109 protein-coding genes (1 of these 109 cut by a window edge) are annotated in these 113,713 nt (G+C 57.6%); 49 read left to right on the top strand and 60 right to left on the bottom strand.

Going from position 1 to position 113,713, the window contains the following annotated elements; genetic code table 11:
- Nucleotides 1-10: 10 nt before the first annotated feature.
- From RTM13_RS01095 to RTM13_RS01070, 6 genes are all read right to left on the bottom strand, one after another.
- Nucleotides 11-2,959 carry an RHS repeat-associated core domain-containing protein gene (locus tag RTM13_RS01095; protein ID WP_312209422.1) on the bottom strand — a complete coding sequence of 983 codons (2,949 nt, stop codon included), beginning with the start codon at nt 2,957-2,959 and terminating at the stop codon, nt 11-13.
- Nucleotides 2,960-3,114: 155 nt separating this feature from the next.
- Nucleotides 3,115-3,882 carry a DUF3750 domain-containing protein gene (locus tag RTM13_RS01090; protein WP_312209420.1) on the bottom strand — a complete coding sequence of 256 codons (768 nt, stop codon included), beginning with the start codon at nt 3,880-3,882 and terminating at the stop codon, nt 3,115-3,117.
- A gap of 106 nt (nt 3,883-3,988) precedes the next feature.
- Nucleotides 3,989-5,308, bottom strand: coding sequence for an FAD-binding oxidoreductase (locus RTM13_RS01085; protein WP_312209418.1), 1,320 nt, complete (start codon nt 5,306-5,308; stop codon nt 3,989-3,991).
- Nucleotides 5,309-5,556: 248 nt separating this feature from the next.
- Nucleotides 5,557-6,255, bottom strand: coding sequence for a GntR family transcriptional regulator (locus tag RTM13_RS01080; protein WP_312209417.1), 699 nt, complete (start codon nt 6,253-6,255; stop codon nt 5,557-5,559).
- A gap of 140 nt (nt 6,256-6,395) precedes the next feature.
- Nucleotides 6,396-7,898, bottom strand: a complete 1,503-nt coding sequence (locus RTM13_RS01075; RefSeq protein ID WP_312209415.1) for an aldehyde dehydrogenase — start codon at nt 7,896-7,898, stop codon at nt 6,396-6,398.
- Between the two features lie 9 nt (nt 7,899-7,907).
- Nucleotides 7,908-8,801, bottom strand: coding sequence for a dihydrodipicolinate synthase family protein (locus tag RTM13_RS01070; RefSeq protein WP_312209414.1), 894 nt, complete (start codon nt 8,799-8,801; stop codon nt 7,908-7,910).
- Between the two features lie 413 nt (nt 8,802-9,214).
- Here RTM13_RS01070 and yddG point away from each other — a divergent pair, with 413 nt between their 5' ends.
- The gene (gene yddG, locus RTM13_RS01065) at nt 9,215-10,126 is read left to right on the top strand and encodes an aromatic amino acid DMT transporter YddG (protein WP_312209412.1); all 912 of its coding nucleotides are present in this window, start codon (nt 9,215-9,217) and stop codon (nt 10,124-10,126) included.
- Between the two features lie 182 nt (nt 10,127-10,308).
- Complete coding sequence (locus tag RTM13_RS01060; protein ID WP_312209410.1) at nt 10,309-11,700, top strand: MFS transporter; 1,392 nt, start codon at nt 10,309-10,311, stop codon at nt 11,698-11,700.
- A 73-nt stretch (nt 11,701-11,773) separates the two neighbouring features.
- On the opposite strand, the gene RTM13_RS01055 is transcribed toward RTM13_RS01060, so the two are convergent.
- Nucleotides 11,774-12,802, bottom strand: a complete 1,029-nt coding sequence (locus RTM13_RS01055; RefSeq protein ID WP_409456024.1) for a GlxA family transcriptional regulator — start codon at nt 12,800-12,802, stop codon at nt 11,774-11,776.
- Nucleotides 12,780-13,268, bottom strand: coding sequence for a MarR family winged helix-turn-helix transcriptional regulator (locus RTM13_RS01050; RefSeq protein WP_312209408.1), 489 nt, complete (start codon nt 13,266-13,268; stop codon nt 12,780-12,782). Before RTM13_RS01050 ends, RTM13_RS01055 begins: the two co-directional genes overlap by 23 nt.
- A gap of 297 nt (nt 13,269-13,565) precedes the next feature.
- On the opposite strand from RTM13_RS01050, the gene paoA reads away from it, so the two are divergent.
- The 10 genes from paoA (at nt 13,566) to RTM13_RS01000 (ending at nt 26,142) form a co-directional block, all read left to right on the top strand.
- Nucleotides 13,566-14,237: an aldehyde dehydrogenase iron-sulfur subunit PaoA gene (gene paoA, locus RTM13_RS01045; protein ID WP_312209406.1), complete on the top strand. Its 672-nt coding sequence runs from the start codon at nt 13,566-13,568 to the stop codon at nt 14,235-14,237.
- Complete coding sequence (locus RTM13_RS01040; protein ID WP_312209404.1) at nt 14,234-15,184, top strand: xanthine dehydrogenase family protein subunit M; 951 nt, start codon at nt 14,234-14,236, stop codon at nt 15,182-15,184. Before paoA ends, RTM13_RS01040 begins: the two co-directional genes overlap by 4 nt.
- Before the next feature lie 4 nt (nt 15,185-15,188).
- Entirely contained in the window at nt 15,189-17,387 is a 2,199-nt protein-coding gene (gene paoC / locus RTM13_RS01035) for an aldehyde oxidoreductase molybdenum-binding subunit PaoC (RefSeq protein WP_312209403.1), read from the top strand.
- 9 nt (nt 17,388-17,396) lie between these two features.
- The gene (locus RTM13_RS01030) at nt 17,397-18,341 is read left to right on the top strand and encodes an XdhC family protein (RefSeq protein ID WP_312209402.1); all 945 of its coding nucleotides are present in this window, start codon (nt 17,397-17,399) and stop codon (nt 18,339-18,341) included.
- Nucleotides 18,338-18,919 (top strand): NTP transferase domain-containing protein, encoded by a 582-nt coding sequence (locus tag RTM13_RS01025; protein ID WP_312209401.1) that lies wholly within the window; start codon nt 18,338-18,340, stop codon nt 18,917-18,919. Before RTM13_RS01030 ends, RTM13_RS01025 begins: the two co-directional genes overlap by 4 nt.
- 186 nt (nt 18,920-19,105) lie before the next feature.
- Nucleotides 19,106-19,600 carry an SH3 domain-containing protein gene (locus tag RTM13_RS01020; protein WP_312209400.1) on the top strand — a complete coding sequence of 165 codons (495 nt, stop codon included), beginning with the start codon at nt 19,106-19,108 and terminating at the stop codon, nt 19,598-19,600.
- Between the two features lie 24 nt (nt 19,601-19,624).
- Nucleotides 19,625-20,584 (top strand): hypothetical protein, encoded by a 960-nt coding sequence (locus RTM13_RS01015; RefSeq protein WP_312209399.1) that lies wholly within the window; start codon nt 19,625-19,627, stop codon nt 20,582-20,584.
- A gap of 54 nt (nt 20,585-20,638) precedes the next feature.
- Nucleotides 20,639-22,009, top strand: a complete 1,371-nt coding sequence (locus tag RTM13_RS01010; RefSeq protein WP_312209397.1) for a protein kinase domain-containing protein — start codon at nt 20,639-20,641, stop codon at nt 22,007-22,009.
- Between the two features lie 158 nt (nt 22,010-22,167).
- The gene (locus RTM13_RS01005) at nt 22,168-23,907 is read left to right on the top strand and encodes an alpha,alpha-trehalase (protein ID WP_312209396.1); all 1,740 of its coding nucleotides are present in this window, start codon (nt 22,168-22,170) and stop codon (nt 23,905-23,907) included.
- A gap of 120 nt (nt 23,908-24,027) precedes the next feature.
- Complete coding sequence (locus RTM13_RS01000) at nt 24,028-26,142, top strand: TonB-dependent siderophore receptor (protein ID WP_312209395.1); 2,115 nt, start codon at nt 24,028-24,030, stop codon at nt 26,140-26,142.
- 54 nt (nt 26,143-26,196) lie between these two features.
- Here RTM13_RS01000 and RTM13_RS00995 read toward each other — a convergent pair whose 3' ends face one another.
- Nucleotides 26,197-26,451, bottom strand: a complete 255-nt coding sequence (locus RTM13_RS00995; RefSeq protein ID WP_312209394.1) for a GlsB/YeaQ/YmgE family stress response membrane protein — start codon at nt 26,449-26,451, stop codon at nt 26,197-26,199.
- A gap of 210 nt (nt 26,452-26,661) precedes the next feature.
- On the opposite strand from RTM13_RS00995, the gene RTM13_RS00990 reads away from it, so the two are divergent.
- Entirely contained in the window at nt 26,662-27,393 is a 732-nt protein-coding gene (locus RTM13_RS00990) for a flagellar brake protein (RefSeq protein WP_312209392.1), read from the top strand.
- Between the two features lie 163 nt (nt 27,394-27,556).
- On the opposite strand, the gene emtA is transcribed toward RTM13_RS00990, so the two are convergent.
- Entirely contained in the window at nt 27,557-28,168 is a 612-nt protein-coding gene (gene emtA, locus RTM13_RS00985; RefSeq protein ID WP_042391256.1) for a membrane-bound lytic murein transglycosylase EmtA, read from the bottom strand.
- Between the two features lie 123 nt (nt 28,169-28,291).
- Between emtA and ldcA the strand changes: the two genes are divergently transcribed.
- Together ldcA and RTM13_RS00975 are read left to right on the top strand one after the other, a co-directional pair.
- The gene (gene ldcA / locus RTM13_RS00980; protein ID WP_312209390.1) at nt 28,292-29,206 is read left to right on the top strand and encodes a muramoyltetrapeptide carboxypeptidase; all 915 of its coding nucleotides are present in this window, start codon (nt 28,292-28,294) and stop codon (nt 29,204-29,206) included.
- A 142-nt stretch (nt 29,207-29,348) separates the two neighbouring features.
- Nucleotides 29,349-31,082, top strand: coding sequence for a potassium/proton antiporter (locus RTM13_RS00975; protein WP_312209389.1), 1,734 nt, complete (start codon nt 29,349-29,351; stop codon nt 31,080-31,082).
- Nucleotides 31,083-31,122: 40 nt separating this feature from the next.
- Here the strand turns inward: RTM13_RS00975 and dadX are convergent, their stop codons facing one another.
- Together dadX and RTM13_RS00965 are read right to left on the bottom strand one after the other, a co-directional pair.
- Nucleotides 31,123-32,193 carry a catabolic alanine racemase DadX gene (gene dadX, locus RTM13_RS00970; RefSeq protein WP_312209387.1) on the bottom strand — a complete coding sequence of 357 codons (1,071 nt, stop codon included), beginning with the start codon at nt 32,191-32,193 and terminating at the stop codon, nt 31,123-31,125.
- Between the two features lie 9 nt (nt 32,194-32,202).
- Nucleotides 32,203-33,504, bottom strand: coding sequence for a D-amino acid dehydrogenase (locus RTM13_RS00965; protein WP_312209386.1), 1,302 nt, complete (start codon nt 33,502-33,504; stop codon nt 32,203-32,205).
- A 350-nt stretch (nt 33,505-33,854) separates the two neighbouring features.
- Between RTM13_RS00965 and RTM13_RS00960 the strand changes: the two genes are divergently transcribed.
- Nucleotides 33,855-35,387: a SpoVR family protein gene (locus RTM13_RS00960; protein ID WP_312209384.1), complete on the top strand. Its 1,533-nt coding sequence runs from the start codon at nt 33,855-33,857 to the stop codon at nt 35,385-35,387.
- Between the two features lie 39 nt (nt 35,388-35,426).
- Here the strand turns inward: RTM13_RS00960 and fadR are convergent, their stop codons facing one another.
- Complete coding sequence (gene fadR, locus RTM13_RS00955; protein WP_312209383.1) at nt 35,427-36,146, bottom strand: fatty acid metabolism transcriptional regulator FadR; 720 nt, start codon at nt 36,144-36,146, stop codon at nt 35,427-35,429.
- A 287-nt stretch (nt 36,147-36,433) separates the two neighbouring features.
- On the opposite strand from fadR, the gene dsbB reads away from it, so the two are divergent.
- Complete coding sequence (gene dsbB, locus RTM13_RS00950) at nt 36,434-36,964, top strand: disulfide bond formation protein DsbB (RefSeq protein ID WP_312209382.1); 531 nt, start codon at nt 36,434-36,436, stop codon at nt 36,962-36,964.
- Here the strand turns inward: dsbB and RTM13_RS00945 are convergent.
- The 3 genes from RTM13_RS00945 to RTM13_RS00935 all read right to left on the bottom strand — a co-directional run bounded on the left by RTM13_RS00945 (nt 36,961) and on the right by RTM13_RS00935 (nt 38,684).
- Nucleotides 36,961-37,401: a YcgN family cysteine cluster protein gene (locus tag RTM13_RS00945; RefSeq protein WP_312209380.1), complete on the bottom strand. Its 441-nt coding sequence runs from the start codon at nt 37,399-37,401 to the stop codon at nt 36,961-36,963. The genes dsbB and RTM13_RS00945 overlap by 4 nt on opposite strands.
- Nucleotides 37,402-37,684: 283 nt before the next feature.
- Nucleotides 37,685-38,344, bottom strand: a complete 660-nt coding sequence (locus RTM13_RS00940) for a fumarylacetoacetate hydrolase family protein (RefSeq protein WP_312209379.1) — start codon at nt 38,342-38,344, stop codon at nt 37,685-37,687.
- A 55-nt stretch (nt 38,345-38,399) separates the two neighbouring features.
- On the bottom strand, nt 38,400-38,684 hold the full coding sequence (locus RTM13_RS00935) for a YcgL domain-containing protein (protein WP_312209378.1): 285 nt from the start codon (nt 38,682-38,684) through the stop codon (nt 38,400-38,402).
- 122 nt (nt 38,685-38,806) lie between these two features.
- Between RTM13_RS00935 and minC the strand changes: the two genes are divergently transcribed.
- Genes minC through minE form a run of 3 tightly spaced genes read left to right on the top strand, consistent with a single transcriptional unit; the run spans nt 38,807 to nt 40,637 of the window.
- Nucleotides 38,807-39,532: a septum site-determining protein MinC gene (gene minC, locus RTM13_RS00930; protein ID WP_312209376.1), complete on the top strand. Its 726-nt coding sequence runs from the start codon at nt 38,807-38,809 to the stop codon at nt 39,530-39,532.
- 22 nt (nt 39,533-39,554) lie between these two features.
- On the top strand, nt 39,555-40,367 hold the full coding sequence (gene minD, locus RTM13_RS00925; protein WP_312209374.1) for a septum site-determining protein MinD: 813 nt from the start codon (nt 39,555-39,557) through the stop codon (nt 40,365-40,367).
- Nucleotides 40,368-40,370: 3 nt separating this feature from the next.
- Complete coding sequence (gene minE / locus RTM13_RS00920) at nt 40,371-40,637, top strand: cell division topological specificity factor MinE (protein WP_042391279.1); 267 nt, start codon at nt 40,371-40,373, stop codon at nt 40,635-40,637.
- Nucleotides 40,638-40,736: 99 nt separating this feature from the next.
- Here the strand turns inward: minE and rnd are convergent, their stop codons facing one another.
- From rnd to RTM13_RS00895, 5 genes are all read right to left on the bottom strand, one after another.
- Entirely contained in the window at nt 40,737-41,864 is a 1,128-nt protein-coding gene (gene rnd, locus RTM13_RS00915) for a ribonuclease D (RefSeq protein WP_312210105.1), read from the bottom strand.
- A gap of 70 nt (nt 41,865-41,934) precedes the next feature.
- Nucleotides 41,935-43,620 carry a long-chain-fatty-acid--CoA ligase FadD gene (gene fadD, locus RTM13_RS00910; RefSeq protein ID WP_312210103.1) on the bottom strand — a complete coding sequence of 562 codons (1,686 nt, stop codon included), beginning with the start codon at nt 43,618-43,620 and terminating at the stop codon, nt 41,935-41,937.
- Nucleotides 43,621-43,824: 204 nt separating this feature from the next.
- A complete protein-coding gene (locus RTM13_RS00905; RefSeq protein ID WP_312210102.1) occupies nt 43,825-44,394 on the bottom strand; it encodes a Slp family lipoprotein in 570 nt (189 codons plus the stop codon).
- Between the two features lie 86 nt (nt 44,395-44,480).
- Entirely contained in the window at nt 44,481-45,176 is a 696-nt protein-coding gene (gene tsaB, locus RTM13_RS00900) for a tRNA (adenosine(37)-N6)-threonylcarbamoyltransferase complex dimerization subunit type 1 TsaB (RefSeq protein WP_312209373.1), read from the bottom strand.
- A gap of 67 nt (nt 45,177-45,243) precedes the next feature.
- Nucleotides 45,244-47,154 carry an ATP-dependent DNA helicase gene (locus tag RTM13_RS00895; RefSeq protein WP_312210101.1) on the bottom strand — a complete coding sequence of 637 codons (1,911 nt, stop codon included), beginning with the start codon at nt 47,152-47,154 and terminating at the stop codon, nt 45,244-45,246.
- Between the two features lie 141 nt (nt 47,155-47,295).
- Here RTM13_RS00895 and RTM13_RS00890 point away from each other — a divergent pair, with 141 nt between their 5' ends.
- The gene (locus tag RTM13_RS00890; protein ID WP_312209372.1) at nt 47,296-47,640 is read left to right on the top strand and encodes a RidA family protein; all 345 of its coding nucleotides are present in this window, start codon (nt 47,296-47,298) and stop codon (nt 47,638-47,640) included.
- Nucleotides 47,641-47,642: 2 nt separating this feature from the next.
- Here the strand turns inward: RTM13_RS00890 and RTM13_RS00885 are convergent, their stop codons facing one another.
- On the bottom strand, nt 47,643-47,828 hold the full coding sequence (locus tag RTM13_RS00885) for a YoaH family protein (protein WP_312209371.1): 186 nt from the start codon (nt 47,826-47,828) through the stop codon (nt 47,643-47,645).
- Between the two features lie 61 nt (nt 47,829-47,889).
- Here RTM13_RS00885 and pabB point away from each other — a divergent pair, with 61 nt between their 5' ends.
- From pabB to RTM13_RS00865, 4 genes are all read left to right on the top strand, one after another.
- On the top strand, nt 47,890-49,248 hold the full coding sequence (gene pabB, locus RTM13_RS00880; protein WP_312209370.1) for an aminodeoxychorismate synthase component 1: 1,359 nt from the start codon (nt 47,890-47,892) through the stop codon (nt 49,246-49,248).
- A gap of 3 nt (nt 49,249-49,251) precedes the next feature.
- Nucleotides 49,252-49,830, top strand: a complete 579-nt coding sequence (locus RTM13_RS00875; RefSeq protein WP_312209368.1) for a CoA pyrophosphatase — start codon at nt 49,252-49,254, stop codon at nt 49,828-49,830.
- A 184-nt stretch (nt 49,831-50,014) separates the two neighbouring features.
- Nucleotides 50,015-51,379 (top strand): L-serine ammonia-lyase, encoded by a 1,365-nt coding sequence (gene sdaA / locus RTM13_RS00870; protein ID WP_312209367.1) that lies wholly within the window; start codon nt 50,015-50,017, stop codon nt 51,377-51,379.
- A gap of 132 nt (nt 51,380-51,511) precedes the next feature.
- Nucleotides 51,512-53,110 carry a cyclic diguanylate phosphodiesterase gene (locus RTM13_RS00865; RefSeq protein WP_312209366.1) on the top strand — a complete coding sequence of 533 codons (1,599 nt, stop codon included), beginning with the start codon at nt 51,512-51,514 and terminating at the stop codon, nt 53,108-53,110.
- Nucleotides 53,111-53,116: 6 nt separating this feature from the next.
- Here the strand turns inward: RTM13_RS00865 and yoaE are convergent, their stop codons facing one another.
- Nucleotides 53,117-54,679, bottom strand: a complete 1,563-nt coding sequence (gene yoaE / locus RTM13_RS00860; protein WP_312209364.1) for a CNNM family cation transport protein YoaE — start codon at nt 54,677-54,679, stop codon at nt 53,117-53,119.
- On the bottom strand, nt 54,667-54,804 hold the full coding sequence (locus RTM13_RS20195; protein WP_409456019.1) for a protein YoaL: 138 nt from the start codon (nt 54,802-54,804) through the stop codon (nt 54,667-54,669). Before RTM13_RS20195 ends, yoaE begins: the two co-directional genes overlap by 13 nt.
- Nucleotides 54,805-55,105: 301 nt before the next feature.
- Here RTM13_RS20195 and manX point away from each other — a divergent pair, with 301 nt between their 5' ends.
- The 5 genes from manX (at nt 55,106) to mntP (ending at nt 59,273) form a co-directional block, all read left to right on the top strand.
- Nucleotides 55,106-56,080 carry a PTS mannose transporter subunit IIAB gene (manX, locus tag RTM13_RS00855; RefSeq protein ID WP_312209363.1) on the top strand — a complete coding sequence of 325 codons (975 nt, stop codon included), beginning with the start codon at nt 55,106-55,108 and terminating at the stop codon, nt 56,078-56,080.
- A gap of 62 nt (nt 56,081-56,142) precedes the next feature.
- On the top strand, nt 56,143-56,943 hold the full coding sequence (locus tag RTM13_RS00850) for a PTS mannose/fructose/sorbose transporter subunit IIC (protein WP_103819389.1): 801 nt from the start codon (nt 56,143-56,145) through the stop codon (nt 56,941-56,943).
- A 12-nt stretch (nt 56,944-56,955) separates the two neighbouring features.
- Entirely contained in the window at nt 56,956-57,807 is an 852-nt protein-coding gene (locus RTM13_RS00845) for a PTS mannose transporter subunit IID (protein WP_312209361.1), read from the top strand.
- A gap of 54 nt (nt 57,808-57,861) precedes the next feature.
- Nucleotides 57,862-58,320 carry a DUF986 family protein gene (locus tag RTM13_RS00840; protein ID WP_312209360.1) on the top strand — a complete coding sequence of 153 codons (459 nt, stop codon included), beginning with the start codon at nt 57,862-57,864 and terminating at the stop codon, nt 58,318-58,320.
- A 386-nt stretch (nt 58,321-58,706) separates the two neighbouring features.
- On the top strand, nt 58,707-59,273 hold the full coding sequence (mntP, locus tag RTM13_RS00835; protein ID WP_312209358.1) for a manganese efflux pump MntP: 567 nt from the start codon (nt 58,707-58,709) through the stop codon (nt 59,271-59,273).
- Here mntP and rlmA read toward each other — a convergent pair.
- The 8 genes from rlmA to kdgR form a co-directional block, all read right to left on the bottom strand.
- Nucleotides 59,270-60,085: a 23S rRNA (guanine(745)-N(1))-methyltransferase gene (rlmA, locus tag RTM13_RS00830; protein ID WP_312209357.1), complete on the bottom strand. Its 816-nt coding sequence runs from the start codon at nt 60,083-60,085 to the stop codon at nt 59,270-59,272. The genes mntP and rlmA overlap by 4 nt on opposite strands.
- Before the next feature lie 62 nt (nt 60,086-60,147).
- Complete coding sequence (gene ftsI, locus RTM13_RS00825) at nt 60,148-61,887, bottom strand: peptidoglycan glycosyltransferase FtsI (RefSeq protein WP_312209356.1); 1,740 nt, start codon at nt 61,885-61,887, stop codon at nt 60,148-60,150.
- A gap of 213 nt (nt 61,888-62,100) precedes the next feature.
- Nucleotides 62,101-62,310, bottom strand: a complete 210-nt coding sequence (cspE, locus tag RTM13_RS00820) for a transcription antiterminator/RNA stability regulator CspE (RefSeq protein ID WP_001062678.1) — start codon at nt 62,308-62,310, stop codon at nt 62,101-62,103.
- Nucleotides 62,311-62,322: 12 nt separating this feature from the next.
- Nucleotides 62,323-62,466: a DUF2627 domain-containing protein gene (locus RTM13_RS20190; RefSeq protein WP_141092923.1), complete on the bottom strand. Its 144-nt coding sequence runs from the start codon at nt 62,464-62,466 to the stop codon at nt 62,323-62,325.
- Between the two features lie 415 nt (nt 62,467-62,881).
- On the bottom strand, nt 62,882-63,898 hold the full coding sequence (locus tag RTM13_RS00810; RefSeq protein WP_312209355.1) for an MBL fold metallo-hydrolase: 1,017 nt from the start codon (nt 63,896-63,898) through the stop codon (nt 62,882-62,884).
- Between the two features lie 24 nt (nt 63,899-63,922).
- On the bottom strand, nt 63,923-64,213 hold the full coding sequence (locus RTM13_RS00805; RefSeq protein ID WP_312209354.1) for a YebO family protein: 291 nt from the start codon (nt 64,211-64,213) through the stop codon (nt 63,923-63,925).
- A 74-nt stretch (nt 64,214-64,287) separates the two neighbouring features.
- Entirely contained in the window at nt 64,288-64,431 is a 144-nt protein-coding gene (mgrB, locus tag RTM13_RS00800; RefSeq protein WP_042391312.1) for a PhoP/PhoQ regulator MgrB, read from the bottom strand.
- Between the two features lie 145 nt (nt 64,432-64,576).
- The gene (gene kdgR, locus RTM13_RS00795) at nt 64,577-65,368 is read right to left on the bottom strand and encodes a DNA-binding transcriptional regulator KdgR (RefSeq protein ID WP_312209352.1); all 792 of its coding nucleotides are present in this window, start codon (nt 65,366-65,368) and stop codon (nt 64,577-64,579) included.
- Between the two features lie 177 nt (nt 65,369-65,545).
- Here kdgR and RTM13_RS00790 point away from each other — a divergent pair, with 177 nt between their 5' ends.
- Nucleotides 65,546-66,916: an MFS transporter gene (locus tag RTM13_RS00790; RefSeq protein ID WP_312209351.1), complete on the top strand. Its 1,371-nt coding sequence runs from the start codon at nt 65,546-65,548 to the stop codon at nt 66,914-66,916.
- A gap of 44 nt (nt 66,917-66,960) precedes the next feature.
- Here RTM13_RS00790 and htpX read toward each other — a convergent pair whose 3' ends face one another.
- The 4 genes from htpX to RTM13_RS00770 all read right to left on the bottom strand — a co-directional run bounded on the left by htpX (nt 66,961) and on the right by RTM13_RS00770 (nt 71,391).
- Nucleotides 66,961-67,842, bottom strand: a complete 882-nt coding sequence (gene htpX / locus RTM13_RS00785) for a protease HtpX (RefSeq protein WP_312209350.1) — start codon at nt 67,840-67,842, stop codon at nt 66,961-66,963.
- A gap of 193 nt (nt 67,843-68,035) precedes the next feature.
- A complete protein-coding gene (gene prc / locus RTM13_RS00780; protein WP_312209348.1) occupies nt 68,036-70,084 on the bottom strand; it encodes a carboxy terminal-processing peptidase in 2,049 nt (682 codons plus the stop codon).
- A 19-nt stretch (nt 70,085-70,103) separates the two neighbouring features.
- Nucleotides 70,104-70,796 carry an RNA chaperone ProQ gene (proQ, locus tag RTM13_RS00775; protein WP_042391318.1) on the bottom strand — a complete coding sequence of 231 codons (693 nt, stop codon included), beginning with the start codon at nt 70,794-70,796 and terminating at the stop codon, nt 70,104-70,106.
- A 97-nt stretch (nt 70,797-70,893) separates the two neighbouring features.
- Entirely contained in the window at nt 70,894-71,391 is a 498-nt protein-coding gene (locus RTM13_RS00770) for a GAF domain-containing protein (RefSeq protein WP_312209347.1), read from the bottom strand.
- Between the two features lie 131 nt (nt 71,392-71,522).
- Here RTM13_RS00770 and yebS point away from each other — a divergent pair, with 131 nt between their 5' ends.
- The 5 genes from yebS (at nt 71,523) to RTM13_RS00745 (ending at nt 77,578) form a co-directional block, all read left to right on the top strand.
- On the top strand, nt 71,523-72,806 hold the full coding sequence (yebS, locus tag RTM13_RS00765; RefSeq protein ID WP_312209346.1) for a membrane integrity lipid transport subunit YebS: 1,284 nt from the start codon (nt 71,523-71,525) through the stop codon (nt 72,804-72,806).
- Nucleotides 72,775-75,411, top strand: a complete 2,637-nt coding sequence (locus RTM13_RS00760) for an MlaD family protein (protein WP_312209345.1) — start codon at nt 72,775-72,777, stop codon at nt 75,409-75,411. Before yebS ends, RTM13_RS00760 begins: the two co-directional genes overlap by 32 nt.
- Before the next feature lie 82 nt (nt 75,412-75,493).
- Complete coding sequence (rsmF, locus tag RTM13_RS00755; RefSeq protein ID WP_312209344.1) at nt 75,494-76,933, top strand: 16S rRNA (cytosine(1407)-C(5))-methyltransferase RsmF; 1,440 nt, start codon at nt 75,494-75,496, stop codon at nt 76,931-76,933.
- 112 nt (nt 76,934-77,045) lie between these two features.
- Complete coding sequence (locus tag RTM13_RS00750) at nt 77,046-77,285, top strand: YebV family protein (protein ID WP_312209342.1); 240 nt, start codon at nt 77,046-77,048, stop codon at nt 77,283-77,285.
- 101 nt (nt 77,286-77,386) lie between these two features.
- Nucleotides 77,387-77,578, top strand: a complete 192-nt coding sequence (locus tag RTM13_RS00745) for a YebW family protein (protein ID WP_312209341.1) — start codon at nt 77,387-77,389, stop codon at nt 77,576-77,578.
- 63 nt (nt 77,579-77,641) lie between these two features.
- Here the strand turns inward: RTM13_RS00745 and RTM13_RS00740 are convergent, their stop codons facing one another.
- The 4 genes from RTM13_RS00740 to yobA all read right to left on the bottom strand — a co-directional run bounded on the left by RTM13_RS00740 (nt 77,642) and on the right by yobA (nt 80,100).
- Entirely contained in the window at nt 77,642-77,983 is a 342-nt protein-coding gene (locus RTM13_RS00740; protein WP_312209339.1) for a DUF1971 domain-containing protein, read from the bottom strand.
- Between the two features lie 517 nt (nt 77,984-78,500).
- Entirely contained in the window at nt 78,501-78,839 is a 339-nt protein-coding gene (locus RTM13_RS00735; protein WP_312209337.1) for a YebY family protein, read from the bottom strand.
- 15 nt (nt 78,840-78,854) lie between these two features.
- Nucleotides 78,855-79,724 (bottom strand): copper homeostasis membrane protein CopD, encoded by an 870-nt coding sequence (gene copD / locus RTM13_RS00730; RefSeq protein WP_312209336.1) that lies wholly within the window; start codon nt 79,722-79,724, stop codon nt 78,855-78,857.
- 1 nt (nt 79,725) lies between these two features.
- Entirely contained in the window at nt 79,726-80,100 is a 375-nt protein-coding gene (gene yobA, locus RTM13_RS00725; protein ID WP_312209335.1) for a CopC domain-containing protein YobA, read from the bottom strand.
- A gap of 134 nt (nt 80,101-80,234) precedes the next feature.
- Between yobA and RTM13_RS00720 the strand changes: the two genes are divergently transcribed.
- Both RTM13_RS00720 and exoX read left to right on the top strand, forming a co-directional pair.
- Nucleotides 80,235-80,465 (top strand): DNA polymerase III subunit theta, encoded by a 231-nt coding sequence (locus RTM13_RS00720; RefSeq protein WP_312209334.1) that lies wholly within the window; start codon nt 80,235-80,237, stop codon nt 80,463-80,465.
- A gap of 23 nt (nt 80,466-80,488) precedes the next feature.
- Nucleotides 80,489-81,151: an exodeoxyribonuclease X gene (gene exoX, locus RTM13_RS00715; protein WP_312209332.1), complete on the top strand. Its 663-nt coding sequence runs from the start codon at nt 80,489-80,491 to the stop codon at nt 81,149-81,151.
- Here the strand turns inward: exoX and ptrB are convergent.
- The 4 genes from ptrB to RTM13_RS00695 all read right to left on the bottom strand — a co-directional run bounded on the left by ptrB (nt 81,148) and on the right by RTM13_RS00695 (nt 84,765).
- Nucleotides 81,148-83,205: an oligopeptidase B gene (ptrB, locus tag RTM13_RS00710; RefSeq protein ID WP_312209330.1), complete on the bottom strand. Its 2,058-nt coding sequence runs from the start codon at nt 83,203-83,205 to the stop codon at nt 81,148-81,150. The two genes, exoX and ptrB, sit on opposite strands and share 4 nt — an antisense overlap.
- An 84-nt stretch (nt 83,206-83,289) precedes the next feature.
- Nucleotides 83,290-83,949, bottom strand: coding sequence for a tellurite resistance TerB family protein (locus RTM13_RS00705; protein ID WP_312209329.1), 660 nt, complete (start codon nt 83,947-83,949; stop codon nt 83,290-83,292).
- Nucleotides 83,950-84,043: 94 nt separating this feature from the next.
- Nucleotides 84,044-84,391: a protein YebF gene (gene yebF, locus RTM13_RS00700; RefSeq protein ID WP_312209328.1), complete on the bottom strand. Its 348-nt coding sequence runs from the start codon at nt 84,389-84,391 to the stop codon at nt 84,044-84,046.
- 65 nt (nt 84,392-84,456) lie between these two features.
- Nucleotides 84,457-84,765, bottom strand: a complete 309-nt coding sequence (locus RTM13_RS00695; RefSeq protein WP_312209326.1) for a YebG family protein — start codon at nt 84,763-84,765, stop codon at nt 84,457-84,459.
- Between the two features lie 130 nt (nt 84,766-84,895).
- Between RTM13_RS00695 and purT the strand changes: the two genes are divergently transcribed.
- Nucleotides 84,896-86,074 (top strand): formate-dependent phosphoribosylglycinamide formyltransferase, encoded by a 1,179-nt coding sequence (gene purT / locus RTM13_RS00690; RefSeq protein ID WP_312209325.1) that lies wholly within the window; start codon nt 84,896-84,898, stop codon nt 86,072-86,074.
- A 123-nt stretch (nt 86,075-86,197) separates the two neighbouring features.
- Here purT and kdgA read toward each other — a convergent pair whose 3' ends face one another.
- From kdgA to zwf, 3 genes are all read right to left on the bottom strand, one after another.
- Complete coding sequence (kdgA, locus tag RTM13_RS00685) at nt 86,198-86,839, bottom strand: bifunctional 4-hydroxy-2-oxoglutarate aldolase/2-dehydro-3-deoxy-phosphogluconate aldolase (RefSeq protein WP_042391344.1); 642 nt, start codon at nt 86,837-86,839, stop codon at nt 86,198-86,200.
- 39 nt (nt 86,840-86,878) lie between these two features.
- Entirely contained in the window at nt 86,879-88,690 is a 1,812-nt protein-coding gene (gene edd, locus RTM13_RS00680; protein ID WP_312209323.1) for a phosphogluconate dehydratase, read from the bottom strand.
- Between the two features lie 258 nt (nt 88,691-88,948).
- Nucleotides 88,949-90,424, bottom strand: a complete 1,476-nt coding sequence (gene zwf / locus RTM13_RS00675; RefSeq protein ID WP_312209322.1) for a glucose-6-phosphate dehydrogenase — start codon at nt 90,422-90,424, stop codon at nt 88,949-88,951.
- A gap of 345 nt (nt 90,425-90,769) precedes the next feature.
- Between zwf and RTM13_RS00670 the strand changes: the two genes are divergently transcribed.
- Together RTM13_RS00670 and pyk are read left to right on the top strand one after the other, a co-directional pair.
- Entirely contained in the window at nt 90,770-91,639 is an 870-nt protein-coding gene (locus RTM13_RS00670) for a MurR/RpiR family transcriptional regulator (RefSeq protein WP_312210100.1), read from the top strand.
- Between the two features lie 126 nt (nt 91,640-91,765).
- Entirely contained in the window at nt 91,766-93,208 is a 1,443-nt protein-coding gene (pyk, locus tag RTM13_RS00665) for a pyruvate kinase (RefSeq protein WP_312209321.1), read from the top strand.
- 84 nt (nt 93,209-93,292) lie between these two features.
- On the opposite strand, the gene lpxM is transcribed toward pyk, so the two are convergent.
- From lpxM to znuA, 3 genes are all read right to left on the bottom strand, one after another.
- Nucleotides 93,293-94,288, bottom strand: coding sequence for a lauroyl-Kdo(2)-lipid IV(A) myristoyltransferase (gene lpxM / locus RTM13_RS00660; protein ID WP_312209319.1), 996 nt, complete (start codon nt 94,286-94,288; stop codon nt 93,293-93,295).
- A gap of 146 nt (nt 94,289-94,434) precedes the next feature.
- Nucleotides 94,435-95,760: a murein DD-endopeptidase MepM gene (gene mepM / locus RTM13_RS00655; RefSeq protein ID WP_312209318.1), complete on the bottom strand. Its 1,326-nt coding sequence runs from the start codon at nt 95,758-95,760 to the stop codon at nt 94,435-94,437.
- A 15-nt stretch (nt 95,761-95,775) separates the two neighbouring features.
- Nucleotides 95,776-96,720, bottom strand: coding sequence for a zinc ABC transporter substrate-binding protein ZnuA (gene znuA, locus RTM13_RS00650; RefSeq protein WP_312209316.1), 945 nt, complete (start codon nt 96,718-96,720; stop codon nt 95,776-95,778).
- A 78-nt stretch (nt 96,721-96,798) separates the two neighbouring features.
- Here znuA and znuC point away from each other — a divergent pair, with 78 nt between their 5' ends.
- Entirely contained in the window at nt 96,799-97,554 is a 756-nt protein-coding gene (znuC, locus tag RTM13_RS00645) for a zinc ABC transporter ATP-binding protein ZnuC (protein ID WP_312209314.1), read from the top strand.
- Nucleotides 97,551-98,336, top strand: coding sequence for a zinc ABC transporter permease subunit ZnuB (gene znuB / locus RTM13_RS00640; RefSeq protein WP_312209312.1), 786 nt, complete (start codon nt 97,551-97,553; stop codon nt 98,334-98,336). Before znuC ends, znuB begins: the two co-directional genes overlap by 4 nt.
- A gap of 94 nt (nt 98,337-98,430) precedes the next feature.
- On the opposite strand, the gene ruvB is transcribed toward znuB, so the two are convergent.
- The 6 genes from ruvB to aspS form a co-directional block, all read right to left on the bottom strand.
- Entirely contained in the window at nt 98,431-99,441 is a 1,011-nt protein-coding gene (ruvB, locus tag RTM13_RS00635) for a Holliday junction branch migration DNA helicase RuvB (RefSeq protein ID WP_312209310.1), read from the bottom strand.
- 8 nt (nt 99,442-99,449) lie between these two features.
- Nucleotides 99,450-100,061, bottom strand: coding sequence for a Holliday junction branch migration protein RuvA (ruvA, locus tag RTM13_RS00630; protein ID WP_312209309.1), 612 nt, complete (start codon nt 100,059-100,061; stop codon nt 99,450-99,452).
- Nucleotides 100,062-100,139: 78 nt separating this feature from the next.
- On the bottom strand, nt 100,140-100,661 hold the full coding sequence (gene ruvC / locus RTM13_RS00625) for a crossover junction endodeoxyribonuclease RuvC (RefSeq protein ID WP_103819301.1): 522 nt from the start codon (nt 100,659-100,661) through the stop codon (nt 100,140-100,142).
- Nucleotides 100,662-100,694: 33 nt separating this feature from the next.
- On the bottom strand, nt 100,695-101,438 hold the full coding sequence (locus tag RTM13_RS00620) for a YebC/PmpR family DNA-binding transcriptional regulator (protein ID WP_103819300.1): 744 nt from the start codon (nt 101,436-101,438) through the stop codon (nt 100,695-100,697).
- A gap of 24 nt (nt 101,439-101,462) precedes the next feature.
- The gene (nudB, locus tag RTM13_RS00615) at nt 101,463-101,906 is read right to left on the bottom strand and encodes a dihydroneopterin triphosphate diphosphatase (RefSeq protein ID WP_312209307.1); all 444 of its coding nucleotides are present in this window, start codon (nt 101,904-101,906) and stop codon (nt 101,463-101,465) included.
- On the bottom strand, nt 101,906-103,678 hold the full coding sequence (gene aspS, locus RTM13_RS00610) for an aspartate--tRNA ligase (RefSeq protein WP_312209306.1): 1,773 nt from the start codon (nt 103,676-103,678) through the stop codon (nt 101,906-101,908). Before aspS ends, nudB begins: the two co-directional genes overlap by 1 nt.
- A gap of 265 nt (nt 103,679-103,943) precedes the next feature.
- On the opposite strand from aspS, the gene RTM13_RS00605 reads away from it, so the two are divergent.
- The 5 genes from RTM13_RS00605 to cmoB are packed head-to-tail and all read left to right on the top strand — an operon-like array spanning nt 103,944 to nt 107,526.
- A complete protein-coding gene (locus RTM13_RS00605; protein WP_312209304.1) occupies nt 103,944-104,510 on the top strand; it encodes a hydrolase in 567 nt (188 codons plus the stop codon).
- Entirely contained in the window at nt 104,507-105,325 is an 819-nt protein-coding gene (locus RTM13_RS00600; protein ID WP_312209303.1) for a DUF72 domain-containing protein, read from the top strand. The genes RTM13_RS00605 and RTM13_RS00600 overlap by 4 nt, the downstream gene beginning before the upstream one ends.
- 53 nt (nt 105,326-105,378) lie before the next feature.
- A complete protein-coding gene (locus RTM13_RS00595; protein ID WP_312209301.1) occupies nt 105,379-105,774 on the top strand; it encodes an MAPEG family protein in 396 nt (131 codons plus the stop codon).
- A gap of 40 nt (nt 105,775-105,814) precedes the next feature.
- Nucleotides 105,815-106,558 (top strand): carboxy-S-adenosyl-L-methionine synthase CmoA, encoded by a 744-nt coding sequence (gene cmoA, locus RTM13_RS00590; RefSeq protein ID WP_312209300.1) that lies wholly within the window; start codon nt 105,815-105,817, stop codon nt 106,556-106,558.
- Complete coding sequence (cmoB, locus tag RTM13_RS00585) at nt 106,555-107,526, top strand: tRNA 5-methoxyuridine(34)/uridine 5-oxyacetic acid(34) synthase CmoB (protein ID WP_312209298.1); 972 nt, start codon at nt 106,555-106,557, stop codon at nt 107,524-107,526. Before cmoA ends, cmoB begins: the two co-directional genes overlap by 4 nt.
- 300 nt (nt 107,527-107,826) lie before the next feature.
- Here the strand turns inward: cmoB and cutC are convergent, their stop codons facing one another.
- On the bottom strand, nt 107,827-108,573 hold the full coding sequence (cutC, locus tag RTM13_RS00580; RefSeq protein WP_312209296.1) for a copper homeostasis protein CutC: 747 nt from the start codon (nt 108,571-108,573) through the stop codon (nt 107,827-107,829).
- Between the two features lie 16 nt (nt 108,574-108,589).
- Nucleotides 108,590-109,156 (bottom strand): VOC family protein, encoded by a 567-nt coding sequence (locus RTM13_RS00575; RefSeq protein WP_312209295.1) that lies wholly within the window; start codon nt 109,154-109,156, stop codon nt 108,590-108,592.
- Nucleotides 109,157-109,401: 245 nt separating this feature from the next.
- On the opposite strand from RTM13_RS00575, the gene argS reads away from it, so the two are divergent.
- The gene (argS, locus tag RTM13_RS00570) at nt 109,402-111,135 is read left to right on the top strand and encodes an arginine--tRNA ligase (protein WP_312209293.1); all 1,734 of its coding nucleotides are present in this window, start codon (nt 109,402-109,404) and stop codon (nt 111,133-111,135) included.
- 96 nt (nt 111,136-111,231) lie between these two features.
- On the opposite strand, the gene RTM13_RS00565 is transcribed toward argS, so the two are convergent.
- On the bottom strand, nt 111,232-112,371 hold the full coding sequence (locus RTM13_RS00565) for a glycoside hydrolase family 105 protein (protein WP_312209291.1): 1,140 nt from the start codon (nt 112,369-112,371) through the stop codon (nt 111,232-111,234).
- Nucleotides 112,372-113,713, bottom strand: the 3' portion of a protein-coding gene (locus RTM13_RS00560; protein WP_312209290.1) for an MFS transporter. Its footprint extends 245 nt past the window's final position; the window shows 1,342 of its 1,587 coding nt (coding positions 246-1,587); its start codon lies off the right edge, out of view; it ends in the stop codon at nt 112,372-112,374.

Genomic DNA, 113,713 nt, shown 5'->3' with positions numbered 1-113,713 from the left:
TCAATAATTTCTAATTAATCGTTTTCATTTTCTCTGAAATATAAGATTTTACATTTGGCCAGTGGCGATAATTTGTTCCACCATACATATCGCCAAATGCTTCAGCAAAAGTCTCTTCTGCTCCACCATCGCTTCCTCCTTGCCAGTAATAGGTGGTATCGGAATCATTTGCTGATTGGCTCAAATCCTGGCGCCATGCATGACGGAAACTTTGCCTCCTGCTTAAGTAGTCTCCTTCTTCGCCCGTTCCTTTATCTCCCAAATTCCCTTTTTCACCGAAGCTACGATCTATGGCATGCGCAAATTCATGTAGCATTAAGTTTGTAGAGCCATGGTTTGTAGCCATTTGCCATTGGCCGCTTGATGTTTGACTCATTGCAATAACTGTTTCATCTCCATGTGTACCCGCAGGAGCATTTTTTCCCTGCGCACCGACTCCAGGTACAGTATCCCATGTCGCTACATGCCCCCTCGGAATAACACCTTTTAAATGCGCTCTAAGCGGGTTGTTAGTGATGTTATCATTTGTAAAGGTAATATACTGACCTAACTCTTGCAGCTTCTCTAAAACATTTAATGGAATTTTATAAAGTTGCAGCTTTGCATGATCTACATTTATTGATAAATTTGGATCGATGGTTCGTGTGTAAACTATTTTTTCGATTATCTCTCGCTTTTTAATAAATTCATAAACTTGTTTCATATGCTCAGGGGTTAAATCATTAGCACTGCTTAAAGGCATTGTTTCATTGAAAATATTCCATAAATCATTGTATGCATCTACCCCATATGTTTCATATACAGCAGTAAACATTGCCTGGTAAGTTTTAACCATACGTAATCCAGCACGTGCAGCGTAGTCGTGAATGAGCTCCATGTCATCATCTGTAGGCTCTCGCCCATCATCATCCTTAAGCGTCACAGGATTATTCCTGACCATCCGGAACAGGTTCAGCCCATCCACCTCACCTGCCGGGTCAGCACTGACCCAGCGGCAGAGCCACGGCGCATAGTAGCGGTAGCCGTAGTAGTACAGTCCGGTGCCGTCCCGCTCCTTGCCGGAGTAGCGCACGGTTTTATAATCTGCCTCCATCTCGCTTCTGGCTGCCCACACCGCCGTACCGCCAAAGGGATAGTACTCTTCCCGGCTAATAAGCTGGCCCTCACTGTCAAGCTCCAGCGACAGTGAGCCGATGTTATCGTCCACACTCCAGCGCACCTGGTCGTTAGCCGCAATCTCCTCTGGCTTCCCGGTCTCCCAGTGCAGCACCCGGATACCCGCCCGACCTGCCTGGCCGGTGATAACGTGCAGCTCCTCTGACAGAGAAGGTGAAGCGCTGCTGCCCGCCGTCTCCTGCCAGCTTTTACGTAACTCCAGCCCCGGCAGATAGCGCACCTCATCCACGTTCCACAGTCCCGTGCTGCTGTTCGCCAGGGTACGGGTCTGCTTGCGTACCCGCTGGCTGCCGCTGTACTGGTAAATTTCCCGATCGTTATCGCTGCTGCTGCGGCTCACCACAGTTGCCCGCTGTAAGTTATTACTGCCGTCCCAAACCATCGGGTCAAAACCATTATCATCTGTGACCGGAGCCCGGGCCTGGAGGGTCAACAGGTTACCGTTACTGTCAAACCAGCCCGCTACTTCATCCGGGTTCTGCGGCCCGCCGTCGTTCTGCTGCACGCTGCGGTTGGAAGTGTTCTCCGTAGTCATGGTGCGGGTAAAACTCCCCGCACCGGTGTGCTTCAGGGTCGTCAGGTTGCCGCTGTCGTCATACGTATAGCCACGGGTATAGTTCACGTACTGGCTGTCGTCTGACATTACTGGCAGGCCGCTGTACTGCATCCCGGTGTGGTTTGCGTTCTCGCGCCCGGTGGCGCTCAGCAGCTGGTAGAGCGCATCATAGGTGAACAGTCGCGTACCGGCGGTGGCCTGGTTGCGGTAATAGCGCGACGTCACCGTGCCGTCGGTCAGAGAGGTGACATTGCCGGTGAAGTCATACCCGTAGCTCAGGGCCTGCAGCGTGGTGCTGTCGGTGCGCTGCGCCGTAATTGTCGAAAGCCACTGGTTCTGAGGGTCATAGCCGTAGGTGGTAGTCACGCCATTCCCGGAAGACTCCGTCAGCACCTGACCCGCAGCACTCCAGGCCATGCCTGCCAACAACGTCATTTTCTCCCCATCTGCCGGGGTTACGTCCTGATAACAGACGTTGCCGCTGACGTTATAACGCCAGGCCTGTACATGGTCCTTCGCATCCGTCTGCTTCAGCACCGCACCGCGGGCGTCCGCAGTGACGGACGTAGTGTATGTCTCCGCCTCCAGCAGCGCCTCCCATCCGGCCTCATCCTCCGGCCAGTCCGGTAACGCCTCTGCCGAAGACAGAAAGCGCTGCGTCTGGCTCAGCATCGCCCCGCTCAGCGCCACCGCGTTCACCTGCACCAGACCGCCACTGTTATACTGCGCCACGCAGACGCCGCGCAGGTTATTCCCCTGCGAGCCGTCATCCGCCGGACCGCTGTCGCCGTATTCGCTGCGCCAGCTGACACGAATTTCACTCCCGCTCAGCTGCTCGCTGCCGGATGAAGGGCGACCCGGCTCGTCATACGCCACGGTCTGCACCGTACCGCGTCCGTCCCGGCTCCACACCGCACGGCCTGCGGCATCAAACAGCTTCACCTGTTCCCCGCTGTCGGAGCTTTCGCGACGCAGCACCTGACCTGCCAGCGAAGGCGTGGCCCGCAGGTTCGCCGGAGCCGTGCTGTCGCCTTTCCAGGCGGCAAACAGGCGCGGGTCTCGGTGCGACATGACCCGGCTGGCGTCATTTGTCTGCGAATGAGTAATCAGCAGGCGTAGCGGATCAGAGGTCTGCTCCCGGTTCCAGTTGAGGACGCGCACGATCAGCCCCCGGTTATCATGTACGCTGACGACCGGTGTTCCGGTGGCGGCAGTTGTATTAGCCATAGATCACTCCCAGAAGGAATAGCAAAATTGCTGCTGAAAAGAGGTATATTCAACAGCATATAGAAAGGGAGTGTTACTTAGATGTGCATTAATAAACCAGGACGGCACAGGAATAATGCAATCAAGGCGATTGGTATTACTCCTGTGCCTCTGTGCTACTGCTCCTGCAAATTATCCGACCCGATGCCGCCGATAAACGGCAGGCGCAGGCGCAGGGGCGTAAAGTCGAGGCCGACGTTCAATCCAAGCACGTTAAGCTCAAACCCCTCCTCTGCCCCCAGGGTCACCCCCGCCACGCCTAGCACCGAAACCTGTAGTCCGCGCCCGGAAGGCGGCAGCCCAATAGGCCGGTAGATCGGACGGTAGTCTTTTCCTACCGCGTTGGCAGGCAGATCGAGCCTCAGGTCAGGCACTTCCCGCCCGATGTGGGCAATAAAGGTGTTGCTGTTGGGACCCGGCCACGCGTGATAGGTGGTCGGCCACGGATAGGAGGCAATTGCCGCCTCAATTTGCGGGATCATCGCTTCGGCTTCTGGCCCACGACGATCCACCAGCAGGCGCGGTCTGGACCCGTACCAGTAGCCATCCGCCTGGTTACGGTCGCGGCGCACCTTGTCGCCGCTGCCCCAGCTGATCACCTCGTAGCGGGTGTAGTGGTCCTCTCCGGCACGTTTGAAGATGATCCACGGATGCACCGCCACCGCCCCTTTCCAGCCGTAGGTTGGCGCAGCATAGACCTGAACGATCGCCAACCGGGCAAATTTGACCGGATCGGGGGCGATGCCGGACGAGTCACGTCGGGCGGACCACCACCCCTCGCTGGCCTTTGCGTCGCGCTGGCTTACCGCCTGGGCGAGGCTGGCAACGAGGGAGAGCAGAATAATACACAGCAGACTCAACAGAACTGTTTTGAGAGCGATCATGGCACCTGTAGGGAAAATAAAAAAACGGCGGGAGTTGGCCTATTCTACCGCCGTTTTTTTGCCCAGCAAGCGCTGTGCTTAATTTATCACCAAACTTTACGCAGGCTTAAACCTCCAGTCCGGCGCGGAACTGGCCCCACTTCAGCACCGAGTTGACGCCAATGGAGAGGAACGGCTCCGGCGGGGTTCGGTTCGGTCCCGGCGACGCCACCAGGAAATCGATCAGCTCGTTACGCTCTCCGGCGATCATATCCGCCAGCAGCTTGCCGGTGGCGGTGCCACGGGTGATGCCCAGCCCGTTGCAGCAGAGCGCGCCGTAGACGTTCGGTGCCAGCTGGCCGAAGAAGCCTTCGTGGTTATCCGACAGGCAGATCGCCCCGCTCCAGGAGTATTCAAAATCCACCTTAGAGAGCATTGGGAAGCGGCGCTCAAAGGATTTGCGATGCGTTTCGATATAGCCCTTCAGGAGTCGTTCACGCGGGCGGCCATCCGGCTGGAAGCTGAAGCTGTTGCGGATCAGGATGCGGTTATCCACGGTACGGCGAACCGTACTACCAAACGGATGCGCCGGAATAACGCCCCACACCGGCTTGCCGCCGAGACGGCCCTGCTCTTCGCTGCTCAGCGGGCGAGTCAGGCTGCCGTAGAGGAAGGTCGGCAGCAGGCGGCCGCGCAGGAAACCAAAGTGTGCGGCGAAGGCATTATTGGCGAGGATCAGCTTATCGGCGGTGATGCTACCTTTGTCATGCACCAGGGTCACCCTCTCGCCGTAGTCAATGGAGGCGATGGGGGTGTTCTCATAGAGAGTAACGTTGGAAGGCAGGCTGTCCGCCAGCCCTTTTACCAGCGCCGCGGGCTGCAGCAGGATGGTACCGGGAATATAGAGCGCCTGTTTGTAGTATGAGGTACCGATATGGTCCGGCAGATCGCGCCCGGCGATCATCTGCGACTCGCGGCCAATCTTCTCCAGCCCGCTGCGGTAGGCCTCAAGGATGGCAATGCCCTGATCGCCTACTGCCGCCTGGTACTTGCCAGAGTCCGTCATCTGGCACTCGATGCCCTGCTCCCGGACGATGGCACGCAAATAGTTCTGGCCCAGGGTGTTGAGCTTGAGGATCAGGTTGGCGGTCTTCACATCACCGATGTAATCCTTCGCGCCAATGTCGTGAGGCACATCAATAGCAAACCCCGCATTGCGCCCGGAGGAGCCGAACCCCACCTCCTGAGCCTCAATCAGCACCACTTCATCGTCGGGAAAGTTCAGCGCCAGCTGACGGGCCGCGGCCAGTCCGGTCAGCCCAGCCCCAACAATCGCCCAGCGGGCGTGCTTGTGCCCCTCATGGGCAGGACGCGGGGTACGTTTTTTACTGGTGTGATACCAGCCCGGCAGGGCGTCGTCAGAAGGCAGAGAGGTGATTTTTTGCACGTTCGTTACTCCGGTACGTTTTTCTTTAATCCATCCCGCCAGGAGGCCAGCCGGATGGTGCAGGGTCATGTTACAGAAATCAGGCTTATGAATATTTCTTGTATATTTTATGTATACAATTTGTATAAAAAACATGACGCGCGTAGCAAAAATGCACTCTGCATAAAAAAAGAAAACGTTGCTGGGGAGGGGTGAAACGCAGGCGTAGCGGGGCCTGCCGGCAAACGCCAGCAGGCTTGAGAGGGTATTTAGCGGTTGCCTTCGGGCGTCTGGATCAGATGGTCAGCTTTCAGCCCCTGCGGAGCGATAAAGATCTCCATATTGACCCGGGACAGCTCCCAGTGCTCAAACACCAGATCGACAACGGCCTGTTCATCCCGCGCCTCGATGGCGGCAATAAAGGCATCGTGATGATCCGCCGCGAGCTGCAAACGCTGCTCCATATCTTCGTTCTGCGGCCGAAAGAAAGTATGACCGATGCGGCAGTGATCAATAAGCAGACGCCCCAGGCTGGGTTGCAGGTAGGGGTTGCCCGCCATCTCTCCCATTAACTCATGGAAGCGGTTATTCTCCAGCGCCAGCGCTTCGGCATCATGGGTCTGCACCGCCTTACGAAAACGCTTCTGCGTCTCCTTCAGGGCCTTTAGCTGAGCAGGCTTGTAGTTCTGCACCGCCAGCCGCCCCGTAGCGGCGTAAATCATTGGCGCAACCAGGAAGAAGTTACGCAGCGTTGAGTGACTCATAGGGATCACACGCACGCCGCGCTTCTCGACGATTTCGAGATAGCCCTCACCGGCCAGCCGCTGAAAAACCTCTCTCACCGGCGTGCGGGACAGGCCGTACTGCGCGGTGAGGCTGGCTTCATCCAGCAGCTCATCCGGATCCAGCTCCATCGTTAAGATAAGACGCTTTAGATCCTCATAAAGCGCCGCTTTACCCGTTCTCATTGTCGCCTCCTGGAAATGCCCTGTGCATATTGAGTGTGATAGTGATTAACCTACAGAAAAAGCCTGTATACCGCAAAAATAGTTAAAAAATTCACACCCCACACAAGGCGATGTTTTCACAGGAGATAGTTCCCCAATCCTTATGCCTCTTCCGCTGGCACATCGATCCAGATGGTCTTCAGCTCCGTGTACTGCTCAAGGGCGAAGACAGACTTGTCGCGTCCGCCAAAGCCAGACTGCTTGTAGCCGCCAAACGGCGTCGTGGCATCGCCTTCGCCGAAGCAGTTAACGGTGACCGTTCCGGCCCGGATAGCACGGGAGACGCGGATCGCCCGGTTAAGTTTGCCAGTATAGACCGATGCCGCCAGGCCGTACGGGGTATCGTTGGCCAGCGCCAGCGCCTCGGCTTCCGTTTTGAAGGTGGTGACGCAGAGCACCGGCCCGAAGATCTCCTCCCGAAATAGCGCGCTCTGTGGGGTAACGCCATCGATGATGGTGGGCTGGACGTAGATCCCCTGCTCGGTGTCGCCGCCCTGCACGATACGTAGCCCCTCATTGCGCGCGGTATCGAGGTAGCCGCTGACCTTGCTGAAATGCTCAGGGGAGATCATCGTCCCCAGCTTGTTTTGCGGATCGCTGGGGTTCCCCATTCGCCACTCGCCGATCTGTTCTGCAATAATGGCGAGCAGCTTCTCCTTGACCCCCTCCTGCACCAGCAGGCGCGAGGTGGCTGAGCAGTTCTCGCCCATATTCCAGAAGGCACCGTTAAGCACGTGCCCGACGACGGTTTGCAGATCCTCAGCATCGTCAAAGACAAGGGCCGGGTTTTTGCCGCCGCACTCCAGCACCACTTTCTTGAGGTTCGACTCTGCGGCATAGTGCAGGAAGCGTCGCCCGGTGGCGGTTGAGCCGGTAAAGCTCACCATGTCGATATCCGGATGCAGACCAATCGGCTCCCCGACCTCTTTTCCGGTTCCGGTCACGATATTCAGCACCCCTGCCGGAACGCCTGCTTGACTCGCCAGCTCCGCTACCCGCAGCGCGGTCAGCGAGGTCTGCTCGGCCGGTTTAACCACTACCGAACAGCCTGCCGCCAGCGCCGGGCCGATCTTCCATGCCAACATCAGCAGAGGGAAGTTCCACGGCAGCACGCAGCCCACGACCCCGATCGGCTCGCGCACCACCAGCGCCATGGCGCTGTTGCCTACCGGCGCGGTGTGGTCGTAGAGCTTATCGATCGCTTCCGCGTGCCAGCGCAGCACGTGGATGGTCTCCGGCACGTCCACCGCCAGACACTCGCTGACCGGCTTGCCGCTGTCGAGGCTCTCCAGCACCGCCAGGGGATTAATCTCCTGCTCCATGAGATCGGCCAGCTTTAACAGCACGGCTTTACGCTCGCCGGGCGCCAGTTTGCTCCAGCTTCCGGCCTCGAAGGCGGCACGGGCACCGCTCACCGCCGCGTCAACGTCGCTGGCGTCACAGGCGGGAATATGCGTGAGATGCTCGCCGGTGGCCGGGTTAGTGGTCGCCAGGGTTTTGCCCGAGGCGGCCGCCGTAAAGCGACCGTTGATAAAGGCCTTATCCAGCAGGGGCAGATCCCGCGCCAGGGTTGTGACATCATTTAGCGTAGAGAGCTGTTGCATATGTCCTCCTTACGCTGCCGCCACGTTGCGCTTAACGTCGGCGATAATTGTCTGTAACTGGGCCTTCTCCTCCTCATTCAGATCAAGCAGCGGAGCGCGGACCTGACCCGAGTGCAGGCCGTTCAGCTCGCAGCCGTAGCGGATAGACTGCACAAATTTGCCCCGGTCGAGGAAGTTCATCAGCGGCATCATCGCCGCCATGATTTTGCGCCCCTTGTCGAAGTTCTTCTCTACGACGCAGGCTTCATACAGCGCCACGTGCTCGCGCGGAATGAAATTCGAACCGGCACAAACCCAGCTGCGTGCGCCCCAGGCGAAGAACTCCAGCGCCTGATCGTCCCAGCCGCAGGAGATAGCAATATTCGGGAACTTACAGGCCAGCAGGTGCAGATTGTTAAAATCGCCCGAGCTCTCTTTGATCGCCACCACGTTAGGGGACTTACTCACTTCGTTGAAGTAGGTCTCCCCCATGGTGATGCCCATGCGGCCCGGGTAGTTGTAGAGCATGATCGGCATCTGGGCAGCTTTATCAATGGTCAGCGCATGGTGAGCGTTCTCCAGCTCGGTGGGCAGCGCGTAGGGCGGCGAGGTCACCAGGATCGCGTCGGCTTTGGTCTCCCGGGCATGCTTCGCATAGTGCACAGCATCTTCGGTACGGGTCGCGCCGGTGCCCACGATCAGCGGCAGACGGTTGCCAATCACCTGACGGGCGCGCTCGACCAGCGCCATCCGCTCCTCTGCGCTCTGGGCATAGTACTCACCGGTGGAGCCACCGATGATGATGCCGTGAACGCGGGCCTCAATCAGCGATTCCAGCACTTCAGCAAAGCGTGCGAAATCAATGCTGCCGTCGGCTGCGTAAGGGGTGATTGCCGGGGTGTAGATACCTTCGAATGTCAACACGATAACCTCCAGGGTGGAAACTTATGACCATAACTGCCTGCTCACTGGCAGGGACAGGATGCGTTTGTTAAAAATTTGCACTCAGGAGCGACCGGGGTCAATGACTGAAAAATATTTGTATACATGATAAATACAAAGGAAATACGTTTTAATAGGATATTTTTACCGTAATTAAAAAATTAATAGATAATTATCAATAGTTTAAAATCTTATACGCCACGTAGTTATTTTCTATATAAATTCAGATAACGATCACATTCCACGATTCTGGCCCTCCTGGACGTATTTACACCGTCAATCTGGAGGCATAGTTTTAATCCTGCATTTAACCAGAATTTAACAGAACGGCACTTCGTCAGCGCAGCGTGTGACCGAATTGTAAACAGCGGAATGGTAAACAGAGGTAGAGGGTTATGCCCCAGAAGAAAGCGACACTCATTGGATTCATTGCCATCCTGCTGTGGAGCGCCATCGTAGGATTGATTAAAAGCGTCAGCGAAGGCTTTGGACCCGTCGGCGGCGCAGCGCTGATCTACACCTGTAGCGCGGTGCTGCTGCTCTGTACCATCGGTTTTCCGAAGATCCGCCGCTTCCCCGTCAGCTATCTGATCCTCGGCAGCGTCCTGTTTGTCTGCTACGAGCTCTGCCTGTCGCTGTCGCTGGGTTTTACCCATAGCGGTCGCCAGGCCATTGAGGTGGGCATGGTGAACTATCTCTGGCCGAGTATGACTATTCTGCTGTCGGTTATTGTTAACCGCCAGAGAACCAGCCCGTTGATTATTCCCGGTATTATTTTAGCCATCGCCGGAATAGGCTTTGTGCTGGGCGGCGACCAGGGCTTTTCATTCGCTGAGATGGCAAATAACGTGATGGATAACCCGTTAAGCTATGGCCTGGCCTTCAGCGGCGCAATTATCTGGGCAATATATTGCGTGGTAACGAAAATTATTGCCGAGGGAAATAATGGTATCACCCTGTTCTTTATTTTAACGGCGTTAACTCTGTGGGTGAAATTCCTCTCGTCGCCGCAGCCTGAGTTTGTAATAAGCTGGCATGCAGGGATCAGCCTGCTGTTCGCCGCCATCGCCATGGGCTTTGGCTACGCCGCCTGGAACGTCGGTATCCTCCACGGCAACGTTACGGTGCTGGCGGCGGCATCGTACTTTATTCCCATTATCTCAGCGGTGCTGGCAGCGTTTATGCTCCACTCCCACCTGACGGTCTCTTTCTGGCAGGGCACCGCCATGGTCTGCCTGGGATCGCTGCTCTGCTGGTGGTCAACCCGCACCGTGGTAGCAAAAAAGCTTTCTAATGAAGTGACGTGATTTTAAATAGCAGGGAGTCGTCGTTGTAACGTATTAATTATAAGAGTGTGGCAAGACCGATTATTTATTACGTGTGTTTTATCCGATTCGAATTTATCTGACCTACATGAATTTCGCGCGCGTTGTAATAAAAGTTAATAGCTGACTTTTATTTTATAACGTCGTGGAAGACAGGAGTTACTATGTCAAATACCATTTCTGTTGAAGACGTACCGCTTAACCGTTTCCACCGGTTGCTCACCGTTCGCTCCGGCGGAGGATCGTTTGTTGATGGTTATGTCCTGAGTATTATCGGCATTGCCATGACGAAAGTGTCTCCCGCCCTCGGGCTAAGCGCCTTCTGGGAGGGGATGATTGCCGCCTCGGCGTTGATTGGCATCTTCTTTGGCGGCTTTATTGGCGGTGCTCTTACCGACCGTCTGGGCCGTCGCCTGCTCTATTTCGTTGGCCCGACGCTGTTTATTGTCTGCTCGCTGGCTCAGTACTGGGTTCAGAGCGGTGAGATGCTCTTTGCCTTGCGCTTCCTTAACGGCGTTGCGGTAGGGATCGAGTATCCGGTTGCGACGGCTTTCCTGGTTGAGTTCCTGCCGAAGAAAAACCGTGGTCCGTGCCTCGCTACCCTGACTATCCTCTGGTTCGCCGGGGCCGCTACCGCCTATCTGGTGGGGGAAGCGATCCTTAACTTCGGAGGCCCGGAGGCCTGGCGTCTGACCCTGGCGAGCACCGCTATCATCGGCGCGCTGCTGTTCCTGGTACGTCTGGGTACCCCGGAATCGCCGCGCTGGCTGATCGGCAAAGGCCGCCACGCGGAAGCCGAGGTGATTATTCGCCGCGTCTACGGCGCTGACTTTGGCCTGCAAAACCTGCCGGCGCAGGCCGAGAGCAAAAACCTCTCCTTCGTTAACCTGCTGCACTCCGGCTATGGCAAACGCATGGCCTTTGTCACCATCTTCTGGACCTGCTCGGTGATCCCGGTCTTCGCCGTCTACGCCTTCGCGCCGAAAGTGCTGGAGGCGCTGCACCTCAGCGGCGGCTGGGCTTCCTACGGCTCCATCGCCATTACCCTGCTGTTCGTGGTGGGCTGCATCATCGCGACCCGGCTGGTGAATACCTTAGGTCGCCGTAAGCTGCTGCTGCAGAGCTTCCTGTGGTCCGGGCTGGCGCTGCTGCTGCTGGGCCTGCTGCGTGACGGTCCGTCGATGGTTATCCTGCTGATGTTTGGTGCCTACGCCCTGTTTATCGGCGGCGCACAGGTACTGCAGCTGGTCTACCCGAACGAGATCTTCCCAACGGAGATCCGCGCCGGGGCAGTTGGCGTGGGTACTTCCCTGTCACGCATTGGTGCAGCGGTGGGAACCTGGCTGGTGCCGGTCTCATTGCAGACTCTGGGGATCGGTTCAACGATGTACATCGCCGCTGGCATTACCTTCGTCGGGCTGATTGTCTCCTGGTTCCTTGCTCCTGAGACCAACGCCCGCAGCCTGGAAGATGCAGCCGCGCTGGATGATGAGCAACCGCGCAAGGTTCGCGCGCCGGGTCAGATGCCGAAACGCAGCGTGCTGCAAAAACTTTAGTGCAATAATGTAGCGCTATAACGCCGGGCGGCGCTTACGCTGGCCCGGCCTACGAAACGACAGAACCCTCGACCTACTCCTTCACCAGCTTCTCGACTACTCTGCGACGTTTCCTGAATGAGCTGGGCGTCTCACCGTACTGCTTACGAAACCAGGCAATCAGATGTGAAGCATCAGAGAAGCCGGTAGCGGTAGCAATGGCGTTGATGCTGTTGCTGGAGTCGGCCATCAGCTTGCGCGCCTGCTCCAGGCGCATCCGCCGCCAGTAGACGGCAGCCGAGTGGCCTGTACACTGGGTGAAAATCAGGTTGAGCTGACGGAAGGTTACCCCCGCGAACGCGGCCACGTCGGCCAGCGGCACCGGCGAATCCAGATGGTGACGCATAAACTCGATCACCTTGCTCACCAGCTCGTTCTCATAGACGTCCGGCTGGCTGAGGCTCTCTTTCTGCTTTGCCTTAGCACCCGGCACGGCGGTGTCATCCACCAGCAGATATTTAAGCACCTTCTGGGCGCGCACCAGTCCGCAGTGATGACGGATCAGATCCGCTGCCAGATCGATAGCCGTACCCCCCGGACAGGAGATGATGCCGCCATCCTTGATATAGGTTTTGTCGATCACCGGAATGGCTTTTGGAAAGCGCAGTTTGAACTCATCTCGGGTGGTGAAGTGGATTGCACAGTGACGACCATCCAATAATCCCGCACTGCCCGCGACGAAAGCACCGCTGCATAAAGTAACGATAGGAATATTGCGCGCGTGCAGATCCCGCAGCGCCTGCAGCAGCCAGGCCGGGGAGTGCCTCGTCTCCTCCAGTAGCCCCCCGGCGACCACGAAGTAATCCCACTCCTTACTGAAATCGAGCTTCGCCGTTGGCGATACCGGCAGGCCGCAGCTGGCGGTCACCGGCTGATCATCGCAGGTCATCCACTCCCAGCGACAGAAGATCTGCCGGCTGGAAAAAGACTCATCCGCCGCAAAGCGCAGGGACTCCACCAACCCCGCCACGGAGGCCAGCGTGAACTGTTTCATCAGCAGAAAACCGATAGTGAGATCGGGTTTCGGCTCAACGTTGCTTTCAGGGACTATCCGGTGCGGCATTTTCATCAGGCTCCTGCAATCCGCTCAGCTTGCTCAGCAGGCGTTTCAGATCGGCAATATCCTGCGCATCCAGACCGGCGGTGATGGTCTTCTCCGCGCGTTTCGCCTGCTCAATCATCCGCTCCAGCATCGCCTCGCCCGCCGCCGTCAGCGTAACCAGCTTACGTCGGCGGTTGGTAGGATCGGTCTGAACATTCAGCAGGCCGCTTTTGCTCATCCGATCGATCACATAGGTGCCGGTGGCTTTATCAAACCCGGCGCGGTTGCCGAGGGTTTGCTGATCGCAGGAGCTCTCCTCCTTCAGCACCACCAGGATGGCGTACTGTACGGCGGACAGTCCGGTATCGACGTTTTGTGTCCAGCAGAGAGTGGTGCGCTGTCCTGCGCGGCGCATCAGGTGCATTAATGAACAGTCGCCATGCGGCCACAGGGGCGCGGCAACAATCGGATCGCGATTTTCCGCCATCGGCTCTCTTGACTCCTTCTCTTGACTCCGGGGTAGAGGCAAACATATAGCTCTAACGCAAACAGTTTAAACTCAAACTGTAACACAACGGCTCCACAACGGCTTAAGGGGAGCCAGATGAAATACTATAACGACTTATGAAACTATATCGGCGCCCTAACAAATAGCTGTCCATTCTTCCCCGTATTAATGTTCCCTGCTCAAGAGCGTATGCAAAAAGCAGGGGTAATCTTGTTTTCACCGCCTACTATTATTTAGCGCACGTATAAAAACAACGCTATAGATGTGGAGGCAATTATGAGCAATCAGAGCAATGAAGCGGACCGAGGGCCGTACGATTTCAGCGTAACCCGTCGGGTGCTGATCAAGGCCAGCGCCGCGTCTGCGGCGGCGGCGGCTATTTCACCCACCGTCGCGCTCAGCGCCGGGGAGTCTCCGGTAACGCCACCACCTGAAACGATGCCGGTTTCGTTCAAGGTAAACGGTGAAACGCACCAGCTGGAGCTGGATACCCGTACCACCCTGCTGGATGCCCTGCGCGAGCATCTGCACCTTACCGGCAGCAAAAAAGGGTGCGATCACGGCCAGTGCGGGGCCTGCACCGTTATCGTTGACGGCCGCCGGATCAACTCATGCCTGACCCTCGCCGTGATGCACCAGGATGCCGAGATCACTACCATTGAGGGACTGGGCACGCCGGATAACCTGCACCCGATGCAGGCCGCCTTTGTGAAACACGATGGCTTTCAGTGCGGCTACTGCACGCCGGGACAGATCTGCTCCTCGGTGGCGGTACTGAAAGAGATTGAGGCGGGTATTCCCAGCCATGTAACTATGGATCTGGTCTCTGCCCCCCAGGCAACGCCGGATGAGATCCGCGAGCGGATGAGCGGCAACATCTGTCGCTGCGGGGCGTATGCCAATATCCTCGCCGCCATTGATGACGCTACCGGAGGTCTGAAATCATGAAGGCCTTTACCTATGAGCGTGTCAACACCCCTGCCGAAGCGGCAGCCAGCGCCGGGCGCACGCCCCACGCTAAATTTATCGCTGGCGGGACTAACCTGCTCGATCTGATGAAGCTGGAGATTGAAGCCCCGCTGCACCTTATCGATATCAACAGCCTGGCGCTGGATAAGATTGAGCAGACTACCGACGGCGGCCTGCGCATTGGCGCGCTGGTGCGCAATACCGATCTGGCTGCCGATGAGCGGGTACGTCGCGACTACGCCGTGCTCTCGCGAGCGCTGCTGGCCGGGGCCTCTGGACAGCTGCGTAACCAGGCCACAACGGCGGGCAACCTGCTTCAGCGCACCCGCTGCCCCTACTTCTACGACACCAACCAGCCCTGTAACAAGCGTCTTCCCGGCAGCGGCTGCGCGGCGCTGGAGGGGTTCAGCCGCCAGCTTGCGGTTGTCGGCACCAGCAAAGCCTGCATCGCTACCCATCCCAGCGACATGGCCGTCGCCATGCGACTGCTCGACGCAGTGGTAGAGACGGTGCGCCCGGATGGCCAGACGCGGGAGATCCCGATCGCCCAATTCTACCGTGCGCCGGGCAATACGCCGCACATCGAAACGAACCTTGTTCCCGGAGAGCTGATCACCGCCGTGATCCTGCCGCCGCCGCTGGGCGGAACCCATATCTACCGTAAGGTAAGGGATCGCGCCTCCTATGCCTTCGCGCTGGTCTCCGTCGCCGCCATCGTGCAGCAGGACGGCAGCGGCCGGGTAGCGCTGGGCGGTGTAGCACACCAGCCCTGGCGGCGGGACGATGCCGATGCGGCGGTGGCACAGGGGGCGCAGGCGGTCTATGACCGACTGTTTGCCGAGGCACAGCCGACCCATGAGAACGCGTTTAAATTAACCCTGGCGAAGCGCACTATCGCCTCGGTGCTGGCAGAAGCGAGGGCATAAAGCGATGAAATTTGATAATCCCGCCACGGAAAACCCAATCGACCGCATGAAGGTGGTCGGCCGACCGCACGATCGTATCGATGGCCCGCTGAAAACCAGCGGTACCGCGCACTACGCCTACGAGTGGCATGACAAAGCGCCCAACGCCGCCTACGGCTATGTAGTCGGGGCGGGGATCGCCAAGGGGCGAATTAGCAGCCTCAATATACAGGCTGCCCGCAGCGCGCCCGGCGTGCTGGCGGTGGTTACCGCCGACAACGCGGGGAAACTGGGCAAAGGCGAAAAGAATACCGCCATACTGCTCGGAGGCCCCGAGATCCAGCACTATCACCAGGCGATTGCCGTCGTGGTGGCAGAGACCTTTGAACAGGCACGAGCGGCGGCGGCACTAATCGAGGTGGATTACCAGCGGGATCGGGGGGAATACGATTTAGCCGAAGTGAAACCCAGCGTGACCGCGCCGCAGGAGGATCAGCCTGACAGCGTGACCGGCGATTTTGCTACCGCCTTCGCCTCTTCCCCGGTCAAGCTCGACGCCACCTATACCACGCCGGATCAGAGCCACATGGCGATGGAGCCGCACGCCTCTATGGCAGTCTGGGAGGAGGATAAGCTCACCGTCTGGACCTCTAACCAGATGATTGACTGGTGCCGCTCCGACCTCGCGCTGACGCTGAATATACCGAAAGAGAACATTCGCGTCCTGTCCCCTTACATCGGCGGCGGTTTTGGCGGCAAGCTGTTCCTGCGCAGCGATGCCCTGCTGGCCGCGCTGGGCGCACGGGCGGCGAAGCGTCCGGTGAAGGTGATGCTCTCCCGACCGTTGATCCCCAACAACACCACCCACCGTCCGGCCACTATCCAGCAGGTACGCATCGGCACCGATGAGGCCGGGCATATTACCGCCATCGCCCATGAGAGCTGGTCCGGCAACCTGCCCGAGGGCGAGCCGGAGACCGCCGTGCAGCAGACGAACTTCCTCTATGCCGGGGCGAATCGCCACACCGGGCTACGGCTGGCGGAGCTGGATCTGCCGGAGGGGAACGCGATGCGCGCCCCAGGGGAAGCGCCAGGGATGATGGTTCTGGAGATCGCCATTGATGAGATTGCCGAGAAGGCGGGCGTCGATCCGGTCGAGTTCCGCATCCTCAACGACACCCAGGTCGATCCCACTAACCCGGATCGCCCCTTCTCCCGCCGTCAGCTAGTGGAGTGCCTGCGCACCGGCGCTCAACACTTTGGCTGGCAGCGCCGCAATTCAACGCCAGGCCAGATCCGCGACGGCCGGTGGCTGGTGGGCATGGGCGTCGCCGCCGGTTTCCGTAATAACCTCGTGATGACCTCCGGGGCGCGGGTGCATCTCGATGCCCAGGGTACGCTCACCGTTGAGACCGATATGACCGATATCGGTACGGGCAGCTACACCATCATTGCCCAGACGGCAGCCGAAATGCTGGGCGTGCCGCTGGAAAATGTCGTGGTGCAGCTGGGGGACTCGACCTTCCCGGTCTCTGCCGGTTCGGGCGGCCAGTGGGGTGCCAACAGCTCCACGGCGGGGGTTTACGCTGCCTGCGTGAAGCTGCGTGAGGCAGTGGCAAACAAGCTGGGATTCGATCCGCAAAATGCAGTCTTTACCGACGGCAGGGTCATCGTGGACGGGCGCAGCGCCCCGCTCACCGATGCCGCCGCAGCCGGGACGCTGACGGCTGAGGACACCATTGAGTTTGGCGATCTGCAGGAGAAGTATCAGCAGTCTACCTTTGCCGCACACTTTGTTGAGGTTGGGGTAGATATCGCAACCGGTGAGGTGCGGGTGCGCCGGATGCTGGCAGTCTGCGCCGCCGGGCGGATCCTCAATCCCAAAACGGCGCGCAGCCAGGTGATTGGGGCGATGACCATGGGCCTTGGCGCGGCGCTGATGGAGGAGCTGGCGGTGGATACCCGGCTGGGCTACTTCGTTAACCACGACCTCGCCGCCTACGAGGTGCCGGTTCATGCCGATATCCCTGCTCAGGAGGTGATCTTCCTCGAGGATACCGATCCCGTCTCTTCTCCGATGAAAGCCAAAGGGGTCGGCGAGCTGGGACTGTGTGGGGTTAGCGCCGCCATCGCCAATGCGATCTATAACGCCACTGGCGTGCGGGTACGCGACTACCCTATTACGCTCGACAAGCTGCTGAGCGATCTGCCGGAAGCGATATAGGAGAAGGACGTGCTGCCACAACCTGTTCACATCGCAACCGAGACCGACCCCGCTGCGACGCCGCAGCGGGCGTTTTTAACCGACGATAGCGTGGCGGTGCTACGCTTCGCAACTCAGGCGCTCGCCTCCGGCATGGCGACGGCGCTGATCTTTCTGACCGAGATCCGTGGCGGCGCGGCCCGTCCCTTAGGGGCGCAGATGGCCGTGCGCGAGGATGGTCTCTACTGCGGCTTCGTCTCCGGCGGCTGCGTTGAGGCCGCCGCCGCCTGGGAGGCGCTCGAGGCGATCAAATCCGGCGAGGATCGCATGGTCCTCTATGGCGAGGGATCGCCGTGGTTTGATATTGTCCTGCCCTGCGGGGGCGGGATCACCTTAAGCATTCACCCGCTCCGTTCAGCGCGCCCGTTGCGGGCGGTGCTGGCGGCGCTGGAGCGACGCCATTCCACGGCGCTTCGCTACAGCCCCCGTTCCCGGACGCTGCAAATCGGTACGCCTGAGGGCGAGACAGGGTGGGAAGAGGATGCGTTTGTCGTCAACTACCGCCCCACAACGCGGGTGATTATCTTTGGCCGCTCGGTGGAAGCCGACATGACGGCTAAACTGGCCGACGCCGCAGGCTACGATGTTCATATCGATGACGGCTCCAGGCTGCGCACCACCTCTACGCTGATCGATGCCCATACCGCGGTGATCCTTCTCTGGCACGATTTCGACCGGGAGCTGCCCCTGCTGAGCGCAGCCCTCGCTGCCGCGCCCTTTTACATCGGCGCGCTGGGCAGCCGCCGTACCCACGAGAAACGGGTGCGCGCCCTGACCGAGCGCGGTTTCCACCCCGACGACATTGCACGAATTAAAGCGCCGATCGGCATCTTTCCTCAGGCGCGGGATGCCAGCTCGCTGGCGCTGTCGGTGCTGGCAGACGTAGCGGCGGCGCGCGGCCGGAAGGTGGCGTGATGGCCGCTCAGCCTGTGGTTATTGTGCTTGCCGCCGGACGGGGCGAGCGGTTTATTGCCTCGGGAGCGGCAACCCACAAGCTCGATACCCTGCTTAACGGCATAACGGTGCTCAATCACACCCTGGCGGCGGTAAAATCCTCCGGCCTGCCGTGGCATCTTGTACGGCCGGAGGGTGGCACCGCGGGTATGGGGGAGTCTATTGCAATAGGGGTGCGGGCGACACAAGCCGCCGCTGGCTGGCTGATCCTGCCTGGCGATCTACCTTTGGTTCAGGCCGCAACGCTCCGGCACGTTGCCGGGGCGCTGACGGAGCAGCGTATCGTGGTGCCTCGCTTTCATCAGCATGCGGGCCATCCGGTAGGGTTTGGACGCCGCTATTTTCAAGCCCTGGCTTCACTGGCGGGTGACGTTGGCGCAGCGGCGGTTGTGCGGCAAGCCAGGGCCAGCGGCAATGTACAGGATCTGCCCGTCACGGACCATGGCGTCATACGCGATGTGGATACGCTTGCCGATCTTGATCTGGCACAAGGTCTACTACATACCCGGCATTTGAAAATATATCCGCAGGTAGAGTGAAACAGAGAAAAATTGTTTTAATAAGAATATACGCAAGCAAAGATTATATTTAACAATCCATCCTCAGCAGATGGCGATTGAATTGTTATAAACTCAATGTAGAATCATCAGACTATGCTTAAGCTGTATTAATCCTTTAGTAGTCAGCGGCGGTCGGGTTTAATCATTTTTTCAGGGAAAGTTATAATGAAATTGCGAGGCCTGTTACTTCTCTTTCTGGTCACTACCGTAGTTGGCTGCAAAGCACCCCCGCCAAAGATGACGGACGATACGCTGGTGACCAGCCAGGTCAACGGCATCACGCTGACGCACCGCTATGCGGTCTCACCACCTGCTACCTTTAAACCCGTAAACGAGGCCTACCGGGCGCTCTACCCCGGCTCTATTCTCAGCACGCCCTCCTACGGTGGGAAAGTGCTCGGCCAGCTGACAAATGGCCAAACCTATACCGTGCTGGGCGAAGTGGACGACGCCTGGCTGGCGATTGCTGAACAGGATGATGAGCAGCTGATAGGTTACGTGCCGCCGCGCGCGCTGGTGAAAAGCGCGCTCTATGCGCAAACGCTAAAAAACGATCGCCCCCGTCCTAAGCGCGCCGCGAAGAAAACCACCTGCGTGGCCGTAGACGACAGCAGCAAGGCATGTCAAAAAGGCGACAGCGGCACCTGGATTATTGATTAATAACTCTGGCTAACAAGGAATTTTATGAAAGTCTGGCTTTCGGGTTTGGCGTTGCTTTTAGCATCCACAACCGTGTCGGCAGGGAATTATCGTATTGCTCAATCCCCCTCTCAGAAGCTGGATGTCTGGATAGACAACGTTAACGATAAATCCCCGCAAAGCTGGTGCTCTGCAAGATTACCGCTGCGCATCGTGGCCAACGGTGACAAAGCGCCCTCGATCCTGACCACCTTTATGCCACGCCTTGGGGCGCTACTGGAGAGCCAGTGCAGCACCATCGGCCAGGTGAACTGGCAGATGGTCGATCCGGAAGGTGAACTGCTTGCCGAGGGGATCGCCGCTAAGGAGAGCGAATGGGCTGTGGTCGTTACGCCGCGGGCGGCTCAGCCGGCCACTAACGCTGTTCAGGCCCAGCAGCCCTCTCCGGCTGCCGACCGTACGCCGTGGCTTGAGTTTACGTTGCAGGATGGCTGCCACCTGCGCACCTTCTGGCAGGGCGACGCCAGCGCCTCGGCGCTGTTTATCCCGGCGAAAGCCAACGGTAAATGCGAGCGTGGCGGCTGGCTTAACGGCCGTAGCGAGGTGATCCAGCACGGGGCCCAGGGCGAGAAGCGCTCGATGATGACCTTCGTGCACGGTTTCCCGGTCAGCGGCCTGAACGATAAAGCCAATGCCGACAGCCTGCTGATCACCAGCGTCAACAATGAGCGCATGGTGGTGAGCAACAGCCAGGCTCCGCAGAGCTGGATGATCCTGCCTTACGATCCGCAGCTCAACGGCTGGAAAAACAGCGGTATGGTGGCCGTAGAGGTGTCGCGAGATCAGGCCCTCGACGACGCTCGCCTACAGTCGCGGCTAAATGAGGTGCGTAAGGTCTGGTCCGCCTGGCTGGAGCCGGGCACGAGCCTGACGCTGCTGCTGATCGACAATCTGCATCCGCAACTGCGGGATCCGGCAGCCGGTGCCTGGCGCACGCAAAAGTGATCCTGAAATACCTATTCTGAATAGCCGTCAGTTTTGAACAGAGATCCTCATATAATGACAGAGAGCGAGTACAACCCGAGCATACCCGACGCGCTGCCGCCGGGTTTTCGTTTCGATGAGCTAGAGATCCAGGACGTTATTCAAACCAGCCATACCGATATTCTCTACGATGCTCTCGATCGCGAGCTTGAGCGTTCGGTCATCATCCGGGAGTATATGCCCCGGGCGCTGACCCTGCGCGGCGAGGATATGCGCCTTGTACTGCGCAGCAAGCAGGATAGCGCCGCCTTTGCCGCTGGCCTGAATGCATTTATCCAACAGGCCCGCCAGCTGGCACGCTTTACCCATCCCAACCTGATGCTGGTTCTGCGCTTCTGGCAGCATAATGATACCGCCTATATTTTGACGCCGCGCTATGACGGCATCACCCTGGCAGAGTTGCATCAGCAGCAGCCGGAGGCGATTAACGAAGCCTGGATTTTACAGCGGCTGCCCATGCTGTGTAGCGCCCTTGCTACCCTGCACCACGCGGGCGAGCTGCACCGCAATATTTCACTCAAGAGCATTCAGATTGAGGAGAGCGGCCAACCGCTGCTGCTTGACGTTGCCGTACCCCAGACCCCGGCGGGCGATCTGAGCGAGACCAGCAAGCTGCTGCTTCACCCTGGCTTTACGCCTCTTGAGCAATACGCGGACGCCAGCGAGGAGCTTCTCGGGCCGTGGACGGATATCTACGCGCTGGGGGCGGTGCTCTATACGCTGATTACCGGCTCGCCGCCGCCCGCCAGCGTGGCCCGCAGCATTCAGGACGGCTGTACGCCGCTGGCAGAGGATCCGCCGTCGGGCTACTCCCCTGCGCTGTTGCAGGCGGTCGATCGTGCGCTCGCGCTGAAGCCGGAAGATCGGCCCCAGAGCATCGCAGAATTTGCGGCGCTGGCGGAGATCGCGGTGGGCGACACCGGTCAGCTTCCGGCAGTGAAAAAGACCGGCACGATGCTGGTTCCGGTGGAGGAGACGCCTGCCGTCGCCCCTACCCTGTGGCAGCGCGTTAAAACCCCATCGCAAATTGCGGCTGGCGTGCTGGTGGGCGTCATCGCCGGGGCGCTGATCTTTGGCGCATCGCACAGCGAGACGGAGACGGCGGCAGCAGCTTCCCCTGCTCAATCTACCCCGCCCCCGGAGGCGAACGTCACCAGCGCACCCGCCAAAGGTCCTATCGCCCGGATCTATATTCGCATGAGTGATGCCGACAGGCTGCAGGTGAACGGTAAACCGCAGGAGATCGCCCCGGCGGCCAGCGGCTTTGCCTATCTACAGCTCCCTGCGGGCAAGTATGAGTTTACCCTGCAGAACGGCAGCCACCGCCGCAGCGAATCGCTGACGGTGGTTACGCCCGGCACCTGGCTTATCAATCCCCAGGGTTAAAGAAGGGGTGAAGCCCTGCACTCGCGGGGCTTTTTTTGGCGAAAAATGTTTGTAAGGGCGCAAATTTTTACTTCTGGTACTCCGGGCGGCGGATATTCGTCTACTGTTTTCAAAGGTTGATTACAGCGGGACGCTGTTCATTGCTAAGGAGATAATAGATGAGAAGAAATTTATCGCGCCGACCCCGGACGCTGTTTTTTGCCATGCAGCTGGCGCTAGGGGGCGCGTTTCTCGCGTTGACTTCCGCACAGGCGCTGGCCGCCGAAGCTGAGAGCCAGTCCCCACCGCAGTCTCCGGATATCCTGCTGGGGCCGCTGTTTGCCGACGTGCAGACCGCTAAGCTCTTTCCCGATCAGAAAACTTTCGCCGACGCCGTACCGAAAAGCGATCCCTATATGATCCTCGCCGACTACCGGATGCAGCGTAACCAGTCCGGCTTCGATCTGCGCCACTTTGTTGAGATGAACTTTACCCTGCCGGCTGAGAACGAAAAGTACGTTCCGCCCGCCGGGCAGACGCTACGCCAGCATATCGACGGCCTGTGGACGGTGCTAACCCGCACCACCGATCGCACCAATAAATGGGATTCGCTGCTGCCGCTGCCGGAGCCATACGTGGTGCCAGGGGGCCGCTTCCGCGAGATCTACTACTGGGACAGCTACTTCACCATGCTCGGCCTGGCCGAGAGCGGCCACTGGGATAAAGTGGAAGATATGGTGGCGAACTTCGCCCACGAAATCGATGCCTGGGGTCATATCCCTAACGGCAACCGCACCTACTACCTCAGCCGCTCTCAGCCGCCGTTCTTTGCCTTTATGGTAGAGCTGCTGGCAAGTCACAAAGGCGATGATGTGCTGAAAACCTATCGTCCGCAGCTGGAGAAAGAGTACAGCTACTGGATGGAGGGCGCAGATACCTTGCAGCCAGGCCAGGCCAACAAGCGCGTGGTGAAGCTGGAGGATGGCTCTGTTCTCAACCGCTACTGGGACGATCGCGATACCCCGCGTCCGGAGTCCTGGCTTGATGACGTAACCACCGCGAAGAACAATCCGGATCGCCCGGCCACGGAGATCTATCGCGATCTGCGCTCTGCAGCCGCCTCGGGCTGGGACTTCAGCTCGCGCTGGATGGACGATCCTAACCAGCTCGGCAGCATTCGTACCACCAGCATCGTGCCGGTGGATCTCAACGCCCTGATGTTCAAGATGGAGAAGGTGCTGGCCCGCGCCAGCCAGGCCGCAGGAGACAGCGCCAAATCGAGCCAGTATGACGCGATGGCCAGCGCCCGCCAGAAAGGGATGGAGGCCAACCTGTGGAACGACAAAGAGGGCTGGTATGCGGATTACGATCTGAAGACCAAAAAAGTACGTAGCCCGCTGACGGCGGCGGCACTCTTCCCGCTGTACGTTAACGCCGCGGCGAAGGATCGTGCTGACAAAGTCGCCGCGGCGGCCGAGGCGCATCTGCTTAAGCCCGGCGGCATCGCCACCACCACGGTCAACAGCGGCCAGCAGTGGGACGCCCCGAACGGCTGGGCGCCGTTGCAGTGGGTCGCCACTACCGGGCTGCAAAACTACGATCAGGACAAGCTGGCGATGGACGTCACCTGGCGCTTCCTCTCCAACGTGCAGCATACCTACGATCGTGAGCAGAAGCTGGTTGAGAAGTACGATGTCAGCAGCACCGGCACCGGCGGCGGCGGCGGTGAATATCCACTGCAGGATGGTTTCGGCTGGACCAACGGCGTCACGCTGATGATGCTGGATCAGGTCTGTCCGAAGGCGCAGCCGTGTGACAGCGTACCGAAATCGCAGCCTGCTGCGGCATCCGCTACGCCAGCTACCGCGCAACAGCCTGCTCCGCAGAGCGCGCCTGAAGCGCAAAAAGTCGCGCAGTAAGCCTGACTCTGGCCTGCTACCAAATTTAGTAGCAGGCCAGATAAGCACGACGCTAACGCTTGTATACGTTAATATAAACAATAATAATTCGCATTCCGCTTAAAAGAGTATGGATTGCGAATGAAAACAACATTAAAACGCTCTGTCTGGTTTTGCGCGCTGGGCATTGCCCTTCCCCATGCCGTTCTGGCTGAAGATACCGTCGTCGTTAACGCTACCGCCCCCCAGTCGGCCACCGCGCCAACCGAGGGCTATACGGTGCAAAGCACCCGTGGCGCAACCAAAACCGATCAGCCGCTGATCGTTACCGGGCAGTCGGTATCGGTCGTGACGCGCCAGCAGATGGAAGATCAGGGCGTGATGAACGTCAACCAGGCCCTGAGCTATACCCCGGGGGTCAATTCCAACTTTGGCGGCGGCGCAACGCGCTTCGATACCGTATCGCTACGCGGCTTCCACGGCGGCGACGTTGATAACATCTTCCTCGACGGTATGCGCCTGATGAGCGACGGCGGAAGCCACAGCGTATTGCAGATCGATCCGTGGTTTATTGAACGCATCGACGTGGTGAAAGGCCCCTCTTCCGCGCTGTATGGTCAGAGCGTCCCCGGCGGGCTGGTCAACCTGACTTCGAAGCGTCCGCAGTTTAAGTCCGAAGGCCATTTCCGCCTCTCCGGCGGCACGCAGAACACCAAAGGCGGCGCGTTTGATTACACTGACGCCATCAACGACCAGTGGGCGTTTCGTGTGATCGGCATGACCCGCAGCAGCGACACCCAGTATGACAATACCCGCGAAGAGCGCTATGCCATCTCGCCATCGCTGCTCTGGCAGCCGGATTCCGACACCAGCCTGCTGCTGCGAGCCTATCTGCAAAAAGATCCCTCTGGCGGCTACCACGGCTCGCTGCCGATGGACGGTACGCGCTTTGCCCACAACGGTAAGAAGCTGGCGAACAGCACCAACGAGGGTGAGAGCGGAGACGGCTATCGTCGCCGGGAGCAGCTCTACAGCGTAGAGTTCGACCACCAGTTTAATGACGTCTGGTCAGTGCACTCCAGCGGCAGCTATACCCATGCCAACGTCGCCCTCGATCAGGTCTATCAGACCGGCTGGATCGACAACTCAGACAATCTTGCCCGGGGCTACAGCGGCTCGCGCGGCTCCCTCGACGCCTGGTCTACCGATAACCGCTTGCAGGCCGACTTTGCCACCGGCGAGGTGATGCACACCGTGATCCTTGGCGGGGAGTATCACCGCTACCGCAACGATCTCTGGACCGGCGCGGGCAGTGCCGCCCCGCTTAATCCCTTCACGGGTTATACGCTGCAGCACGGTTACACTGTCACCTATAGCGATGATAACAACCGTCGCTACTATCAGACCGGTGCCTATCTGCAGGACGAGATGGTGTGGAACCGCTGGCACCTGGATCTCTCCGGACGCTATGACCGCATCGTCTCCGAGCAGGCCAGCGATACCTTTGGTACCGACAGTCGCCGCTCTGATGACCACATTAGCAGCCGCGCCTCCCTGCTCTACGCCTTTGAAAATGGCCTCTCGCCCTATCTCAGCTACAGCCAGGCAATTACGCCAGCCTCGCTGCCGGGCCCTGATGGCAAGCTGCTGAAGCCGACCACCGCCGAGCAGTATGAAGCGGGCCTGAAGTTCCAGCCGCCGGGCACGTCAGATATCTACAGCATTGCCATCTACGATCTGACGCAGAAGGACGTAGCAACCCGCGATATCAATATCGCTACCGCCATCTACCTCCCCGCCGGGAAGGTGCACTCGCAGGGCGTAGAGATCGAAGCGCGCAACCAGCTGACGCCGCGCCTGAGCACTATTGCAGGCTATACCTGGAGCCACCTGCGCTTCGAGGATTCACTGGACGGCAACGAGTCTAATACGCCGCAGCTGACGCCGGATCAGATGGCCTCTCTCTGGGCGCACTACCAGTTTGATTATGGCTTAAGCGTGGGCGCCGGCGTTCGCTACATTGGCAAGCAGTATGCCGATGATGCCAACACATCACGGCTGCCATCGGTAACGCTGTTTGATGCCTCGGTCAGAGCCGAGCTCGGCGCATGGTCGCCGCAGCTGAAGGGGGCATTTGTGCAGGTCAACGCCAATAACCTTGGCGATCGGGACTATATTTCAGGCTGCTACGGGACAAATAACTGCTACTTCGGCGCGGAGCGCAGCGTTCTCGCTACGGTGGGATATGATTTTTGATGGGTTAAGATAAGAGAGATGCCAGCCGGCAACGTTGCCGGCTGGCATAGAGCATTAGTTCCGACGCACCATTCTGTAGATAGCCAGAACCACGATCGCACCCACTACTGCGACGAGGAAACTTGGTAAATTGAAGCCCGTTACGTCACCGCCAATACCAAACATGGTTGCCAGCCAGCCGCCAACGACTGCACCAACGATACCCAGGATAACGGTAATGATGAATCCACCCCCGTCGCGGCCTGGCATGATGAACTTAGCGATAATACCGGCAATAAGGCCAAAAATAATCCACGCAATAATACCCATTTTGCGTTGTCTCCTTTTACATGGTTGCTTACTTTGCAGGCCAAAACGCCTGCACCGTGAATTGAGTATAGGCAATGGTTCCAAAAAAGGTTAAATGTCACAGACTTATTAATTTTATCTCGTTAAAAAAATTTACATTACGGCTGAAGTTCCCGCCCCGAATGCCGATAAGACAACGAAGGGCTATCAGTCATCAAGGAGCCATCCGGCGTGAGCAACTACAGTGAGCAGTTCCTGAAACAATCCCCTCTGGCCGTTTTGGGCGTACTGCGCGATCTGCACAAAGAGCAGGTACCGATCTGTATTTCATGGGGCAGCGGTCAATTCATCAGCAAGATCCTCGATGCGGATCTCGACAGGCTGGTAATGGATCTCGGCAGTCAGGAGTATGAGAACAAAGCGGTGCAGCGTGTAGAGAGCGTCACCATCACCGCAGAGACCCGAGGGGCAAAAGTTGAATTTACCGCCTCCGGATTAAGCATGGGCAATTTTCAGGCACTGCCGGCGTTTGTCACGCCGCTTCCCGCCTCCCTGTTTTTTATTCAGCGTCGGGAATATTTCCGCATCAGCGCCCCGCTGCATCCAGCCTATTTCGGTAAGGCCATGCTGCCGGACAAGAGTCCTATGCGTTTTCGCCTGTTTGACCTGTCGCTGGGCGGCATGGGCGCGCTGCTGGAGGGTGCAACGCCAGAGGGGGTTAAAGAGGGGCAGCGCTTCTCACAGATCGAACTGGATATGGGCGGCTGGGGGCAGTTCTATTTTGATGCCCAGCTGATCTCCATCAGCGAGCGTAAGGTGGTGGACGGCAAGAACGACACCGTCTCCACCCCGCGTCTGAGCTTCCGTTTTCTTAATACTAACCCGGCGGTCGAACGCGAGCTCCAGCGCATCATCTTCTCGCTGGAGCGTGAGGCGCGCGAGCGGGCAAGCAAGGTGCGCTAACCCGCCTGCCTTGACTGACGGTGAGCACGGTGCACTGCGTAGGCCCGGTAAGCGTGAGCGCCACCGGGCGTTACTCTGCTGACGCTGCAATGCCGGGCGGCACTGCGTTTGCCCGGCCTACGTTAGGCATGGTGTGGTTAGTAGGCCCAGGCGATAACAGTATCTACATCGCATCCATCGCTTTCTGCACCTTCCAGATATAACGAGGGGCCTGCGGCGCAGGATGATTTTCGGCAACGTGCTCGACAAACTCATCCGCGTCCAGGTCGTTGATCTCGCTTATCGCCTTCTTGCGATCCGATGAGAAGGTGCGCAGCAGCGCTCCAGCTCCATTGACGTAGGAGACCACCAGCGCATACTGCATCACTTCCGGATCCTTGATACCGGCCAGTACGCCGTGTTCAAGAATGCTCAGGTAGGCTGTCCCCATTGAGATATTGCGCTCAGGGTTTTTCAACTCGCTGGTGGACGGCTGTCCGCTCCAGCCCATATGTCGGTAAACCTCTCTACCGGCGGTAGAGGCCTTGAGCTGCATCAGCCCCACGGCGTTCGATTTACTCACCAGCGTCGGGTTTCCGCCAGACTCAACGGCGATGATGGCCGTTATCAATCGCGGGCTGACGCCCCACGCCGCACCCGCTTTCTCGCTGATCGGCATCCACTGCATGGCCCGTTTGACCGGGACCTCCGGGTTCCACGGCGGGTTTTTATAATCCTGTTTTGAACTACACCCTGCCAGCAGCACCACCAAAAAAGCAAACCATCTTAATTTCACACCAACAATCCTTTTACCGGGAGTTTAGATGACAACAATAAACCTAAGCGGCATGATAACCGTTTCACCTACTATTTCACCTACTCATCGATATTTCACTTACAATGTCAGCAAGGATTTGCCATGTCCCGGATTCATCTGATCGCCCCCTCCGGCTACTGCATCAATCAGCCCGCCGCCGTCAGGGGCGTACAACGCCTTGAGACCGAAGGTCACCGTGTAGAGAACCAGCAGGTCATTACCCGCCGCGACCAGCGCTTTGCCGGCTGTGACGCCGAGCGGGTGGCGGATCTCAATCGGCTGGTTACCCTGACCGGGGCGAACACCATTGTGATGCCAGTACGCGGCGGCTATGGAGCCAGCCGTCTGCTGGACGAGATTGACTGGCAGGGGCTGGCCAGCCGCCAGCGTCAGGATCCGCTGCTGATCTGCGGCCACAGCGACTTTACCGCCGTGCAGCTTGGCCTGCTGGCGACGGATAACGTCATCACCTTTTGCGGGCCGATGCTGGCGGGTAACTTTGGCGCTGAGGTGCTGGATGACTTTACGATGGATCACTTCTGGCGCGCGCTGCGCAATGAGACCTTTACCGTGTCCTGGCAGGGCTCTGGCCCGGCGTGCGACGCCGAGGGGACGCTGTGGGGCGGCAATCTGGCGATGCTGGTCTCGCTCATCGGCACGCCGTGGCTGCCTGCCATTGAAAACGGCATTTTGGTCGTTGAGGATATTAACGAGCACCCCTTCCGCGTTGAGCGCATGCTGCTGCAGCTGCACCATGCGGGCATTCTGGCGCGACAGAAGGCGTTGATTCTGGGTAGCTTCAGCCGCAGCGACCCAAACGACTATGACGCCGGATTTACGCTTGAATCGATGATGGACTATCTGCGAGCGCGCCTGTCGATACCCGTGGTGAGCGGCCTGGCGTTTGGTCACGAACCGCAAACGGTGACCCTGCCATTGGGTGCCCAGGCACGTCTGCGGCATCAGGATTTTCATACGCAGCTTACCCTTAGCGGTCATCCTATTTTAAGTAAATAAAAATATCGTTTTTAGCCTCTATTAAAACGCTGTTCACGGCGTGGATATGGTAATGTTTTAGAGGGTCGTGCCGCGCCAACTCTGGCGCGAGCGCCCACGGCCCCGTTTGGGTGGTAATTGTATTTAGAGGAGAAAAGCGACATTGGAAGCTGAGGCAATCATCGGTCTTTTTATTTTGGGTTCAGTGCTTGTAACCTGCAGTATCTTATTAAGTTCTTTTTCATCACGCCTTGGTATTCCTATCCTGGTCATCTTTCTTGCCATCGGCATGCTGGCCGGTGTCGACGGCGTCGGCGGTATCCCTTTTGATAACTATCCCCTCGCCTACATGATCAGTAACCTTGCGCTGGCGATCATTCTGCTGGATGGCGGTATGCGCACCCAGGCCAGTTCTTTTCGCGTCGCCCTCGGTCCGGCCCTGTCGCTGGCCACGGTCGGGGTACTGATCACCTCCGGTCTTACCGGCATGATGGCCGCCTGGCTGTTCAAGCTGGATCTGATGGAGGGCCTGCTGATTGGCGCTATCGTCGGCTCCACGGATGCGGCAGCGGTCTTCTCCCTGCTGGGCGGCAAGGGGCTGAACGAGCGAGTCGGCTCGACGCTGGAGATTGAGTCCGGCAGCAACGATCCGATGGCCGTGTTTCTGACCATCACGCTGATTGATATGATCCAGCACCACCAGCTCGGGCTGGACTGGAAGTTTGCCCTGCATATCGTTCAGGAATTTGGTCTCGGCGTTATTGTCGGCCTCGCGGGCGGCTACCTGCTGCAGCAGATGATCAACCGCATCGCGCTGCCCTCCGGGCTATACCCGCTGCTGGCGCTGAGCGGTGGGATCCTGATCTTTGCGGTCACCACGGCGATGGAGGGCAGCGGCATTCTGGCGGTCTACCTGTGCGGTTTTGTCCTCGGCAACCGCCCTATCCGTAACCGCTATACCATTCAGCAGAACTTCGACGGCCTGGCCTGGCTGGCGCAAATCGGCATGTTCCTTGTGCTTGGCCTGCTGGTAACCCCTTCCGACCTGCTGATGATCGCTATTCCGGCGCTGCTGCTCTCGGCATGGATGATCTTTGTCGCCCGCCCGATATCGGTGTTTGCTGGCCTGCTGCCGTTTCGCGGCTTCAACCTGCGCGAGCGAATCTTTATTAGCTGGGTAGGATTACGCGGCGCGGTGCCGATCATCCTTGCGGTATTCCCGATGATGGCCGGGCTCGAAAATGCTCGCCTGTTCTTTAACGTCGCCTTCTTCGTGGTGCTGGTCTCGCTGCTGTTCCAGGGCACTTCCCTTAGCTGGGCGGCGAAAAAGGCCAAGGTTGTCGTGCCGCCGGTGGGCTGGCCCGAGTCACGGGTTGGGCTGGATATCAGTCCGGAGAACGCCTGGGAGCAGTTTATCTACCAGCTGAGCGCCGACAAGTGGTGCGTCGGCGCAGCCCTGCGCGATCTGCATATGCCGCCTGAAACGCGCATTGCAGCCCTGTTCCGCGGTAATACGCTGCTCCACCCGACCGGCAGCACCCATCTGCGGGAAGGCGATGTGCTGTGCGTGATTGGCCGCGAGCGCGATCTGCCTGCACTGGGTAAGCTCTTTAGCCATTCGCCGCCGGTGGCGCTGGACCAGCGCTTCTTCGGTGACTTTATTCTGGAGGCCAGCGCTAAGTTTGCCGACGTGGCGCTGATCTACGGCCTCGATCAGGGGATGGAGTACCCCGACAAACAGCAGACGCTGGGGGATATTGTGCAGAAGCTGATTGGTGCTGCGCCGGTGGTCGGCGACCAGGTGGAGTTTGCCGGTATGATCTGGACGGTGGCAGAAAAAGAGGATAACGCCGTGCGTAAGGTCGGTGTCCGGGTCGCAGAACAAGAGAGCGAGTAACATCGTAGGCCCGGCAAGCACAGCGCCGCCGGGCAAAAAGTTACACTGTCACGACCGGGACACGAGGGGCGAGCGCACTCATCAGCTCGTAGCCCACCGTCCCCGCCGCTGCGGCGACGTCGTCTATTTTGATCTCACTGCCCCACAGCTCAACCGGCGTGCCGATCCCAGCCTGCGGGCACGGGGTCAGATCCACCGCCAGCATGTCCATCGAAACCGTACCGACAATACCCGAGCGGACCCCATCCACCAGCACCGGCGTGCCGTCAGGGGCGTGGCGCGGATAGCCATCGGCATAGCCTGCCGCAACGATGCCGATCCGCTGCTCTCCGCTGGCCTGGTAGCGGCCGCCATACCCCACCCGATCGCCCCGCTTCAGGGTCTGCACGCCGATAATCTCGCTATGTAAGGTCATCACCGGCTTGATGCCGCTGTTAGCCACGTCGTGCCACTGCCCGGAGGGCGACGCGCCGTAGAGAATGATCCCAGGCCGGACCCAGTCAAAGTGGGCTTCGGGATGCCAGAGCGTTGCCGCCGAGTTAGCAAGGGAGCGCGGACAGTTAAGCCCCTCCGCTGCCTGCTCAACCCGCGCCATTGCCTCTACAATGCCGTCGGGCTTCTCCCCGTTGGCAAAGTGAGACATCAGCGTCATCTGGCCGACATTTTTCATCGCCCGCAGCTGCTGCCACACCGAGCTTACCCGCTCCGGCATAAAACCCAGCCGGTTCATGCCGCTGTTGACCTTCAGATAGATATCCAGCGGGGCGCTAAGCCGGGCATTTTGCAGCGCCTTCAGCTGCCAGTTGCTGTGAATGCTGGTGGTCAGGCGCAGACTATCCAGCAGCGACAGCTCATCGGCGTGGAAGAACCCCTCCAGCAGCAGGATCGGTCCCTTCCAGCCGCGTTCGCGCAGCAGCACCGCCTCCTCCAGATTCAACAGGGCAAAACCATCCGTAGTGCCCAGCGCACGCCAGATTCGATCGATTCCATGCCCGTAAGCGTTAGCTTTAACTACCGACCAGACCCGCGCGTCAGGCACGGCGCGGCGAACAACCTGTAAATTATGCTGTAAGGCCGCCAGATTAAGAGTGGCCTGAACAGGACGCGTCATGACTGCCCCTTATGTATTGTGTGCGCCGTGCAGATGGCTGGCCCGGGCGGGAGAAAAATCGGTGTTGTAGCGAGCCACGCCTAAATCATCATGGGGAATAGCCGGTGAGCGGCCAGAGATAAGATCGCTGAGCAGCTGGCCGGAGCCGCACGCCATCGTCCAGCCGAGCGTGCCGTGTCCGGTATTGAGCCAGAGATTCTTAAATGGCGTACGTCCTACCACCGGTGTGCCGTCCGGGGTCATCGGACGCAGCCCGGTCCAGAAAGTGGCCTCCTCAACGCGCCCGCCGCGCGGAAAGAGATCGCGCACCACCATCTCCAGCGTCTCCCGGCGCGGTTGCAGCAGCTCGGTATTGAAGCCAACAATCTCTGCCATCCCGCCGACGCGGATACGCCGATCGAAGCGGGTAATGGCAATCTTGTAGCTCTCATCAAGAATAGTCGATACCGGCGCACCGCTCTCTTCCGCAACGGGAATAGTGAGCGAGTAGCCTTTGAGAGGATAGACAGGAATATCAACGATGCCTTTCAGCATGGCGGTAGAGTAAGAGCCAAAGGCCATTACGTAGGCGTCGGCCTTGATCACCTCCTCACCACACTTCACGCCGTAGATCTTCTCGCCTTCATAGAGGAGACGCTCAACCGGCGTGTTGTAGCGAAACACGACTCCAGCCTGCTCCGCCATCAGCGCCAGCCGTTGGGTAAAGAGCTGACAGTCGCCGGTTTCATCATTAGGCAGACGCAGGCCGCCGGTTAGCTTGTGCGCCACTTCTGCCAGGGCCGGTTCAACTTCCGCCAGTCGGGCGGACTCCAGCAGCTGATAGGGTACGCCAGCCTCTTCCAGCACGGCGATATCCCGGGTCGCGTTCTCATACTGCTGGGCGGTGCGGAAGAGCTGGAGCGTACCGCCCTGTCGTCCTTCGTACTCAATGCCGGTGCTGTCGCGCAAAGTCTTCAGGCAGTCGCGGCTGTACTCCGCCAGACGCACCATTCGCTCCTTGTTCTCCATGTAATGGCGGGTGTCGCAGTTGCGTAGCATCTGCCACATCCACTTTAACTGGAAGGCCGTGCCGTCAAGGCCAATCGCCAGTGGCGCGTGGCGCTCGAACATCCATTTGATCGCCTTCAGCGGCACTCCCGGTGCGGCCCAGGGTGAGGCATAGCCTGGAGAGATCTGCCCGGCGTTCGCAGCACTGGTTTGCAGCGCCGATCCGGATTCTCGCTCAATGACCGTTACCTCATGCCCCGCCTGACTCAGATACCAGGCGCTGGTCACGCCCACGACGCCACTTCCCAGAACCACAACGCGCATAGCCACTCCCTATGAGTAAAACTGACGAGTTAAGAACATTCATTGGTTAAGAACAATCATCTGATTACAAATTGATAACTCAGATGAAAATGTTATTCAACATACGGCTTTTTTATGGTGACTTATCTCACATCTCTGCCTATGGCTGGGGACAGGGGCTATTTGGCATCTCCTGCTAACCCCTCTTTTAACGCAGCATAAAATGCGGAAAATGGGGCATCCTCTCCCCGTTTTACACGGTGATATGGCGAAGAAAAATTTTCTCCGCCAGCACGGTTTCCGATGCGGTGATCTATGCTTGAAAGGAGACTCTCCTGCTAGAGAGGGTCGCCAACAATGAGGGTGCGCTAATGGCTACGATTGACTCCATGAACAAGGACACCTCCCGTCTCAGCGATGGACCCGACTGGACATTCGAACTGCTTGATACCTACCTGGCCGAGATCGATCGGGTAGCAAAACTCTACCGGCTGGACACTTATCCTCACCAGATCGAAGTCATTACCTCTGAGCAGATGATGGATGCCTACTCCAGCGTCGGGATGCCTATTAACTATACGCACTGGTCGTTCGGTAAGAAGTTTATTGAGACCGAACGGCTCTATAAGCATGGGCAGCAGGGTCTGGCCTATGAGATTGTGATCAACTCTAACCCCTGTATCGCCTACCTAATGGAGGAGAATACCATCACCATGCAGGCGCTGGTGATGGCCCACGCCTGCTACGGACATAACTCCTTCTTCAAAAACAATTACCTGTTCCGTAGCTGGACCGATGCCAGCTCCATTGTTGACTACCTGATTTTTGCCCGTAACTACATTACCGACTGCGAAGAGCGCTATGGCGTGGTGGAGGTAGAGAAGCTGCTCGACTCCTGTCATGCCCTGATGAACTACGGCGTCGACCGCTACAAACGGCCGCAGAAGATCTCTCTCCAGGAGGAGAAAGCGCGGCAGAAGAGCCGGGAAGAGTATCTGCAAAGCCAGGTGAACACCCTCTGGCGTACCCTGCCGAAGCGCGAGGAGGAGAAGACGGTAGCCGAAGCCCGTCGCTACCCTTCCGAGCCGCAGGAGAATCTGCTCTACTTTATGGAGAAAAATGCCCCGTTGCTGGAGCCATGGCAGCGCGAGATCCTGCGCATCGTGCGTAAGGTGAGCCAGTATTTTTATCCGCAGAAGCAGACTCAGGTGATGAACGAGGGGTGGGCCACCTTCTGGCACTACACCATCCTCAATCATCTCTATGATGAAGGGAAAGTGACCGATCGTTTTATGCTGGAGTTTCTCCACAGCCATACCAACGTCGTGTTCCAGCCGCCCTACAACAGCCCGTGGTATAGCGGCATCAACCCTTACGCACTGGGCTTCGCCATGTTCCAGGATATCAAACGGATCTGTCAGTCCCCTACCGAGGAGGACAAGTATTGGTTCCCGGACATCGCTGGCTCCGACTGGCTGGAGACGCTGCACTTCGCGATGCGCGATTTTAAAGATGAGAGCTTTATCAGCCAGTTCCTGTCGCCGAAGGTGATGCGTGATTTCCGCTTCTTCAGCGTGCTGGACGACGATCGGAATAACTATCTGGAGATCGCGGCCATCCATAACGAAGACGGCTACCGGGAGATCCGGGCTAAGCTCTCGGCGCAGTACAATCTGAGCAACCTTGAGCCGAATATTCAGGTGTGGAATGTCGATCTGCGCGGGGATCGCTCCCTGACCCTGCGTTATGTGCCGCACAACCGTGCGCCGCTGGATAAGGGCCGTCGGGAGGTGCTGAAACACGTGCACCGTCTGTGGGGATTTGATGTGATGCTGGAGCAGCAGAACGAAGATGGCAGCGTGGAGCTGCTGGACCGCTGCCCGCCGCGCCAGAACAGCCTGTAGTACTCGCCCCTCTCCTGACGGAGAGGGGATTATCCAAACTTATCGCCCCTGGATAGCGAGATCGCCCGGCAGGGTTTTCTGCATCCGGTGCCAGATCTCTCCGCTGTCGCGTCCGTAATGGCGCACAATGTCATAGACCTTGTCATGCTCGCCACGTTCGCACACTTCGCTGAGACGGTGGTAGAAGCCCAGCGCCAGGCTACGCGCCTCGGGGTTAGCAAAGTAGTGTCGCCCGATGCGGGTATACAGCCCCTTCATGCCGTTGAGGATCAGCCCGTAGATAGGGTTGCCTGAGGCAAAGGCGAGGCCGCGGAAAACGTTGTAGTCCAGCTCGGCAAAGGCGTCGGCGTGATCTTCCACTTCCCGCGCGCGCGCCAGCACCTCCAGCGCCTCTTGCGGATGCTGACGAAACGCGGTGCGGATAAAGATGGTGGCGATATTGGTGCGTACTGAGAGCAGGTTATCAATCAGCTGCGGCACACTCTCGTGATCGAGCCGGGCCAGGGTCTCAAGAATATTGAGGCCTGACGTCTCCCAAAAGTTATTCACCCTGGTCGGCTTACCGTGCTGTATGGTCAGCCAGCCGTCACGTGCCAGCCGCTGTAATACCTCACGCAGCGTAGTGCGGGTGACGCCAATCAGTTCGGAAAGTTCTCTTTCAGCTGGCAGGATCGTTCCCGGTGGAAAGCGATTATTCCAGATACTTTCAATGATGTACTCTTCCGCGAAACCCGCCGGGCTCTGCGCCTTAATGACCATAGAGAAATTTCCATTACACAGCGAAACAAAGAAACTCATCATACCAGAGCGAAGGGGCAGCAGATAGCGTGAAACAGGAAGAAAAAGGGATCGCCGTTCTGTTTTTACGCTTTTCTTAAACGCCCATTTTTAGCGTATTGTGCTGGCGGCTTTACTCTTGCCGCGCTTTTCCACTTTCGCCATAAAAGCCGCTTATTATCTGGTTTTTCACCCTCTGCTGAACCCTTTGTCATCACAGGGTGAATTCGTTTACACTGCGCTGTCTAGCATCTCCCAGGGAAATGATTATGTTGCGATTTTTAAACAAGTGCTCGCATGGGCGTGGGGCCTGGCTACTCATGGCTCTGACTGCGTTTGCACTTGAGCTGGTGGCGTTATGGTTCCAGCACGTGGTGCTGCTTAAGCCGTGTGTTTTATGTATTTATGAGCGCTGCGCGCTGTTTGGAGTGATGGGTGCGGGGCTGGTGGGGGCTATCGCGCCGAAAACGCCGCTGCGCTACGTCGCCATTGCTATCTGGCTCTACAGCGCCTGGCGCGGCATCCAGCTGGCATGGGAGCATACGATGATCCAGCTGCACCCCAATCCGTTTATGACCTGCGACTTCGCCGCCCGTTTCCCGAGCTGGCTGCCGCTGGACAAGTGGCTGCCGCAGGTGTTTGTTGCTTCCGGCGACTGCGCCGAGCGTCAGTGGTCCTTTCTGACCCTGGAGATGCCGCAGTGGCTGGTAGGGATCTTCATCGCCTACTTTGCGGTGGCCATCCTTGTGCTGATTGCCCAGGCGTTCAAACCGAAAAAACGCGATCTCTTTGGTCGTTAAGCGCCGGGCTTGTTGAGGATGTGATCCTCCCAGTCGCGTACCTCGGACTCCGTCACCGCAATGTGGCGGACCGAGATACGCTCGGCGTGCATCGCCGCTTTTGAGCCACTACGCAGCGGATGCCAGATCGGTAGCGCTTTCCCCTCCGCCAGCAGACGATAGGCACAGGTCGGCGGCAACCATTCAAAGGTCGGCAGGTTCTCCCGCGTCAGCTTGATGCAATCCGGTTCATACTCGAAGCGCCGCTCATAGTTGCGGCACTGGCAGGTTTTGATATTAAGCTGACGGCAGGCGACGTTGGTGAAGTAGATCTCGTCGGTGTCCTCATCCTGTAACTTGTGCAGGCAACACTGCCCGCAGCCGTCGCACAGCGACTCCCACTCGGCATCGGTCATTTGCTCAAGGGTTTTACTCTGCCAGAAAGGTGTATCGCTCATAAGGAAGTCCGCCGTGAAATTTCAGCTGCACCTTATAACCACTCTGGCACATTGATGCAAGTTTTGCCGCCGGAATTAAAAAAATCGCAGAACAGGAACGGGCCGACAAACTGCACCTTACTCACCGTAGGCCGGGCAAACGCAGTGCCGCCCGGCATTACAGCGTCAACATGGTTACGCCCGGTGGCGCTACGCTTACCGGGCCTACAAAAAGTGCACAATGCTAATTCGTTAGCCGGGCGCTGCATCAGCCCTGCCCGGCATGAGTTCATGAGGAAAGGGTTTACAACACGCGGGTGGTAAGGGACTGGCCGTTAAAGCTCACTTCCAGCTCGTCGCCGCTGTGCAGCGGGCCGACGCCCTCTGGCGTACCGGTGAGAATAACGTCCCCGGCGCGCAGGGTGAAGTAGCGGCTCATGTAGGCAATCAGCGGCACGATCTTGTGGATCATATCTGCCGTGGTACCCTGCTGGCGCATCTCGCCGTTGATCTTCAGACCCAGCGGGGTAGCCTGCGGATCGCTCTGGAACTCGGCCGCCGGAATGAAGCCGGAGATCGGGCAGGAATTATCAAAGCCTTTCGCTTTCTCCCACGGTTGCCCGGCCTTCTTCATTTTGCCCTGGATATCGCGCAGGGTGAGATCCAGGGCGACGCCATAACCGGCAATCGCCTGCTGGACATGCTCTTCCGACGCCTGGCGCAGCGTGGAGCCAATCAGCACCGCCAGCTCAACCTCGTGGTGCACCGACCCTAACCCTTGCGGCAGGGCCAGCGGCTGACGCAGATCGCAGAGCGCGGTTTCAGGCTTGATAAACAGCACCGGCTCTTCCGGCGTGGCGCTGCCCATCTCCTGAATATGCTTCGCATAGTTACTGCCAACGCACACAACCTTACTGACGGGAAAATCTAACAGCGCACCCTGCCAGTTATGATGCTGATACATGTTACCCCCTGAGTAACTCATTGAACGCGAGTGAAATTTGACTATCACCGCCGTCTCAGGATTTGTCAATCTTCCCGCTGCTCTGTAAGTGCTGCTTAAGGAGATCCTCCTGCGGCGGCGGCATCTGCAGGTAATAGCCCTGCTCCTGTAGCGCCTCTTTAACCTTCTGCAAATCGGCGTTGGCTAACTGTTTGCGTCCGTCGAGCGGCAGCAGCATCGTCATCACCGGCTGGCCAAAACTTTTCATCAATGCTTCAGGCACGCGAGAAAAATCATCCTTTTTCTCGATATACAAATAGGTCTGTTCACGCTTAGCACTTCGGTAGATCACACAAAACATACTTTTACTCTTAATTAACGGGAGGTGTCTTGCCTCAATATAGCGGGGACTATAACATGCCTGAGAGTCTTCGGAATATCACCCCGTGCGCGGGGGATAATAGCTAAATGAGTAAGGTCAGGATGTCAAACACGCCCATCGAGCTTAAAGGCAGTAGTTTTACCTTATCAGTGGTTCATTTGCATGATGCGAAACCCGAGGTTATTCGTCAGGCCTTAGAAGACAAAATCGCACAGGCTCCCGCTTTTTTACAGCATGCTCCCGTTGTTATTAACATTTCCGCGCTGGAAGAGGCGGTAAACTGGCCTGCTTTGCAAAAAGCAATCGTCAGCACCGGTTTGCGCATTGTCGGCGTCAGCGGCTGTAAAGAGGCCGAGCTGAAGGCTGAGATTGACCGCGCCGGGCTACCGCTGCTTACTGAAGGCAAAGAGAAAGCACGCCAGCAGCCGGCCGCGCCGGTTCCTGCAACGCCTGTTCCTGCACCACGAATTGTTGAAGAGCCCGTCGTCGCGCCGATCACAAAAACACGCTTAATTGATGTTCCGGTTCGTTCCGGACAGAGAATCTATGCCCCGGGCTGCGATCTGATCGTCACCAGCCACGTCAGCGCGGGCGCAGAGCTGATCGCCGATGGCAACATCCATATCTATGGCATGATGCGTGGACGGGCGCTGGCGGGAGCCAGCGGCGACAGGGAAGCACAAATTTTTTGCACACATCTCACCGCGGAGCTGGTCTCAATCGCGGGAGAATACTGGCTGAGCGATCAAATCCCGGCCGAATATTATGGCAAAGCGGCACGCCTGCTCCTCGCGGATAACGCTTTGACTGTTCAACCATTGAATTAAGCCCTTATAACAAGGAACTCCTATGGCACGCATTATTGTTGTTACTTCGGGTAAAGGGGGTGTCGGTAAGACGACCTCCAGCGCGGCCATCGCGACTGGTTTGGCCCAGAAGGGAAAGAAAACCGTCGTTATCGACTTCGATATCGGCCTGCGTAACCTCGACCTGATCATGGGTTGTGAACGCCGGGTTGTCTATGATTTCGTTAACGTTATTCAGGGCGATGCGACGTTAAACCAGGCGCTAATCAGAGATAAGCGCACGGAGAGTCTCTACATTCTTCCCGCTTCCCAGACGCGTGACAAAGACGCGCTGACCCGTGAAGGCGTCGAGAAAGTGCTCGACGAGCTGAAGAAGATGGATTTTGATTTCATCGTCTGCGACTCCCCGGCCGGGATCGAAACCGGTGCGCTGATGGCGCTCTACTTCGCCGATGAAGCCGTCATTACCACTAACCCAGAGGTCTCCTCAGTACGCGACTCGGACCGCATTCTGGGCATTCTGTCGTCCAAATCGCGTCGCGCCGAGAACGGTCACGAGCCGATCAAAGAGCACCTGCTGCTGACGCGCTACAACCCGGGCCGCGTCAGCAAAGGCGATATGCTGAGCATGGAGGATGTGCTGGAGATCCTGCGCATCAAGCTGGTCGGGGTTATCCCGGAAGATCAGTCCGTGCTGCGCGCCTCTAACCAGGGCGAACCTGTGATCCTGGACGCGACATCAGATGCCGGTAAAGCGTATGCTGATACCGTTGAACGTCTGCTGGGAGAAGAACGCCCTTTCCGCTTCATCGAAGAAGAGAAGAAAGGTTTCCTCAAACGCCTGTTCGGAGGATAAATTATGGCATTACTTGACTTTTTTCTCTCACGAAAGAAGAGCACCGCTAACATAGCGAAAGAACGTCTGCAGATTATCGTGGCCGAGCGCCGCCGTAGCGATGCTGAACCACACTATTTGCCGCAGCTGCGCAAAGATATTCTGGAAGTGATTTGTAAGTATGTGCAGATCGATCCGGAAATGGTGACGGTACAGCTGGAGCAAAAAGATGGCGATATCTCCATTCTCGAGCTGAACGTTACCCTGCCGGAAGCCGAAGAGACGAAATAACGTTTTATCGTTATCTCCTTCATTAAAAAGGCAGCGCATGAAGCGCTGCCTTTTTTATTTATGCCTGGCTACTGGGTTTATTTACAGTGGCCATTTTCGCTAGCGGGGAAATTCCAGCAGCAGGGCTTGCAGGCTCGCGGCCATTAATTCACCGCGCCAGCCGGAGATTAATTCCGGCAGGGTGGCAAAAGGCTTAATATTCCAGTGCCAGTTAAGCAGCTGATTTATTTGCCGACGCGAGGCCAGCAGTTCGGTGCTCACCCCTTTCGCTACGCTCACCTCCTGCACCAGCGCCTTAATGGCCTTAAAGGCACGGCGATAGCCCGGCATATCCAGCAGGTTCAACAGCGGCTCCGGCAGCGACTCTTCCGGCAAAGCCTGAGCCTGGGCAACCATCGCCAGCAGGGTTTTACCATGGAAGCGGATCTCACTCCCGGAGAGTCCGATACTGTCCAGCTCCCCGAGGCTGCCCGGCATATAGCGCGCTACCGCCCACAGGTTCTCTTCCCGCACCACAAAATTGACAGCCAGATCGCGCTCGCGGGCCTTACGCAGACGCCACGCCGCCAGCAGCTGCAGGCAGGCCAGCTGGCGGGTGCGCAGCTGCCAGGCGTTGCTAATCTCGCGCCACGCCTCTTCCGGGGCCAACACCTCCTGACGGCGCAGCTGCATCAGACGGCACTCATCCAGCGCGGCCGGCAGCCAGCCTGCGGTCTCAGTCTCCGCCATTAGCTTGTGGGCGATAGGCAGCAGATACCAGACGTCGGCCGCCGCGTAGTCGCACTGCCGCTCGGTCAGGGGGCGCGCCAGCCAGTCGGTGCGCGACTCACTTTTATCCAGTGCCAGACCTGTGTACTCCTCCACCATAGAGGCGAAGCCCCAGGAGAGCGGGCGACCGCTGAAGGCGGCAAGGATCTGGGTATCGATTAGCGGCTGCGGCAGCTCGCCAAATACGTTGAGGAAAACTTCCAGATCTTCACTGCCGGCGTGGAGGAACTTGGTGACCGCGCGATCCATCATCAGCTCGCGGAACGGTGTCCAGTCGGTGATCTCCAGCGGATCGATCAGCGAAACCTGCTGGCCGTCGTAGACCTGGATCAGGCCCAGCTGCGGATAGTAGGTGCGGGTGCGGACAAACTCGGTATCAATGGCAAGAGCCGGAAACGCACGCGCCGCCTCGCTCATGGCCGCCAGCGCGTCATTGGTGGTGATCATCTGGTAGTTCAAATCATACTCTCTTTGGTTTGCGCCCATAAAAAACGCCGGGCTAACCGGCGTTGGGCGACTCACTCGAAGCTTAGACCTTATTGTCTACTTTGCCGCGCGCTTCGTCACGTAATTCTCGCCGTAAAATTTTGCCAACGTTGGATTTCGGCAGCTCCTCACGAAACTCCACCAGCTTCGGTACCTTATAGCCGGTAAGCTGACGGCGGCAGAAGGTGATCAGCGCCTCTTCGCTGAGGGCGGGATCCTTCTTCACGACAAAGATTTTGACCTTTTCACCACTGCTGCTGGACGGCACGCCAACGGCTGCCACCTCCTGTACGCCAGGGTGCTGCATCACCACGTCTTCGATCTCGTTAGGGTAGACGTTAAAGCCGGAGACGAGGATCATATCCTTCTTGCGGTCGACAATGCGCAGGAAGCCCTCGTCATCCATCACCGCGATATCCCCGGTCATCAGCCAGCCGTCCTTGATGATCTCGTCAGTCGCATCCGGACGTTGCCAGTAGCCAAGCATCACCTGTGGCCCTCTGACGCACAGTTCGCCCGGCTCACCGTGCGGCACCTCCCTGCCCTCGTCATCCACCAGCTTCACCTCGGTAGAGGGCACCGGCAGACCGATGCTGCCGCTGTGGTAGTCGATATCGTGCGGATTAACGCTGACCAGCGGAGAGCACTCGGTCAGGCCATAGCCCTCCAGCAGATACTGCCCGGTAAGCTTCACCCAGCGCTCAGCTACTGCCTGCTGAACAGGCATCCCGCCGCCTGCGGAGAGATGCAGGGTTGAGAAGTCGAGCTGCTGGAACTCTTTGTTGTTCAGCAGCGCGTTAAAGAGCGTGTTGACCCCGGTCATGGTGGTAAACGGGTATTTAGACAGCTCCTTCACCAGGCCCGGAATATCGCGCGGGTTGGTGATCAGCAGGTTTTGGCCACCCAGCTCGATAAACAGCAGGCAGTTCATGGTCAGAGCAAAAATGTGATACAGCGGCAGCGCGGTGACCACCAGCTCCTTACCCCGATGCAGCAGCGGCCCGTAGGTGGCATTCACCTGCTCAAGGTTAGCCAGCATGTTACGGTGGGTCAGCATCGCCCCTTTGGCGACGCCGGTGGTGCCGCCGGTGTATTGCAGAAAAGCGAGGTCTTCCGCCACAACCTCCGGCTTGACGTACTGCATCCGGTAGCCGTTGTGCAGCGCCTGGCGAAACGAGATGGCGTCCGGCAGATGGTATTTAGGTACCAGCCGCTTCACGTACTTAACCACAAAGTTGACCAGCGTCCCCTTCGCCGGAGAGAGCTGATCCCCCATGCGGGTTAAAATGACGTGCTGTACCTGGGTTTTACTCACCACCTTTTCAAGGGTGTGGGCAAAGTTAGAGACGATGACGATGGCCGCCGCGCCGCTGTCGTTGAGCTGATGCTCCAGCTCGCGAGGAGTATAGAGGGGGTTAACGTTCACCACTACCATGCCCGCGCGCAAAATACCAAACAGCGCTACCGGATACTGCAGCAGGTTGGGCATCATCAGCGCCACGCGATCGCCCTTCTTTAACCCCAGCCCCTGCTGGAGCCAGGCGGCAAAGGCCCGGCTGCGCTCCTCCAGCTTGCGGAAGGTCATGGTCTCGCCCATGTTGATAAACGCCGGCTGGTCCGCGTAGCGCACCGTGGCAGTTTCGAAGAGTTCCACAAGGGATTGATAGCGATCGGGGTTGATGTCCGCTGGCACGTCGGCGGGATAACGGTTAAGCCAAACCTTCTTCAATGCGTCACCTCTGAAATGAAAATTCGTCGTCATCGCAACTCCGCTTAATAAACATGCCGTTAACATTATATTAACTCATTGTACCAGTTTATTAATTGGCCGATTCACAGGTTGCGAAGCGCGTCACTCTTTTATTCTTGTTATGGTCCTGAAAACGAAGAGACAGCGGATAGTCCGCTGTCTCTTCCCTTAAATAACAGAGAGTTACTCTGTTACGATGGTATGCACGGGTGCCGGACCGGAGTTGTACCAGCCGTAACCGCCGTAGCCACCGTAACGCCAGGGATTCGGCCCCGGCCCCCAGTACCACGGATCGATCGGCTGCGGCGGCAGCATCACCTGCTGCTGCAGATGCCAGCGTTTATAGCCGCTCACCTTCATGACCATAAATTTATAGGGGGTCTCGCCGACTTTACCCTGTTCAACGCCGCTAATGGTGCCGACCACGGTCACGTACTGGTTGCGGAAGTCCACCGGATCGAGGAAGCCGTTCACGTCGGCGTAGATACGCCCGCGGGACGCTTCGCCGAGAACGGGCCGAGCACCGCTGTCCAACGGTACCGAAGCGATCTCCAGCCGCGTTTGTCCCTGCTTGTTCTCCATACCGATGACCTTACCGCCGAAGCGCGCCTCCTGACCGACGTACAGTTCAGGGGCATTCATCACCCGAACCAGATCCTGCTGCGGCGTCGGGCTGCTGCCCTTAATCGCGTCAGGCACCGAGACGCAGCCGCTCAGCGCTAAGGCGGCTAAGCCTGCCAGCAGCCAGCGCATGGACCTGCTTTGACCCACCGTTTGGGATACCTTCACTTACCACCTTCCTGCTATTTACATTATTACGTTATGTATATAGCTGAGATTCATTTTCTGCCCGGAAGTTTCTTCCAGGCCACCTCGTTGCGCAAATAAACCGGCTCCGCATGCTCCACGGCGACGGTGCGATGCTGGGCAAAGAGCTGGCAGGCAAGCGGGAGCATATCTTCGGCAGCGGGGAGCAGGATGCCGCCGTCGCTTAGCGTCAGACCGCACTCTTTGCCAAGTTCCGGCCACGCTGGCCAGCCGGTGCCTACCGTGGCCCAGGCACCGCTGAGCTGGGACAGGCGTTCGCTGACCGCTTCCGGCTTCAGCACCGCCTCACTCTCTTCGCCATGCCAGACGCCCTGCTCATCGCGATGGTACTCAGCCCAGTAGACTTCACCCATCCGGGCGTCGATGGCGGCCAGCACGCGCGTTGCACCGGTTTTACGCCATGCCCCCTGCGCCATGGTAGCCAGCGTCGAGACGCCGATCATCGGCAGCCCGGCACCCAGCGCCAGGCCCTGAGCAATACCGATGCCAATCCGCACGCCGGTAAAGCTGCCCGGCCCACGGCCAAAGGCCAGGGCGTCGAGTTCAGCAAGGGTGACGCCGCTTTCGTTCAGCGTCTGCTGAACGAGGGGCAAAATACGTTGGGTATGTTCTCTTGGGCAGAGTTCAAAGTGGGCAGAGGTTGTACCGTCATTCCACAGGGCAACGGAACAGGCCTCTGTGGCGGTATCAATAGCCAGAATTCGCATCGGTCTTCGCGCTCTCGGGGTGTTGATTCAATAAAATGGCGCGCATCTTAGCACACTCTGCGGCAAATTACTGCGTGGAGGTCCTGGCCAGGAATCTCACCGCGCGGGCGATGTCCCGGGTGCGCGGCGTCGGCGGCAAACTGGCGAGGAAGGTGGCGCCATAGGGGCGCATCACCAGCCGGTTATCACAGATCACCAGCACACCGCGATCGTCGATGTCGCGGATCAGGCGGCCGACCCCCTGCTTGAGGGTGATCACCGCGTCCGGCAGCTGGACATCGTCAAAGGGATCGCCCCCACGCAGGCGGCAATCTTCCATCCGCGCCTTCAGCAGCGGATCGTCCGGTGAGGTAAAGGGCAGCTTGTCGATGATCACCAGCGACAGGGTATCCCCGCGCACGTCTACCCCCTCCCAGAAGCTGCTGGTCGCTACCAGCAGGGCGTTGCCGGCAGTGACAAACTGCTGTAACAGCTGGCCTTTGCTGGTCTCTCCCTGCAACAGCACCGGCAGCGACAGGGTGGCGCGGAACTGTTCCGCCAGATCGCGCATCATGGCGTGGGAGGTGCAGAGCATAAAGCAGCGGCCGTTGTTGGCCTCGATCATTGGCCTCAGCATGGCGGCCAGCTGGCGCGCCGCGCCGGGCTGGTTGGCCTGTGGCAGATTGCGCGGCACGCAGAGCAGTGCCTGGCGGGCATAGTCAAAGGGGCTGGGCAGCAGCATTGACTCCGCCTCTTCAATCCCCAGCCGGGAGGTGAAATGGTGCAGTTCATCGTTCACTGAGAGCGTGGCCGAAGTAAAGATCCAGCTTCCCGGCTTCTGGGCCATCACCTCTTTGAACTTCTCCGCTACGGTGAGCGGCGTCAGAGCCAGAGTGAAGTGGCGGGAGGTGCACTCGTACCAGTAGCTAAAGCCCGGCTGGTTGATCTCTTTCAGGCGTTTGAGACGTGTGCGATAGAGGGTAGCCCGTTCAAAGGCCGCGTCGAGCAGTCCCGAACGGCCGAGCGAGAGCTTCGCTACGTCGTAGCACAGCTCTAAGGCATCATCGAGCAGCAGCAGCGCACGCTGGACGTGGCTGTCCGCCAGCAGCTCGCGCAGGTTACCGCGATAGCCCGGTTCGCCCAGCTGGAGTCGGAAATCCTGCGCGCTCTGCGCCAGGCGATCTGCACACTTCTGCAGCTGCTGGGTATCTTTCAGCTCGGTGCGGTAGGCAATGGTGAAATCCTTCGCCAGATCCAGCAGCTGACGGCTGGAGAGCGACTGGCCAAAATACTGGCTGGCGATGTCCGGCAACTGATGCGCTTCGTCGAAGATCATCACGTCGGCCTCGGGGATCAGCTCGCCAAAGCCGCTGTCTTTCACCACCATGTCAGCGAGAAAGAGATGGTGGTTAACCACCACCACGTCGGCATCCATCGCCTTTTTGCGCGCCTTAACCACGAAGCAATCTTTATACATCGGGCAGTCGCTACCGAGGCAGTTATCGTTGGTGCTGGTCACCAGCGGCCAGGCCTGGGAGTCCTCCGCCACGCTGGCACAGGTGCTGATGTCGCCGTCCAGCGTCTGGCTCGACCACGACCGCAACAGGATCACGTCGCTGAGGATCTGCACCGGCAGATCGCCTCCGGCAAGGGCCTGCTGCTCAAGGCGTTCGATGCAGAGATAGTTGGAGCGCCCCTTCAGCAGCGCCAGGCGGCCGGTGTATTCCAGCGCACGGGAGACGGTAGGCAGATCGCGGCTGTAGAGCTGATCCTGCAACGCTTTCGAGCCGGTAGAGATGATGACCTTCTTCCCGGCGCGCAGGGCCGGAGCCAGATAGGCGTAGGTTTTACCCGTACCCGTTCCGGCCTCTACCACCAGCGGCTGCGTATTAGCAATGGCGGCGCTCACCGCCTGGGCCATCTGCCGCTGCGGCTCACGCGGTTTAAACCCCGGTATCGCTTTCGCTAACTGCCCGTCTGTTGCAAAATCGTCCGTTATACTGTTCTCTGCCACGCCGCCCCCTGGTTATATCGCCAGTGATTATGTCAGGCGCGGGAATTTTTAGCTAGCCGAAGTCGTGACAGGATCGCCACCCTGTGGCAGTCTTGGCGCAGGAAAACAGCCATAAAGGAGTGAAAAGTGACGATTAAACGTATTGACGCCGAGGCCCGCTGGTCAGATGCGGTGATCCACAACCAGACGCTGTACTACACCGGCGTACCGGAGAATCTTGAAGCCGACGCCGAGTCCCAGACCGCCAACACCCTGGCGCAGATTGACGCCGTGCTGGCGAAACAGGGCAGCGACAAGACGCGCATTCTGGATGCCACGATTTTTCTGGCCGACGCCAGCGACTTTGCCGCGATGAACCGCGCCTGGGATGCGTGGGTGGTGGCAGGCCATGCGCCGGTACGTTGCACCGTACAGGCGACGCTGATGAACCCGCAGTACCGGGTCGAAATTAAAATTATCGCCGCGGTCTAGGGTTACTCCTCATCATCCTCATCTTCAAAGCGTGCCACGATCCGCTCCCCGGTATGGCTGGCACGCAGCTCTTCGGCGACCACCGCGATCGCCTGCCCGCTGCTCATCCCTTCGGACATAAGCTGCTGGATACGCTCTACCGCCTGCTGCTGTTGCTCATGACTGAGCGAAGGTAAACCTGCAAACATCGTTAACTCCTGCTAGATTATCAGCGCTAATTATTTCACGCTGCCTGGTTGTTTGCCACACATGAACACGTTTTCCCCTACCGTTATTACCCTGCCGTGGCGTCACGACGCCGCTGAGTTCTGGTTTGCCCATCTGAGCCACCTGCCGTGGGCGATGCTGTTGCACTCAGGCCATGCCGATCACCCCTACAGCCGCTTCGATATTCTGGTCGCCGATCCGCTGGGCACGCTGGTGACCCGCGGTGAGACCACGCGGGTGACGCTGGAGGGCACGGAGGTGTCCACAGCCGATCCGCTAGCCCTGCTTCAGCAGGCGCTGACGTCGCTGGGGCTACCTGTTGAGGTAAATCCCGATCTCCCCTTCCAGGGCGGTGCGCTGGGGCTGTTTGGCTACGATCTCGGTCGGCGCTTTGAAACGCTGCCTACGCTGGCAGAGGCCGATATCGCCCTGCCGGATATGGCGGTAGGACTGTATGACTGGGCGCTGATTGTCGATCACCATAAGAAATGTGTATCGCTGCTAAGCCACGGCGACGTCAACGCCCGCCTCGCCTGGCTGGAGGCGCAGCAGGGCCCCACTGCCGAGAATTTTTGCCTTACCTCTGGCTGGCGCGCCAATATGAGCCCGGCGGAGTATGCCGATAAGTTTAATCGGGTGCAGGCCTATTTGCAGAGCGGCGACTGCTATCAGGTCAACCTGGCCCAGCGTTTTCAGGCTACCTATCAGGGTGATGAGTGGCAGGCGTTCACCCGCCTCAACGCCAGCAACCGCGCGCCGTTCAGCGCCTTTCTGCGCCTTGACGGCGGGGCGATCCTGAGCCTGTCGCCGGAGCGGTTTATCCATCTGGAGGAAGATCGCATTCAGACCCGACCGATTAAAGGCACCCTGCCCCGGCTGGCTGACGCGGTGGCCGATCGTCAGCAGGCGGAAAAGCTGGCGGCCTCGCCGAAGGATCGCGCTGAGAACCTGATGATCGTGGATCTGATGCGCAACGATATTGGTCGCGTTGCGGTGCCCGGCTCGGTGCGCGTCCCGGAGCTGTTTGTGGTGGAGCCGTTTCCCGCCGTACACCATCTGGTCAGCACCGTCACCGCCCGCCTGCCCGCCTCGCAGCACGCCTGCGATCTGCTGCGTGCCGCCTTCCCCGGCGGCTCGATCACCGGCGCACCCAAGGTGCGGGCGATGCAGATTATTGACGAGCTGGAGCCGCAGCGGCGTAACGCCTGGTGCGGCAGCATCGGCTATATCAGTCTCTGCGGCACGATGGACACCAGCATCACCATCCGCACCCTGAGCGCCTGCAACGGCCAGCTCTACTGCTCCGCCGGGGGTGGTATTGTTGCCGATAGCGAATCCGGAGCGGAATATCAGGAAACCTTTGATAAAGTTAATCGTATTCTGCAACAGCTGGAGAGATAACGGGTGGAGAGCACTAACCTGACCCTGGACGATTTTTTATCCCGCTTTCAACTTTTACGCCCGCAGGCCAGCGGTGCAAGCCTGAACAACCGCCAGGCGGCGGTGCTGATCCCGGTGGTGCGCCGCGAGCAGCCAGGACTGCTGCTGACCCAGCGCTCGACGCGCCTGCGTAAGCATGCAGGCCAGGTCGCTTTTCCCGGCGGAGCCGTGGACAGCAGCGATGCTTCTATTATTGCCGCGGCCCTGCGCGAGGCCGAGGAAGAGGTCGCCATCCCGCCCGAGGCGGTAGAGGTGATCGGCGTCCTGCCGCCGGTGGATAGCGTGACCGGCTTTCAGGTCACCCCGGTAGTGGGCATTATTCCGCCGGATCTGCACTACCACGCCAGTGAAGATGAGGTCGCCGCAGTGTTTGAGATGCCGCTGGCGGAAGCCCTGCGCCTGGGTCGTTATCACCCGCTGGATATTCACCGACGCGGCAATGCGCACCGGGTGTGGCTCTCCTGGTATCAGCATTACTTTGTCTGGGGCATGACCGCAGGCATTATTCGTGAGCTGGCCTTACAGATTGGCCTGAAACCCTGACTATACTTTACACAGTGCCCCGGTGTTGCCGGGCGTGACCTGCCTCTTAGCATTAGTAAAATAGAGGTTGGCTATTAGTTTAATTCATGTGAATAGTTAAACCGATCCCGCGGTTCCCTCTTACACTATGCGCAATTATTACATCGTTGCCGGAGGGTCCGGCAACCCTGTCAGGAGTGTTAGCGTGATTAGTATATTCGACATGTTTAAGGTGGGGATTGGCCCCTCATCTTCCCATACTGTTGGGCCAATGAAGGCCGGGAAACAGTTCGTCGATGACCTGGTCGAAAAGGGATTGCTGGAGAGCGTCACCCGTGTGGCGGTGGACGTTTATGGTTCACTGTCGCTGACCGGTCGCGGTCACCACACCGATATCGCCATTATTATGGGCCTGGCGGGTAACGAGCCGGCGACCGTTGATATCGATGCCATTCCGGCGTTCATTCGCGATGTTGAAACCCGTGGCCGCCTGCTGCTGGCCCAGGGCCGTCACGAGGTAGATTTCCCTGCCGATAACGGCATGCGTTTTCAGAGCGACAACCTGCCGCTGCATGAGAACGCAATGCGGATCCACGCGTATCAGGGTGAGAAAGAGATCTACAGCAAAACCTACTACTCTATCGGCGGCGGGTTTATCGTCGATGAAGAGCACTTTGGTAAAGAGAGCGCCCAGGCCATCAGCGTCCCTTACCCCTACGACTCTGCCCAGGCGATATTGAACTGGTGCAAAGAGACCGGCCTCTCCCTCTCCGGCATGGTGATGCAGAACGAACTGGCCCTGCACAGCAAAGAGGAGATCGCCGACTATTTTGCTCACGTCTGGCAGACCATGCAGGCCTGTATCGATCGCGGCATGAACACCGAAGGCGTGCTGCCTGGCCCGCTGCGGGTGCCCCGTCGCGCCTCTGCCCTGCGTCGCCTGCTGGTCGCCAGCGACAAGCACTCCAGCGATCCGATGGTGGTCGTGGACTGGGTTAACATGTTCGCGCTGGCGGTAAACGAAGAGAACGCCGCCGGTGGCCGCGTGGTAACTGCCCCGACCAACGGCGCATGCGGGATCGTCCCGGCGGTGCTGGCCTACTACGATCACTTTATCGAGCCGGTTACCCCAGACATCTACACCCGCTACTTCCTGGCGGCAGGTGCCATCGGCACCCTCTACAAGATGAATGCCTCAATCTCCGGCGCGGAAGTGGGCTGTCAGGGTGAAGTGGGCGTTGCCTGCTCTATGGCGGCAGCAGGTCTTGCGGAGCTGATGGGTGCCAGCCCGGAGCAGGTCTGCGTGGCAGCGGAGATCGGCATGGAGCATAACCTGGGTCTGACCTGCGATCCGGTTGCCGGCCAGGTGCAGGTGCCGTGCATCGAGCGTAACGCCATCGCTTCGGTGAAGGCCATCAACGCTTCGCGCATGGCTATGCGCCGCACCAGCGCGCCGCGTGTGTCGCTGGATAAGGTGATCGAAACCATGTATGAAACCGGCAAGGATATGAATGCCAAATACCGCGAAACCTCCCGCGGCGGCCTGGCAATCAAGGTTCAGTGCGACTAATACGTTAAATCAGCCCTTTCACCCGAAAGGGCTAATTATTCCCCTTTTTTCTCCCGATTATTTTTTCCCCACTACACTTGCTGTGTTGCCGTTTGCTTTTTCGCCAACGGCTCTCCTGGGGATCGTCGGGATATGCAAACAGCACAGCATATTATAAGAAGCTACCGCCGAAAGCGCGCCATCGTCTGCGTGGTTGTCGCCATCTTCACCCTTTTTCTGACCCTTGGCTCGCGCTACATCTCCGAGCGAAATGCTAACCAGCAGCGGATCCTCTCCTTTACCAACCACGCGGTCTCCTCGCTGGATCGGATTTTAATCCCTCTTGCTCAGGGCCGGGGGGTGCTCCTGCCGCTGGTAGGCATGGGCTGCGGTGAGGCGCACCTGGCGCTTCGAAAGCAGGCCGCGACGATGCAAACCGTACGCTCTATCGGCCTTATCAAGAACGGCATCCTCTACTGCTCCAGTATTTTCGGCTATCGTAACGTCCCCATTCATCAGCTTCAACCCGCGCTCCCCACGCCTCATCCGCTTCTGCTGCTTACAACCGATAACTCTCTGCTGCAGGGTAGCCCGATCCTCATCCAGTGGTTTCCGCTGACGCAGAACGGGCAGGACGGGGTGATGGAGGTGATCAATATCGATCTGCTTACCCGCCTGATGCTGGAGCCGCAAAAGCCGCTGATCACGGGTGCGAGCGTAACGGTGGGCGATCGGCACCTGATCTACGGAGCCGGAGTGGTAGATAGCCTGCCGCCGCTGGTCGGCGAGACGCGTTTCCAGCAAAGCTCGGAACAGTTCCCCTTTACCGTCAGCGTCAGGGGGCCGGGTGCGGGAGAGCTGGCGCTGCGCCACCTTCCCTCCCAGCTGCCGCTGGCGGTGATCATCAGCCTGCTGATGGGCTATATCGCCTGGATTGTCACCGCCAACCGGATGAGCTTCTCATGGGAGATCAATCTCGGGATGGCAGCCCATGAGTTTGAGCTTTTCTGCCAGCCGCTGCTCAACGCCCGTACCCACCAGTGTGAGGGGGTAGAGATCCTGCTGCGCTGGAATAATCCGCGCCAGGGGTGGATCTCTCCGGACGTCTTTATTCCCATTGCCGAGGAGCAAAATCTGATTGCCCCCCTGACGCGTTACGTACTGGCAGAGACCCACCGTCAGCTGGGGCTGTTCCCGGCCAACAGCCAGTTCCATATCGGCATCAACGTCTCCGCCAGCCACTTCCGCGAAGGCATGCTGCTGAAGGATCTTAACCGGCTGTGGTTCCACGCCCGGCCGGTTCAGCAGCTCACCATTGAGCTGACCGAGCGGGAGGCGATCACCGATATTGATTACCGGATCGTGCGGGCGCTGCATCGGCGTGGGGTTAAGCTGGCGATTGATGACTTTGGTACTGGCAACACGTCTCTCTCCTGGCTGGAGAAGCTGCGCCCCGACGTGCTGAAGATCGATAAGTCCTATACCACGGCGGTAGGTACCGATGCGGTGAATTCGACGGTGACGGATATTATTATCGCGCTGGGTAAGCGGCTAAAGATTGAGCTGATTGCGGAGGGGGTTGAGACCCCGCTGCAGGCGCAGCGTTTGCGCCAGCGCGGGGTAACGATATTTCAGGGATTTCTCTACGCAAAGCCAATGCCGCTAAAAGATTTCCCAAAGTGGCTGGCGGGCAGTACGCCGCCGCCAGCCACCTATAGCGGGCATGTAATGCCCATGACGCCGCTACGCTGAACGAGGCTACTCCTCTTCGTCGTCCTGTACCGGCTGCTCTTTAACAACCCGTACCAGATCGACCCGGTAGTCATTCGCCTCGACGACGGTGATGGTTAATGGTGCAAGCTGCAGCACTTCGCCCGGCTTAGGAATATGACCGTTAATGGCAATGACCAGCCCCGCGACGGTAGCGATATCCTCTTCATCGTTCACCAGGGTATCTATCTCCAGCGCATGCTGAAGCGCGTGAAGATCGGTCGCGCCTTTTACCAGCCAGCCGTCGCCGTCGGTGACAATTTCCGGCGTCTCATCGGCATCCGGGAACTCGCCGGCAATGGCTTCCAGCACGTCAAGCGGCGTCACCAGTCCCTGCACCACGCCAAACTCGTTGGTTACCATCACGAAGCTACCCCGTGCACGGCGGAGAACCGCCAGCAGCTTAATGGGATCCAACGTTTCCGGTACGACGATAGCCGGTGCAGCCGAAGCGATTGCCGCCACGTCAACGCCCTCTTCCAGCGCCACCAGCAGCTCCTTCGCACGCACGATACCAATGACCTCATCCAGCTCACCCCGGCACACCGGGAAAAGACTGTGCGGAGAGGAGAGGAGCTGCTGGCGAATGGCGTCAACGTCGAGGTTGGCATCGACCCAGCTGATCTCGCCGCGTGGCGTCATGATGCTGCGCAGTGAGCGCGAGGCCAGGGTCAGCACGCCGTTGATCATGTAGCGCTCTTCATCCGCAAACGCGCCTTCAGGCACCGCAACCGGAGACTGATTATCCGGCTCGTGCTGAACCGCAGCCTGGCGGCGACCGCCCATCAGACGCAAAATGGCGTCGGCGGTACGCGCCCGCAGCGGCAGCGTGGACTGGTGGCGAATAAAGTTACGGCGCGCCACCTGGTTAAAGAACTCAATGATGATCGAGAAGCCAATTGCCGCATAGAGATAGCCTTTCGGTATATGGAAGCCAAAGCCTTCCGCTACCAGGCTCAGACCGATCATCAGCAGGAAGCTCAGACAGAGCACCACCACCGTTGGATGCTGGTTAACAAAACGCGTCAACGGCTTAGAGGCCAGCAGCATTACCGCCATCGCGATCACCACCGCAGCCATCATTACCGGCAGATGGTTCACCATCCCCACGGCGGTGATCACCGCGTCAAGGGAGAAGACCGCATCGAGGATGACGATCTGCACCACCACCACCCAGAAGCTGGCATACCCCTTACCCTGGCCGCTGTCGTGCTCGCGGTTCTCCAGGCGTTCATGTAACTCTGTTGTCGCCTTGAAGAGTAAGAATATCCCCCCAAGCAGCATGATCAGATCGCGGCCGGAGAAGGTGAAATCCATGACCGAAAAGAGCGGCTGGGTCAGCGTCACCATCCAGGAGATGACGGAGAGCAGCGCCAGACGCATGACCAGCGCAAGGGAGAGGCCGATCAGTCGGGCCTTATCACGCTGTTTCGGTGGCAGTTTGTCGGCAAGAATGGCGATAAACACCAGGTTATCGATACCGAGAACGATTTCGAGAACGACAAGCGTCAACAATCCCACCCAGATTGAGGGATCCATTAAGAATTCCATGACAGGCTCCTGCTAAGGGAATGACAAAACGGGGCCTTACAGCGTGCAGGCGTGGTGACAGCAAATAGGGGGTTTAAGCAGGCGCGAAGCGGCCTGAAGATAAACTGACGTCGGTGACGGTCCATACGGTGGGCAACTGCCCTCTACTCCAGTGATTATAAACAGAAAGTAAACATAACAGAGGGAATTGCGATTTTGCAAAGATTTACCTGAATTTGCATTTTCGAAGATATTTTGCGCAACAAAATTTCTTTTATTACGAAAGCTAAATTACGGATCTGAATCACATAAATTATTTTTTCACTATCTAAAATAATTCGCGAAGTCTGAATTTTTTCTTACCCCTCTCTGAATCGATTCGCTATGACGTAACGATTCACAATGCATCTGCTACGGATGTATTCACGATAATAAAGGAGGTAGCAAGTGACCATTGCTATTGTGATAGGCACACATGGCTGGGCTGCAGAGCAGCTGATTAAAACAGCTGAAATGCTATTGGGCGAGCAGGAGAACGTAGGCTGGATCGATTTCGTGCCGGGTGAAAATGCCGAAACGCTGATCGAAAAATATAACGCGCAGCTGGCGAAACTCGACACCGGCCAGGGCGTGCTGTTTCTCGTCGATACGTGGGGCGGCAGCCCGTTCAACGCTGCCAGCCGTATTGTCGTCGATAAAGAGCACCATGAGGTGGTGGCCGGGGTCAACATTCCCATGCTGGTCGAGACCCTGATGGGCCGCGATGATGACCCGTCATTTGACGATCTGGTTGCCGTCGCCGTTGAGGCAGGCCGCGAAGGCGTGAAGGCGCTGAAGGCGCAGCCGGTAGAGAAGCCCCAGGCTGTTGCCGCACCTGCCGCCGCCGCACCGAGGGCTGCCGTACCGCAAAAACCGATGGGGCCAGAGGACTATATGACCATCGGCCTGGCGCGTATCGACGATCGCCTGATCCACGGCCAGGTGGCTACCCGCTGGACCAAAGAGACCAACGTTCACCGCATTATCGTTGTCAGCGATGAGGTAGCCGCCGACACGGTACGCAAGACGCTGCTGACTCAGGTCGCCCCTCCTGGCGTTACCGCCCACGTGGTGGACGTCGCCAAGATGATCCGCGTTTACAACAACCCGAAATACGCTGGCGAGCGCGTGATGCTGCTGTTTACCAATCCGACCGACGTGGTACGCCTTGTCGACGAGGGGGTGAAGATCACCTCGGTCAACATTGGCGGTATGGCCTTCCGTCAGGGCAAAACGCAGGTCAACAACGCGGTATCGGTGGATGAGCAGGATATTGCCGCGTTTAAAAAGCTGAACGCGCAGGGGATTGAGCTGGAAGTGCGGAAAGTTTCCAGCGATCAACGCCTGAAAATGATGGATTTAATCAGCAAAGTGGCAAAGTAACCGGCACCCGCTGATCGAAGCTGTTTTTACACTTAAATCTGTATTGTTATAGGAGAAGTACAATGGAGATTACCACTCTTCAGATTGTGCTGGTGTTCATCGTCGCCTGTATTGCCGGTATGGAGTCGGTGCTGGATGAATTTCAGTTCCACCGTCCGCTGGTGGCCTGTACGTTAATCGGTATCGTACTGGGTGATATGCAAAAAGGTATCATCATCGGCGGTACGCTTGAGATGATCGCCCTCGGCTGGATGAACATCGGTGCGGCGGTAGCGCCCGATGCCGCGCTGGCATCCATCATCTCAACCGTGCTGGTTATCGCCGGGGGCCAGAGCATCGGGGCCGGTATCGCGCTGGCCATTCCGCTGGCGGCGGCAGGCCAGGTGCTGACCATTATCGTTCGTACCATTACCGTAGCCTTCCAGCATGCAGCGGATAAGGCGGCCGAAAACGGCAACCTGACGGCGCTCTCCTGGATCCACGTCTCCTCCCTGTTCCTGCAGGCGATGCGTATTGCCATCCCGGCGGTGATCGTGGCCTACTCCGTAGGTACCAGCGAAGTTCAGGGAATGCTCAACGCCATTCCGGAAGTGGTGACCAGCGGCTTGAACATCGCCGGGGGCATGATCGTGGTAGTGGGTTATGCGATGGTCATTAATATGATGCGCGCTGGCTACCTGATGCCGTTCTTCTATCTGGGCTTCGTTACCGCCGCTTTCACCAACTTCAACCTGGTGGCGCTGGGGGTGATCGGTGCCGTGATGGCGATTCTCTATATTCAGCTTAGCCCGAAATACAACCGCTCGGCGGGCGCGCCTGCTCAGGCTGCCGGTGCTAACGATCTCGATAACGAACTGGATTAACAGGTGAGCGACATGGTTGATATAGCAAAAACGACTTCCGAGAAAAAACTCACCTCTGGTGATATCCGCGGCGTGTTCATCCGCTCTAACCTTTTCCAGGGTTCATGGAACTTCGAGCGTATGCAGGCGCTGGGCTTCTGCTTTTCAATGGTGCCGGCCATCAAACGCCTCTATCCGGAGAATAACGAGGCACGTCGCCAGGCGATCAAACGCCATCTGGAGTTCTTTAACACCCACCCCTACGTCGCCGCGCCAGTGCTCGGCGTCACCCTGGCGATGGAGGAGCAGCGCGCTAACGGCGCAGAGATCGACGACGGTGCCATCAACGGGATCAAAGTAGGTCTGATGGGGCCGCTGGCGGGCGTCGGCGACCCGATCTTCTGGGGTACCGTGCGCCCGGTGTTTGCCGCGCTCGGGGCGGGGATCGCCATGAGCGGCAGCCTGCTCGGCCCGCTGCTGTTCTTTATCCTCTTCAACGTGGTGCGTCTGGCAACCCGCTACTATGGCGTTGCCTATGGCTACCGTAAAGGGGTAGATATCGTTAAGGATATGGGCGGCGGTTTCCTGCAGAAGCTGACCGAGGGGGCGTCTATCCTCGGCCTGTTTGTCATGGGGGCGCTGGTTAACAAGTGGACGCATGTTAATATTCCGCTGGTAGTGTCAGAGATCACCGACCAGACCGGGAAGACTAACGTCACCACCGTGCAGACTATCCTTGACCAGCTGATGCCGGGCCTGGTGCCGCTGCTGCTGACCTTCGCCTGCATGTGGCTGCTGCGTAAGAAAGTAAACCCGCTGTGGATCATCGTTGGCTTCTTCGTCATCGGTATTGCGGGCTACGCCGTTGGCCTGCTCGGCCTGTAAGCGGTAGATGTGATGCCGGGGGCACTGCCCCCGGTTTTTATTTCTGGAGGATGAATGACGCTAACGGATTACGTGCTGGTGCTGTGCGTGGCTGGGCTGCTGGCTTACGCTATCTACGACGAGTTTATTATGCCCCGCCGCCACGGCGCTACGCTGCTCACCGCTCCCCTGCTGCGCCGTAGCCGCGCCGACAGCGTGATCTTCACCGGCCTACTGGCTATCCTTATCTATAATAACGTCACGCATCATGGTGCTATTTTAACCACGTGGCTATTATCTATGCTGGCGCTGGTCGTTATATATCTTTTCTGGATCCGCGCCCCAAAAATCATCTTCAAAGAGAATGGTTTTTTCTTCGCAAATATCTGGATTGAATATGGGCGTATTAGAGCGATGCAGCTCTCGGAAGATGGCGTGCTGGTGGTGCAATTAGAGCAGCGGCGTCTGCTGATCCGTGTACGAAATATCGACGATCTGGAAAAAATCTACAAGATTATGGTCAAAACTCAGTAAGTTAAAATATAGCCATGACTATGTTTGTGATATACAAACATCCTGAAACATAGCCATGGCTATATTATTCCCCGCGCAAGTCATCATCTTTTTTAACGTTATTTTTACTCCTTACTCCAAATGAAAATCGTTATCAATAAGCAAGCGAAATAATGAACTTCGGTTATTGTTTTAGTTTATCAAAATATGTTAAGGTTGCGCCCGTCGTTGGGGAGTAGCCAATTTCCCGTTCCCGGAAATGTACGTGTCAACATACTCGTTGCAAAACGTGGCGCGTACGGACCAGATAGCAGAGGCTGTCCGGTCAGGCGAGACCATAGACGCATCAACTGCTGATTACTGGGGGCAGTGATGTGTCATATGGATTTCCCGGTCAGGACGCTTGTATGAACCTATCCGCCACCCTCCTGCTCGCTTTTGGCATGTCGATGGATGCCTTTGCCGTCTCTATTGGCAAAGGTGCAACGCTGCACAAGCCTAAATTTTCTGATGCCCTGCGTACCGGTTTGATTTTCGGCATTATTGAGACGCTGACGCCGCTGATCGGCTGGGGTTTAGGCATGCTGGCCAGCCAGTTTGTTCTCGAGTGGAACCACTGGATTGCCTTTCTACTGCTGATGTTTTTAGGAAGCCGAATGGTGCTGGAGGGCGTGCGCGCTCAGCCCGATGAAGATCTCGCCCCGCTGCGTCGTCACGGCTTCTGGCTGCTGGTCACCACCGCTATCGCCACCAGCCTGGACGCCATGGCTGTCGGCGTCGGCCTCGCCTTTTTGCAGGTCAATATTATCACCACCGCGCTGGCCATCGGCTGCACCACGCTGATTATGTCCACTCTCGGCATGATGATCGGCAAATTTATCGGCCCGCTGCTGGGCAAACGGGCCGAGATCCTTGGTGGCGTGGTGCTGATCGGTATTGGCATCCAGCTCCTCTGGAGTCACTTCGCCTCTTAAGCGTCGCGCTGCCAGCACTGGATGCTGAAATCCGCCTCGCAGCTAAACTGCCTCATCTCTTGCAACGCCTCCCATACCTGCGGCTTCGCCCGCCAGGCAAAGGGAGTCATCTGCAACAGCGCCACGGCCTCAGCACCGTTTAACGTCATCCCGTAGTTCAGCGAGCGCTGATCCCGCAGCGTGAACCCAGCCAGCTGTTCACTCTGCGGAGCGTGCAGCTGCACCTCGTCATAGATTAGCCCTTTCAGCTCTACCAGATGCCGTGGCCCCGGCGCAGCGGTAATCACCCACCCTTCCGGCTTGACTACTCGCGCCAGCTCCTCGGCTTTACAGGGCGCATAGATGCGTACCACCGCATCCAGCGTCGAGGCATCAAACGGCAGGCGGTGGCTCGAGGCGACGCAGAACATCACCTGCGGATAGCGCTTCGCAGCCGCGCGGACGGCTGCCCTGGAGACGTCCAGGCCAAAGGTCTCCGCCCCGTGCTGACGAGCAATATCGGCGAAGGCGTGGGTGTAGTACCCTTCCCCGCAGCCGATATCCAGCAGCGCGTCGGCCTTAGCAGGCAGGCGCGCATCCAGCAGCTCACTCAGCGTCTGACGCAGCGGCAGATAGTGCCCGGCATCAAGAAAAGCACGGCGGGCCTGCATCATCTCCGCACTGTCTCCCGGATCGCGTGAACGCTTATGCTGGACGGGCAGCAGGTTGACGTATCCCTCTTTCGCTATGTCAAACTGATGCCGCTGCGGGCAGACGAAGGTTTTATCGGTACGCAGCAGCGGCGCGTGACATAGCGGACAGGTGAAGGACATAGCAACTCCGGGCAGAGAGAAAGGGCGAAAGTGTAACGCCAATTGCCGCTGCGGGGAACGCCTTAAGGCAGCGGATCCGCACCGCCGGGCGAATTTAGCACGACAAGATGGCTCGAATCCGGTGCCATGCCGTCCGGCCTGACGTTTTTTGCCCGCAGCACGCTACCCATAATTTCACTGAATACCGGAGCCGATACCGCCCCGCCATAATAAGCGCCGTTTTGCGGATCGTTTATCACCACCGCCAGGGCATATTTAGGCTGGCTGGCAGGCGCAACGCCTGCGGTGTAGGCTACGTATTTATCAACATACTTGCCGTTCTCGTCGATCTTCTTCGCGGTGCCGGTTTTTACCGCCACCCGATAACCGCGCACGGCCGCTTTGGTTCCTCCGCCGCCCGGCAGGGCCACGCTCTCCATCATGTGCTCCACCTCATGGACAATCCCCTGCGGCATCACCTGCGCGCCTACGACGGGCGGATCGACGCGGGTGATCGAGAGCGGGCGCGCCAGGCCATAGCTGCCGATGGTGGCGTAGACATGGGCAAGTTGCAGCGGGGTAACCATCAACCCATAGCCAAACGAGAAGGTGGCACGGTCGAGCTGCCCCCAATATTTACGCACCGGCAGAACGCCGCTGCTCTCTCCAGTCAACCCCAACCCGGTCGAGCTGCCAAAGCCGAACGCTTTGTAGGTATCCAGCAGGCGCTGAACCGGCATGGCCAGCGACAGGCGTGATACCCCGGTATCGCTCGATTTTTGCAGGATGCCGGTCAGAGTCAGCTCCGGATAATATCCCACGTCGCGAATACGGTGGCCGTCGAGGGTATAGGGATGGGTATCCACCACGCTGTCAGGCTGAACTATCCCCTCCTTGAGCGCTGCCATCAGCACCATCGGCTTAACCGTCGAGCCTGGCTCAAAGGTGTCGCTGATGGCGCGGTTGCGGAAATCATTCAGGGTGGCACCGCTGCGGTTGTTGGGATTGAAGTCCGGATAGCTGGCCATCGCCAGAATTTCACCGGTCTGGATACGCACCAGCACGGCTGCGCCGGATTCCGCTTTATTCCAGCTGACGGCGTTATCGAGTGCGTCTTCGGTCAGGGTTTGCAGACGTTTGTCGATGCTCAGCATCAGCGTGTGCGCCGGTACGGCAGGCGTTTCGGTAATATTTTCGATAACGTGTCCGTGACGCTCTTTGCGCACCTGGCGCAGGCCTGGCTTACCGGTAAGCTGAGCGTTAAAGCTCTTCTCAATACCCTCAATCCCCTGCCCGTCAACGTTAGTAAAGCCAATCAGGTTAGCAGCAACGTGCCCGCTGGGGTAAAAGCGCCGGGACTCCTCCTGAAGGTTGATGCCCGGCAGATTAAGGTTATCAATCCATTTTGCCTGCTGCGGATCAAGCTGGCGGGCAAGGTAGATAAAACGGGACTTAGGGTTATGGCGGATGCGCTCGGCAATCTCGCTTAGCGGCATGTTCAGGGCGCTGGCCAGCGCCTGCCAGCGCGAGTTGAACCCCACTCCGCCGCTGCTGTTGATCGCTTTCGGATCGGCCCATACCGCGCTGACGGGGACGCTCACCGCCAGCGGAAGCCCGTTACGATCGACAATCATTCCCCGTGGCGGCACGATCTTCTCTTCGCGAATCGAACGCATATCCTCCTCTTTAACCAGCTTTTCCGGGGAGACGACCTGGAGCCAGGCCGTCCTGCCCAGCAGCAGGCCCAGCGCGCAGATAATGGCAACGCAGAGCAAGGCAAAGCGTAGAGGGGTATAGTTTCTGGAAAGAGGATTGTTTTTCACCTTGGCTCCTGAGACGGTTTAACCCGCTGATTTGACAGGATACAGGTGAATAAAGGGAAAAAAGTGTGCTAATAACGGTATGGCTTTGCAACAAAAAACGAATAAGAGGGCCTACAGTAACATTTTGAAAAATAAGCATTAAAAAGCCCCGCACGTGGCGGGGCTTTTACGCTGACATTGATGCGCCGATAGCGCTCAAGCAGTGGAGGAAAATCAGATAGCAGTAACGTTAACCGCTGCTGGGCCTTTCTGGCCGTCCTGAATTTCGAACTCAACGTTCTGGCCTTCAGCCAGAGTTTTGAAGCCATTACCCTGGATTGCAGAGAAGTGTACGAACACGTCTTTGCTGCCGTCAGCAGGAGTAATGAAACCAAAGCCTTTAGACTCGTTGAACCACTTAACTTGACCTTTAATCTTTGCCATTTGCAAAATTCCTTAGAGTGTTTTCTTAGCCCGCAGGCATTGACCGAGATGAAACTGAGACATTACTGCATGAGGCACTAAATAAGGTTCGGCAGAGAAGCAGTATTCAACGACAACGTGTTTACTCAGAACTTCTATACTGATAATGCCACACATAAACAGAACTGTACCTCGTTTAACCTACACCGTGTTATCACATACAACGTTAAATATGGCAAGCCATTTTTAATCATGTCTGGATCTGTCGCACAAATTCAGCGGTAATCAGAACAGCGGGTGTGCAACTAACCTAGCGCAATAAGGTTATCGCGTCTAGCGAGAAGTTTACAATGGCTAAATAGAGCATGTGGTTAGCAATTTTTGTGCAATAGCTTGCTGAAAAATCATAAGAATGGGTGAGTGCAATCGCATTTTGGTGGCAATCAGAAATGGGAAAGTTTACCGCCGAATAATTGTTGTGCAATTAGCGCATCTGTTGCACCAAAATAATGAAAGTTTAATGACAATGCATCAATTTAAAGCAATAAAAACGTTTCGCTAAAAATAATATAGTTTATATAACCTACTCAGGCTAGTCCGACGTCTGTTTAATAGTCTGACTGTCGAAAGATAAATACTCACCTATTTTCAGGATCCTAAAGTTATCCGTCCGGGTTGCCGTCTCGTTTAATACTGCCGCCAGCTCTCGGGCCGGTTCGTCTACCGCTTCATCTGCCAGCTCAAAGACGCCCCAATGGATGGGAAAAGCCAGCGGCTCCCCAATCTGCTGCCAGAGTGAGACGGCGTGCTGCGGATCCATATGATGCACGGACATAAACCAGCGTGGAGCATAGGCACCTACCGGCAGTGCAGCGGCATCGGGTCTGCCAAGCCGCTCGGGGATCGTCAGCAGATCCGGCGTGTAACCGGTGTCGCCGGCAAACCAGAATCGGTGCGCCCGGGATTCAACCACCCAACCGCACCAGAGGGAGCGGTCCCTGTCCCATGGCGTACGCATGCTCCAGTGTTGGGCGGGGACAGCGGTAAGCGTCATGCCCTGAAAGGTAAAGCTCTGCCACCAGTCAAGCTCGACAACGTGGCGTACGCCGTGTCGGCGGCACCAGCGGCCCAGCCCCAGCGGAACAAACAGCGTGATGGATGGGAAACGTTTTAGCAGCGCGCGAATGGTGCGCGTATCAAGATGGTCGTAGTGGTTGTGCGAAATGAGAATGGCATCCAGCGCGGGCAGATCGTCAACGCTCAGGGGAGCGGGACTTTTCCGCAACGGCCCGCTAAAGCGTACCGGAGAGGCGCGGTTAAAAAAGAGCGGATCGGCCAGCATATAGCAGCCGTCCAGGCGAAGCAGCATGCTGGCGTGGCCCAGCCACCATACGCCGTCTTCGCTGCCGCTTATTTCGGCTCGCTGCCACCATTGCTGAAGAAAGTGGTCATAGCCGCCCTCGGGAGGATGGGGCAGCCCGGCGGCGCGTCGCTCTTTTTGCCAGCGTTCGACGTCGCCGGGCTGATGCACGCCGGGTGTCAGGTTACGAAACCCCTGGGGCGTATGGTGAGTCAGGGCTGGATTAAACCAGGGATTTTTCCATGCCATCTCTCACCACCTCTTCCACAACGTTTAGCGCTCAGCCACCAGGCGGATAAAATCATCGCCGTCGGTCTGCACTTTTTCCGCTGCTTTCGCTTCCGGCTCGGCTTTCTCCGGCGCGTTAGCTTCACAAAGGCGACGCAGCAGCGCGTTCTGCCGCTTTTGCTGATCCAGCAGGGCTTCAAGCAGCTCGATCTGCTCGTTAGCGCGGGAGCTGGCTCGGTTAACAAAAAACCACAGCACCAGTCCAACGACCAGCACCACCAGGGAGATTACCAGGGACGCAAGATTGAACGCGCCCGAATTCAGTACTTCGTTCATTACACCACCTCAATGTTGACGCGCTATCTTACCACTGGCACTAAGGAAGGGAATGATTCGAGACAAAAATGCCGCTACCAGGGGATAAATTTATTGATAACGCAAATACCACTGAAGAACTGTACGTCCTGATCGCACATCACATTGAGCATCTGGGTCCAAAGCATCAGGCAAATTACCAGGATGGCAATCACAAGCAGCCACCGAAACTTTCTCACTCTACTCTCCGAATCAACGTTTTATGCAAACAGGTTACTCCCGGTATGTTAAACCGGAGCTAACTGTAGCGCTATCTGACCGATGAGGAAACCGCTGTGAAGGATGACAGAGATGAAAACGCCGCGTCTGGCGCGGCGTCTGGTATCAGAACGGGTAGTCGTTATAACCCATCTGCTCGGAGATCTTACGCGCTGCGGTATGCAGCATCTCCACATACTCATGCAGACGCTCTTCAGAGAAGCGCAGCGTCGGGAAGGAGATGCTCAGGCCAGCGATCACGACGCCAAAGCGGTCAAAGACCGGCACGCCGATGCAGCGCAGCCCCTCTTCCTGCTCTTCGTTATCTTCCCCGTAGCCCTGTTTGCAGACGGTATCCAGCACCGGCAGCAGTTCGTCGGTGGTGGTGATGGTGCGATCGGTGCTGCGTTTGTACTCAACGCCTTCGAGGATCTGCTTAACCTCTTCACGATCGCGCCAGGCCAACAGCACTTTACCAATGGCGGTGCTGTAGAGTGGGTTGCGGCGGCCGATACGGGAGTACATACGCAGGTTGTACATGGAGTCGATTTTATGGATATAGACAATACTGTCCTCATCCAGCGCCCCGAGGTGCACCGTCTCCTTGGTCAGGCGCGACAGCTCACGCATCTGGATATCGGCGCTGCGAATCAAATCAACGTTTTGCAGTGCACGTGCGCCAAGCTCAAACAGCTTAAGCGTCAGGGAGTACTTCTCTGACTCCCCCTCCTGGGCAACGTAGCCAAGGGATTTCATGGTCTGCAAAAAGCGGTAGACGGTGCTTTTTGACATCATTACACGCTGCGACAGTTCAGTAATGCCAATTTCCCGCTCTTCCCCGAGCGCCTGCAGAATGCCAAAGACCTTCAATACTGAAGAGACAGAATCTGGCTGCTTGTCCAAATCTGCGATTGCCATTAATCACCTCATCGCGAGTGTTTTATAAAATTTAGAATAGGTTTTTATTATAATTTCGTCGCGGGTCGCCCGCAATGCCAGTTTGTTAACTTCGTTACAAATCTGCGATATAAAAAGGCCGCCAGGCTGGTAAAATCGTTCTCACGATAATAATTTCAGCTTAATCATATAATTCTCATGGATAAATCTTTTACAGAAGGCCTGCCGATACCGCAGCGCTACGGGGCGATACTGACCATCATCATCGGTATTGCCATGGCGGTGCTTGACGGCGTCATTACTAACGTGGCGTTGCCGACAATCGCCAGCGATCTACAGGTCTCCCCGGCCAGCTCGATTTGGGTAGTTAACGCCTACCAAATTGCGATTGTGATCTCCCTGCTCTCTTTTGCCTTTCTGGGGGATATGTTTGGCTATCGGCGGGTTTATCAGTGTGGGCTCGCGTTCTTTACCGTCACCTCGTTTCTCTGCGCCCTCTCCGACTCGCTCACCATGTTGACCCTCGCCCGTATCGCGCAGGGTTTTGGCGGCGCGGCGCTGATGAGCGTCAATACGGCGCTGATTCGGCTCATCTATCCCCAGCGCAGCCTGGGCCGGGGGATGGGCATCAACTCCTTTGTCGTGGCGGTCTCCTCGGCGGCGGGCCCCACCATCGCCGCGGCAATTCTCGCTGTAGGATCGTGGCAGTGGCTGTTTTTGATTAACGTGCCGCTGGGGATCGTCTCCTTGCTGTTAGCAATGCGCTATCTGCCCGCTAATCCACCGCGTCGCAGCACAACGCGCTTCGATCTGCCGAGTGCGGTAATGAACGCCCTCACCTTTGGCCTGCTGATCCTTGCGCTGGGAGGTTTTGCGCAGGGGCAGTCCCTGACGCTTATTGCTGCTGAAGTAGTGGCCATGCTGGTCATTGGGTACTTCTTTATTCGCCGCCAGCTTGGGCTGCCCGTGCCGCTGCTGCCGGTGGATCTGCTGCGCATCCCGCTGTTTTCGCTCTCTATCTGCACCTCGATCTGCTCGTTCTGCGCTCAGATGCTCGCCCTGGTCTCCCTGCCCTTCTTTATGCAAAGCGTGCTGGGGCGCAGTGAAGTTGAGACCGGGCTACTGTTGACGCCATGGCCGCTGGCGACGATGGTGATGGCCCCGCTGGCGGGATATCTGATTGAGCGGGTTCATGCTGGTCTGCTGGGTGCGGTGGGATTGGCGGTCATGGCCGCTGGGCTACTGGCGCTGGCGCTTCTGCCTGCCGCGCCGTCGGATATCGATATCATCTGGCGGATGATGCTCTGCGGCGCGGGCTTCGGGCTATTCCAGTCACCTAATAACCATACCATTATCACCGCCGCGCCCCGGCAGCGCAGCGGCGGCGCCAGCGGCATGCTGGGCACCGCGCGCCTGCTTGGGCAGAGCATCGGGGCCGCGCTGGTGGCGCTGATGTTTAACCTTTTCACCGACCATGCGACGCACGTTGCGCTGCTCTTCGCCGCCGTGCTGGCCGCCATCGCCGCTGCCGTCAGCGGTCTGCGGATGACGCAAAAACCGCAGGCATAAAAAAAGCGCGTCAAATGACGCGCTTTTCATTACAACTATCTGTGTTACTTGAGATACTCACCGCTGCGCAGGGCTTCGATACGCTTATCCAGCGGCGGGTGGCTCATAAACAGCTCGCTCAGGGATTTAGATTTCCCATTGATGCAGAAGGCCATCATGCTGCTGGCTTCCTGCGGCTCGTAGCTGGTTTTCAGACGCTGCAGGGCAGCAATCATCTTCTCACGACCCACCAGCTTCGCTGAACCGGCATCGGCATGGAACTCGCGGTGGCGAGAGAACCACATAGTAATGATGCTTGCCAGAATACCAAACACCAGCTCCAGCACCATCGACACGGCAAAGTAGATCAGCGGATTGCCGTTACTCTCTTCACCCTCGTCACGGTTACCGCCCATAAAGCCAGCGGCGATCTGCGCCAGAATACGCGAGATAAAGATAACAAAGGTGTTCACTACGCCCTGGATCAGGGTCATGGTCACCATGTCACCGTTCGCGATGTGGCTGATCTCGTGAGCAATAACCGCCTCGGCTTCGTCACGACTCATGTTCTGTAACAGGCCGGTACTGACTGCAACCAGCGACGCATCACGTCGTGCGCCGGTGGCGAAGGCGTTAATATCCGGGGCGTGATAGATAGCAACCTGCGGCATCGCGATGCCCGCCTGCTGCGACTGCTGCGCCACGGTATTCATCAGCCAGCGCTCCATATCGTTGCGCGGCTGCTCAATGACTTCCCCCCCAACCGACTTCAGCGCCATCCATTTCGACATCAACAGTGAAACGAACGAGCCGCCAAAACCAAACAGCAGCGCCATGATCAGCAAGCCCTGAACGCTGCTCGACTGAATACCCGTCAGGCTGAGCACCAGCCCGAAGACCAGCATGACAGCCAGGTTCGTTAACAGGAAGAGCGCGATCCGCATCATAATTTTCTTTTAACCTCAACTTAACAAAACGCACTATGCGACTACCCACATCGTATGGGTATATTGACTATTTTCAAGCATAAACCGCGCGTAAGTTACCAGAAAGACACAACTTTACATTCTGACGCGGCAGGCTTACGCCGCGATACGCTTGTTAAAAAAAACAGGCACAATCTCTTGTGCCTGTTGGGGTTTACTGTGCCTTAGCGGGCTGCGCTGGCGGGCTATCTTTCTCGATATGCGCCAGGTCAAGGGCGATATGCACCGTCTCATCAAGATAGGGATCCGGCTCCTGATAATCCTTCGGCAGATCGTCCAGCTTCTTCAGCTCCGGCTTACCTTCGCGTTTAAAGCGATCGTTCAGGCGCGCCAGGCGAATCGCATCATCTTCGGCGTTCTCTTTCTCACGCTGGGCAAGATTGAGCGAGATCTGATTCCGCTTATCCTTCAGAGCATTAAAACGTGCAATGTCCTTCAGGATATACTGGAACTCCGGATCTTTGGCGATACGATCGTCATGCTCCTTGAGCAGCTGCGGCCCAAGCGGCGTCAGATCGCCCGACTTCACGAAGGTCGCGGCATTAATGCTATCCCACGGCAGCGCGTTATCTTCAAACTTCTCACCGGTTTCGGTCTCTTCATTGCCGGTCGGCATGATGATATCCGGCGTTACGCCCTTACGCTGCGTGCTGCCGCCGTTAACGCGGTAGAATTTTTGAATGGTGTACTGCACCGATCCCAGCGCCGGCCACTCCGGACGCAGCATCTGATCGTAGATGCGGTTCAGGGAACGATACTGCTGCACCGTGCCTTTACCGAAGGTCGGCTCACCGACAATCAGTGCCCGGCCATAGTCCTGCATGGCGGCAGCGAAGATCTCTGAGGCCGAGGCGCTGAAGCGGTCAACCAGCACTACCAGCGGGCCTTTGTAGTAGACGACGCCGTCGGTATCGCTGTCTTCGCGCACCTTGCCGTTGTTATCACGCACCTGCACCACCGGACCGGACGGAATAAACAGGCCAGAGAGCGAGACCGCTTCGGTTAGCGCCCCGCCGCCGTTGGTACGCAGATCGATGATCACGCTGCTGACGTTCTGTTTTTCGAGCTTCTGCAGCTGCACCTTGACGTCATCCGTCAGGCCCACGTAGAAACCTGGAATATCCAGCACGCCCACCTTCTCTTTACCGACGGTCTTCACCGTCATCTTCACGGCGCGATCTTCAAGGCGGATCCGCTCACGGGTCAGGGTCAGGATGCGGGTCTTGGTCCCTTTACCGGCCGGCAGGATCTCAAGGCGCACCTTGCTTCCCTTCGGACCTTTAATCAGGGCCACGACGTCGTCAAGACGCCAGCCGATCACGTCCACCATATTTTGACCCGGCTGACCGACGCCAACGATACGGTCACCAACGCTTATCGCTTTGCTCTTCGCTGCCGGACCGCCCGCCACCATAGAGTTGATGACGGTGTAGTCATCGTCCATCTGCAGCACCGCGCCGATCCCCTCAAGCGAGAGGCTCATCTCGGTATTGAACTGTTCAGTATTACGTGGCGACAGGTAGTTGGTGTGCGGGTCAATCTCGTGGGCAAAGGCGGTCATCGCCAGAGAGAAGACATCTTCACTGTTGGTTTGCGCCAGACGCCGAATAGCAAACTTATAGCGGCGGGTCAGCGTCTCGCGGATCTCTTTCTCGTCCTTACCGGTCAGCTTCAGGCTCAGCTCATCGAACTTCACCTTCGCATCCCACTGGGCGTTCATCTCCGCGTCGTCTTTCGGCCACGGCGCTTTGCTGCGGTCGGCATTAAAGGTGTCGTTGCCGGTGAAATCCATCGGCCGCTCAAGCACCTTTAGCGCATATTGATAGCGTTCAAACCGGCGCTTCTGTGCCAGGTTGTAAAGCTCGTAAAAGACGTCGAGTTTGCCAGTGCGTAGCTCATCGCCGAGCACGCTCCGCTTCGGCATAAACTTCTCAACGTCGCTAGCCAGCAGCACGTTATGGCTGTAGTCCAGCAAATTCAGGTAGCGATCGAAAATCTTGCCCGAAAACGCCTGATCGAGATCGAACTGGCGATAGTGGGAACGAGTGAAGCGCGATGTTACGCGCTCACTGACCGTTGCATGCTGGGTCTCTTCCTTTAGCACCGGGATCTGATCGGCACGCGTAATATCTTCAACGGCAAAGGCCTGCCCTGCAATCAGGAACAGGCCAGCCAACGCGGTGCGCTTAAACAAAGTGTTCATGCCAGGCTTGGCCTCCGTTTCAGAACAACAGGTGTTCTGCGCGTACAATCATCGACATGCCTGAGGTCAGCTGTACACGAACACCGTCTTTGGTGATCTCCAGTACAGTGGCGTCCATTGCGTTATTGCCCGCTTTCACCTTAAGGTTTTGACCCACATTGAGCGCAGTAATATCGGATACTGGCGTATGCTGTGGCTCTTCACGCGGTGCGCGCTGAGGTTTCGCGGCAGGTTTGTCGGCGCGTGGTTTACGCTGCTCGTTGCCCTCTTTACGGCGCGGCGCAGGACGCGGTTTACGCTCGCGGCGAGGCGCATCTTCCTGCTCACCGGCAGCGGCAGCAGCTTCGCGCTTTTTAGCCTGCTGCTCAGCACGCTGGGCCTGGACGCGGGCTTTCGCCTCTTCCAGCTGCTTACGCGCATGTTCAACATGCTGCTCGTCCAGTACGCCGCTCGGATTACCGTCGAGATCGACGCGGGTCGCACCGGCTTTGATCCCATACAGGTAGCGCCAGCTAGAGGTGTAAAGACGCAGCGCAGAACGAAGCTGAGTTTTGCTGAGGCTCATCTCTCCTTCAACGCGCTCGACCAGATCCTGAAAAATACCAATTTTCAGGGGGCGCGCTTCACCTTCTGCACTGAAACAGTGAGGAAAACGTTCGGCCAGAAAGGCGATAACTTCTTTACTGCTATTCAACTTAGGTTGATTTTCCATGAAATTTCCTGATTACAACGGACGTTGCCAACAAGCCGCAGGCATGAACAGGCGTCATTATAATGACCCCATCAGTAAATGCTACGTTATCCGTTGATTATACTGCGTCGCCCGCAAAGAATTTTTGATAATCGGTCGCTTCCAGCAGGCGTTCAAGGTGCGAAACCAGCTCGCGCAGCCCCTGCTCATCCTCAGGTGTGAAGCGAGAAAATACCGTGCTGTCGATGTCCAGCACGCCAATAATTTCGCCTTTCACCACCAGCGGCAGAACGATTTCTGCGTTGCTGGCGGCGTCGCAGGCGATATGCCCGTCAAAGGCATGGACATCTTCTACGCGCTGGACGCTATTTTGCGCCACCGCCGTACCGCAAACGCCGCGGCCTACCGGAATGCGCACGCAGGCAATCCTGCCCTGGAACGGGCCCAGCACCAGCGTGTCGCCCTCCAGCAGGTAAAATCCTGCCCAGTTTACGCCCTCAAGGCGTTCAAACAGCAGCGCGCTGGTATTGGCGAGCGTCGCTAAAAAACTGGTTTCACCTGCCATCAATGCCTGAAAATCGCGGTTCAACTCCGCGTAAAATTCACTTTTGTTCATTATTCAATCACTTGTTGTCTTACAAAAAAAGGTAGCCTAGCCTATTAAAATAAGCATTAAATGCCTTCATGCTCAAGATAATCCATTCATGAGTTAAGATAGATTAATTCGAACCTATATCAAAATACGTCATGGCGCTGAAAACTCCAAAGTTAGTCACCGACAGGAAAATGGCAATTCGTGCTATTGGCGACCCTCTGCCACGTGCACATTATCAGCGCTGCCCACAGTGCGATACGCTTTTTGCGCTGCCGGTGATGAAATCACACGAAAGTGCTTATTGTCCGCGCTGTGATGCGAAGATCCGCGACGGCCGGGACTGGTCGCTCACCCGGCTGGGGGCGATGGCCATCACCATGCTGATGCTGATGCCCTTTGCCTGGGGGGAGCCGCTGCTGCACCTTTACCTGCTGGGGGTGCGCATTGATGCCAACCTGCTGATGGGGATCTGGCAGATGTCCTCGCAGGGCAATCCGCTCACCGCCGCCATGGTGCTGTTCTGTACCGTCGGCGCACCGCTGGTGCTGGTGGCGGCCATTGCTTATCTCTGGTTTGGCAACCGGCTGGGGATGAACCTGCGTCCGGTGCTGCTGATGCTGGAGAGGCTCAAGGAGTGGGTGATGCTGGATATCTACCTGATCGGCATCGGCGTCGCCTCTATTAAGGTTCAGGACTATGCGTATCTGCAGCCGGGGGTTGGACTGCTGGCCTTCGTCGCGCTGGTGATCCTGAGCATTCTGACCCTAATCCATCTCAATATTGAGCAGCTGTGGGAGCGATTTTACCCTCAGCGCCCGGCCACCCGTCCGCATGAAAACCTGCGCGTCTGCCTCGGATGCCACTTTACCGGCCTGCCGGATCCGCGCGGACGCTGTCCGCGCTGCCATATTCCGCTGCGCCACCGCAGACGGCATAGCATCCAGAAGTGCTGGGCGGCGCTGATCGCCTCGCTGGTGTTTCTCCTGCCCGCTAACCTGCTGCCTATCTCGGTGATCTATGTTAACGGCTCTCGGCAGGCGGACACCATCATGTCCGGAATTATGTCGCTGGCGAGCAGTAACATTGCCGTTGCGGGCATTGTTTTCATCGCCAGTATTCTGGTGCCGTTTACCAAAGTCATCGTCCTGTTTACACTGCTGGTTAGCATCCATTTTAAATGTGAACAGGGGTTGCGCACTCGTCTGCTGCTGTTGCGTTTTGTGACATGGATTGGCCGCTGGTCGATGCTCGATCTGTTTGTGATTTCAATAACGATGTCACTCATTAACCGCGATCAGCTTCTCGCGTTTACTATGGGTCCCGCTGCGTTTTATTTCGGCGCAGCGGTAATTTTGACTATTCTTGCTGTGGAATGGCTGGACAGCCGCTTACTTTGGGATGCACATGAGTCAGGAAACCCCCGCTTCGCCGACTGAAGCGCGCATTAAAACAAAACGTCGAATTTCGCCTTTCTGGCTGCTACCTGTTATCGCATTAATGATTGCTGGCTGGCTACTGTGGACCAGCTATGAGGATCGCGGTAATACCATTACCATCGATTTCGTCTCGGCTGACGGTATCGTAGCCGGGCGTACGCCGGTGCGCTACCAGGGCGTTGAGGTGGGCACCGTGCAGGACATCCGCCTGAGCGAAAATCTCAATAAAATTGAGGTGAAGGCCAGCATCAAAGCGGATATGAAGGACGCCCTGCGCAACGATACCCAGTTCTGGCTGGTGACCCCCAAAGCATCGCTGGCGGGGATCTCCGGGCTAGATGCGCTGGTCGGCGGGAACTACATCGGCATGATGCCCGGCAAAGGCGAGCCACAGGATCACTTTACGGCTCTCGATACCCAGCCGAAGTATCGTCTTAGCAACGGCGAGCTGATGATCCATCTCCACGCTCCGGATCTCGGATCGCTGAGCAGCGGCTCGCTGGTCTACTTCCGTAAAATTCCCGTCGGGCGCGTCTATGACTACTCCATCAATGCTAACAAACAGGGCGTCACTATCGACGTGCTGATCGAGCGCCGCTTCACCAGCCTGGTGAAAAAAGGCAGCCGCTTCTGGAACGTCTCCGGCGTGAAGGCGGACGTCGGCCTGAGCGGGGCGAAAATAGAGCTGGAGAGCGTCGCGTCGCTGGTTAACGGGGCGATCGCCTTTGACTCTCCGGAATCATCGAAACCAGCAGAGAGCGATGATGAGTTCGGCCTCTATAAAGACCTGGCTCACAGCCAGCGCGGGGTGATCGTGAAGCTGGCCCTGCCCGGTGGCGAGGGGCTGAAAGCTGGCTCTACCGCACTGATGTATCAGGGGCTGGAGGTAGGCGAGCTAACGAAGCTCGATCTCAACCCCGGCGGCGCGGTAAGTGGGGAGATGACCGTTGACCCGAGCGTCGTCAATCTGCTGCGCACCAATACCCGCATTGAGATGCGTAACCCGAAACTCTCCCTGAACAACGCCAGCGTCAGTTCGCTGCTCACCGGTACCACGCTTGAACTGGTGCCGGGAGAAGGCGAGCCGCGGGATAACTTTGTGGTGCTGCCGGCAGATAAGACCCTGCTGCAAGAGCCTGGCGTTGTTACCCTAACCCTGACCGCGCCGGAGAGCTACGGCATCGACGCCGGTCAGCCCATTGTCCTGCATGGTGTGCAGATAGGTCAGGTGCTGGAGCGGGATCTCACCGCGAAAGGCGTCTCTTTTGCCGTCGCTATCGATCCTCAGTATCGCGAGCTGGTGCAGGGCGACAGCAAGTTTGTGGTAAACAGCCGGGTAGACGTTAAAGTCGGCCTGGACGGCGTTGAATTCCTTGCCGCCAGCGCCAACGAGTGGATCAGCGGCGGGATCCGCATCCTGCCGGGAAGCAAAGGTGAAATAAAATCCACCTATCCGCTGTTCGCTAACCTTGATAAGGCGATAGAGAATAGCCTCAGCGATCTGCCCACCACCACCCTGACGCTGACCGCCGAGAAGCTGCCAGATGTACAGGCCGGTTCGGTGGTGCTCTATCGTAAGTTTGAGGTGGGCGAAGTGATCAACGTCCGTCCGCGCGCTAACGCGTTTGATATTCAGCTGCACGTTAAGCCGGAGTATCAATCTCTGCTGACCGCTAACAGCGTCTTCTGGGCCGAAGGCGGCGCGAAAGTGCAGCTCAACGGCAGCGGGCTGACGGTGCAGGCCGCACCGCTCGCCAGAGCCATCAAGGGTGCGGTGAGCTTTGATAACCTTACCGGTGCCAACGCCTCGATCCGCAAGGGCGACAAGCGGATCCTCTTTCCGTCAGAGACTGCGGCCCGCGCCGTAGGTGGTCAGATTAAGCTTCACGCCTTTGATGCGGGTAAGCTTGCCCCTGGGATGCCGATCAAATATTTAGGTATTGATATTGGCCAGGTGCAGGATCTGGAGCTGATTACCGAGCGTAACGAGGTGCAGGCCACCGCCGTGCTCTATCCAGAGTATGTGAAAAAATTTGCCCGCAGCGGTACGCGGTTTTCAGTGATTACCCCACAAATCTCAGCAGCCGGGGTTGAGCATCTGGACACTATTTTGCAGCCCTATATCAACGTCGAGCCTGGCCGGGGTGGCGACGTTCGCCGGGAGTTTGAGCTACAGGAGGCCACCATTGCCGACTCGCGCTACGTTGACGGCCTGAGCATTGTGGTTGAAGCCCCTGAGGCAGGCGGGCTGAACATCGGTACGCCGGTGCTGTTCCGCGGCATTGAGGTGGGTACGGTGACCGGTCTGACTCTGGGATCGCTCTCGGATCGGGTGATGGTTGGCCTGCGCATCAGCAAGCGCTTCCAGCACCTGGTACGCAATAACTCGGTGTTCTGGCTGGCTTCCGGCTACTCACTGGACTTCGGCCTGGTAGGCGGCGTCGTGAAAACCGGCACCTTTAACCAGTTCATTCGCGGCGGCATTGCATTTGCCACACCGCCGGGGATCCCGCTGGCACCGAAGGCGCAAACCGGCAAACACTTCCTGCTCCAGGATAGCGAGCCGAAAGAGTGGCGCTCGTGGGGCACAGCCCTGCCGCGCTAAGCACCCTGCTCCGGCGCGCCTGCTGCGCCGGAGCGTTTTATGCTACACTGCGCCCCCTGATTTATTGCTGGTGGTGTAATTCGTGGCTCACAACGCTGTCTATCTTCCTGAAGAATTTCTTGCGCAAATGCGTCTGGCCATGCCAGCCCATCTCTCCTTCGATGACTTTATTGCCGCCTGTCAGCGTCCGCTGCGCCGCAGCATCCGGGTTAACACGCTTAAAATTTCCGTGGCAGCGTTTCTGGAGTTGGTCGCCCCTTATAATTGGCAGCTGACGCCCGTCCCATGGTGCGAGGAAGGTTTCTGGATCGAACGTGATAACGAAGAGGCGCTTCCCCTTGGCAGCACCGCTGAGCACCTCAGTGGACTGTTCTACATTCAAGAAGCCAGCTCTATGCTGCCGGTCAGCGCGCTCTTCGCCGACGGCAACCAGCCCCAGCGGGTAATGGACGTTGCCGCCGCTCCCGGTTCGAAAACCACCCAGATCGCTGCGCGAATGGATAACGACGGTGCGATCCTCGCCAACGAGTTCTCCGCCAGCCGGGTAAAGGTGCTGCATGCCAACATCAGTCGCTGCGGGATCAGTAACGTTGCCCTGACCCACTTTGATGGCCGGGTATTTGGTGCGGCGCTGCCTGAGACCTTTGATGCTATTCTGCTGGACGCCCCCTGCTCCGGTGAAGGGGTGGTGCGTAAAGATCCCGATGCCCTGAAAAACTGGTCCGTTGCCAGCAACCTGGAGATCGCCGCCACTCAGCGGGAGCTGATCGACAGCGCCTTTCATGCCCTGCGCCCCGGGGGAACGCTGGTCTACTCTACCTGCACGCTTAACCAGGACGAGAATGAAGCGATTTGCCACTGGCTGAAGGCCCGCTATCCCGATGCGGTTGAATTTCTGCCGCTGGCACAGCTGTTTGCTGGCGCTTCTCAGGCGCTAACTGCCGACGGTTTCCTGCACGTATTCCCGCAAATCTTTGACTGCGAGGGGTTCTTCGTGGCTCGACTGCGTAAAATCGCCTCTGTCGAGCCCCTGCCCGCTCCCGGCTATAAGATGGGCAAATTTCCTTTCTCACCGGTGAAAGGCCGGGAGAGCGCGCAGATAGCCCAGGCCGCTGCGGCTTCAGGACTGCGCTGGGACAACGCGTTACGTCTTTGGCAACGTGATAAAGAGCTGTGGCTCTTCCCGGAGCAGATCGAAGCGCTTACAGGCAAGGTGCGTTTCTCGCGCATCGGCATTAAGCTCGCCGAAACGCATAATAAAGGCTACCGCTGGCAGCATGAGGCGGTCATTGCCCTTGCTGGCGCCGATAACCCATTGGCCTTTGAACTTACCCCTGCTGAAGCGGAAGAGTGGTATCGCGGACGGGATATCTACCCGCAGACGCAGGTCAAGCATGACGAAGCGGTCGTGACGTTTCAGGGGCAGCCGCTTGGACTGGCAAAAAAAGTCGGTTCACGGCTGAAGAACAGCTACCCGAGAGAGCTAGTTCGTGACGGTCGGCTGTTTGCCAGCAAAGAGTAGATCCGGGAAAAAGAGCACTTTTTTACTGGCGGGATACGTCATGTTGTACCAGGCTGAAAAATGGGGTGACTTTACTGGTCGTACCACATTATGCAGATAAATGGAGAGCATTATGACGAAAACCAGCGTGCGCATTGGCCAATTTGAAATTGATGATGCTGAGCTGCAGGGCGAGCAGCCAGGAGAGCGAACGTTACGCATTCCATGCAGCTCCGATCCTGATTTATGTATGCAGCTCGATGCGTGGGACGCCGACACCAGTATTCCGGCGCTTCTCAATGGCGAACAATCCGTGCTTTATCGTGAGCACTACGATCAACAGACCGACACCTGGATTATGCGCCTCGGCTAATCCATTGAACCCGCCGCCCGGCGGGTTATTTACTTCTGGAATTTCCTCTCTTTACGTTCCTCCCCTACACTTAACTTAAGCGGTACGGAAGTGAGGAAGGAATGGTCGCACTGGTTCTCTTTATCTGTTACCTGGACGGTGGCTGTGATGACATTGTTATCGACGTATACAATACCGAACAGCAGTGCCTGGTCTCTCTGGAGGAGCAGCGGATCCGCCACGGCGGCTGCTATCCGGTAGAGGATTTCATCGACGGCTTCTGGCGACCCGCGCAGGAGTTCAGCGATTTTTAACATCTCTGAGTAGATGTGCTCGCCAGCGCGAACTCTTTAGGAATAAAGCAAGATGCCGGGCATCTATGCTTTTTTAGCGCTGTAAACTTCTTCACCAGAGAAGGAAGGCTCGGCCCAGAAGTTGATATTGAATTGGGCGTCGTCGGTCATCTCAATACGGTGCCAGTATTGTGGTGGGCTGGTCGCGAAGCAACCCGCATTAATGACGACTTTAACTTCCGGCTCTACCGCCTCTTCATTTGCAAAGCCATAGTAGGTAACAGTCCCTTCCATGACACACAGTTGACCAAAAATACCGGCTGCGGTGTTGTGATGGCTTAAAAGCGCGGCCGGGACATTATCTTTGGTAAAAAAAGGGGTTGAGCGTTTGATTGTCCAGTTTTTGGGAATTCTATGATGGTTCATAATTACCTCCGGCATTGAACATGCATTTAAAATACATCTTTATTTTTGGACTGTAAAGACATCTGATAATATAAATCATTATCATTTAAACCCAGCGAGCGAGGAGTTTGCGCATCGGCTCTCAGACCATAAAATTTATCAATAGCCCAAAAATCCCTGGACGCCGGTGGGGCTGAGTATGATATGGTTTAATCTGAATACAGAGACCCCTGTAGGATCTCAGTGGATTTAGTTGGGAGACTAAAAACCTTTAGTATTCAAACAGATAAAAAAAGACCGAATACGATTCCTGTATTCGGTCCAGGGAAATGGCTCTTGGGAGAGAGCCGTGCGCTAAAAGTTGGCATTAATGCAGGCTAAATACGCCTGGCACTTTAAGAATAGATGACAGCGCCAGCTTTTCCAGTCCACAGCATCGGTGGCAGGAAAAAAAGGGTAATTGTCACGGCTGTAAACAAAAAAACCGCAACGCTTCATCAGTGAAGCCTGCGGTTTTTTGTTATGAATCAACCTGTAACTAGCAGAGCTTTTCAGCACGCTCAATGTACGGGGCCAGGCTCATCTTTTCTCCGGGTTTCGCCGGATCGTCAATCTGGATAATGGAGATTGGCTGGCCGCTGTTCTCCCCGCTGGCTACCTGCTGCTGCGCTGCGTCGTTGAGCGGATACTGCACCAGCGTGCTGGGGTTGATAGCAAACAGCGCATGGCCGGGACGACAGGTAAGCATCACCTCTTCACGGTTAAACGCCCATTTCTCTTTACCCACGTCTAAGCGGCTAACGGTGATCACCTGGGGGGCGGCCAGCGCGCTGGCAGAACAGGTAAGTAACAGAAGAGTGAGAATACGTTTTTTCATTTTTTCGCCAGTTATTCAAAAAGGTTCAAGTGTCGCAAACAGGCTGACCGTTGCCAGCACCATGATGCCGAGAACCACTTCAGCTTGTGTCATCCGAATAAAAACAGCACGCGCCTGCGCTTCCTGTATACGAAAGCGTGGCACCAGCACGTAGCGGTTTATCAGCGCAATGGCCACCATCAGCAGCACCAGGGCACATTTTACCAGCAGTAGACGGCCATACAAACTCTGCCACGGCAGGGTCAACCCCTGGATAAGAAGCGCATTGATGATGCCGGATATCAGCACCCCTGCGACTGCCAGATGCCCGTAACGAGAAAAACGCATCAGGCTGCCGATCGCCTGCACGCGCTTTTCCGCTTTAACCAGCCGCATACAATACAGCACCGGCAGCAAGCCGCCAAACCAGGCGGCGGCACAGAGTAGGTGCATGGCGTAATTAACCCGGGTAAGCAGTCCCATAGCCCCGTCATACATTGCCGCATGACCGGTGTTCGCCAGCAGCAGGAGCTGAGCGGTGACCAGCAGTAGCACCCGCCCCTGCTGCTGTGAATTCAGAAAACAGAGCAGCAGGGCTGCCAGCGCGATAATAATCTGCCAAAGCCAGACGCTGCCAAACTGCGTTTCGCTTACCGCCAGCCAGATATCCGGTTGCCAGACGTCATGCCAGCCGTTGCCCATTATACCGCCCTGTAAGGCAAACATCAGCAGCGCGCAAACAAACGCCAGCGTCAGCGCACCACGCTGCATGAACATAAAGCGGCGCTGCAACGCGGAGCGGAGCGCCGGATCGGCAAGCCAGTGCGCAAAGGCATTGCTGCCGAATACCAGCATCAGGGTCAGAAAATGGATAAACAGCAGGCTTACATAGCAAAACGCGAGCATACTACTTTACGCTGAACTGATAGCTGCCCTGGGTTTTATGCCCATCAACAGAGACAACGTGCCACTCTACGGTATACTGGTCAGGCTTCAGAGCCTGTTCGATGGGCACAATCAGCTGCGTTTTATCCTTATCGTTACGCTTTACCACGCCGGTTTTTACCGTCTGCTGCTGCGAGCCGGTAATCTTTACGCCGCTGAACTTAGGCTCAATGCCTTCGGAAAAGTTGAGGGTCAGCGCCTGCGGAGCTGCCGTTACATTGGCGTCTGCGGCCGGATACTGATGCTTCAGGTGGGCATGCGCGAAAACAACAGGCGATGCAGCCAGAGAGGCGGCCAATAACAGCGCGCGGCAGGTATACTTTGCGGTAAAACCCATCGTTCTATTCCTTTTTGTTATGTGTATAGCACAAAGAATAACTCTGTATAATGTACGAGTCGAGTCTGTACAGGCGTGGACTTGCCTTTCTGCGGCAGGCTTAGTAATTTTGCGCCGTATAACCGGGAGGACCTATGAAAATCAATCTTGCACAACTGCCTCAGGATGAGATGGACAAAGTTAACGTTGACCTGGCAGCGGCTGGCGTGGCCTTTAAAGAGCGCTACAATATGCCGGTTATCGCAGAAGTGGTTGAGCGCGAGCAGCCCGCTCATCTGCGCGACTGGTTTCGCGAACGGCTGATCGCCCATCGCCTGGCATCCGTGTCGCTCTCACGCCTGCCCTATGAGCCTAAGATCAAATAATCGACCCGGTTTCTGGAGATAAGATGTTACGCGTAATCGATACTGAAACCTGCGGCCTGCAGGGCGGCATCGTTGAAATTGCTTCGGTGGACGTTATTGACGGGCAGATTGTTAACCCGATGAGTCACCTTGTGCGTCCGGATCGCCCCATCAGCCGTCAGGCGATGGCCATCCACCGCATTACCGAAGAGATGGTTGCCGATCAGCCCTGGATCGAAGATATTCTGCCGCACTATCTGGGCAGCAGCTGGTACGTTGCGCATAACGCCAGCTTCGATCGTCGCGTGCTGCCGGAGATGCCAGGTGAGTGGATCTGCACGATGAAGCTGGCCCGCCGGCTGTGGCCGGGGATCCAGTACGGCAATATGGCGCTCTATAAGTCGCGTAAGCTGAACGTACAGACACCGCCGGGGCTGCATCACCACCGTGCGCTGTATGACTGCTACATTACCGCTGCGCTGCTGATTGACATCATGGATACCTCGGGCTGGACGCCAGACCAGATGGCGACGATTACCGGTCGTCCTGCCCTGATGACGACTTTTACCTTTGGTAAATATCGGGGCAAAGCGGTATCTGAGATCGCCGACCGCGATCCAGGCTACCTGCGCTGGCTGTACAATAACCTGGAGCGCATGAGTCCCGAACTGCGGCTGACGTTAAAGCACTATCTTGATGAAAACTAACTCTTCTTACCGGGCAGCGTGCCCTGCGCCAGCGCCACAAGAAAAGCAAACTCCAGCGCAACGCCTTCATAGGATTTAAAGCGGCCCGATTTCCCACCGTGGCCTGCATCCATATCCGTACAGAGCAGCAGCAGATTATCGTCGGTTTTCGTCGCCCGCAGTTTTGCTACCCACTTGGCTGGCTCCCAGTACTGTACCTGGGAGTCATGCAGCCCGGTGGTGACCAGCAGATGCGGATAGGCCTGTGCGGTGACGTTATCGTATGGACTATAGCTTTTCATGTAGCGATAGTAGGTCTCATCCTGCGGGTTCCCCCACTCCTCAAACTCGCCGGTGGTTAACGGAATGGACTCATCGAGCATGGTGGTGACTACATCGACAAAGGGCACCTGGGCAATAGCACCGTGGAACAGGCCAGGGCGTTCGTTAATAACCGTACCGATCAGCATCCCGCCCGCGCTGCCACCCATGCCGTAGCAGTAGCGTGTAGACCCATAACCCTGCTTCAACAGTGCATCACAGACGTCAATATAGTCGTTAAAGGTGTTTCTCTTTTTAAGAAACTTACCGTCCTCATACCAGTGCTGTCCCAGCTCGCCGCCGCCGCGAATGTGCGCGATGGCAAAGACAAAGCCGCGATCCAGCAGGCTCAGGCGACTGCTGCTGAAATCGGCATCAATACTGGTGCCGTAGGAGCCGTAGCCGTAGACCAGCAGCGGATTCTGCCCCTTCCGGAAGTGTTTACGGTTGTAGACCAGCGATACGGGCACCTCTACGCCATCGCGCGCCTTGATCCAAAGGTGTTCGCTGCGGTACTGGCTGGCGTCAAAGCCGTGGACCTCCGTCTGCTTAAGCACCCGTCGTTCACCGGTGTCCATATCCAGCTCAAACAGGGTATCCGGCGTTGTCATCGAGGAGTAGCCGTAGCGCAAGCGGGAGGTTTCCGGCTCGGGGTTATAGGCAAGCCAGGTCACATAGGCCGGATCGTCAAAGGCGATGCCGGTGACCTCGCGGGTTTTACGGTTGATCTGCCGCAGGCTGGTCAGGCCGCGCTGGCGCTCCTCCACCACCAGCCAGTCGGTAAAGAGTGTAAAACCCTCCAGCATGATGTGATCCCTGGGCGGGATCAGCACCTCCCACTGCTTATCATTGCGCACCTTAGTCCGGTAGAGGCCAAAGTTTTTCCCCTCACGGTTGGAGCGCAGGTAGAAAGTGTGCTGGTAGTGATCGAGGTTGTACTCGTGATCTTTACGCCGGGGCAGGAACATAATGGGTTGCGCATCCGGCAGCTCCGCATCCAACAGCAGGCACTCGCTGGTCGTGGCGCTGGCAAGATAGATGATCACATAGTGCTGGGAGGTTGTCTTATGAAGACTAACGTAGAAGGTTTCGTCCTTCTCCTCGTAAACCAGCTCATCCTGGGCCGCAGGCGTACCGATGGTGTGCCGCCAGACCTGGTAAGGAAGCAGCGTTTTAGCATGCTTACGCACGTAGTAGAGGGTTTCAGAGTCATTGATCCAGACAAAATCCGGCGTGACGTTATCCAGCATCTCTGGATACCAGTTGCCGGTCTCCAGATTGCGAAAACGTAGGCCATACTGACGCCGGGAGAGATAATCCTCCGCCAGCGCCATGATTTTGTTGTCCGGCGAAACGGCCAGCCCGCCGAGGGTGTAGAACTCGCTGTGGGCGGCGCGCTTGTTGGCATCCAGCAGCACCTGCCACTCATCCCACTCACAGCTGAGCACCGACTGGCGCTGATAGATAGCGTATTCGCACCCCGGTTCATAAACGTGCCGGTAGCGGTAACCGTTGCGGGTGTAGGGAGCGGAGACTTCGCGCTGGGGAAGACGATCGACAATCTCTTTCAGCAGGCGATCCTGTAACGCCTGCTGGGAGGCCATTATGTCGCGCCCATAGTCGTTCTCCTGGTGCAGATAGTCCAGGACATCCTGATCCGAGCGCGTATCGTCGCGCAGCCAGTAGTAGTTGTCTGTTCGCGTATCGCCATGCAGGTTCATGACGTGCGGTACTGTTTTTGCTTTTGGTGGCATAGCGTTATCTTTTCAGTTTACACCCTATAAGGGTGGCAAAACCCACGCATGTTGCAAGCGAAACGCGCCACCAACGCGTGTAAGCTAGCCTGGCAACGCGCTTTTTTGCTCTTTTAAGTCCTGTTCAATGCCGTCGCGCACGTCCTGCGGGATCTTCAGGGCGTCACCCAGAGCGTTAAGATAGCTGCGCTCCATAAAGTGATCGATATCGATAGCGGCGCAGCTGAGGAAGTACAGCTCCAGTGCTTCCTCCTCGTTACGCACGTCACGGGCCAACCGCTGGGGATCGAGCGGCTGCTCAATGGCCTGAGCCACCAGCGCTCTGCCCTGCTCTTCAACGCCAGCTTCCCGCATTTGCAGGTCAATCGCTTCGCGCTCGCGGGCATCAATATGGCCGTCGCTTTTCGCAGCAAAGACCAGGGCAAGGATTAGACGTTCAGTGCGCACGTCCAGCGGCGAGCTTTGCTGACCAAACTGCGGCTCGTCCTGGTGCGCAGTCCGCACGCGATCTTTGTATTTGTTCCACAGCACCGTGCCGGCAACGGCCCCGCCGCCAACCAGCAGCGCGCTGGTACCATATTTGGTGAGCAGCTTGCGGGAAGAGGAGTTTGAGACCAGCAGTCCCGCCAAGCCACCTAATGCACCCGGCACCAGCAGCTTGCTCAGCCCCTGCCCGTCGCCCGACGAGGCGGATGCTCCTTTCTGGCCCAGCAGCGACTGTAGTTGATTCATCCAGTTAGTCATAATTCCCCCGATTATTCTGTGTCAGACCACAGAGTAAGCGAGGGGTTGTCAGGAAATGTCTAAGCTGGCTAAAGAAGAGAAAATGCGGCTTCGGTTATTGATGCGTGTAAACGGCCTTGCCGCCTTTGCAGTCCACCGCTACCCGATAGTGGATATCGGTATTTTTACCGCGCACGGTCAGCGGAACAGTCCACTTATCGTCTTTGCCGGTAATCTCTTTGACGTTAATCCAGGCAACCGGATCGGCTTGCCCCAGCGTCTCCTGATCGTCAGCCCATCGCGCAATACGATTTTGCTGATAGTCACGTTTGACGCTGGCAGCGATACCGGAGGCATCCAGCCCTTCACAGCTGGGGAACTTCACGGATTTGTTATTCGCTGCCTGTACGCTAGCGCTGCCGGCCAGCACGGCCAGGCCAAGCAGTAGTCCTAATCTGTTCATGCTTATCTCCTGTGAGCATAACCCACTCAAAGCATGGTACAAATTACCGGCAGCGCAAGCTGCTGTTAGGCTGCTTTGGTACGCTTCGCCGCAGGCATATCCGTTACGGTATCGCTTTTTGTCGGAGCCGCATCGGGGTCCGGCAGCTTACCGGAGCGGAACACCGCGCTGAAGGTCTCTTTCTGCTCAGCCAGCCAGAGCGCCATCTTCTCACGCTGTTCGTCATCAAACGCAACGGGTGCATTTACCAGCACGCCCTCCAGCACTTCTGCCAGATCGAGCATTTTGTCGTAAGCATCGGCTTCCTTCTTGCTGGCAAAAGACATTTTTTCCTCACCTTCGCGGATTACCACGTATTTGACTTCAACCGCCATAATGCAGCCTCATTTACCTGTTTATTTATACAGTATAATAGTAAGCAATTCGCACGCTGATTGCAAGCCGAAAAAAGACACGCAAACGTTTTCGTGTATAATAGTCCGAAATTTTTAAACGGTGGATATTATGACTTTTTTAGGTACCGCGCTGCGTCCGGCTGCCACGCGTGTAATGCTATTAGGCTCCGGTGAATTGGGTAAAGAGGTGGCCATTGAGTGTCAACGTTTAGGCATCGAAGTGATTGCAGTTGACCGCTATGCCGACGCCCCGGCGATGCACGTCGCCCACCGTGCGCACGTAATCAATATGCTGGACGTCGAGGCGTTGAAAGCGCTGGTGGTGCAGGAAAAACCGGACTTTATCGTTCCAGAGATCGAAGCCATTGCCACCGATATGCTTCTGGCGCTTGAGGCCGAGGGTCAGCAGGTGGTGCCCTGCGCCCGCGCCGCGAAGCTGACCATGAACCGGGAGGGGATCCGCCGCCTGGCCGCCGAAGAGCTGAACCTGCCTACTTCGACCTACCGCTTTGCCGACAGCGAAACCGCGTTTGAAGAGGCGGTCGCGGCGCTGGGCCTGCCGTGCATCATTAAACCGGTGATGAGCTCATCCGGCAAGGGGCAGAGCTTTATTCGCAGCGCCGACCAGCTGCGTGATGCCTGGCAGTACGCCCAGCTCGGCGGTCGCGCCGGAGCGGGACGCGTCATCGTCGAAGGCGTGGTCAAGTTTGATTTCGAAATCACGCTTCTGACCGTTAGCGCCGTGGACGGGGTGCATTTCTGCGATCCTATCGGCCATCGTCAGGAAGATGGCGACTACCGTGAGTCCTGGCAGCCGCAGCAGATGAGCGAGCTGGCCCTCTCCCGCGCGCAGGCTATCGCCCGCGAAGTCGTGCTGGCGCTTGGGGGCTACGGCCTGTTTGGCGTAGAGCTGTTTGTCTGCGGCGATGAGGTGATCTTTAGCGAGGTGTCGCCGCGTCCGCATGATACCGGTATGGTTACGCTGATCTCCCAGGATCTCTCCGAGTTCGCCCTGCACGTACGCGCTTTCCTCGGTCTGCCGATAGGCGGAGTACGTCAGTACGGCCCGTCAGCCTCGGCGGTGATCCTGCCGGAACTGAAGAGCGATAATGTGACCTTTGATAATGTGCAGGCCGCAGTAGGAGCTGGACTACAGCTGCGCCTGTTCGGCAAGCCGGAGATTGACGGCACGCGGCGGTTAGGTGTGGCGTTAGCCACCGGGGATAGCATAGAGGATGCGGTGGAACGAGCAAAAAAAGCCGCCGCAGGCGTGGTGGTGAAGGGGTAAAAAAACGGGCCGAATGGCCCGTTTTGGTTGGCATTGCCCGGCGGCGCTTCGCTTGCGCAGGCCTACGGTATCAAGCCGTTGTAGGCCGGGTAAGGCGAAGCCGCCACCCGGCAGAACAAGACCTTACTGCTGCGCGCCTTCTACTGCTTCGCGAGCCAGTTTAGTAATGCGATCGTAGTCGCCCGCTTCCAGCGCGTCAGCCGGTACCAGCCATGACCCACCGATGCACAGAACGCTCTTCAGCGCCAGGTAGTCACGGTAGTTCGCCGGAGAGATGCCGCCGGTTGGGCAGAAACGCACCTGTGAGAACGGACCGGCAATCGCCTGCAGCGCTTTGGTACCGCCGTTAGCTTCAGCCGGGAAGAATTTAAACTCTTTCAGACCGTAGTCGAGGCCGAGCATCAGTTCAGACACAGTGCTGATGCCTGGGATCAGCGGAATGGTGCCTTCGGTTGCTGCCTTCAGCAGCGGCTCGGTCAGGCCCGGGCTGATAGCAAACTGCGCGCCCGCTTCGGTCACTTCCGCCAGCTGCTGCGGATTCAGTACCGTACCGGCACCGATGATTGCTTCCGGCACTTCTTTCGCAATGGCGCGGATCGCATCCATGGCGCAGGCGGTACGCAGAGTGACTTCCAGCACGCGAACGCCACCGGCCACCAGGGCTTTCGCCATCGGTACAGCATGTTCCAGTTTGTTCACCACGATAACCGGTACCACAGGACCCGTCTTCAGGATTGCTTCAGCACTCGTTTTCCAGTTTTTCATCAGAGTTTTTCTCTCGCCCGATCTAAAAAATTTATCAGTTTAAAAAGTGATACAGGTTGCGCCCTGCTCAGCACCGGAGAGTTTTTCACGCAGTGCGCTAAACATTTCGCGGCCAGTACCGACGCGCGCGCTACTCAGGTCAGGAATGTGCGGCTGACGTGCAGCAAGCTCGGTGTCATCCACCAGCAGAGTTAACTCCCCTGTCTGTCCATTTACGCGGATGATATCGCCCTCACGTACTTTTGCCAGCAACCCGCCGTCATACGCTTCTGGTGTTACATGGATCGCCGACGGTACTTTACCTGATGCGCCGGAGAGCCGTCCATCGGTGACTAATGCGATTTTGAAACGGCGGTCCAATAATACACCAAGTGGCGGCATCAGTTTATGTAATTCTGGCATGCCGTTGGCTTTTGGCCCTTGATGCCGGACAACAACCACGCAATCACGATCAAGCAGACCGGCTTCAAAGGCGGGTAACACGTCGTGCTGGCTCTCAAAAATCACCGCAGGCGCCTCAACCACCTGATTCTCTACCGGGACGGCGGAGGTCTTCATGACCGCACGGCCCAGATTGCCGCTGAGCACCTTCGTGCCGCCGTGATGCGAGAACGGCTTGTCGATAGAGGCAATGATATCGTTGTCCAGCGAGGCGCTGGCGCCCTCGCGCCAGTCCAGCTCGCCCTCGTTCAACCACGGCTCAAGGGTGTAGCGAGACAGACCGTGACCCACTACGGTGTTGACATCTTCATGTAGCAGACCGCCCTTCAGCAGCTCACGCATTAGCACTGGTACGCCACCCGCGGCCTGGAAGTGGTTAATATCCGCCGGGCCGTTCGGGTAGAGGCGCGCCATCAGGGGAACCACCTCGGAAAGTTCAGAGAAGTCGTCCCAGTTGATGATGATGCCCGCAGCACGCGCCATCGCCACCAGGTGCATGGTGTGGTTAGTGGAGCCGCCGGTTGCCAGCAGGGCGACGATGCCGTTGACGACCACCTTCTCGTCAATCATCTTGCCGAGCGGCATCCACTCGTTGCCGTTGCCAGTCAGGCGAGTCACCTGGCGTGCGGCAGCTACGGTCAGGGCTTCCCGCAGCGGCGCGTCAGGATGTACAAATGATGAGCCGGGCAGCTGCATGCCCATAAATTCAATGACCATCTGGTTGGTATTGGCCGTGCCGTAGAAGGTGCAGGTGCCTGGTGCATGATAAGAGGCCGCTTCGGATTCGAGCAACGCCATACGGTCGACTTTGCCCTCGGCATAAAGCTGGCGAATACGCACCTTCTCTTTATTAGGCAGGCCGCTGGCCATCGGTCCTGACGGCACAAACAGCGCTGGCAGATGCCCAAACGACAGCGCGGCCATCGCCAGTCCCGGGACGATTTTATCGCAGACGCCAAGATAGAGCGCACCGTCAAACATGTTGTGCGACAGGCCGACCGCAGCGGACATGGCGATCACTTCCCGGCTGAGGAGAGAAAGCTCCATGCCATCCTGGCCTTGTGTGACGCCATCGCACATAGCCGGTACGCCGCCTGCAACCTGGCCTACAGCATTAACCGAGTGCAGAGCTTTACGGATAATGTCAGGGTAGCGTTCATAGGGCTGGTGCGCGGAGAGCATGTCGTTGTAGGAGGTGATAATGGCGACGTTGTTACGCAGCATGCTTTTTAGCGAGGCTTTATCTTCCGGCTGGCAGGCGGCGAAACCGTGAGCCAGGTTACCGCAGGCCAGCGACGAACGGTGGACGGTACTGCTTTTCGCCTGTTCGATGCGGGCAAGGTAAGCGCTGCGGGTGGCATGCGAACGATCGATAATACGCTTTGTTACCCGTAACAATGTCGAATTCATAAAGGCTCCTGAAAATTAGGTGTCCCGGACGGCGGTATCATTAACACAGGGAGAATACGCAAACCATTAATCCGCCGCATGCCGGAGGCAAAATCGCTTCAGCCAGTGTAATAAAAAAAGCGTTAAGGGTGAATCCAGGGCAAGTGCAAAAGAGTAAGAATTGTACGGAAATCTGTGTTAGATCATGTTACCGGTAAAATAGCGGCGTGATAAACAAAAAAAACGGCCCCGCAGGGCCGTTTGAAAGCGGTGAGTTAATTACTCGAATTCGTTCCAGGAACGGCCATCGCGGGTGATCATCGCTACCGACGCAACCGGTCCCCAGGTCCCGGCCTGGTAAGGCTTCGGTGACTCGTTATCCATTGCCCATGCTTCGGTAATGGAGTCGACCCATTTCCACGCCTCTTCCACCTCATCGCGGCGCACGAACAGCGCCTGGATGCCGCGCATCGTCTCCAGCAGCAGACGCTCGTAGGCATCGGCCAGATGGCTTTCGTTGAACGTCTCGGAGTAGCTCAGATCGAGCTTGGTGGTTTGCAGATTGTGCTTGTGATCGAGGCCTGGCACTTTGTTGAGGATCTGGATATCCACGCCCTCGTCCGGCTGCAGGCGGATGGTGAGCTTGTTCTGAGGCAGATCCTGCCAGGACTCCTTAAACAGGTTGAGCGGCGGGGTCTTGAAGTAAACCACCACTTCGGAGCATTTGGTTGGCAGACGCTTGCCGGTACGCAGGTAGAACGGCACGTCAGCCCAGCGCCAGTCGTCAATATCCACGCGGATGGCCACGAAGGTTTCGGTGTTGCTGGTTTTGTTCGCGCCCTCTTCTTCCAGATAGCCCGGCACTTTTTTGCCCTGGGCAAAGCCGGCGGTGTACTGGCCGCGTACGGTTTTTTCACGCACGTTTGAGCGGTCAATACGGCGCAGGGATTTCAGCACCTTCACTTTCGCATCACGAATGCTGTCCGCAGAGAGATCCGACGGTGGCGACATGGCGATCATGCAGAGAACCTGTAACAGATGGTTCTGGATCATATCGCGCATCTGTCCGGCCTGGTCGAAATAACCCCAGCGGCCTTCGATGCCCACCTCTTCCGCCACGGTGATCTCCACGTGGTCGATGGTGCGGTTGTCCCAGTTGTTGACGAACAGGGAGTTAGCAAAGCGCAGCGCCAGCAGGTTCAGCACCGTCTCTTTACCGAGGTAGTGGTCGATACGGTACACCTGGCACTCTTCAAAGTACTCGCCCACCTGGTCATTGATTTCACGGGAGGTGTCGAGAGAGGTACCCAGCGGCTTCTCCATCACCACGCGCGCTGGCTTGGCGTTGAGTTTTGCCTCACCCAGGCCTTTGCAGATGGCACCAAAGGTGCTCGGCGGCATGGCGAAATAGTTGATGGTGACGCGATTCTTCTGATCGAGCATCTCACCGAGGCGGGTAAACGCGGAGGTATCGTTGACGTCAAGATTACAGAAATCGAGGCGTCCGCTCAGCGTATCCCAGAGGCTTTCATCGATTTTCTCTTTCATGAAGGTCTCGAGCGCTTCACGCACGATTTCGGTGTACTTCTCTTTATCCCAGTCCGCACGCCCTACCCCAAGGATACGCGTCTCCGGGTGGATCTGGCCTGCTTTTTCTAGCTGATACAGGGAAGGCAGCAATTTCCGGCGTGCAAGATCGCCTTTCGCGCCGAAAATGACCAGGTCACATGCCTGGGCTGTTTGCGTTACCGCCATGTCATTCTCCTCAGTTGGCAGCCCTGGTACTTTCGCCAGGGCATAGCTGTAATTTTATTACACTGCACTGTACTGCTTTTACGTAAAACCCGAAACCGTTACCGCTTAACCTCCTGTGCGTTTTCGCTCAGGCGGCTAAAAATTGGGTTAATCGCCCTGAAAAGTCAGGGAATTTGTCCGGAATCGAGTAGCTAAAATCCGACTCTGATCATGTAATGAAAAAAAACAACAAAATTTCCCGTGGTTCTTTACCTTTCCGACTCTCACAAGGGTAATATCGACTGAAACGCAGCACAATTTCATCCGTTATTGAAATTGATTTTAGCCATGGGCACTCCGTTAATAATGAACATGCTGGAAAAAATTCAGTCTCAGCTGGAACACCTTAGCAAATCCGAACGAAAAGTGGCGGAAGTCATCCTCTCCTCTCCGGACCAGGCCATCCACTCAAGCATTGCCGCTCTGGCACAGGAGGCAGGCGTTAGCGAACCCACGGTTAACCGCTTCTGCCGCAGCATGGAAACCCGCGGCTTCCCCGATTTTAAGCTGCATCTGGCCCAAACCCTGGCTAACGGTACGCCCTATGTTAATCGCAATGTCGATGAAGATGACAGCGTTGAGGCCTATACCGGTAAAATTTTTGAGTCGGCGATGGCCAGTCTGGATCATGTTCGCCAGTCGCTGGATATGCCTGCCGTCAATCGCGCTGTGGACCTGCTTACTCAGGCGAAGAAGATTGCCTTCTTTGGCCTTGGCTCGTCGGCGGCGGTTGCCCACGACGCCATGAACAAATTCTTCCGCTTCAACGTGCCGGTCGTCTACACCGATGATATTGTCCTGCAGCGTATGAGCTGTATGAACTGTAACGAAGATGACGTGGTGGTGCTCATCTCGCACACTGGGCGAACGAAAAGTCTGGTAGAGCTGGCGCAGCTGGCCCGCGAAAGCGATGCAATGGTGATTGCCATCACCTCGGCGGGGACGCCGCTGGCCCGTGAAGCGACGCTTGCCATCACCCTGGACGTGCCGGAAGATACCGACATCTATATGCCCATGGTCTCGCGCCTGGCCCAGCTAACGGTCATCGACGTGCTGGCGACGGGTTTTACCCTCCGCCGCGGAGCAAAATTCAGAGATAACTTGAAGCGAGTCAAGGAAGCGCTTAAGGAATCGCGTTTTGATAAGGAGCTCCTGACCGGGAGCGATAAACATTAAAATTTTATAACAGCGTTGTAATTCATTACGGCATTCGGTTAAGTTTTTGATTTGCCAAATCGGCGCCCAGAACTGCCGAATTCATATTCACGCAACACCTGGTTGTTTCAGTCAACGGAGTAATACATGTCCAGAAGGCTTCGCAGAACTAAAATCGTTACCACCCTGGGTCCAGCTACCGACCGCGATAATAACCTCGAAAAGATCATCGCTGCTGGCGCTAACGTGGTACGTATGAACTTCTCCCACGGCACGCCAGAAGATCACAAGCTGCGTGCAGATAAAGTGCGCGAGATTGCGGCAAAACTGGGACGTCATGTGGCTATTCTCGGGGATTTGCAGGGTCCAAAAATTCGTGTATCGACCTTCAAAGAGGGGAAAGTCTTCCTCAACATCGGCGACAAGTTCCTGCTTGATGCCAACCTCGGTAAAGGCGAAGGCGATAAAGAGCGCGTCGGCATCGACTATAAAGGCCTGCCTGCGGACGTGGTCCCTGGCGACATCCTGCTGCTTGACGACGGTCGCGTGCAGCTGAAGGTGATTGAAGTTCAGGGCATGAAGGTCTTTACCGAAGTGACCGTTGGCGGTCCGCTGTCGAACAACAAAGGCATCAACAAGCTGGGCGGTGGCCTCTCCGCTGAAGCGCTGACCGATAAAGACAAGGCGGATATCATCACCGCCGCGCAGATCGGCGTTGACTACCTGGCCGTCTCCTTCCCGCGCTGCGGGGAAGATCTGAACTATGCGCGTCGCCTGGCGCGCGATGCAGGCTGTGATGCAAAAATCGTCGCCAAGGTTGAGCGTGCGGAAGCCGTGTGCGACCAGGACGCGATGGATGACGTGATCCTCGCCTCTGACGTGGTAATGGTTGCCCGTGGCGACCTCGGCGTAGAGATTGGCGACCCTGAGCTGGTGGGTATCCAGAAGGCGCTGATCCGCCGCGCACGTCAGCTTAACCGTTCGGTGATCACCGCCACCCAGATGATGGAGTCGATGATCACTAACCCGATGCCGACCCGTGCCGAAGTGATGGACGTAGCAAACGCCGTACTGGACGGCACCGATGCCGTTATGCTCTCTGCCGAGACCGCTGCCGGACAGTATCCAGCAGAAACCGTGGCCGCGATGGCCCGCGTCTGCCTGGGTGCCGAGAAGATCCCCAGCATCAACGTCTCTAAGCACCGCCTCGATATCCAGTTCGAGAATGTGGAAGAGGCCATCGCGATGTCAGCGATGTATGCGGCAAACCACCTGAAGGGCGTTACCGCTATCATCACCATGACCGAGTCGGGCCGCACCGCGTTAATGACCTCGCGCATCAGCTCCGGTCTGCCGATCTTCGCCATGTCACGTCATGAACGTACCCTGAACCTTACCGCGCTCTACCGTGGCGTCACCCCGGTGTACTTCGACAGCAACAACGACGGCGTGGTCGCCGCTCATGATGCGGTCAACCTCCTGCGCGATAAGGGCTACCTGGTCTCCGGCGATCTGGTTATCGTCACCCAGGGCGACGTGATGGGCACCGTGGGTACCACCAACACCACCCGCATCCTGACCGTGGATTAAAGTTCGCGTATTCCCCGGTGGCGCTGCACTTACCGGGGCTACGATATGTGTAGTAGGCCGGGTAAGCGAAGCGCCACCCGGCGTTTACCCGCCATCAAGCGTATTCCTCTCTTTCCTTGGAAACAGCTCTTTGCGCTTGTACGGCTCCTGCTCGCCAGGCCTGCGCGTCTTAAGCAGCTTTAGGATCCAGGTGTACTGTTCCGGATGTGGGCTGACAAGGTGCTCCACCTCTTCATTCATCCTTCTGGCGATGGTGTTATCGTCAGCGTCCAGCAGATCGTCCATGGGCGGCCTCACCAGGATAGTCAGGCGATGCGTTTTGCTGTCATATACCGGGAATAGCGGAACAACGCGGGCGCGGCAGACCTTCATCAAACGACCAACGGCAGGCAGCGTCGCTTTGTAGGTGGCAAAGAAGTCAACAAACTCGCTCTGCTCCGGGCCGTGGTCCTGATCGGGCAGGTAGTAGCCCCAGTAGCCCTGGCGCACCGAGTGAATAAAAGGTTTGATGCCGTCGTTGCGCGCGTGCAGACGCCCGCCGAAGCGGCGACGCACCTTGTTCCAGATGTAATCGAATACCTTATTCCCCTGATTATGGAACATCGCAGCCATAGGCTGCCCTCGGGAAGCCATCAGCATCGCCGGAATGTCCACGCCCCAGCCGTGCGGCACCAGGAGGATCACGTTCTCACCGTTACGCTGCATCTCATCGATAATCTCTCTACCCTGCCACTCTACGCGCCCGGCAACTTTTTCCGGGCCGCGTATCGCCAGCTCGGCCATCAGCACCATCGATTGGGGAGCAGTAGCAAACATCTCGTCAACGATCGCTTCCCGCTCGGCTACGCTCTTCTCCGGGAAGCAGTAGAGCAGGTTTATCTGCGCCCGGCGGCGGGCGCTTTTACCCAGTCGGCCGCCAAAACGCCCAAGCTTGCCCAGCAGCGGATCGCGTAGCGAGGCCGGTACAAGCGCCACGCCTGCCAGCGCGAGAACCCCCAGCCAGGCTCCCCAGTAGCGTGGCAGAAGGAACTCCTTTTCAAACTGGGGAATGTATTCACTGTTATTTTTTTTCGTTTCCATGCATCTTCCGGGAGCCGACAGACTCGAGTCAGAGAAATCATCAGGTATCAGTTAACGTGATAGTTTAGCGAGACGTATAGCTTCACACAAAAGAAAAAGCCGGTGCGCATGGGCAACCGGCTTTAATAGCTATCGTGCTGGGCAAACTAGTCGAAGCGCAGCTGCGGCGTCACCTCTTTCACCTGCGCCAGATAGTCGCGGCGATCGCTGCCGGTCAGCCCTTCGGTACGCGGCAGCTTGGCCGTTAACGGGTTGACCGCCTGCTTGTTGATCCACACTTCATAGTGCAGGTGCGGGCCGGTTGAGCGGCCGGTATTACCCGAGAGCGCGATACGGTCGCCTCGCTTCACTTTCTGGCCATCTTTCACCAGCAGCTTACGCAGGTGCATATAGCGCGTGGTGTAGGTACGACCGTGACGGATCGCCACATAGTAGCCCGCCCCTCCGCTACGCTTGGCCGTGACGACTTCGCCATCGCCCACTGCCAGCACCGGCGTACCCTGCGGCATGGCAAAATCGACGCCTTTATGCGGAGCAATGCGGCCGGTCACCGGGTTCAGACGGCGCGGGTTGAAGTTTGACGATACGCGGAACTGCTTGGACGTAGGGAAACGCATAAAGCCTTTCGCCAGCCCGGTGCCGTTACGATCGTAGAATTTGCCATCTTCAGCGCGAATAGCGTAGTAGTCTTTTCCTTCTGAACGCAGACGCACACCAAGCAGCTGGCTCTGCTCACGCTTGCCGTCGAGCATCTCCCGGGACATCAGCACCGAGAACTCATCGCCTTTTTTCAGCTTGCGGAAGTCCATCTGCCACTGCATGGCTTTGATCACTGAACTAATTTCACCGCTGTTAAGCCCGGCGTCTTTGGCGCTGGCAACAAAGCTACCGCCTACCGTGCCTTTCAGCGTAGTGTTAACCCAGTCACCCTGCTGAACTTCACTGCTCATTTTAAACCCGCCGCTCTCCGTGCGGTCGTAGGTGCGGGTTTCACGGCGCGACATCTCCCAGGTCAGGCGCTGCAGATCGCCGTCGGGGGTGAGGGTCCAGGAAATTTGCTGGCCGATCTTCAAATTACGCAGCTCTTTGTCCGCGCTGGCGAGCCGGGTAACGTCGCCCATATCCATACCGTACTGAGTCAAAATGCTGCTGAGCGTATCCCCGGTAGAGACAACGTACTCATGTACGCCCGCCTCGTTACCGGTTTTATCGTCCAGCTCATCCTGGGGAATATCTTCCACTTCATCGGGCAGGGTCTGATCGATAGGCTCACTGGCTTCCGGCAGCAGCGAGCGGATTTCGCTCTTCTCCAGCTCAATAGCTTTTACAATCGGGGCTGATGTAGGGTGGTACACGTAGGGTCGCCAGACGGCGACCGCTAATGTGAGAACAGTAAGCGACCCCAGCATAACGCGGTGGGGTCGAGGCAAATTGTTAAATGCCAGGGCGACAGAGCGGGCTATCTGTTGCACGTATTCACTTCCTCGTTAATCTCCTTTCAGACAGCTCGCGTACTGGTTTGAGAGTTGTTTCAAAAATTGCGCGTAGCTGGTTTTACTCAGCGCAATATTGGTGCCCAGAGGATCTAACGTCCCCATTCGCACAGATGTTCCTCTCGCAACAGATTCTACGACCGCTGGCCTGAACTGTGGCTCAGCAAAAACGCAGGTTGCTTTTTGCTCAACTAACTGTGTTCTGATTTCATGTAAACGCTGCGCACCGGGCTGAATTTCAGGGTTAACGGTGAAATGGCCGAGCGGCGTCAGACCATAGTGTTTTTCGTAGTAGCCATAGGCGTCATGGAAAACGAAGTACCCTTTCCCCTTCACGGGTGCGAGCTCAGTGCCGACCTGCTTATCGGTATCGGCCAATTGTGCCTCAAAATCGCGCAGGTTGGCGTCAAGCTTGGCTCGACTTTGCGGCATAACTTCCACTAATTTTTGATGGATTGCAACCGCTGCCAGGCGCGCTACCTCGGGTGACAACCAGATGTGCATGTTGTAGTCGCCATGATGGTGATGTTCGTCACCGTTTTCTCCGTGGTGGTCATGCCCCTCATGCTCATCTTCGTCATGATCGCTGCCTTTCATCAGCAGCGGTTTTACGTCGGGCAGTTCACCAATCGCCAGCTGTTTCTGCGCCGGAAGCTGCTGGGTTGACTTCTGCATGAAGGCTTCCATGTCTGGTCCAACCCAAACCACTAAGTCCGCGCTTTTTAAGCGTTTTACATCAGACGGGCGCAATGAGTAATCATGCTCAGAGGCACCGTCCGGGAGTAGTACTTCTGTCTCAGTCACGCCATCGGTAATAGCGGCCGTAATAAAGCCTAAAGGCTTAAGCGAAGCGACAACGGCGGCGTTGGCTGGAGCCATGGTTATGCCCATCAGAGCGGTGGAAATTGCAGCGCAAAGAAGCGTATTTTTATGTAACATAATGCGACTAACCATCGTAACAAGTAAGTGAAATGTGATATTATAACATTCTATGACTTGTGCAAGCCCTTAAACACTATGACAAATCTTGTTTCACTAGAAAACGTGTCCGTCTCTTTCGGCCAACGCCGCGTCCTGTCTGACATTTCGCTGGTGCTACGCCCCGGAAAAATTTTAACCCTGCTGGGTCCAAACGGCGCGGGGAAATCGACCCTGGTGCGGGTGGTGCTTGGCCTGGTAGCAGCCGACACCGGGACGATCAAGCGCGACAAGGCGTTGCGCATTGGCTATGTTCCGCAGAAGCTGCATCTGGATGCCACCCTGCCCCTGACCGTCAGCCGCTTTATGCGCCTGCGTCCCGGTACGCGTAAGGAGGATATCCTTCCTGCTCTTAAGCGTGTTCAGGCCGGACACTTGATTGACGCCCCGATGCAGAAGCTCTCCGGCGGTGAGACCCAGCGTGTGCTGCTGGCCCGCGCCCTGCTCAACGCGCCGCAGCTGCTGGTGCTGGATGAACCAACCCAGGGCGTGGACGTCAACGGCCAGGTGGCACTCTACGATCTGATTGACCAGCTGCGCCGGGAGCTAAACTGCGCCGTGCTGATGGTTTCTCACGATCTGCATCTGGTGATGGCAAAAACCGATGAGGTACTGTGTCTGAACCACCATATCTGCTGCTCCGGTACGCCTGAGGTGGTTGCCATGCATCCGCAGTTCATCTCAATGTTCGGCCCGCGCGGTGCTGAACAGCTGGGTATCTATCGCCATAACCATAACCATCGCCATGATCTACAGGGCCGTATCGTACTGCGCCGGGGAAATGGAAACTCATGATTGAACTACTTTTGCCCGGCTGGCTGGCCGGGATCATGCTGGCCTGTGCCGCAGGCCCGCTTGGCTCCTTTGTTGTCTGGCGTCGGATGTCCTACTTCGGCGATACCCTCGCCCATGCGTCGCTGCTCGGCGTCGCCTTTGGCCTGCTGCTGGATGTAAACCCCTTCTACGCGGTGATTGCCGTCACGCTGCTGCTTGCCGGCGGGCTGGTCTGGCTGGAGAAGCGCCCGCATCTGGCGATCGATACCCTGCTGGGCATCATGGCGCACAGCGCCCTGTCGCTGGGTCTGGTGGTCGTGAGCCTGATGTCGAATATTCGCGTCGATCTGATGGCCTATCTGTTTGGCGATCTGCTGGCGGTAACGCCGGATGACCTGATTGTCCTCGGCATAGGGGTCGCTATCGTCATCGGTATTCTGATGTGGCAGTGGCGTAGCCTGCTGTCGATGACCATCAGTCCGGATCTGGCCTTTGTTGACGGGGTGAAACTACAGCGGGTGAAGCTCTTGCTGATGCTGGTAACCGCTCTGACCATTGGCGTGGCGATGAAGTTTGTCGGCGCGCTGATCATCACTTCACTGCTGATCATTCCCGCCGCCACTGCCCGCCGTTTTGCCCGCACGCCGGAGCAGATGGCCGGGGTTGCGGTAGCAGTCGGAATGCTCGCCGTCACCGGCGGTCTGACCTTCTCGGCATTCTATGACACGCCGGCGGGTCCCTCGGTGGTGCTCTGCGCCGCGGTGCTGTTTATCTTCAGCATGATGAAGAAACCAGCACAGTAGAATGCAGCATCCCATTGCCCGGTGGCGCGTCGCTTACCGGGCCTACGGGTTTTGTAGGCCGGATAAGGCGAAGCCGCCATCCGGCGTTTTGTTGCTACGGCATCTCCGGTGGCGTGATGCCGAAGTGGTTCCAGGCTCTCACCGTTGCCATACGCCCACGCGGGGTGCGCTGTAAAAAGCCCTGTTGGATCAGGAACGGCTCCAGCACGTCCTCGATAGTTTCGCGCTCTTCGCCGATAGCTGCCGCCAGGTTATCCAGCCCTACCGGGCCGCCAAAGAACTTATCGATCACCGCCAGCAGCAGCTTGCGGTCCATATAGTCGAAGCCTTCGGCGTCAACGTTCAGCATATCCAGCGCCTGGGCGGCCACGTCCGCAGAAATGGTTCCGTCATGCTTCACTTCAGAGAAGTCGCGCACGCGCCTAAGCAGGCGGTTAGCGATACGCGGCGTCCCCCGGGAGCGGCGAGCCACTTCCAGCGCCCCCTCCTCGCTCATCTCCAGCCCCATAAAGCGCGCGCTGCGCCCAACGATATGCTGGAGATCGGGCACCTGATAGAACTCCAGGCGCTGCACAATGCCAAAGCGGTCGCGCAACGGCGAGGTCAGGGAGCCTGCGCGGGTGGTGGCCCCGATCAGCGTAAAGGGCGGCAGGTCGATTTTAATCGAGCGCGCCGCCGGGCCTTCGCCGATCATGATATCCAGCTGGTAATCTTCCATAGCGGGATAGAGCACCTCTTCCACCACTGGCGACAGACGGTGGATCTCATCGATAAACAGCACATCGTGCGGCTCAAGGTTGGTCAGCATCGCGGCGAGATCCCCCGCCTTCTCCAGCACCGGGCCAGAGGTGGTGCGTAGATTAACGCCCATCTCGTTGGCGACAATATTGGCGAGAGTCGTTTTACCCAGGCCAGGCGGGCCAAAGATCAGCAGATGATCGAGCGCATCGCCACGCAGCTTTGCCGCCTGGATAAAAATCTCCATCTGGGAGCGCACCTGCGGCTGACCAATGTATTCGTCGAGCAGCTTAGGACGGATCGCGCGATCGATGACCTCTTCCTGGGTAACGCTGCCTGCTGATACCAGGCGGTCTGCTTCTATCATCCTTTACCTCACATCGCGGCGCGGAGCGCTTCACGAATAAGTGTTTCACTGCTGGCATCCGGGCGTGCCAGCTTACTGACCATGCGGCTGGCTTCCTGAGGCTTGTAGCCCAGCGCCACCAGCGCAGCAACCGCTTCCTGCTCGGCGTCGTCCGCCGACGGACCCGCGGGCGACGTCAGCACCAGATCCGCCGCCGGGGTAAAGAGATCGCCATGCAGGCCTTTGAAGCGGTCTTTCATCTCGACAATCAGGCGCTCGGCGGTCTTTTTGCCGATGCCAGGCAGCTTCACCAGCGCGGCAAGCTCTTCGCGCTCTACTGCATTAACAAACTGCTGCGCCGACATGCCGGAGAGGATCGCCAGCGCCAGCTTCGGCCCAACGCCGTTGGTTTTGATCAGCTCTTTAAACAGGGTTCGCTCCTGTTTGTTATTAAAACCGTACAGCATCTGAGCATCTTCACGTACCACAAAGTGAGTGAAAATAGTGGCTTCCTGCCCAGCATCCGGTAGCTCATAGAAGCAGGTCATCGGCATATGCACTTCATAGCCTACGCCGTTGGTCTCCAGCAGTACCAGCGGGGGTTGTTTCTCGACAATAATGCCTCTGAGTCTGCCTATCACGTTTCGCTCCTGCGCTATCGGCTAAAATTTTCTCTATGATATAAAAAAGGCTGGATACATATCCAGCCTCTTTTTCATTTAACGTAACCGCCCTCGCGCAAGATTGAGCCGGGTTTCACTCATCTGCATCGCGTTCTGGCTAACGTGGCAGTGGGTAATAGCGATGGCCAACGCATCGGCGGCGTCCGCCTGCGGGTTAGCGGGCAGCTTGAGCAGGGTACGCACCATATGCTGCACCTGGCTCTTCTCTGCGCTACCGATGCCGACCACCGTCTGCTTCACCTGCCGGGCGGCATACTCAAAGACCGGCAGGTCCTGGTTTACCGCCGCCACAATCGCTACCCCGCGCGCCTGCCCCAGCTTCAGCGCCGAGTCGGCGTTTTTCGCCATAAAGACCTGCTCAATAGCGAAAAAGTCGGGCTGGAACTGCGTGATGATCTCCGACACGCCCGCGTAGATCAGCTTCAGGCGTGACGGGAGATCGTCGACCTTAGTGCGGATACAGCCGCTGCCAAGGTAGGTGAGCTGTCTGCCAACCTGGCGGATCACGCCGTAGCCGGTGATGCGTGAGCCGGGATCAATACCGAGAATGATTGACACCACGCACCTCCTGTTTTACGGATTCAGACTGCATCATTCGAGGGTTGCTGCAACCTCGTCAGAGATCTCACCGTTGTGGTAAACCTCCTGCACGTCGTCGCAATCTTCCAGCATGTCGATCAGGCGCAGCAGCTTCGGCGCGGTCTCGGCATCCATATCCGCCTTGGTAGACGGGATCATCGACACTTCAGCGTTGTCTGCTTTCAGGCCAGCGGCTTCCAGCGCATCACGTACCGCACCCATCTCTTCCCATGCGGTGTAGACGTCAATTGCGCCGTCGTCGTAGGTCACCACGTCTTCCGCACCCGCTTCCAGCGCCGCTTCCATGATCGCATCTTCGTCGCCCTGCTCGAAGGAGATCACCCCTTTCTTGCTGAACAGGTAGGCAACGGAGCCGTCGGTACCCAGGTTGCCACCGGTTTTGGTGAACGCATGGCGAACTTCGGCAACGGTACGGTTACGGTTGTCAGAGAGACACTCAACCATGACTGCCGTGCCGCCAGGACCGTAACCTTCATAAATGATGGTCTCCATGTTCGCGTCTTCATCACCGCCCACGCCACGGGCGATAGCGCGGTTCAGGGTGTCGCGGGTCATGTTGTTGGAGAGCGCTTTATCGATTGCTGCACGCAGACGCGGGTTAGAGCCGGCATCGCCGCCGCCCAGACGCGCTGCCGTTACCAGCTCACGAATAATTTTGGTAAAGATCTTACCGCGTTTGGCATCCTGTGCCGCTTTGCGGTGTTTGGTGTTGGCCCATTTACTGTGACCTGCCATAAAAAATTCTCCAAAAGCGCCTTCTCAGGCGGCGTTAATTACAAACTCTTCAATCGCCTGCCGGTTGCTCCACGACTTGGTCATGGCGGCGGCATCCACCGCATCGACCCAGCGGTAGGTCAGGTGTTCAGTGAACACGATCTCCCGCTCGTGAGGCAGCACAAGACAGAACCACGATTCCGTGTTGCGCTCAATGCCCGGCGCATAGCGATGACGTAAATGCATGAAAATTTCAAACTCCACCGTGCGCTGACAGTCGATCAAGGTCAGCTGCTCTGCTGCAACGTCAATGGCGACCTCTTCCTTTACTTCACGCACGGCGGCCTGCGGCGCGGTTTCCCCCTCCTCCAGGCTGCCGGTAACCGACTGCCAAAAATTGGGGTCGTCGCGCCGTTGTAGCATCAGCACCCGTTTCGTGTCCTGGGCGTAGATCACGACAAGCACGGAAACGGGTTGCTTATAGACCATTAGCTATTCTCAGCCTTCTTGATCACTTCGATACCCAGCTCGGTCAGCGCGGCCTGGTTGGCGAAGCTTGGCGCTTCAGTCATCAGGCAGGCGGCGGCGGTGGTTTTCGGGAAAGCGATCACGTCACGGATGTTATCGGTGCCGGTCAGCAGCATGGTCAGGCGATCGAGACCGAAGGCCAGGCCCGCGTGCGGCGGCGTACCGTACTTCAGGGCATCGAGCAGGAAGCCAAACTTCTCGCGCTGCTCCTGTTCAGTAATGCCGAGAATGCCAAATACCGTCTGCTGCATTTCGCCGCGGTGAATACGCACCGAACCACCGCCCACTTCATAGCCGTTAATGACCATATCGTAGGCGTTAGCGATAGCCGTTTCCGGCGCGGCCTTCAGCTCTTCCGGCGTCATGTTGCTTGGCGCAGTGAACGGATGGTGCATCGCGGTCAGGCCGCCTTCGCCGTCTTCTTCGAACATCGGGAAGTCGATCACCCACAGCGGTGCCCACTTGCTCTCGTCGGTGATGCTCAGGTCTTTACCCAGCTTCAGGCGCAGCGCGCCCATCGCGTCGGCAACCACTTTGCGATTGTCCGCACCGAAGAAGATCATGTCGCCATCCTGCGCGCCGGTACGCTCCAGAATCGCTTCGATAATCTCTGCGTTCAGGAACTTCGCTACCGGGCTGGTGATGCCTTCCAGACCCTTCGCACGCTCGGTGACCTTGATGTAGGCCAGGCCTTTTGCGCCGTAGATCTTAATAAAGTTACCGTAGTCGTCAATCTGCTTACGGCTCAGGGCCGCACCACCCGGCACGCGCAGGGCAGCCACGCGGCCTTTGGCATCGTTGGCCGGACCGGCAAATACGGCGAACTCGACGTTTTTCAGCAGGTCGGCAACGTCCACCAGCTCCATCGGGTTACGCAGGTCAGGCTTGTCAGAGCCGTAGCGGCGCTCGGCCTCGGCAAAGGTCATTACCGGGAAGTCGCCCAGATCCACATTGATGGTGGCCTGCCACAGCTGACGCACCAGGGCTTCCATCACCTCACGCACCTGCGGCGCGGTCATAAAGGAGGTCTCGACGTCGATCTGGGTAAATTCAGGCTGACGATCCGCACGCAGGTCTTCATCGCGGAAGCATTTGACGATCTGGTAGTAGCGGTCAAAGCCGGACATCATCAGCAGCTGTTTGAACAGCTGCGGGGACTGCGGCAGCGCGTAGAATTTGCCTTTGTGCACGCGGCTCGGAACCAGATAGTCACGCGCGCCTTCCGGGGTGGCTTTGGTCAGCATCGGCGTTTCGATATCGAGGAAACCGTGATCGTCCATAAAGCGGCGCACGAAGCTGGTGATCTTCGCGCGCGTTTTCAGGCGGTTAGCCATCTCCGGGCGACGCAGATCCAGATAGCGGTACTTGAGACGCGCCTCTTCGGTGTTGACGTGGTTGGAGTCGAGCGGCAGCGAATCTGAGCGGTTAATGATGGTCAGATCGGAGGCCAGCACTTCAATCTCGCCGGTGGCCATATCGCTGTTGATGTTTTTATCGTCACGGCGGCGGACGGTGCCGGTGACCTGGATGCAGAACTCATTACGCAGTTCAGAGGCCAGCTTTAACGCATCTGCGCGATCCGGATCGAAAAACACCTGCACGATCCCTTCACGATCGCGCATATCGATAAAGATCAGGCTGCCGAGATCGCGGCGGCGGTTGACCCAACCACACAGAGTCACCTGCTGCCCCTCGTGGGACAGTCGAAGCTGTCCGCAATATTCTGTACGCATGAGATATCCCTTAACTTAGCCGCAGGCCGTTTGTCGCCTGCCTTGCAGCCACGACGACGCAGCGCGAGCTGAATGTCACAACTGGATGAAAAAAGGCGGCTATTATACTGGAAATTCTTCCAGAGGATAAGAGCCAGACCACGCAGACGGGCGATTGCTACCCGCTAATTATGGTCTCTCACAAAAATTAACAAAATTTGTGCCCCATGGTAACGTCTTTTACGCTTACTGTATGGGCAAAATGATTCATATAACAGGAGCTAACATGCCAGAACTTAACGCGAAAACAACCGCCCTTGTGGTTATCGATCTTCAGGAGGGCATTCTGCCGTTTGCCGGTGGTCCGCATACGGCGGATGAGGTTGTTGCCCGAGCTGCCCGGCTGGCGGAGAAGTTTCGCGCTAATGGCGCACCGGTAGTGATGGTACGCGTAGGCTGGTCGGCAGATTTCGCCGAGGCGCTCAAGCAGCCCGTCGATGCCCCCATCGGCGGTCACGCCCTGCCCCCGGAGTGGTGGCACTACCCGGTGGCGCTCGGCAAGCGCGACGGCGATATCGAAGTGACTAAACGCCAGTGGGGCGCATTCTACGGCACCGATCTGGAGCTACAGCTGCGCCGCCGTAGCATTGACACTATCGTACTGTGCGGTATTTCGACTAATATTGGCGTCGAGTCCACAGCCCGCAACGCCTGGGAGCTGGGCTTTAACCTGATTGTCGTCGAGGACGCCTGCAGCGCCGCCAGCGACGAACAGCATCAGGGCAGCTTCAACCACATCTTCCCGCGCATTGGCCGGGTACGCAGCACCGAGGAGATCCTCTCCGCACTATGATCTACATTGGCCTGCCGCAGTGGTCGCACCCGAAATGGGTGCGCCTTGGCATCACCGATCTCGAAGCGTACGCCCGCCACTTTAACTGTGTGGAGGGTAACACCACGCTGTATGCCCTGCCGAAGGCCGATATCGTTGCGCGCTGGCACGCCCAGACCACCGACAGCTTTCGCTTCTGCTTTAAGTTTCCGGCGACCATCTCGCACCAGGCGCGGCTGCGCCAGTGCGACGATCTCACCGAGGAGTTTTTTAGCCGCATGGCCCCGCTGGCGGAACGTATCGGCCAGTACTGGCTCCAGCTGCCCGCTTCGTTTGCTCCCCAGGATCTGCCTGCGCTGTGGGCTTTTCTTGACGGCCTGCCCGAAGCGTTCAGCTACGGGGTAGAGGTACGCCATCCGGCGTTTTTTGCCAAGGGCGACGCGGAAATGCAGCTCAACCGGGGCCTGCATACGCGCGGCGTTAACCGCGTGATCCTCGACAGCCGTCCGGTGCACAGCGCCCTTCCCCACAGCGAAGCGGTGATCGAAGCCCAACGCAAGAAGCCCGTGGTACCTGTCCATGCTGTGGTGACGGCGCAGAATCCCATGGTGCGTTTTATCGGCAGTGACAATATGGCGCAGAACAGCGCCCTGTTTGCCGTCTGGCTGGAGAAGCTGGCCCAGTGGGAGCAGACCACCACGCCCTATCTTTTCCTGCATACGCCGGATATTGCTGAGGCGCCAGTGCTGGTTGATACCCTCTGGCCTGCGTTGCAGCACGCCGTCCCCTCCGTTGGCCCTGCGCCATCAATTCCGCAACAATCCTCTCTTTTCTGAATCAGTCGCGCTATCATAGAGACGTACCCTTTCCGGGCTTAAATGGAGTTTCTATGGTAAGCGCGCTGTATGCCGTGCTGGGTGTTCTGCTGCTGATTAAGTTCTCTTTTGATGTTGTACGCCTGCGTATGCAGTATCGGGTGTCGATGGGCGACGGTGGGTTTAGCGAGCTACAGACCGCCATCCGCATTCACGGCAACACGGTGGAGTATCTTCCCGGCGGCCTGATCCTGCTGCTGTTTATGGAGATGAACGGCGCGGAAACCTGGATGGTGCACGTCTGCGGGCTGCTGCTGATTGTTGGTCGTCTGATGCACTACTACGGTATGCATCACCAGCTGATGCGTTGGCGGCGTTCTGGCATGAGCGCGACATGGTGTTCGCTGGTGCTAATGGTGCTGGCAAACCTCTGGTATATGCCCTGGGAGTTGGTTTTCTCTGTGCATTAGCGCACAATACGCCACTTTTGTTTTCTCGGATTTTTACGTTATGTCTCACCGCGACACGCTTTTCTCTGCGCCTATCGCCAGCCTGGGTGACTGGACATTCGATGAACGGGTAGCCGAAGTCTTCCCGGACATGATCCAGCGCTCCGTTCCCGGCTACTCAAACATTATCTCGATGATCGGCATGCTGGCGGAGCGTTTCGTGCAGCCCGCTACCCAGGTCTACGATCTGGGCTGCTCGCTGGGCGCGGCCACGCTCTCCGTGCGCCGTAATATCGTCCATCCGGAGTGTAAAATTATTGCCGTTGATAACTCGCCGGCGATGGTTGAACGCTGCCGCCGCCATATTGACGCCTATAAAGCGCCGACGCCGGTTGAGGTCATTGAGGGCGATATTCGCCATATTCGCATTGAAAACGCGTCGCTGGTGGTGCTGAACTTCACCCTGCAATTCCTCGAGCCTGCTGAACGTCAGGCGCTGCTGGATAACATCTACCAGGGGCTGAATCCGGGCGGCGCGCTGGTGCTTTCCGAGAAGTTCAGCTTTGAGGATGCCACCACGGGCGAGCTGCTGTTTAACATGCACCACGATTTCAAACGTGCCAACGGCTACAGCGAGCTGGAGATTAGCCAGAAGCGCAGCATGCTAGAGAACGTGATGCTCACCGACTCGGTGGAGACGCACAAGGCCCGCCTGCGCCAGGCCGGGTTTGAGCATAGCGAACTCTGGTTCCAGTGCTTTAACTTTGGTTCGCTGGTGGCGCTGAAAGCAGGAGCGTCGGCATGATCGAGTTCGGTAACTTCTATCAGCAGATTGCTAAAGGCACGCTCGCCCACTGGCTTGAGACCCTGCCCGCACAGATTGCCACCTGGCAACGCGGGGCTCTGCATGGTCAGTTTAAGCAGTGGACCAACGCGGTAGAGTTTCTGCCGGAGATGCAGCCGTACCGGCTTGATCTGTTGCACAGCGTGACAGCAGAGAGCGAAACCCCGCTCAGCCCAGGCCAGATCAAGCGCATCGATACGCTGCTGCGTAACCTGATGCCGTGGCGCAAGGGGCCGTTCTCGCTCTATGGCGTTGATATCGATACCGAGTGGCGCTCCGACTGGAAGTGGGATCGCGTTCTGCCGCACCTCTCCGACCTGACCGGGCGTACGATCCTCGACGTCGGCTGTGGCAGCGGCTATCACCTGTGGCGAATGGTAGGTGCAGGTGCACACCTGGCGGTAGGTATCGACCCGACCCAGCTGTTCCTCTGCCAGTTCGAGGCGGTGCGCAAGCTGCTGGGCGGCGACAAGCGGGCGCACCTGCTGCCGCTGGGCATTGAGCAGCTTCCGGCGCTGAACACGTTTGACACGGTCTTCTCAATGGGCGTGCTCTATCATCGCCGCTCCCCGCTCGAGCACCTGTGGCAACTTAAGGATCAACTGGTGAGCGAAGGCGAGCTAGTGCTGGAGACGCTGGTGGTCGAGGGCGATGAGCGCACGGTGCTAATCCCCGGCGATCGCTATGCCCAGATGCGTAACGTCTACTTTATCCCCTCCGCGCTGGCGCTGAAAAACTGGCTGGAGAAGTGTGGTTTTGTCGATGTGCGTATCGTTGACGTCTGCCAGACCACCACCGAGGAGCAGCGCCGCACCGACTGGATGATCACCGAGTCGCTGGCGGAGTTCCTCGATCCGAACGACCCTAATAAGACGATTGAGGGCTATCCGGCCCCGCTGCGTGCGGTATTGATCGCGAAGAAGCCGTAACGCGGTAGTCAATATAGTTGTAGCCCCGGTAAGTGCAGCGCCACCGGGGAAAACGCCTGATGGCGCTACGCTTATCAGGCCTACACGCGCTGCACTTTTTCCAAAATAGTTCAAGCTGCAACAAGGCGGCAACGCAGCGAGTCGCCGGGAGCTTACATAGGTAAGTGACCGGTGTGAGCGAGGCAGCCAACACAGTTGCAGTTTGAAATATGAAGGAAAAAAATGGCCCCTGTTGAAATGGCAGGGGCCTGGTACAAAGCAAGCATCATATTGGGCGACATGATGTGCGGTAAAAAAGGGTCAGAACGCACGATGATGGGTAATCATCGCTTTCATTTCCGCTACCATTTCACCGTCCACGCAATAGCGCAGATACTCATCCGACTGCGCGTCAGATGACATCGACAATCCCTGTTGACGGTAACGCATGGGTGAAGGCGTCCACATTCCCGCGGAGCTGTGCACCTCTTTCACCCCTGCGTCCAAAAACAGATGCAGGTTGCTGGCTCGAACACCAGCACCAGCCATAATGATTGGAGCACCGGATCGTGCTTTTAGTTCCGTAATTAATGAAAGTCCTTTCTCCGCTGACGCCTTTTGCCCCGAAGTCAGGATGCGCGACACGCCCAGATCGGCTAGTTTATCAATAGCTTCCAGCGGATTTCTGCACATATCAAAGGCGCGATGAAAAGTCACCGCCATGCCTTCTGCAGCCTGCATTATTTGCCGCATTCGGGGCATATCGACACTTCCGTCCTCTTCCAGTACGCCGATTACCAGGCCCGGAAAGCCAAGCGCCTGTATCAGCCTGGCGTCGTCGAGCATGGCGCTGAATTCGTCATCGGTATAGCAGAAGTCACCCCCGCGCGGGCGGATAATCGGGTGCACGGGAATCGTCACCGTCTCGCGCACCAGCCGCAGGACGCCGTGAGAGGGTGTCAACCCGCCCTCTTTCGGCGCCGCACAAAGCTCGATGCGATCCGCCCCGTTGAGCTGCGCGGTCTCGGCGCTCGCCTGGCTATAACAGCAGATCTCCAGCAGAGCCATTTTTGCCTCCTCTGTTCTACGCGTCGCTTTCGCTCGCGACGATCTCTTCGATGGACCAGGGGTGAAATTTCACCGTTACCGTGCCATCCGTCACGGCAAGGGTTGGGTTGGGCAGGCGCTCGTGCTCCCCTTTTGGCGAGCTGGTTTTAATGGCGATACCCGGCTGGCGAAGCCCCTCATCCGCCAGCAGCGCCAGCGCCCGGGCGTTAAGGGTCTCCGGTTCGCCGGGCAGGACGATCTCGATATGCTCCCAGCCTTCGTGCGGATAGCGTTTTTCGCCCGGCCACGGCAGCTCCACTACCGTAAAGGACCAGTGCGCCACCTTAACCGGCTGGTGCAGCTTAAAGAGGCAGATCGGCCGGCCATTAATGATGTTCTCTGAAAGCAGCGTGCCGCACTGCTCAAAGCCGCGACGCCAGCGTTCAGCGGTCGTATTCTGGTGGCAGCGCAGCGAAATGTGATCCGCCTCCAGAGGCGCAATATCCAGTTCCAGCCGGGTGGCAAGTTCTGTTAACGCTTTCGTAAAGCGCGGGAGATCCGCAGAAATATCATGCAATTCGTCAATGGTCTGCCAGTCAGCCATGGTCAACGCCCTCGTTTATCGCAAAGCCGCTAATTTACCCTGTTGTCGGACGCGCACCAAACGTCGATTGCCCCACCCGGCAAATGAATGATTATTCACGATTACCTTGCCGATTATTTGCGCAAAACCCGCGTCCTGACAGGGCTGACGGCAGCAGGCAATTGCAGTATACTCCCGGCTTTACTTATCAACACCCCGACGCAGGCAGCTTTTTGCGCGCTGCGTCGTTAACGTAAGGTATCCCGGTGAATATTCAGGCACTTCTCTCAGAAAAAATCAGTCAGGCACTGATTGCCGCAGGCGCGCCTGCGGATTGCGAGCCGCAGGTTCGTCAGTCAGCAAAAGTACAGTTTGGTGACTACCAGGCCAATGGCGTCATGGCGGTTGCAAAAAAACTGGGCATGCCCCCGCGACAGGTTGCTGAGCAGGTTCTGACTCACCTCGATCTCAACGGCATTGCCAGCAAGGTTGAGATTGCTGGCCCTGGCTTTATCAATATCTTCCTCGATCCGGCGTTTCTGGCCGACCACGTCAACCAGGCCCTGACCTCCGATCGTCTGGGCCTCTCCCGCCCGGAGCCGCAGACCATCGTGGTTGACTACTCTGCCCCGAACGTGGCGAAAGAGATGCACGTCGGCCATCTGCGCTCGACCATCATCGGCGACGCCTCCGTACGTACCCTGGAACTGCTTGGCCACAAGGTGATCCGCGCCAACCACGTCGGTGACTGGGGCACCCAGTTTGGGATGCTGATTGCATTCCTGGAGCTTAAGCAGCAGGAGAACGCAGGCGAGATGGCGCTGGCGGATCTCGAAGCGTTCTATCGCGAAGCGAAAAAGCACTACGACGAAGATGAAGCCTTTGCCGAGCGCGCCCGTGGCTACGTAGTGAAACTGCAGGGCGGGGACGAGTACTGCCGTCAGATGTGGCGCAAGCTGGTGGATATCACCATGGCGCAGAACCAGGTCAACTACGATCGCCTGAACGTGACCCTGACCAGCAAGGACGTGATGGGTGAAAGCCTCTATAACCCGATGCTGCCGGGCATCGTCGCCGATCTGAAAGCCAAAGGGCTGGCGGTGGAGAGCGAAGGCGCGACCGTGGTCTTCCTCGACGAGTACAAAAATAAAGAGGGTGAGCCGATGGGCGTCATCATCCAGAAAAAGGATGGCGGCTACCTCTATACCACAACCGATATTGCCTGTGCCAAATACCGCTATGAGACCCTGCATGCCGATCGCGTGCTCTACTACATCGACTCCCGTCAGCACCAGCACCTGATGCAGGCGTGGACCATCGTGCGCAAAGCAGGCTACGTGCCGGAGAGCGTGCCGCTGGAGCACCACATGTTCGGTATGATGCTGGGCAAAGACGGCAAGCCGTTCAAAACCCGCGCGGGCGGTACGGTGAAGCTCTCCGACCTGCTGGACGAGGCGCTGGAGCGCGCTCGCCGTCTGGTCGCCGAGAAGAACCCGGATATGCCTGCCGACGAGCTGGAAAAGCTGGCTAACGCAGTGGGTATCGGCGCGGTGAAGTATGCGGATCTCTCCAAAAACCGCACCACCGACTACATCTTTGACTGGGATAACATGCTGGCCTTTGAGGGCAATACCGCGCCGTACATGCAGTATGCCTACACCCGCGTGCTCTCCGTGTTCCGCAAAGCGGAGATTGATGAGAGCGTGCTGGCGAATGCCAACGTGGTGATTACTGAAGATCGCGAAGCTCAGCTGGCGGCGCGTCTGCTGCAGTTTGAAGAGACGTTGAATGTGGTTGCCCGTGAAGGTACGCCGCACGTGATGTGCAGCTATCTTTACGATCTGGCGGGCCTCTTCTCTGGCTTCTACGAGCACTGCCCTATCCTTACCGCTGAGAGCGACGAAACGCGCCTGAGCCGTCTGAAGCTGGCGCAGCTCACTGCCAAAACGCTGAAGATGGGCCTGGACACCCTCGGGATCCAGACCGTCGAGCGGATGTAAAGAGCATTAAAGTTCCTGTAGCCCCGGTTAGCGCAGCGCCACCGGGGAAAACGCCTGATGGCGCTTCGCTTATCAGGCCTACAGGAGCGGCACTCCTTAGAAGTATTTCCGCAGATACTCCGTCAAACAGAGTATCGCCATCGCCTGGCCATACGGCATCGAAGTTAGCGGGATATTACGGTAGAAATCAAGATTCGATCCCATCCCGGTCCCGAAGGAGGTTTGCAGCAGCTCCCCTTCCGGCGAAATGTTATTCACAATCCCCTTAATCGCTCTATCCGCGGCCTCAGCGTACTCCGGCCCGACGTAGCGCTTGCGCACCGCTTTCAAAATGCCGTAGGCGAACCCGGCGGTGGCCGAGGCCTCCAGATAGGAGTGCGGATCGTCAAGCAGGGTGTGCCACAGGCCGCTGTCGTCCTGACATTTTGCCAGGGCGGCGATCTGCGCATTCAGTACCTGTACGAGGTAGCGACGAACAGCGTTGTTCTCCGGCAGATCCACCAGCTCAAGGAAGTCCGGGATCACAATGGTCAGCCAGCTGTTGCCTCGCGCCCAGCGCGCGTGGGCAAAGTTATGGTTACCCTCGTAGCTCCAGCCGTGGAACCAGAGACCGGTCTCCCGGTCCATCAGGTTCTGCACGTGCAGCAGGAACTGGTAGACCGCCTCTTCGACATACTCCGGGCGATTGAGCAGCTTGCCGATTTTCGCCAAAGGCAGCACGGTCATCATCAGCGTATCGTCCCACATCTGCTGGTGATTCTCCTCCGCCAGCGTGATGTGCTGCATCCCGCCGTGCTCGGTGCGCGGCATCTCGTTCATCGCCCACTCGGCCCAGCTCTCAAGCCACGGCAGGTATGACGGATTGCGGGTCTCCTCATAGCGATACGCCAGGGTCAGGAACGGTGCCATAGTATTGACGTTCTTAGTGGTTGCCCCCTCGGCAAAGCGATCCGCGAACCAGCTATCAATAATCTCCCGCATCGTCTCATCGCCGGTCTGGCGATAGTATTGATACATGCCGTACAGCCCCACGCCGTGCGTCCACTCCCAGCCCGCCCAGCCTTTGGTATCAATGACGCGCCCGTCGTCTAGTCGCAGTAAAAACTCACCGGATGCATCCTGAATATTGACCAGGCTATGGGTCACCTTCTGGATCAGTGCCTTCAGCTCATCACGGGCAATAAAGCGCGCCGGCTGGCAGAGTAAAGGGCTATGTTTGACAGGATAAACAATCATTTACTTAACCTCTTGCGTATTAAATTCATGGCCGGGGCGATCCTTCAGCGACGGCGCGGCAGGCTTGTTACGATTCAGATAGCCGATATTGTTGTTGCCCCACAGCGACTCGTATGGCATCCCCGCCAGCATCTCAACGGTGGCCCGCGCCTGCGGCGTCACGGTCTCTGGCATCACGCGGCCAGACTGGCGCATTTTGGCCGTCTCTTCCCGCAGCACGCTGTGGGTTTTCAGGTTCAGCTTAAAGCGCAGCGATACCAGGAAGCCGCAGAGCAGCACCGCCACCGTACCGAAGCAGAGGATCATCAGAATGGTGTGGCTGACCGACTCCGGCTGCGTTTTCTGACCGGAGACGAAGCCAGAAGCCTGCATCACGATCCCCACCAGCATTACCGCTCCGGCCTGGGAGGCTTTACGGGTCAGGGTCATGATGCCAGCGAAGATCCCCTCCCGGCGCTGGCCGGTGATCACTTCATCCACGTCGGAGATATAGGTGTAGGTATTCCACGGCACGTAGTTGATGCCTCCGCGTCCGAGACCGGCGACGGCAGAAACCAACAGCAGCAGGGAGTAGATATCGCTCAGGCCCGCGTAGTAGAGCACGGCGTAGGAGATAGAGCTTAAGCCAAACAGCGTCACCACCATCCGGTAGGACGGCGCGGGTCCAAAGCGGATGCAGAGCGGGATCATGGCGATGACCGCAATGAACTGGAAGATGGCCATGGTGCCGAGCAGGTTAGAGGCCAGCGACGCCTCCTGCATCAGGACGAAGACGACGTAGTAGGTAAAGACGGCGTTGAAGACGTCCTGGGCAATATAGCCCCCAAGGTACATCCCCAGATGCTGGCGGAAGATTTTGATGCGCAGGGTAGAGCTGAGTTCGACAAACAGACGGTTCATGCTCTGACGGAAGGTCAGGTGCTTCTTCTCCTCTTCCGCACGCAGAGCGGCTTCGGTCCACTCTTCACGCGGACGCTCCCAGGTGAAGAACCAGACGAAGGTCAGCATCAGGGCGCAGAGCACTGAGAAGACCAGGCTGGCGTAAAAGAAGGAGACCGGGTTGTCTTTCCCAAAGTGGGTGAGCAGGATCCCCGGCAGGAACGAGGCGAGGATCGCCGACATTTGCGCCATGCCGATACGCGCCCCGGAGAACTTGGTCTTCTGTTTGAAGTCGTCGGTCATCTCCGGTACCAGCGTCTCATACGGGACGAGGATCATGGTGTAGACGATATCGAACAGCAGGTAGGTGAGCAGGTAGTACCAGAAGCCCATGTCGCCAACCCACATAATGGAGTAGCTAAAGACGCACGGGATGCCGAGCATAATAAAGAACTTACGGCGG

Origin of the sequence: Pseudescherichia sp., assembly GCF_031979925.1 — a bacterium.
Taxonomy (GTDB): Bacteria; Pseudomonadota; Gammaproteobacteria; order Enterobacterales; family Enterobacteriaceae; genus Pseudescherichia.
The sequence above is the reverse complement of the archived record's forward strand: the minus strand, read 5'-3'. Positions and strand labels throughout refer to the sequence as shown.

What these genes read in the sequence shown, in the direction of transcription:
- RTM13_RS01095 (WP_312209422.1), bottom strand. Translation starts at nt 2,959, where the DNA reads ATGGCTAATACAACTGCCGCCACCGGAACACCGGTCGTCAGCGTACAT.
- RTM13_RS01090 (WP_312209420.1), bottom strand. Translation starts at nt 3,882, where the DNA reads ATGATCGCTCTCAAAACAGTTCTGTTGAGTCTGCTGTGTATTATTCTG.
- RTM13_RS01080 (WP_312209417.1), bottom strand. Translation starts at nt 6,255, where the DNA reads ATGAGAACGGGTAAAGCGGCGCTTTATGAGGATCTAAAGCGTCTTATC.
- RTM13_RS01075 (WP_312209415.1), bottom strand. Translation starts at nt 7,898, where the DNA reads ATGCAACAGCTCTCTACGCTAAATGATGTCACAACCCTGGCGCGGGAT.
- yddG (WP_312209412.1), top strand. Translation starts at nt 9,215, where the DNA reads ATGCCCCAGAAGAAAGCGACACTCATTGGATTCATTGCCATCCTGCTG.
- RTM13_RS01060 (WP_312209410.1), top strand. Translation starts at nt 10,309, where the DNA reads ATGTCAAATACCATTTCTGTTGAAGACGTACCGCTTAACCGTTTCCAC.
- RTM13_RS01055 (WP_409456024.1), bottom strand. Translation starts at nt 12,802, where the DNA reads ATGCCGCACCGGATAGTCCCTGAAAGCAACGTTGAGCCGAAACCCGAT.
- RTM13_RS01050 (WP_312209408.1), bottom strand. Translation starts at nt 13,268, where the DNA reads ATGGCGGAAAATCGCGATCCGATTGTTGCCGCGCCCCTGTGGCCGCAT.
- paoA (WP_312209406.1), top strand. Translation starts at nt 13,566, where the DNA reads ATGAGCAATCAGAGCAATGAAGCGGACCGAGGGCCGTACGATTTCAGC.
- RTM13_RS01040 (WP_312209404.1), top strand. Translation starts at nt 14,234, where the DNA reads ATGAAGGCCTTTACCTATGAGCGTGTCAACACCCCTGCCGAAGCGGCA.
- paoC (WP_312209403.1), top strand. Translation starts at nt 15,189, where the DNA reads ATGAAATTTGATAATCCCGCCACGGAAAACCCAATCGACCGCATGAAG.
- RTM13_RS01020 (WP_312209400.1), top strand. Translation starts at nt 19,106, where the DNA reads ATGAAATTGCGAGGCCTGTTACTTCTCTTTCTGGTCACTACCGTAGTT.
- RTM13_RS01015 (WP_312209399.1), top strand. Translation starts at nt 19,625, where the DNA reads ATGAAAGTCTGGCTTTCGGGTTTGGCGTTGCTTTTAGCATCCACAACC.
- RTM13_RS01010 (WP_312209397.1), top strand. Translation starts at nt 20,639, where the DNA reads ATGACAGAGAGCGAGTACAACCCGAGCATACCCGACGCGCTGCCGCCG.
- RTM13_RS01005 (WP_312209396.1), top strand. Translation starts at nt 22,168, where the DNA reads ATGAGAAGAAATTTATCGCGCCGACCCCGGACGCTGTTTTTTGCCATG.
- RTM13_RS01000 (WP_312209395.1), top strand. Translation starts at nt 24,028, where the DNA reads ATGAAAACAACATTAAAACGCTCTGTCTGGTTTTGCGCGCTGGGCATT.
- RTM13_RS00995 (WP_312209394.1), bottom strand. Translation starts at nt 26,451, where the DNA reads ATGGGTATTATTGCGTGGATTATTTTTGGCCTTATTGCCGGTATTATC.
- ldcA (WP_312209390.1), top strand. Translation starts at nt 28,292, where the DNA reads ATGTCCCGGATTCATCTGATCGCCCCCTCCGGCTACTGCATCAATCAG.
- dadX (WP_312209387.1), bottom strand. Translation starts at nt 32,193, where the DNA reads ATGACGCGTCCTGTTCAGGCCACTCTTAATCTGGCGGCCTTACAGCAT.
- RTM13_RS00965 (WP_312209386.1), bottom strand. Translation starts at nt 33,504, where the DNA reads ATGCGCGTTGTGGTTCTGGGAAGTGGCGTCGTGGGCGTGACCAGCGCC.
- RTM13_RS00960 (WP_312209384.1), top strand. Translation starts at nt 33,855, where the DNA reads ATGGCTACGATTGACTCCATGAACAAGGACACCTCCCGTCTCAGCGAT.
- fadR (WP_312209383.1), bottom strand. Translation starts at nt 36,146, where the DNA reads ATGGTCATTAAGGCGCAGAGCCCGGCGGGTTTCGCGGAAGAGTACATC.
- dsbB (WP_312209382.1), top strand. Translation starts at nt 36,434, where the DNA reads ATGTTGCGATTTTTAAACAAGTGCTCGCATGGGCGTGGGGCCTGGCTA.
- RTM13_RS00945 (WP_312209380.1), bottom strand. Translation starts at nt 37,401, where the DNA reads ATGAGCGATACACCTTTCTGGCAGAGTAAAACCCTTGAGCAAATGACC.
- RTM13_RS00940 (WP_312209379.1), bottom strand. Translation starts at nt 38,344, where the DNA reads ATGTATCAGCATCATAACTGGCAGGGTGCGCTGTTAGATTTTCCCGTC.
- RTM13_RS00935 (WP_312209378.1), bottom strand. Translation starts at nt 38,684, where the DNA reads ATGTTTTGTGTGATCTACCGAAGTGCTAAGCGTGAACAGACCTATTTG.
- minC (WP_312209376.1), top strand. Translation starts at nt 38,807, where the DNA reads ATGTCAAACACGCCCATCGAGCTTAAAGGCAGTAGTTTTACCTTATCA.
- minD (WP_312209374.1), top strand. Translation starts at nt 39,555, where the DNA reads ATGGCACGCATTATTGTTGTTACTTCGGGTAAAGGGGGTGTCGGTAAG.
- minE (WP_042391279.1), top strand. Translation starts at nt 40,371, where the DNA reads ATGGCATTACTTGACTTTTTTCTCTCACGAAAGAAGAGCACCGCTAAC.
- RTM13_RS00905 (WP_312210102.1), bottom strand. Translation starts at nt 44,394, where the DNA reads ATGCGCTGGCTGCTGGCAGGCTTAGCCGCCTTAGCGCTGAGCGGCTGC.
- tsaB (WP_312209373.1), bottom strand. Translation starts at nt 45,176, where the DNA reads ATGCGAATTCTGGCTATTGATACCGCCACAGAGGCCTGTTCCGTTGCC.
- RTM13_RS00885 (WP_312209371.1), bottom strand. Translation starts at nt 47,828, where the DNA reads ATGTTTGCAGGTTTACCTTCGCTCAGTCATGAGCAACAGCAGCAGGCG.
- pabB (WP_312209370.1), top strand. Translation starts at nt 47,890, where the DNA reads ATGAACACGTTTTCCCCTACCGTTATTACCCTGCCGTGGCGTCACGAC.
- RTM13_RS00865 (WP_312209366.1), top strand. Translation starts at nt 51,512, where the DNA reads ATGCAAACAGCACAGCATATTATAAGAAGCTACCGCCGAAAGCGCGCC.
- yoaE (WP_312209364.1), bottom strand. Translation starts at nt 54,679, where the DNA reads ATGGAATTCTTAATGGATCCCTCAATCTGGGTGGGATTGTTGACGCTT.
- RTM13_RS20195 (WP_409456019.1), bottom strand. Translation starts at nt 54,804, where the DNA reads ATGGACCGTCACCGACGTCAGTTTATCTTCAGGCCGCTTCGCGCCTGC.
- RTM13_RS00850 (WP_103819389.1), top strand. Translation starts at nt 56,143, where the DNA reads ATGGAGATTACCACTCTTCAGATTGTGCTGGTGTTCATCGTCGCCTGT.
- RTM13_RS00845 (WP_312209361.1), top strand. Translation starts at nt 56,956, where the DNA reads ATGGTTGATATAGCAAAAACGACTTCCGAGAAAAAACTCACCTCTGGT.
- RTM13_RS00840 (WP_312209360.1), top strand. Translation starts at nt 57,862, where the DNA reads ATGACGCTAACGGATTACGTGCTGGTGCTGTGCGTGGCTGGGCTGCTG.
- mntP (WP_312209358.1), top strand. Translation starts at nt 58,707, where the DNA reads ATGAACCTATCCGCCACCCTCCTGCTCGCTTTTGGCATGTCGATGGAT.
- rlmA (WP_312209357.1), bottom strand. Translation starts at nt 60,085, where the DNA reads ATGTCCTTCACCTGTCCGCTATGTCACGCGCCGCTGCTGCGTACCGAT.
- cspE (WP_001062678.1), bottom strand. Translation starts at nt 62,310, where the DNA reads ATGGCAAAGATTAAAGGTCAAGTTAAGTGGTTCAACGAGTCTAAAGGC.
- RTM13_RS20190 (WP_141092923.1), bottom strand. Translation starts at nt 62,466, where the DNA reads ATGTGTGGCATTATCAGTATAGAAGTTCTGAGTAAACACGTTGTCGTT.
- RTM13_RS00810 (WP_312209355.1), bottom strand. Translation starts at nt 63,898, where the DNA reads ATGGCATGGAAAAATCCCTGGTTTAATCCAGCCCTGACTCACCATACG.
- RTM13_RS00805 (WP_312209354.1), bottom strand. Translation starts at nt 64,213, where the DNA reads ATGAACGAAGTACTGAATTCGGGCGCGTTCAATCTTGCGTCCCTGGTA.
- kdgR (WP_312209352.1), bottom strand. Translation starts at nt 65,368, where the DNA reads ATGGCAATCGCAGATTTGGACAAGCAGCCAGATTCTGTCTCTTCAGTA.
- RTM13_RS00790 (WP_312209351.1), top strand. Translation starts at nt 65,546, where the DNA reads ATGGATAAATCTTTTACAGAAGGCCTGCCGATACCGCAGCGCTACGGG.
- htpX (WP_312209350.1), bottom strand. Translation starts at nt 67,842, where the DNA reads ATGATGCGGATCGCGCTCTTCCTGTTAACGAACCTGGCTGTCATGCTG.
- prc (WP_312209348.1), bottom strand. Translation starts at nt 70,084, where the DNA reads ATGAACACTTTGTTTAAGCGCACCGCGTTGGCTGGCCTGTTCCTGATT.
- proQ (WP_042391318.1), bottom strand. Translation starts at nt 70,796, where the DNA reads ATGGAAAATCAACCTAAGTTGAATAGCAGTAAAGAAGTTATCGCCTTT.
- RTM13_RS00770 (WP_312209347.1), bottom strand. Translation starts at nt 71,391, where the DNA reads ATGAACAAAAGTGAATTTTACGCGGAGTTGAACCGCGATTTTCAGGCA.
- yebS (WP_312209346.1), top strand. Translation starts at nt 71,523, where the DNA reads ATGGCGCTGAAAACTCCAAAGTTAGTCACCGACAGGAAAATGGCAATT.
- RTM13_RS00760 (WP_312209345.1), top strand. Translation starts at nt 72,775, where the DNA reads ATGAGTCAGGAAACCCCCGCTTCGCCGACTGAAGCGCGCATTAAAACA.
- RTM13_RS00750 (WP_312209342.1), top strand. Translation starts at nt 77,046, where the DNA reads ATGACGAAAACCAGCGTGCGCATTGGCCAATTTGAAATTGATGATGCT.
- RTM13_RS00745 (WP_312209341.1), top strand. Translation starts at nt 77,387, where the DNA reads ATGGTCGCACTGGTTCTCTTTATCTGTTACCTGGACGGTGGCTGTGAT.
- RTM13_RS00740 (WP_312209339.1), bottom strand. Translation starts at nt 77,983, where the DNA reads ATGAACCATCATAGAATTCCCAAAAACTGGACAATCAAACGCTCAACC.
- RTM13_RS00735 (WP_312209337.1), bottom strand. Translation starts at nt 78,839, where the DNA reads ATGAAAAAACGTATTCTCACTCTTCTGTTACTTACCTGTTCTGCCAGC.
- copD (WP_312209336.1), bottom strand. Translation starts at nt 79,724, where the DNA reads ATGCTCGCGTTTTGCTATGTAAGCCTGCTGTTTATCCATTTTCTGACC.
- yobA (WP_312209335.1), bottom strand. Translation starts at nt 80,100, where the DNA reads ATGGGTTTTACCGCAAAGTATACCTGCCGCGCGCTGTTATTGGCCGCC.
- RTM13_RS00720 (WP_312209334.1), top strand. Translation starts at nt 80,235, where the DNA reads ATGAAAATCAATCTTGCACAACTGCCTCAGGATGAGATGGACAAAGTT.
- exoX (WP_312209332.1), top strand. Translation starts at nt 80,489, where the DNA reads ATGTTACGCGTAATCGATACTGAAACCTGCGGCCTGCAGGGCGGCATC.
- ptrB (WP_312209330.1), bottom strand. Translation starts at nt 83,205, where the DNA reads ATGCCACCAAAAGCAAAAACAGTACCGCACGTCATGAACCTGCATGGC.
- RTM13_RS00705 (WP_312209329.1), bottom strand. Translation starts at nt 83,949, where the DNA reads ATGACTAACTGGATGAATCAACTACAGTCGCTGCTGGGCCAGAAAGGA.
- yebF (WP_312209328.1), bottom strand. Translation starts at nt 84,391, where the DNA reads ATGAACAGATTAGGACTACTGCTTGGCCTGGCCGTGCTGGCCGGCAGC.
- RTM13_RS00695 (WP_312209326.1), bottom strand. Translation starts at nt 84,765, where the DNA reads ATGGCGGTTGAAGTCAAATACGTGGTAATCCGCGAAGGTGAGGAAAAA.
- purT (WP_312209325.1), top strand. Translation starts at nt 84,896, where the DNA reads ATGACTTTTTTAGGTACCGCGCTGCGTCCGGCTGCCACGCGTGTAATG.
- kdgA (WP_042391344.1), bottom strand. Translation starts at nt 86,839, where the DNA reads ATGAAAAACTGGAAAACGAGTGCTGAAGCAATCCTGAAGACGGGTCCT.
- edd (WP_312209323.1), bottom strand. Translation starts at nt 88,690, where the DNA reads ATGAATTCGACATTGTTACGGGTAACAAAGCGTATTATCGATCGTTCG.
- zwf (WP_312209322.1), bottom strand. Translation starts at nt 90,424, where the DNA reads ATGGCGGTAACGCAAACAGCCCAGGCATGTGACCTGGTCATTTTCGGC.
- RTM13_RS00670 (WP_312210100.1), top strand. Translation starts at nt 90,770, where the DNA reads ATGAACATGCTGGAAAAAATTCAGTCTCAGCTGGAACACCTTAGCAAA.
- pyk (WP_312209321.1), top strand. Translation starts at nt 91,766, where the DNA reads ATGTCCAGAAGGCTTCGCAGAACTAAAATCGTTACCACCCTGGGTCCA.
- lpxM (WP_312209319.1), bottom strand. Translation starts at nt 94,288, where the DNA reads ATGGAAACGAAAAAAAATAACAGTGAATACATTCCCCAGTTTGAAAAG.
- znuA (WP_312209316.1), bottom strand. Translation starts at nt 96,720, where the DNA reads ATGTTACATAAAAATACGCTTCTTTGCGCTGCAATTTCCACCGCTCTG.
- znuC (WP_312209314.1), top strand. Translation starts at nt 96,799, where the DNA reads ATGACAAATCTTGTTTCACTAGAAAACGTGTCCGTCTCTTTCGGCCAA.
- znuB (WP_312209312.1), top strand. Translation starts at nt 97,551, where the DNA reads ATGATTGAACTACTTTTGCCCGGCTGGCTGGCCGGGATCATGCTGGCC.
- ruvB (WP_312209310.1), bottom strand. Translation starts at nt 99,441, where the DNA reads ATGATAGAAGCAGACCGCCTGGTATCAGCAGGCAGCGTTACCCAGGAA.
- RTM13_RS00620 (WP_103819300.1), bottom strand. Translation starts at nt 101,438, where the DNA reads ATGGCAGGTCACAGTAAATGGGCCAACACCAAACACCGCAAAGCGGCA.
- nudB (WP_312209307.1), bottom strand. Translation starts at nt 101,906, where the DNA reads ATGGTCTATAAGCAACCCGTTTCCGTGCTTGTCGTGATCTACGCCCAG.
- aspS (WP_312209306.1), bottom strand. Translation starts at nt 103,678, where the DNA reads ATGCGTACAGAATATTGCGGACAGCTTCGACTGTCCCACGAGGGGCAG.
- RTM13_RS00605 (WP_312209304.1), top strand. Translation starts at nt 103,944, where the DNA reads ATGCCAGAACTTAACGCGAAAACAACCGCCCTTGTGGTTATCGATCTT.
- RTM13_RS00600 (WP_312209303.1), top strand. Translation starts at nt 104,507, where the DNA reads ATGATCTACATTGGCCTGCCGCAGTGGTCGCACCCGAAATGGGTGCGC.
- RTM13_RS00595 (WP_312209301.1), top strand. Translation starts at nt 105,379, where the DNA reads ATGGTAAGCGCGCTGTATGCCGTGCTGGGTGTTCTGCTGCTGATTAAG.
- cmoA (WP_312209300.1), top strand. Translation starts at nt 105,815, where the DNA reads ATGTCTCACCGCGACACGCTTTTCTCTGCGCCTATCGCCAGCCTGGGT.
- cmoB (WP_312209298.1), top strand. Translation starts at nt 106,555, where the DNA reads ATGATCGAGTTCGGTAACTTCTATCAGCAGATTGCTAAAGGCACGCTC.
- cutC (WP_312209296.1), bottom strand. Translation starts at nt 108,573, where the DNA reads ATGGCTCTGCTGGAGATCTGCTGTTATAGCCAGGCGAGCGCCGAGACC.
- RTM13_RS00575 (WP_312209295.1), bottom strand. Translation starts at nt 109,156, where the DNA reads ATGGCTGACTGGCAGACCATTGACGAATTGCATGATATTTCTGCGGAT.
- RTM13_RS00565 (WP_312209291.1), bottom strand. Translation starts at nt 112,371, where the DNA reads ATGATTGTTTATCCTGTCAAACATAGCCCTTTACTCTGCCAGCCGGCG.